This window comes from Micromonospora sp. NPDC005305, from assembly GCF_040607315.1.
Taxonomy (GTDB): Bacteria; Actinomycetota; Actinomycetes; order Mycobacteriales; family Micromonosporaceae; genus Micromonospora.
The window spans coordinates 522323-627604 of the sequence record NZ_JBEXGL010000001.1; the positions used below are offsets into that span (position 1 = coordinate 522323).

Sequence of the window (105282 nt, forward strand, 5' to 3'; positions counted from 1 at the left end):
GAAGACAACATTCCCCTGGTCAGCCGCCGCCTCTGCGGCGCCGACGGGGGGCAACCGCACACCCGACGGCGGTGGCCGGAGCTGATCACCGCCTCACGGCAGGAGGCACCACGTGCGAATGCGACGACCGAGCCGGATCGCGGCCGCGGTGGCGGGCGTGACAGCGCTCGCCTTCACGGTCTCGGCCCCGGCCGAGGCCAACGATCACGAGAACCTTCCCGGCGAGCCGACCATCACGTTGCCGATCAACGACAGCGCGGCGGGCGGCACCTACAACCAGGACTTCACCCGGGTCTACGCCAACACGACCCCCGACGGCACCCCGGTCTACATCTACGTCCCGAAGGGCACCCCGCTCGACGGCACCGCGCCGGCCGGCGTGGCCAGCCTCGACCCGCAGTTCGACCACAACCCGGGCGACGAGTTCGTTCCCTGCGCCACCGCCACGGCCGCGCAGTTCACCCTCACCCAGGCGCAGATCAACTACGTCGGCGACAAGCTCGCCGACCAGATCGTCGCGGTGGACGAGGAACACTACGGCCCGATGGACGCGGCGGACCCGGACGAGCCGGCCAGCGACTCGCTGGTCATGCTGGTCTACAACATCCAGGACGACGCGTACTACGACTGCGCGGTCACCTCGTACACCGCCGGCTACTTCGCGCCGGACTTCATCGACAGCGTCGGCATGAACGTCATCTCGGTCGACGGTCTCGACTGGGCCAACCGGGTCGGCCCGAACGACTCGCCGTGGCGGGACGCCAACCCGGCCAACGATCGGCCTGAGCTGTACGAGGGCACGGTCGCCCACGAGCTGGAGCACCTGCTGCACAACTACAGCGACCCCGGTGAGCTGTCCTGGGTCGACGAGGGCCTGGCCGACTTCGCCATCTTCCTCAACGGTCTGGACGCCGGCGGCTCGCACCTGACCAACCACCAGGTCCTGTACGAGGAGACCTCGCTGACCCGGTGGGGCGGCAGCCTCGCGAACTACGGGGCCGCGTTCACCTACTTCCAGTACCTCTGGGAGCAGGCGGGCGGGAACGGCGACGGCACCTACACCCCGGACAAGCAGTACGACGGCACGGCGGGTGACCTGCTCATCAGGACGATCTTCGAGGAGCAGGCCGACGGCATGGCCGGCGTGCAGAACGCCATCGACGACTTCAACGCGGCGACCGGCGCGCACCTGCGCAGCGCGGCCGACCTGTTCCGCGACTGGTCGGTGGCGGTCTACCTCGACGACGAGGACTCGCCGATCTACGACATCAAGGCGTTCAACTTCGGCGACCCGGCCGACACCTCGTGGACCATCGACATCGCCGACGACGTCTTCTGGGGCGGCCGGGGCAGCTACCACGGCGCCACCCCCGAGGCCAAGTGGGCGCGGCTGAAGAACCGCCCGGACACCACCGCCGTGCCGTTCGGCATGTCGGTCGAGCGGTTCCGCAACCCTGGCCCGACCGTGTCGCTGGCCTTCGACGGCGACGACGAGACGGTGATCGCGCCGCACACCGGCACGACGCACTGGTACGCCGGCTACGAGAGCCAGGACGACAACATCCTCGACGTGACCACCTCCGGCGCGGTCACCTCGCTGGACTTCTGGAGCTGGTACTTCATCGAGGAGGGCTGGGACTACGGTTTCGTCGAGGCGCTCGTCGGCGGCAACTGGGTGACGGTGCCGGTGCGCAACGACGCCGGGCAGGTCGTCACCACCGACGACGACCCGCACGGCAACAACGAGGAGGGCAACGGCCTGACCGGCACCTCCGGCGGCGAGTACTTCGTGGACGACCCGGTCTACCTGCACCTCACCGCCGACCTGCCGGCCGGCACCACGGACGTGCGGTTCCGGTACTCCACCGACGCCGCGTACATGGACACCGGCTGGTTCGTCGATGATGTCCGGGTCAACGGCGCCGCGGCGAACCTCACCTCCGCGGCGGGTAACTGGATCAGCACCGACGGCGTGCAGGACAACAACTGGACGGTCCAGGTGGTCAGCCACTGCGACCTTACGCCGGGCGTCACCTCGCCGGGGGAAACCACCGACGGCGCGGGCAACTGGGTCTACCGGTCCACCGGCGACCAGTTCACCGCCAGCGGCCTGCGGACGAAGTGCGCCAACGGCAACCAGGACGACTTCGCCGTCCTGATCTCCAACCTGCCGACCGGCGACCTCACCTACCTGGACGCGGACTACACCTTCCGGGTGAAGAACACGGGCAACGGCAAGTAGCTCCGCCATCCCGTTCGGGCCCGCGCCGCACCTCGGCGCGGGCCCGACGTCGTCCGGAGGTCAGGAGTCCCGGTAGACCGGCAGGCCGAGGCTGCGGCGTACCTTGTCGGCCTGCGCGCCGCCGTCGTGCGCGGCGGCGGCGCGGATCTCCCGCATCAGCGCCTCGGCGCTCCCGGCCTCGGCGGCGAGCCGCCAGTGCCGCAGGGCCACGTCGTTCTCCTTGAGCAGCGCGGCGACCGGGGCCTGCGCCGCGGCCGGCCAGACGGTGGTGCGGAGCTGCTCGGCGTGGGCGGCGTTGGTGGTGGCGACCGTGCTGGCCAGGCCCCGCACGGTCCGCCAGGGCCGGCGTGCCTTCAGCGCCTCCTCCAACTCCTCCAGCGCGGTGTTGTACGGCGCCACGACGGCCAGGTAGCGGCCCTTCGCCTCCTTCACGGTCAGCGGGGCCGGCGCGGTCGGCGACGGTCTCTCCCAGGCCGGCAGGGCGGTCGTCTCGGTGCCGCCGCCGCAGCCGGCGAGCAGCAGCACCAGGGCCAGGGCGGCGGGCCAGCGGCGCACGAGGTCTCCCATCCGGTGGGCAGCGGGGTCACCGAGTCTAGGGGTGACCCGGCGGCCTGTGCCGGCCGCCGCCTATTCGGCGACCGGGAGCACGACCTCGTTACGTCGCAGGAACCACGGCTTCCACGGCGGGTCGTAGCGGGCGTACCGGACGGCGCCCGCCGGGGTCAGGCCGGCGGCGGTGACCGCGCGACCGAGCGCGGTGGCCCGGCGGTCGAACGTCCGCGCCGTCCACCGCCCGGAGAACCGCATCGCCGCCGCCAGCTGCCCCGGGATCTCCCGGGTGGTGACCAGCGGGTCCGTCGGCTCGGGCAGCGTGGCCGGGGTGAAGTCCGCCGGCATCACGACCTGCACCACCCAGCTTCCCGGCCGGTCGCCCTCGACCTGCAGCACGGGGACGGTCATCGCGATCCGCTCCGCGCCGGCCGGCTCCGGCGGGGACGGCGCGGCCACCGGAGCCGCCCGGCGCGACCGGTTCGCACCGGAGAGGTACCGGGCCAGCGGCCGGAACGCCGTGCTGCCGGCGGACTCGAACGACCCGGCGACGCGGACCTCGGCGACCAGGTGGGCCGGGTAGCGGCGCAGCTCGAACCCCGGGTGGCGGGCCACCACGCGGTAGGCCTGCCGCTCGGTCATCCCCGCCCTCCCGCCCTCGGTGGTCCCACCGCCGACGCTACCGGCGCACGCCGTCCCGGTCCGGCGGACTGGGCACCAACCGCCAGTACTGCCGCTTGCGCTCGTCCCGGACCACCACCCCGAGCCGGGCCAGCTCACCGCGCAGCTCGACCGCCTCGCCGGCCCGGTCGGCGTCGACCGCCCGCTGCCGGGCCCGCAGCAGCGCGTCCGCCCCGGCCGGCAGCCCCGGCAGGCCCTCGACCCACCGCCGGTACGCCGTCCCGTACGGGTCCTGCTCGACCCAGGGCCAGCCCTGCCCGGTGAATGCCGCACGCAGCCGTTCCGCGCTGAGGTCGGACCGTTCCCGGGCCAGCTCGCCGCCGTCGGCGTCCAGCAGCACCAGCGCCTTCCCGTCGCGGAACACCCCGCTGACCCCGGCCCGGGCGACGTCCCGGCCGTGGCCGTCGCGGCGCAGCCGGACCGAGGTGCGCTCCACCGTCACGGTCAGCCGCTCCCGGGCGCCCAGGAACGCGAGCACCAGGCCGGCCAGCGCGGCCACCCCCGCGCCCACCGGGTACGACCGCTCCGCCGGCCACCGGTCCAGCAGCGCGAACCAGCCCTGGAAGGGGAACCACGGCAGGTCGGCCACCCAACCGGACGCGGCGGTCAGCGCCGCGCCCAGCCCCGCCCCGAGCAGCGGGAACCCGGCCCACATCAGCACCAGCTCGCCGGCGCCGCCGCTGACCACGACGGCCTCGCCGGACCCCCGCGCCACGGTCAGGACACCTCCCGCCGCAGCGTGCGGACCAGCCCGGCGACCAGCGGGACGAGCAGCCAGACGGCCAGCGACACCCCGAGCCGGCCCCACTGCCCGGCGGTCATGTCCGGGGTGAGCAGGGGTTCCATGGTGACCGAGGTGTCCAGCCACCGCGCCGGCTCGCGCAGCGCCCGGATCATCGCGGCGAGCACGCTCCACACGGTCGGCAGCAGCAGGTAGGTGACGATCGCCAGCGGGGTGTTCAGCAGCAGCAGGCCGAAGCCCGCGCCCATGAGCACGTTCGCCACCTGGAACACCGCCGCGTACGGCAGCAGGTGCCAGTCGAAGGTCCAGGTCCCGGCTCCGCCGGTGGCCCGGGCGGCCAGCGTGCCGGCGGCCGCGACGGCCAGGCTGACCAGCACCGAGGCCAGCGCGGCCAGCACCACCGCGGCGAGCTTCGCGAAGACCACCCGCTCCCGCCGGGGCACCAGCGCGAAGGTGGTCAGCGCGGTGCGCTGGGACCACTCCCCGGTGATGGAGAGGATGCCGAGCACCGGCAGGAGCAGCCCGACCGGGAACAGCGACGGGGTGAAGAAGGCGGTGAACGTCTGTTCCGCGTCCTTCAGCACGAAGATCTGCACCGTCACGATGACGGCCGCGACCAGCCCGATGGTGATCAGGAGCCAGCGTCCGGCCCGGGTGTCGGCGAGCTTGCGCAGCTCCACCGCGGTCAGCCGGGCCAGCGAGGGCCCGGCCGCGGCGGGGCGGCGCAGGGTGGGTGCGGGGGCGGTGACGGCGGTCATCGGACGGCCTCCTTCGTGGACGCGCCGGCGGTGAGGGTGAGGAAGAGCTGTTCGAGGCCGCCGCTGCCGGCCGGGCGCAGCTCGGTGAGGACCAGACCGGCGTCCGCCGCGGCCTGGCCGACCGCCTCCGGCTCGGCCCGGACGACGTAGCCGCCGTCGGTGCCGGCGGTCGCCGGCAGGCCCGCCCGGTCCAGGGTGAGCCGCAGGGCGTGCTGGTCCCGGGCGCGGACCAGGGTGCCGGCGCCGGCCAGCAGCTCGTCCTTGCCGCCCTCGGCGACGACCCGGCCGGCGCCGATCACCACGAGCCGGTCGGCCACCGCCTCCACCTCCCGCAGCAGGTGCGAGGAGAGCAGCACCGTGCCGCCCCGGTCGGCGAAGTCCCGCAGCAGGCCCCGCATCCAGAAGATGCCCTCCGGGTCGAGGCCGTTGGCCGGCTCGTCGAGGATCAGCACCCGGGGGTCACCCAGCAGCGCCAGCGCCAGGCCGAGCCGCTGGCGCATGCCCAGGGAGTACGCGCCGACCCGCCGCCGCGCCGCCGTCTCGTTCAGCCCCACCAGGTCCAGCTTCGCGGCGACCTGCCCGCGCTCCACGCCCATGGTCCGGGCGGCCAGGGTCAGCGCCTCACGACCGGTCCGCCCGGCGTGCTGCGCGGAGGCGTCGAGCAGGACCCCGATCTCCCGCCCCGGGTTGGGCAGCTCCCGGTAGGGCCGCCCGGTGACGGTGGCGCCGCCCGCGCTGGGCGCCGTCATCCCGCAGATCATCCGCATGGTGGTGGACTTGCCCGCGCCGTTCGGGCCGAGGAAACCGGTCACCGTGCCCGGTTCGCAGCGGAACGAGACATCCTCGACGGCGGTGTGCGGGCCGTACCGCTTGGTGAGGTGGTCGACTTCGATCATGCCGTCGAGCCTGCCGGGGCCACCCGGTCGCCCGCTGCGGCCGGCGGTCGGGAGCCGCCGATACCTCGGTCTACCGGCAGGCGTCGACTTTGGTAGCTGGTCGGGCCCGCGACGGGCTTCCTAGCATGGGTGGATGAGCAGCGCCGTCGTACCCGATCATCCCTGGTTGTTGCCGGGCTCACTGGCGCCCGCCGCCCGGATTGTCCGGCGGACGCCCCGGGACTGGCTCGTCGACAGCCTGGCCTTCCTGTTCTCGGTGGCCTGGGTGCTGCTCGCCTACGGCGACTCGGTGCAGCCGAAGCCGGAGTTCGCCATGAACCTCGGGCCGGCCTGGCTGAACCAGCTCGACCTGGTCATCGGGTTGCTGGCCAGCGCGGCCCTCTGGCTGCGCCGGCGTTGGCCGGTCGGGCTGGCCGTGGCCGCCGCGCCGCTGGCCCTGTTCTCGGTCACCTCCGGGATCGCGCTGCTGATCATCCTGTTCACGCTCGTGGTGCATCAGCGGCTCGTGGTGGCCCTGGCGCTGGTCGGCTGGCACCTGGTGACGACGCCGCTCTACCTGGCGATCCGCCCCGACCCGGTGCTGCCGTTCTGGGCCGCTGTGGCCTGGACCCTGCTCTTCATCGGCGGGACGGTCGCCTGGGCGCTCTTCGTCCGGGCCCGCCGCCAACTGGTGCTGTCGCTGCGCGACCGGGCCGAGCGGGCCGAGGCCGAGCAGCAGCTCCGGCTCGACCAGGCCCGCCAGCTCGAACGCACCCGGATCGCCCGGGAGATGCACGACGTGCTCGCGCACCGGATCTCCCTGCTCAGCCTGCACGCCGGCGCCCTGGAGTTCCGCCCGGACGCGCCCGCCGAGGAGGTCGCCCGGGCGGCCGGTGTCATCCGGTCCAGCGCGCACGCCGCCCTGCAGGACCTGCGCGAGGTGATCGGCGTGCTGCGCGCCGAGCCGTCCGCCGAGGCCACCCCGGAGCGCCCCCAACCGACCCTGGGCGAGGTGCCCGCCCTGGTCGCCGAGTCCCGCACCGCCGGCGTACGGGTCAGCGTGGTGGACGAGGTCGCCGACCGGGCGGCGGTGCCGGCCGCGGTCGGGCGCAGCGCGTACCGGATCGTGCAGGAGGGGCTCACCAACGCCCGCAAGCACGCGCCCGGGGCGGTGGTGACCGTCCGGCTGGCCGGCGGCCCCGGCGACGGCCTGGCCGTGGAGATCCGCAACCCGTGGCCGGTCGGCGAGGCCGCCTCGCCGATCCCCGGCACCGGGACCGGGCTCGTGGGGGTCGCGGAACGGGTCACCCTGGCCGGCGGCCGGCTCGACCACGGGCGCGACGCCGACGGCGACTTCCGGCTCACCGCCTGGCTGCCCTGGGCGCCCGCGTGACCGCCGAGCCGCCCGTCCGGGTGCTGATCGTCGACGACGACGCGCTGGTCCGGGCCGCACTGTCGATGATCCTGGGCGGGGTGCCGGACCTCCGGGTGGTCGGCGAGGCCACCGACGGCGCGGAGGTGCCCGCCGCCGTCGCCGCGTACGCCCCGGACCTGGTGCTCATGGACATCCGGATGCCCCGGGTCGACGGGCTGGCCGCCACGGAGGCGCTGCGGGCCGCGCCGGACCCGCCCGAGGTGCTGGTGCTGACCACCTTCGACGCCGACGAGCAGGTGCTGCGGGCGCTGCGCGCCGGAGCGAGCGGCTTCCTGCTCAAGGACACCCCGCCCGCCGAGATCGTGGCGGCGGTGCGCCGGGTCGCGGCCGGCGAGGCGACCCTGTCCCCGGCGGTGACCCGCAAGCTCATCGCGCACGTGACCGCGCCGGCGCCGGCCCGCGCGCCGGACACGCGGCGGGAGCGGGCGCTGCGGCTGCTCGACGGGCTGACCGAGCGGGAGCGGGAGGTCGCCGTGGCGCTCGGGGAGGGCCGGAGCAACGCGGAGATCTCCGCGGAGCTGTTCATGAGCGTGGCGACCGTGAAGGCGTACGTCTCGCGCCTGCTCACGAAGCTCGATCTCAACAACCGGGTGCAGGTGGCGCTGCTGGTGCAGGACGCCGGGTTGGTCTGACCGCCGGGCGGGATTGAACTGCTGCCGGCGCGGGGCCGTACCAGTGGTCGAGGATGTGGTGCGGCCGGTCCGCCGCACCGCTGCCGAGCTGCGGGAGGCCTGCCGTGCGAGTTGGTGAGCAGTCGACGGATCCCATCGATCAGATCCTGGGTGAGGTGCCGGTGCCGGCGCCGCTGACACCCGAGGACGTCCGCCTCGCGGTCCGGGCGGTGGTGGTGCACGCCGCCGAGGAGTGGCCCGCCGGACCGAAGTGCCGCAACGACGGGTCCGCGTACCCCTGCCGGCTGCACCGGTGGGGGCGGCGCGTGCTGGAGGCCCACGGCCTCAACGAGCGTCAGATCGACGCGCTGGTCCGCCACGGGAACCCGTTCGTACACGTGCCCTTCCCGTTCGTGCTGACCGGCCCGTCGGCCGGCCGGCCGACGGCGCCCCAGTCCCCGCGCGGCCCGGCCGGCCGGGTCGCCGCACCTCCGGTGCGGCCCGGTCTCCGGCCCGGCGGTACCGGCCGGCCCGTGGCGCCCCCCGCCACCCGGCCGCGCTGGCCCCGGGCGAGCTGACGACCGGTCCGGGTCGCAGCGTGGCGTCTGACCCGCCGAGCCGGAGTGGTCGCAGCGTCCCGGGGCCGCCGACGGCGGCCTCGGCGCGGGGAGCCCCCACCCCCGCGTCGGGCCGCCGTCGGCGTCGGCTCAGCTCACCCCGCAGTTCGGGACGGACCAGGTGGTGGTGTTCGCCGACCGGTCCTGGTTGTTCTCCCGACGCGAGTCCACGTGGACGTGGTCGCTGTGGCCGGGGTAGCCGGGGCCGAAGAGGCCGCTGAAGCCGTGGCTGCGGGCCGACGTGGCCACCTGGCAGAGCGTCCTGCTGCGGGAGAGCACGTCGGCCGCGGTGCCGTAGAGGTGCTGGCTGTCCGTGGCGCCGCCGACCTGCCGGTTGCAGGCGATGTCGCGGAAGCCGCTGATGACGTAGAGCGGCGTGTCGCCCAGGCTGCGCCGCAGCGCCTCCAGCTTCCACATGGCGCGCACCGCGTTCTCGCGAGCGGCGGTCGACGAGAGCGGGCCCCCGCTCCACCCGCCCTTGCCGCAGCCGTTGTCCAGTTCGGCGTAGCTGAAGTGCTTCGGCGTGCAGTCGTTGTCCTGCAGGTCGTAGATCTTGGCGAAGGTCTGCGGGCCGGCGACGCCGTCGGCGCGCAGCCCGTACGCGGACTGGAAGCGGCGGACGGCGGCCGCCGTCTCGGGCCCGTAGCTGCCGTCGATCCGGACGATGTCCCGGTACGCGGCCCAGCCGGCCACGCGGATCTGGAGTTGCCGGACGTCCTCCCCGGTGCGCCCCTGGTAGAGGTTCCGGGGCCAGGTGTAGCAGCCGTCGGCGTGGGCCGCCGGCGCGGCCACGACCGTGGCGATGGCGGCCCCGGGCAGGGCCAGCGCGAACGCGACCACCACCCGCTTGAGCATGTTGATGCGCACTGAATTCCTCCGATTGGAGAGTGATGTGGGGTTGTGACGGGACATCGACCGGGAAGCCCCGTCCTTCCACGGTGGCAGCACTCCTGACGGTTTGTGGCAGTTAACCGGAATTGCTCTCGCATTAGGTCCCTGCTGGGTATTAGCTGGATTGCCGTGATTGTGAAACGCCCATTCCGCCCCGGAACCGCGTGTCCGTAACGGAACCCGGCAACCGGCCACACCGAGGGTGATGTCGCCCCGCCCTCGCCGCCCGGTAACGTCTGGCTCCGAGGCGGGGGAGGTGGGCGTTGGCGCGCGGTGGCGTCTTCTGCGTCGAGGGGCAGTGGCACCGGGACCTCAACGAGCGGGGCTCCGTCCTGCCCACCCTCGAACTGCTCGAACGGCTGGGCCGGATCCGTTTCATCCACAAGGACGCCGCCACCCGCGACGAGCTCTTCTACTTCCTCGACCGCTGGCTGCTCAAGCAGTACGCCGACTTCCGGGTCGGCTTCTTCGCCATGCACGGCGAGCCGAGCCGGCTCTGCCTGACCGACTGGGACTCCGTGGAGCTGGCCGACGTCGCCGAGCGGATGGCCGGCCGCTGCGAGGGGCGCCGCCTCTATTTCGGCAGCTGCTCGGTGCTGCGCGCCTCCGACGCCGCGCTGCGCGAATTCCTCGACGTCACCGGGGCCGCGCTGGTCTGCGGCTTCACCCGCGAGGTGGACTGGGTCGAGTCCGCCGCGTTCGAGACCGTGCTGCTCGACGTGCTGGCCAATGGGCAGCGGCACAACGCCGCCGAGCTGCGGATGGGCTCGGCCCACTGGGCGCCGCTCGCCTCGTACCTCGGTTTCCGGGTGATCTACGCCAACGGGCGCGCCTGGCGGCCCAGCGCGCGGCCGCGCGTGCCGGCGCAGGCCTCCCCGCGCCGGACCGCCGGGCGTCCGCGCTGAGCCGCGCCCGGCCCGCCTGGTAGAACCGAGGCATGGCACGCAGCATCGCGAGCAACACCCGGGTCGACCGGGACGCCCTGATCGAGTTCCTCCGCCCCCGGCACCGGGTCGTGCTCATGACGACCCGCGCCGACGGCCGCCCCCAGTCCTCCCCGGTCTCCTGCGGGGTCGACGCCGAGGGGCGGCTGGTGATCTCCACCTACCCCGAGCGGGCCAAGGTGACCAACATCCGTCGCGACCCCCGGGTCTCCGCATGCGTGCTCTCCGACGACTGGGACGGGCCGTGGGTGCAGGTCGACGGCACCGCCGAGGTGCTCGACCTGCCGGAGGCCCTCGATCCGCTGGTCGACTACTTCCGCAGCATCTCCGGTGAGCACCCGGACTGGGACGAGTACCGCGAGGCGATGGTCAAGCAGGGCAAGTCGCTGATCCGGGTGACCATCGACGGCTGGGGGCCGATCGCCACCGGCGGCTTCCCGGCCCGGCTGGCCGACTGACCTCAGTACGCGGCCGTGAAGCGGGCGTTGCCGAACCGGGGGTTCTCGATCTCGTCGACGATCGCCACCGCCAGGTCCTCGTAGGTGAGCACCGACCGGCCCTGCGCGTCGGTGACCGGCTGGTCGGTGCCGGTCCGGTAGTGGCCGGTCCGCTCGCCGGGGTGGAACTCCAGCGGCGGGGGCGAGACGTACGTCCAGGTCACGCCGTCGGCGGAGGAACGGTAGACGTCGAGGGCGTCGGCCTGGCCCTCGGCCGAGTCCCGGTACTCCTCCGGGAAGTCCGGCTCGTCCAGGTAGCGGGTGCCCTTCGGGGTCAGCAACGTCGCCCCGCCCCCCACGTGGATCACCCGGGGCGGGTCGGGCAGCTCGCGCAGCGTGTCGACCAGGGTGCGGGCCGCGTCGCGCCACAGCTCCCGCTCCCCGCCGCCGATGGCCACCACGAACACGTCGGCGTCCCCGGCCAGCTCGCGCACGCTCCGGGCCGAGGTCGCGTCACCGGTCACCGCGCGGACCCCGGCCGGCAGGTAGCTGGTCGCCTCCGGGCGGCGCACCGCCGCGGTGACCCGGTGCCCCCGCTCGACCGCCTCGGCGGCGATCCGGGAGCCCGCGGTGCCGCCGGCGCCGAACACGACGATGTCGCTCATGCTCCCCAGGCTAGGGAGCGGGCCGCCCGACCGGTGCCGTTCCGCCGAACCGGGCGGACGGCCCGGCGGTGTCAGTCGACCAGGGCCGAGTAGACGAGCTGGCGCAGCTGGGGGCGCAGCGGATACGTGCTCGACGGCATGAGCTGGGTGAAGAGCAGTGCCGTGACCTCCTCCACCGGGTCCACCCAGAAGGCGGTGCTGGCCAGGCCGCCCCAGTAGTACTCGCCCACGCTGCTCGGCACCCGCGACGGCACCGGGTCGAGCACCACGGCGAAGCCCAGCCCGAAGCCGACCCCGTCGAGGATCGTCTCGGCGAAGCCCTCGGGGGAGAACGAGGCCAGGTCCCGGTTGCCGGGCAGGTGGTTGCGGGTCATGAAGCGCACCGTGCGAGGGCCGAGCAGGCGGACCCCGTCCAGCTCGCCGCCGCGGAGCAGGAACTGGGTGAACCGGTGGTAGTCGGCGGCCGTGGAGACCAGCCCGCCGCCGCCGGAGAGGCATTCCGGCGCGCGGAGCGCGTAGCGGCCGATCGCCTCGGCGCGGACCGCCTGGCCGGTGGCCGGGTGCGGCGTGTAGAGCGCGGCGAGGCGCTTGGCGTCCGGCTCGTCGACCCACCAGCGGGTGTCGGTCATGCCCAGCGGCCGGAAGATCCGCTCGGCGAAGAACGCGTCCAGCGACTGCCCGGAGACCACCTCGACCAGCCGGCCCAGCACGTCGGTGGAGACCCCGTAGTTCCAGCTCGTGCCGGGCTGGAAGAGCAGCGGCAGCCGGGCCATCCCGCGGGTGGCCTCGGCCAGGTCCGCGCCGGCCGGCACGCCCAGGTCGAAGCCGGCCGCCCGGTAGAGGCCGTCGACCACGTTGACCTGGGCGAAGCCGTAGGTCAGGCCGGCGGTGTGGGTGAGCAGGTGCCACACCCGGACCGGCTCGACCGCCGGCACCGTGTACGGCTTGAGCACCGAGCCCCGGTCGTAGACCCGCACGTCGGCGAACTCCGGTAGCCAGCGGCTGACCGGGTCGTTCAGCTGGAACCGGCCCTCCTCCCAGAGCATCATGGCGGCGACCGAGGTGATCGGCTTGGTCATGGAGTAGATGCGCCAGAGGGTGTCCGGCTCGACCGGTGCGCCGGCCTCCCGGTCCCGCAGCCCGTAGGTGGCGGAGTGGGCGATCTCGCCCCGGCGGGTCACCACGATCTGCCAGCCGGCGAGCCGACCGTCGTCGACGTACCTGCCGAAATGCTCGTCGATCCGCGCCAGTCGCGCGGGGTCGAAGCCGATGCGGTCCGGGTCGGTGCTCACTGCGACGCTCACGACGCCGAACCTACCGGCCGGTACGGCGAGCGGGAAGGGTCGGCCGGCCACACTAGTCTCGGGCGCATGCCCGAAGCGGTCGAGGACGTCACCTACCGCCACCAGGACTGGTACGCCGAGGAGCTGGTCGACCGGCACTTCGTCCGGTGCGAGTTCTTCCACGTCGACCTCACCGAGGCGGTCAGCCAGGGCGCGACCTTCACCGAGTGCGTCTTCGGCAACGTGGCCCTCAACGCCTCCCGGCACACCGACTCGGCCTTCACCCGCTGCACCTTCAAGCGCTGCAATCTCTTCGAGGCCGAGTTCACCGGCTGCAAGCTGGTCGGCAGCAGCTTCGAGCAGTGCGACCTGCGGCCGCTGCGCGTCGACGGCGGCGACTGGTCCTTCGTGGCCCTGCCCGGCGCCGACCTGCGCGGCGTGCGCATCACCGACGCGCGCCTGCGCGAGGCCGACCTGACCGGCGCCGACCTGACCGGCGCGGTGCTCACCGGTCTCGACCTCTCCGGCGCCCAGTTGCACGCCGCCAAGCTGATCCGGGCCGACCTGCGCGGCAGCGACCTGACCGCGCTCGACCCGACGGCGGTCGAGCGGGCCGGCGCGGTCGTCGACGCCGAGCAGGCCGTCGTGCTGGCGCAGGCGCTGGGCTTCGAGATCCGCTGATCGGCGCTGTCGGGAAGATGCCTCCGGTCGACGGCTTCTCGAAGATCGAGGTGTGTGTCATCCTCCCTGCGGCGGGCCACGGGGACGGCCGCCGGCGCCGGTGGCCGAGGGAGGGGTCGGTGGCTGAGGACGAACTCACGCAGACCGGTATCCGGGTCGGGGGGTGGCTGCCCGCCGTGCCGGCCGAGCCCGCCCGCGCGGGGGAGCCGCCGCCCGGGTCCCGCCGGCTGCCCGGCGACCCGGACGCCCCGCCGCCCGAGCCCTCCGCCCCGCCGGTCCCGGACGTGCCGGGTGGCGCCGACCAGGCCGAGCCCTCCGCCCCGCCGGCCCCGGACGTGCCGGGTCGCGCCGACCCGGCCGCGCCACCCGCGGCGGCCAGGCCCGCCGCGCCGGTGCGGCACTCCGCCCCGGAGGGCGTCACGGCCCGGCTCGCCGGGCTGGTCAGCCCGGCCGCGGACAGGGTCCGCACGGCGGTCGGCGTGGCGCCCGACCAGCCCACCCGGGTCGGGGTGGCCCGCGCCCGGCGTCGCCGGCGGCGGATGATCCTCGCGGGGGCGGCGCTGACCGCGCTGGTGCTGGTGCTGGCGTACGCCGGCCGGGGCGCGGAACCGGACGGCCGCCCGGCCGCGCCGGCGGCCGCGCCCACGGCCCCGGCCCCGGCGCCGACCGCCGCGCCGCCCACCGTGGTGCCGGTGACCGGGAACCCGGCCCTTCCCGGCGGGCCGCTGCTGAACCTCGACCAGGATCCGGTACCGCCGTCGGTGTCGCTGACCGTGCTCGGCACCCGGGACTGGCTGCACTGGGGCGGCACCGGCGCGGCGAGCGTCCAGCGCAAGCAGCGCGGCACCGGCGAGATCGGTGAGCTCGGCGGCGACCGCCTGGAGCACAACGCCGGCGCCGCCGCTCTCACCTGGACGGACGGCACGCCGACGGCCCGGCAGGACGGGACCCGGTCCGGGGTCTTCCAACGTGGCGCGGGGAAGAGCTTCGCGCTGAGCGTGGCCGGCAGCGGCGACCTGCGGACCGTCCGGCTCTTCGTCGGCGCGTTCTCGGCCGGCGCCCGGCTCGACGTGCGGCTCTCCGGCGGCGGCGACCCGGCCGTCCGTGAGGTCGCCCTCGCGTCCGGCGACCGCTTCTTCCAGTACGTCGTCCACTTCCGCGCGCCGCGCGGCCAGCGGCTGCTAGTCACCTGGCGGGCGCTCAAGGTGGTGGGCGCGGAGAACGACGGGGTGACGGTGGAGGCCGTCACGGTGAGTTGAGTCGCCGTCGCTACCGATTGGTAACGAAGTGGAAACTGGCCCCCGCCGGCATATGGCGCACCGCGGCCCATGATGGAAACGTGAACCGGCGGCCGGAGCGCGGCGGTGAGCGGAGGTTCGGTGGGGCAGCAGGACCACGGTCGGGTCGGTGGCCGGACGTCGTACCCGCACGGGCAGACGCGGTCGGCGCTCCGCCGGCTCGCACGGGCCCGGCAACGGCGGCGCTGGCTGCTGGAGGTGCTGGCCGCGTTCGCCTGCCTGGCCGCGCTGGTGGCCTACCTCGGCACCGAGCGGCACGACACGCCCCGGGAGGAGAGCGCCGTGCTGCCCGTCGCGCCGACCGGCCGCCCCGTGCTGCCGCCCCCGGGCGGCACGCAGCCGGGGGCCGTCACGCCCGGGCTGCGTCCCCGCCAGCGCCCACCCTCGCCCAGCCCGTCGCCGTCCACACCCGCGGTGCCGCCGACGCTGACCGTGAGCCAGTCCGACGTGCCCGCGCGGGTCGACCTCAGCGCGGTGGGCGCGGTCGACTGGGTCCAGTGGGGACACCTCGGCGCCCGGACGCCGGTGCGCAAGCGGCACGGCTCCGGCGGCATCCGCGACGAGGGCGGCCGGGGCCGCCGGCAGAGCTACAGCAACAACCCCGAGGCGTACGCGTGGCGCGACGGCGCCCCGGTCGGCTCGGCTGACGGCACCATGTCCGGCGTGTACACCTGTGACCGGGGCAGCGGCTTCACGCTGGCGGTGGCCGCCGACGGCCAGTCCCGGACCGTGCACCTCTACGCCGGCCTGTGGATGGCCCGCGCCCGCCTCGACCTGCGGATCTCCGGCGGCGGGCCGGCCAGCACGGTCCGCCTGGAGGACCCGCACACCGTGCGGACCGCCGACTTCACCATCCGGTTCCGCGCCCCCGCGGGCGCGAAGCTGCTGATGGACTGGACGGTCGAGGAGTCCCTGGGGGACTGCGGGAACGTCAGCCTCCAGGCGGTCGCGCTGCGCTGACCGCGATCGTCCGGTGCCCGGGGGCGGGCCGGGAGCAGCTACTAGGGGTTGCTTTCCTTTCCAGAGCTGTCCACAATCGGCTGTCGTGGGTAGCGTGTATCGGATCGGCGAGTTCGCTAAGCGGGTGGGCCGTTCGGTGAGCACGGTGCGGCGGTGGGAGGCGGAGGGCCGGATCTCGGCCCGTCGTCTGCCGTCTGGGCAGCGGTATTTCGACGATTCGGATGTGCGCAGGGTGCTTCAGCCGGGCTTCGACGCCGACCGGCGGAAGGTTGTGGTGTATTGCCGGGTGTCGTCGCCGGGTCAGAAGGTCGACTTGGCCTTGCAGGTGGCGGCGATGCAACAGTTCTGCCTCGCTCGTGGTCTGGCGGTGGATGAGTGGATCAGCGAGGTCGGCGCCGGGATGGACCTTCGCCGTAAGAAGTTCCTGGCGTTGATGGACGCCGTGGACCGGGGTGAGGTTGGCACGCTGGTGGTGGCGCACCAGGACCGGTTGGCCCGGTTCGGGTTTGACCTGGTGGAGCATGTGGCGGCGCGTGGCGGCTGCGAGATCGTCGTGGCCAACCAGGAGTCCCTGTCCCCACAGCAGGAGCTGGTCGAGGACCTCTTGGCCGTCGTGCACACCTTCTCGCACCGGCTGGACGGTTTGCGCCGCTACGAGAAGGAGTTGAAAAGGGCGGACTTGACCATGGAGGGTGACCGGTGAAGGTCACCCGCATCGCCTACTCGGCCCCACTGAATCCGGGCAAGTACGCCGCCCTGATGGAGCAGGCCCGCCGGTTGGGTCGGGTGCGCAGCGAGGTGTGGCAGCGCTACGGCTCGATCAACGGTGTCGGGGCCGGACTGCGGGACCGGCAGGTGCGGGACCGGTGGCTGACCGACGGCACGCATGTGCAGTTCGCCGTGTTGGCGAATGCGTGGAAGGAAACCGTGCGCGACGCCATGGCCGACATCGCCGCCAACCTCGCGGCGGCCAAGGTCGACGTCCGGCGGGCGGTCAGCCGACGCACGAGCGATCCGGCCGAGCGTAGGCGGATGTTCACCGCGCTGAAGGCCGACCAATGGGCTGAGGATCCGTTCCTGTCACGGCAGATGCGCAAGCACTGGAAGCGTGGCCGCAACCGCACGCACGATCAGATCGTGGTACGCGCCGACAAGTACCACACCGCCGTGGATGGGCGGGGCCGGTTGTGGCTGGCGGTCCCCGGTCTCGAGCCCCGCAAGATGGTCAGGATCCCGCTGTCCACGACGGTCGCCCCGACCGGGACGCTGCGGTTGATTTTGCGCGGCGGCCGGGTGGAGGTGCACTACCAGATCGACGCGGCGACGATGCGGTCGTCGCAGCGGCCGTGCGGCGAGGCGACGATCGGCGTGGACAAGGGCTACACCGAAGCCCTGACCGACTCCGATGGTCAGCCCCACGGTGCCGGGCTCGGCGACCTGCTCACCCGCGAGTCGGACCGGTTGAAGGAACGAAACCGCCGTCGGGCGAAGCTACGCTCGATCGCCAACAACGCCGCCCTGCGTGGGGACCACGCGAAAGCGCACCGGATCAAGGTCAACAATCTCGGCACGGTGAAGCGGGATCGGCAGGCGGCCCGGCATCGGGCACGGGTGCGCACGGAGGTCTTCACCGCGGCGCACGAGGTCGTGGACAAGGCCGGCACCGTGATCGCCGAAGACCTGACCAAACGCTTCACCGGCCGCAGGAAGCTTCCTAAGAAGATCAACCGGCGTCTCGCCGCGTGGACCAAGGGAGTCACCGCCGAGGCCCTGAAAAGCGTGTCGGAGCGCAGAGGTTCTGCGCTCGTACACGTCAACGCCGCCTACACCTCACAAACCTGTCACCGCTGCGGCCGGTTCGGCCGACGTAGTGGGGACCGGTTTCACTGCACCTCGTGCGGGGTGGTGTGGCAGGCCGACGTGAACGCCGCGATCAACATCCTGCACCGAGCCGGCGACCCCGACATCGCCCTGCACACCCCACACCACAAGGTGAAGCAGATCCTGCAGGACAGGACCGATCGCCACCGGACCAGACTGCCGGTCCAGGACTCCAGCCCAGCCACCAACGGGCGGAGAGCGAACCATCCGAACCGCTCAACTATGAGCAATAAGTAGGAAGCAGGGACACCGATGCCCGCGAGCAGGTGCTGGACAGCCCCGAGGGCTGGGTGGCCGAGCACATCCGGCGATACGTGGAGACCGGCGGCGCGGAGGGCCACGAGTGGCGTCCCGGCGTCTTCACCCTGCTGCTGACCACCCGTGGCCGGCGCTCCGGCAAGCTGCGCCGTACCGCGCTGATCTACGGCCGGGACGGCGACGCGTACCTGGTGGTGGCCTCGCAGGGCGGCGCGCCGCAGCACCCCGCCTGGTATCTCAACCTGCTCGCCGATCCCGAGGCGCAGGTGCAGGTCGGGCCGGCCACCTTCCCGGTCCGGGCGCGCACCGCGACGGCGGAGGAGAAGCCGCGGATGTGGCGCACCATGACGGCCGCCTGGCCGGCGTACGACGAGTACCAGACTAAGACCGACCGGGAGATCCCGGTGGTGGTGCTGGAGCGGCTCTGACGCCCGGGCCGGGAGGTGCGGGCGCGACCCGGACGCGGGGACAGTTTGTCCGTCGCGGCCGGGGCGGGACGCCGTAGTTTTTCGCTGTCCCCGTCCGACCATCCGCTGTGGAGGCTCGACCGATGAGCAGCAGTGTCCGCGTCGTCCGTTCCCTTCCGCCGTCCGACGGCGACGTCCTGCGGGAGATTCCGCTGCCGCCGTACGTGACCGGCGAGGACGCTCAGTTCGCGGTGCGGGCGGTGGTGGTGCACGCGCCACGGCGCTGGTCCGGCGGGACGATCTGCCGGAACGACGCCAGCCCGCACCCGTGCCGGCTGCACCGCTGGGGCCGGCGGGTGCTGGCGCTGCGCGGCCTGCCGCCGGCCGAGATCGACGCGCTCATCGAGCGCGGGGACCCCACCGCCGAGCCGGGTCCGCCCCGGCTCGGCGCCTGAGCGGGCTCAGCAGACCGCCGGCTTCGCCCACGAGCACTCCAGGCCCTCGGGCGCCCGTGGCGAGTCCGGCGCCGTCGGCACCGCCACCCGCGCCGTGGTCGTCCCCTTCGCCGTGTACGAGGCCAGCGCGATCGCGATCTGGTCCTCCAGCCCCTTGACCGACGAGGTCAGGTAGTTGTTGAGCACGACGGAGAAGGCCAGCACGTGCCCGTCGGCGTCGGTGGCGTAGCCGGAGAGGCCGGACACCCCGGTCAGGCTGCCGGTCTTGGCGTGCACGTTGTTGGCGGCCGCCGTGCCGGCCATCCGGCTGCGCAGGGTGCCGCCGACGAACCGCTCCGGGTTGCCGGCCACCGGCAGGGCCGCGTACCAGGTGCCGAACCAGGGTTCGGCGCGGACCGTCGAGAGCAGCGCGACGAACTGGGCGGGCGGGATCATGTTGCGCCGGGACAGCCCGGAGCCGTCGCGCTGGCGCAGCGTGCCGGTGTCCATTCCGGAGTCGCCGACGTACTCGCTGATCGCGGTCAACCCGGCGGCCCAGGTGCCGGAGCCGGAGAGGACCCGGCCCAGTTCCTTGGTGAGCACCTCGGCGTGGCCGTTGTTGGAGAGCTTGAGGAACGGCACCATCAGGTCGGCCAGCGGCATCGAGTCGTGCCGGGCGACCGGCTTGGCGGTGTCCGGGGTGGCCTGGCCGAGCACGGTCCGGCCGAGCACCCGCACGCCGTGGCGGCGCAGCGCCGACCGGAAGATGTCGGCGGCGTACCCGGTGGGTTCCCAGACCGTCATCCAGTCGCTCTCCTCGGCCTGGCCGACGGCGATCTGGCCGGTCACCACGATGGTGTTCCCACCGTGCTCGCGCTCGAAGGCGATCGTCGTCTCGCCGGTGGCGACCGTCTGGGCCCGGTTGTCGATGCGCAGCCAACCGTTGGCCGGCGTCATGGTGACCTTCGGCCGCGCGCCGGCCTGGGTGCCCGGCGCGGCGTGCACGATCACGGTGCCGGCGTCGTAGTCGGTGTCCGGGGCGACGGTCAGCGCGGAGACCTGTGCCGCGTAGTAGTAGGACTCGTCGTCCCACGTCCAGTCCGGGCCGAGGCGGGTCCGGTCGTAGCGGGTGTCGTCCGCGACCAGGTTGCCGGTCACCACCCGTACGCCCGCGGCGGCCACCTGGGCGGCGAGCCGGTCGTAGTCCTCGGCCAGCATGGTCGGGTCGCCCCCGCCGCGCAGGTAGAGGTTGCCGGAGAGCAGCCCGGCCCCGCGGACCCCGTCGCCGGCCACGTCGGTGGTGAAGCGGTGCCCGGGGCCGAGCAGCTCCATGGCCGCCGTCGAGGTGAGCAGCTTGGTGTTCGAGGCGGGGATGAGCCGGCGGTCCCCGTTGCGGTCGTAGAGCGTCTCCCCGGTGGTGGTGTCGACGACGACCACGCCCGCCTGCGCCCCGGCCAGCCGGGAGTCGGCGAGGATGGCGTCGATGGTCGCGTGCAGCCGGGTCTGCGCGGGGGTGGGCGCTTCGGCCGTGGCGGTGGGCGCGCCGGCGGTGGCCGCGGTGGCGACCAGCGCCAGCACCGCGAGCGCCCTGGGGAAGAGACGACGATGCATGTGCCGATGCTGCCATGGAGCTTTCCTCCAGAGAAGACTCCACAGCGAAAGTTATTGACGAATCCCGGTGGATTACCCGCCTGACGGGGGAAGAAACATTCCCGGCCGCCGTCCCCGCCCGCCCGGTGTCGACTGACCCGGCTCTATTTGACGGATGCCCGGGCAGGGGGCACCGTAGGCCGTGAGGGGCGTTCGACCTGCCCCGGTTTGCACGGCGAAGCCTGATTCGCCTTCCCGGGGTCCCGACCGGCCGCGTGGGCCGCATCGACCCGCCCGCGATTCCCGAACCAGACACGAGGAGTTCCGCCATGCTGACCATGACCGACAACGCCGTACTGGTGATCCGCGACCTCGCCAACCAGCAGGACGTCGCCGAGGAGGGTGGCCTGCGGATCGCCGCCGACACCGACGCGGGCTCGCTCTCCATCGAGCTGGTCGAGCAGCCGGCCCAGGGCGACCAGGTGATCGACGCCCAGGGGGCCCGCATCTTCCTCGACGCCGACGCCGCCGAACTGCTCAACGACACCTCCGTGGACGCCACCGTCGACGACGAGGGCATCGTGCAGTTCGGCTTCACCGACAAGGAGTGACTCACCCGGCGCGGCGGCTCTCACCACCGCGCTGCGGCCGGCCGGCGCGCCCCCGCTCCGGGACGTCCTGGCCGGCCCGCCACGGCCCGCCGCGCTGCTCCCGCTCCGGGCGGAGCAGCGTGGCCAGCACGTGCGCCAGGTGGTGCGACGTGCTCCAGGCGATCCAGTTCGCCGGCGAGCCGGCACCCGCGCCGCGCCGCGCCCGCCGCACGATCTCGTGGTCGCCCCAGGAGAAGCTCGCGCCCGCGGCCGGCCAGTGCGGGGCCGCGACGAGCGTGCGGCACAGGTCGGCGAAGCGGTCGCCGCCCCGGCGCGACCACCGGTAGACCCACCACGCACCGGTCGCGGTGTAGCGCAGCGTCGGCAGCCGGTCGCCCGGCCCGTCCGCCCCGGGCACCGCACAGCCCACGCCGTAGTCGCCGTAGCCGACCCCGAGGTCGACCAGGCGCTGCCAGAGCTGCCAGTCGAAGCGGTCCAGGCGTACCGGCTCGTCCGTCGGCAGCCGGGCCAGCGTCGGCGGCATCCCGCCGGCCGCCACCGTCACCGAGCGCCAGGCGTGCCGCCGGGCCCACTCCACGAGCCGCCCGATCCGGGGCTCGGCCGACCGGACGTCGGCCGGGCAGCACACGTCCCCCGCGTCGACGAGCAGGTCGCACTGCTCCGGCACCAGCCGGGCCAGCCGCCACACCCGTTCCAGCGCTGCCGTGGTCGCGTCCGGGCCGGCCCGGTCCTGCCCGGTCCGCAGCCGGACCACCGCCCGCCGCGCGTACTCCCGGGCGGCCGCGCCGTGCGCCACCAACCGCCGGTCGCCCTCCGCGAGCCCGATCACCGGCACCAGCGGTACGCCCCAGCGGACCAGCTCGCTCTCCGCCGACTCCGGCAGCGCCGACACGTCGACGGCGGGAAGGAGCCCGGCCGGCAGCCGGCCGAGCAGGTCCACAGTGCACGGATCCACCGCGTGGACGTCGATGACCGGGGCGAGCAGCGGAGCGGTGGCGTCGTCGAGATGGGCCAGCGCCTCCAGCTCACCCCGGCGACCGGCCAGCACAGGGCGGTAGACCGGTTCCGCCGCCCGACCCCCGTGGGCGGGCACCATACTTCAATGTAGCGACCCGATCGCGTTCCGCCACAGGCTTTCCGGACCTCGTCGACAAACCATCCGTCCTGGTGACGGGCGGCGCCGCGGTCGGGTCCGGGCGGAACCGTCCGCCCGGACCCGCGGCCCGGCAGTCAGTCGTCGCCGCCGGACCGGTCGCCGCCGTGGTCGTCGTTCCGATCGTCGCCGCCGTGGTCGTCGTCCCGGTCGTGCGTCCGGCTTCCGTCGGCCGTCCGCCGCTCGACCTCGACCACGGTGCCGTCAGCGCGGTCGACCTTGATTTCATACGTGGTCCCGGCACGGGCGACCTTCACGCTCCACACGGGACGCGCGTGCTCGGTCTCCGCCTCGATCTCCACGATCCGGCCTCCGTCGAGCAGGGCCAGCGCCACGCTGCCGGCCTGCTGCCGGTCGACCGCACCAGACGGCGACGTCTTCGGGGCGCCGCGCGTGGGGGCCGTGCCGGCCGTCGCGGAGTCGTCCGTGCCGGGCTTGTCGTCGGCCGTGCCGGGCTTGTCGTCGGCGGTCGTGGGGTTGTCGTCGGCGGTGCCGCCGACCGGGTCGGTGACGTCGGCGGTCACGGCGGCCGGCGCGGTGGCCGGATCGGAGCCGTCGGCCGTGGTCACGCCGATCGCCCCGCCGGTGACCGCCAGCACCGCCGCCCCGCCGACCGCCGCCAGGACCAGGGAAGTTCGTCGCATCGTCTCCACCTCTCCTCGTTGTCTGCCGAGGATCGGTCCGGGACGGCTAGCGCCGCGCTACCGGAGGTCCAACACCCGGTTAAGGCCGCGCCGGCCCGAGCCGGAGCGTCACCACGGCTCCGCCGCCGGGTCCGCCGCCCAGCTCCAGCCGGCCGCCGCTGGTCCGCGCGGCCCGGTCGGCGATGTCCAGGCCCAGCCCGGTCGATCCGGCCCGGCTGGCGCCCCGCCGGGCCGACCCGGCCGGCAGTCCCGGGCCGGCGTCCGCCACGGTCAGTGCCACCCGCCCGGCGTCCCGGCCGAGCCGGACGGTGAACGGCGTGCCGTCCGGCGTGTGCGCGAACACGTTGCCCAGCAGCGCGTCCACGGCGGCAACCAGCTCGTCACCGGCCACCCGTACCGGCAACGGCCCGGGTGCGAGGTCGAGCGTCACGCTCCGCCCGGTGTCCTCGGCGAGCACCGACCAGAAGGCCACCCGCTCGGCGACCACCGCGGCGGCGTCGCAACCGCCGCCCTCGGCCGCCGTGCTGCGCCAGCGAGCCTGCCGGATCACGCCGGTCACCGCCCGCTCCAGTCCGTCCACGGCGGTGGTCAACCGGGTCGCGTCGTCCGGGTCGCGCAGCGACTCGGCCTCCAGCCGCAGCACGGTCAGCGGGGTGCGCAGGCGGTGCGACAGGTCGGCCACCTGCTCGCGCTCCTCGCGCAGCAGCACCTGGATCCGCTCGGCCAGGTGGTTCAGGGCGCCCGCGACCTCCCGCAGCTCGGCCGGTCCGGCCGGCTCGACCCGGGCGTCCAGCTCGGCGTTCGCGAGCCGGTGGGAGACCGCGCCCAGGTCGGCGATCGGCCGGACCAGGGTACGGGCCAGCCGGTCGGCGAGGCCCAGTCCCACCAGCACCAGGAGCAGGCCGAGGAGCGCCAGCACCAGCCAGGCCCGGGTCACCCCGGCGGTCAGCTCCGCGCGGGGGACGACCGTGCGGATCACCGCGGTCCCGTCCGGCCGGCCCTGGACCGCGATGACCACCTCCCGGCCGGCGGCGGACTCGACGGTCAGGCTCTGCCCCCGCGCGGCGAGGGCCACCGCCGGGGTACGCGGCACCCGCACGCCGAGCACGGTCCCGTCCGGCAGGAACACGCTCACCTCGCGCCCCGAGTCGGCGGCGAGATGGTCGACGGTCAGCCGGACGGTATCCCGGTCGGCCGTGCCGACCACCGCCACCAGGCCCTGCGCGTCGGCGGCGGCCCGGACCGTCGCCCGGTCCGCGGCGACGGTGCGCACCAGCACGGCCAGCGGCACCAGGAACGCGACCATGACGAGCACCCCGACGGCGGCGACCAGCAGCGCGAGCCGGCCCCTCACCGGCTGCTCCCCGGCGCGTCCAGCCGCACCCCGACGCCCCGGACGGTGTGCAGGTAGCGCGGTTCCTGGGCGCTCTCGCCGAGCTTGCGCCGCAGCCAGGACAGGTGCACGTCGACGGTCTTGTCGGCCCCGCCGTACGGGATCCGCCAGACCTCGGTGAGCAGCTCGCGCTTGGTGACCACCTGCCCGGGCCGGCCGGCGAGGTGGTGCAGCAGGTCGAACTCGCGGGGCGTCAGCTCGACCGGCACCCCGTCGAGCGTGACCTGCCGGGCCCGCGGGTCGATCCGCAGCCCACCGACCACGAGCACCGGGTCCGTGCCGGTGTCGGCGGTGGAGCGGCGCAGCACGGCCCGCGCCCGGGCGTCGAGTTGGGCCGCGGTGAAGGGCTTCACCAGGTAGTCGTCGGCGCCCGCGTCGAGCATCCGGACGATCTCGGCCTCGTCGTCGCGGGCGGTCGCCACGATGACCGGGACCGAGCTGACGGCGCGCAGCATCCGCAGCAGCTCGCCGCCGTCCAGATCGGGCAGTCCCAGGTCGAGCACGACGAGGTCGGGCTGGTCGTCCAGCGCTTCGCGCAGCCCGTCCAGCGCGGTCGAGGCGGCGGCGACCGCGTGCCCGCGCTCGCGCAGAGCCCGGAGCAGCGTGGCGCGGATGGTCAGGTCGTCCTCGATGAGCAGCAGCCGGGCCACGGTTGGCAGGCTAGTCGCTCCGGCCGCCCGGATCCGCCCTCGTTAACCCGGCCTTAGCGTTCCCCGAAGCCCCGCACAACCCGGGATCGGGGAGACTCGGGGCATGGGCCGTCGTCCGATCCTCGCCGCCGCCGGGTGGCTGGCCACCACCGCCGCCGCCACCCTCGTCGGGCTGGCCGCGGTCCAACTGGTCGGCAGCGGCATCACCGGCACCCCGGGAGGCGTACGCGACCCGCGGGAGGTGGCCCGTGCGCTCGCCTCGCCCGCGCCGGTGGCCACGACGCCGGGCACGGGCCCCACGGCGGGCGCGACGCCGACGGCCGGCGCGGCGAGCCGCCCGCCGGCAACGAGCGGAACCGCGCGTACCTTCCGCACCGCCGGAGGGACGGCACTCGCCGAGTGCGTGCCGGGCGGGGTACGGCTGGTGTCCTGGTCCCCGGCGCAGGGCTATCGGGTGAAGGACGTCGACCGGGGGCCGGACGACCGGGTCGAGGTGCGCTTCGTCGGCCCCGAGGGGGAGCACGAGCTGCGCCTGCGCTGCCGTGGCTCCGAGCCGGTCGCCACCCCGGACGACTGATGTTTTCCCAGCTCAGAGGGGTTAATTGTCCTTGATCGGACAGTGCCGTCGCTGGTTGGTGGACGGTGGGCCGGCATAGCTTCGGGAGCATGCCGTCGCCGCACCGGCGGCAGGAAGGACCCCCATGTCCAGCTCCAGATCGAGGCGGGGCCCGGCCGGCCAGCCCGCCGCCGACATGGCGGAGATCGCCCGTGCCGACAGCGAGATCAACTCCTGCGCGCCGGCCGGCCTGCCGGCCACCGCCCGCGTGCTGTTCGCCGTGGTCGACGCGAACGGCGCCCTGGTCCGCGGTCTCGGGGCCACGTCGGCCACCCGGCTGGCCGCCGGGATGTACCAGGTCGGCTTCGACCAGGACGTCGCCGGCGCCGCGTACATCGGCACGGTAGGCCCCGCTGCCGGCGGCCTGGCCCCACAGGGGGCGATCACGGTGGCGCCGCGAACCGGCATCCCCAACGCGGTCTTCGTCGAGACGTACGCCGCGAGCGGCCACACCGACCGGCCGTTCCACCTGGCCGTGCTCGCCTGACCCCCCGCGGGCCGCCGCTCTGTGGCAGCATCGCGCGGTGCGTCCCCACCGCCTGGTCGTCGCGGCCGCGATCCTGCTGGCCCTCGCCCACCTGGTCGGACGCTGGTACGCCCAGCCGCTGCTCCCGGCCGCGCAGGCCCTCGCCTGGTGCGCCCTGGCCGGAGCCGCCCTGGCCGCACCCGACCTGCCCCGGCGCGCCCGGTACGGGCTGGCGGTGGCCGGTCTCGCCGTCGCCGTGGCGCTCCGTCCGGGTAGCGGCGAGCGGCAGTTCCTCTGGGTTGGGGAGCCGCCGGTCGAGCCAGGGTGGAGCGGGGACCGACTCCTGTGGGGCGTCGCCGGGATCGGGCTCGCGGTGGCCGTGTCCGCCCTGCCGAGGCGGGCGCCGGATCGGCGTCGCACGGCGGTCGCCGTCGCGCTGGCCGGGCTGGCCGGGCTGCTCGCCGTGTTCCGTGAGTCCGTCGCCCTCCTGCCCCCGTACGTGCTGCCGCCCGACGCGGCCGACGTGCTGCCGCCGTACCTCGTGCTCGTGACCTTGGCCCTGGTGGCCCTGGTCCGGTCGGGGTCGGTGTCCGTCACCCTGGGCCTGGGTCTCGCGGCGGTGGCCGCGCTCGGCGTGGCCCCGCCGGCCTGGCCGGCGGGCGGCGCACCGGGCCCGGGTCTGGTCTTCTACAGCGTGGAGGAATACCAGGTCCGGACGACCGCCGGCGGGATCTGGGCCGACCTGCTGGGGTTCCTCGCGGCGGCGCTGGTGCTGGCCGGGTGCCGGTGGGCGGAACGGGCGCGCACACGAGCGCACGGCGCCGCCCGACCTGGGTCGTAACGTCGCCGCGCTCTGGCCGTCTCCCACCACCGCAGCCGTACGGCGGTACGAAAGCGGGGACCTGGCTCGACCGGCCCAGCCCGCACCGGTCTTGTGAGCGCACATGCCCGTCCTGATGGGATCCAAACCCCGCAGAGGTGGGGAATTCCACCATTTGCGAGTCCCGGCGTGAGCGGCGCGGGGACCGGGTATGAGCGGGCCATGGAGCATTTCACGATCGCGACCGTCGCCGAGAAGAGCCCCGACTTCCGCCGCGTGCTGTGGACCGGCCAGCACACCCAGCTGGTGATCATGACGATCCCGGCGGGCGGGGAGATCGGCGAGGAGGTCCACGAGGACATCGACCAGATCCTGACCTTCGTCAGCGGCACGGGCGAGGCGCGGGTGGCCGGGGAGAAGAAGGAGGTCGTGGCGGGCGACCTGGTGGTCGTCCCGGCCGGCACGAAGCACAACTTCGTCAACACCGGCCCCAACCCGCTGGTGCTGTACACGGTGTACGGCCCGCCGGAGCACGCCGACGGCGCGGTGCACCGGACCAAGGAGGAGGCCGACGCGGCCGAGGAGGCCGGCGAGGACGAACCGCCCACCTCCTGACCGCCGCCGACCCGCTCCCCGCGCTCCACCACCGTGCCGTGGTGGAGCGCGAGCCGGGTTGAGCTGCAACATTCCTGCACATCACAGCCATTGACGTTGATCTCTGCACGGGCCTAGCCTGCTGGTGCGGGAAAGCCCCTTCCTGGGCCTCGCCACCCCGCTACCGGAGACCGGGCCTCCGGTGGGGCGCACCGACCGTCGCGACCACGGCCAGGCGTCGGCCCCCAGCCGTGGCGGTCCACCACCACGTGCCTCAAGGAGGAACACCGTGCAGACCTCACGTGCCCGGCTCCGACGCCCGCTGCTGCTCGCGGCGGGCGCCGGGATCACCGCGGCGGCGCTCGCCGCCGGGACGGTGCCGTCGGCCTTCGCCGCCACCGTCTTCTCCGACACCTTCTCCGACAGCCGGATCACCATCCTCAACGACCCGAACCGGTCCACCCGGATCTGCGTCAAGTACCAGGGCGTGCCGAAGGGCAGCGAACCGAAGGAGATCGGCGAGGCGCCGACGGGGTGAACCGCCTCTACTCCGCCGGCGACATCACCTACCGGTAGGGCGGTCCGGCGCGGGCGCCCCGCCTCCGGGGCGCCCGCGTCACACCGTCGGCACGCCCGAGACGTCCACCGTCTCCGGGTACTTGAGGCCCGCGCCGGTGTTCAACACCACCACCCGCTCGCCGGGCCGGATCCAGCCCCCGGCCCGCAACTGCCGGGCGGCGGTCAGGCAGGCCGCGCCCTCGGGGCAGAGCAGCAGCCCCTCCCGGGCGGCGAAGTCACGCAGGTCGGCGAGGATCTCGGCGTCCTCCACGGCGATCGCGGTGCCGCTGCTCTCCCGCAGCGCGGCCAGGATCAGCTCGTCGCCGAGCGGGGCCGGCACGGTGATGCCGAACGCCAGGGTGTGCGCGTCCGCCCACGGCGTGGCCCGCGACTCGCCGGACGCGAACGCCCGGACGATCGGCGCGCAGCCGGTGGACTGCACGGCGACCAGGCGGGGCAGCCGGTCCTCCACCCACCCCAGCTCGCGCAGCTCATGCAGCGCCTTGTGGATGCCGATGAGCCCGACGCCGCCCCCGGTCGGATAGATGATCACGTCGGGCACCTGCCAGCCGAGCTGCTCGACGATCTCGTACCCCATGGTCTTCTTGCCCTCGAGCCGGTACGGCTCGCGAAGCGTGCCGGCGTCGAAGACCCGCCCGCCCGACTCGGCGACCAGCGTGGCCACCCACCGGCCGGCGTCGCTGATCAGGCCGTCCACCAGCCGCAGGTCCGCCCCGGCGGCGACGCACTCCCGCCGGCAGATGGTCGGCGCGTCGAGCGGCATGGCGATGGTGGCGCCCATCCCGGCCCGGGCCGCGTACGTCGCCCAGGCCGCACCGGCGTTGCCGTTGGTCGGCATGGCGATCCGCTCGACGCCCAGCTCACGGGCCCGGCTCACACCGACCGCCGCGCCTCGGGCCTTGAACGACCCGGTCGGGGTCAGCCCCTCGTCCTTCACGATCAGGTCCGGGATCCCGATCTCCTGCCCGTAGGCCGGCGCGCGCAACAGCGGCGTCCAGCCCTCGCCCAGCGTGGTGACGAAGCGGGGATCGGCCACCGGCAGCAGCTCCCGGTAGCGCCACAGGTCGGCCGGGCGGAGCCCGAACTGCTCGGGGGTGACCGCCGCGGCCACGGCGGCCAGGTCGTAGCGGGCCAGCAGCGGGGAACCGCACCCGCACAGGTTCTGCAACTCCTCGGCCGAATGCTGGTCGCCGCAGCGCGGGCACTCCAGGTGCGTCAGGTGCACAAGGCTCCTCAGCTCGGGTCGAGGCTCAGCCAGTGCCGGCTGCGCCGACCCGGCTCGTAGGGGGAGTCGAGGCGCTTGGCCACCACCCCCGGGAGCCCCTGTTCGCGGGCGGTCCGCAGGGCGTCCGCGCCGACCCCCGGGAACCACGGCGGAGTCTGCCAGTGCGGGCCGGTCAGCGCCAGACCGTCGAGCAGTTCCCGGCGCTGCGCGTACGGGACGTCGAGGCTGGTCACGCCCTCCAGCCAGAGCAGGTCGACGGCGAGGAACTGCCCGTCGCGCTTCGTCGGCGGCTTCACCCGCCCGCCCGGGTCGATCCGCACCAGCACGCCGTCCAGCACCGCCTCGACCGGCGCCAACTCCTCGGCCATCGCCCGCAGCCACGGGTACGCCCCGCCGATCTCCTCGTCGGAGTCGTCGAGCAGCCGCAGGCGACCGCCGGAGACGTACGCCATGGCCCGCACCCCGTCCCAGCGCAGCTCGTACCCCCAGGCGGCCTCGTCCCTGGGCAGCCCCTTGCCGGGGGTGGTGTGCATCGGCCGGACCAGCTCGGGCATCGGCGTCCAGCCCTCCGGCGCCGGGTCGGTGCGGCGGACCATCCAGTCCCGGCCCCGGCCCCCGGTGGCGAAGAGCACGTACCGCCCCTTCGTCCGCCGGCCGTCCAGGACCACGATCACCTCGTCGTCGCGCCACTTCTCCACCCGGTAGGTGCCGGTGTCGTGGACGGTCATCCTCCCGCCGCCGTACTCGCCGGCCGGGATCTCGCCGTGGAAGGTGAGGTACTCCATCGGGTGGTCCTCGGTGTGCACGGCGAGGTGGTTGCGGCCCGGGTCCCGGGGCAGCCCCCGCGGCACCGCCCAGGAGGCCAGCACGCCGTCGTGCTCCAGCCGCAGGTCCCAGTGCAGGCTCCGGGCGTGGTGCTGCTGGATGACGAACCGGGGCTTGCGCCGCGCGGCCCGCTTCCGCTCCGGGGTCTCCTCCGGCACCGGCTCCGGGGTACGCGCCGCGTCCCGTTTCCGCCGGTACTCCTCCAGCCGGTCAGCCACCCCCGCATTCTCCGGCAGGTCCGGCCTCCTCGCCCGGTTCCTGCCTCTTCCGTCCCGTTCGGCCGCCGCTCGGCGGGTCGCCGGCATGGCGGCGGCCATCACGGGTAGAAGCGTCCGTATGGACCTCGACCAGCCCACCGTCCCGCTCACCGGCGACGTCCGGATTCCGCTGCTCGGCTTCGGCACCTGGCAGGCCACCGGCGACGCCGGGTACGAGGCCGTGCTCGCCGCCCTCGACGCCGGTTACCGGCACATCGACACCGCCACGATGTACGGCAACGAAAAGGAGGTCGGCCGGGCGATCACGGAGAGCGGGCTGCGCCGCGAGGACCTCTTCATCACCACGAAGCTGCCGCCCGACCGGGTGGGCCGGGAACGGGAGACCATCGAGGCCAGCCTGGCCGCCCTCGACACCGACCACGTCGACCTGTGGCTGATCCACTGGCCGCCGTCCTCGCCCGCCGACAGCATCCCCGTCTGGCGCGAGATGCTGGCGGCCCGGGACGAGAACCTGGCCCGGGCCGTCGGGGTGAGCAACTACAGCATCAGCCAGATCGACGAGCTGATCCAGGCCACCGAGGAGACCCCGGCGGTCAACCAGATCCGCTGGAGCCCGTCCCTGTACGACCGGCAGGTGCACGCCGCGCACCGGGACCGCGGGGTGGTGCTGGAGGGCTACAGCCCGTTCAAGACCAGTGACCTCTCCGACCCGGTGCTGGTCCGGATCGCCCAGGCGCACGACGTCTCGCCGGCCCAGGTGGTGCTGCGCTGGCACATCGACCACGAGATCGTGGTCATCCCGAAGTCGGTCACCCCGGAGCGGATCCGGGTCAATGCCGACGTGTTCGGGTTCTCGCTCACCGCCGAGGAGATGCGCGACATCGACGCGCTCGGCGGCTGACGGCCAGCGGCGGCGTCGAGCGTGAGGCGGGGCGCGGCCCGTGCGGACCGCGCCCCGGGATCAGGGGGTGTCACGCCCTGGTGCAGGTGCTGCCGTTCAGGGTGAAGCTGGAGGGCGTGGAGAATCCGCCGCTCAGCGTGGCCTGGTAGCCGAAGCTGGTCGAGGCTCCCGGCGCCAACGTGCCGTTGTAGCTGAGGTTCCGGGCGCTCACCGCGGACCCGCTCTGCGTCACGGTGGCGTTCCACGAGCCGGTGATGGTCTGCCCGGAGGGCAGGTTGTAGTTCAGCGTCCAGCCGTTGACGGCGCTGGAGCCGGTGTTGGTGATCGTCACGTCGGCGGTGAAGCCGTTGTTCCAGACGTTGGTGGCGTAGCGCACCGAGCAGGCCGCGTTGCCCGGCGGCGGGGTGCTCGGCGGCGGCGTGGTGGCCGGCGGGGTGGTCGGCGTGGTGCCGCCGGTGTTGACGCTCTGCGAGAACGAGTTGACGGCCAGGCCGACGCCGCCCTGCCACGGCTCGAAGCCGGCCTGGATGCTGGTCAGGTACCAGTCGCTGGTGATCGCGCCCCGGCTCCGGGTGTCGTTGATGAACGCCATGGCGTCGAAGCTCATGCTCGTGATGGGGGACGGCGCCACGTACGAGATGACGTTGTTCGAGCCGTTGCTGCCCAGCCAGACCTCCCAGGTCCGGCCGGCGACGCTGGCGGTGCCGACCACCGAGCCGATCGGCTGGATCGGGCCCTGCCGGTTGAACCAGACCATGATCTCCATCTGGCTGACCCCGTCCTTCTTCGGCGTCGGGTCGAGCCAGATGTCGTACGCGGCGTCGTAGACCGCGCCGCTCACGTAGGTGTAGCTGATGCTGCTCGGCGCGCTGCTGATGCTCTTCACCTGGATCGGCAGGTTGGTGCCGGGCGAGCAGTTGGTGTAGTGGCAGCCCACGAAGATCGACGGGTACGAGACCGGCGCGCCGCTGGTGCTCCCCACCCCGTCCTGACGGGTGATCGAGAAGCCGGTGGAGGTCACGTTGATGCACTGCTGCGCGCTGGTGCCCCAGCGGTTGTTCTGCACGACGTACTTTCCGCCGATGGTGGTCGACCCGTACTGCTCGCAGATCTGGGTGTCGGCGGAGGCGGTGCCGCCGAGCGCGACGGCGACGATCGAGCCGGCGGCCAGCAGGCCGGCCGCGGCGAGGGCCCTCAGTGGACGCTTCATGATGCTCCGATTCGTGTCGGTGGGCGATGCCGGGAGCGCTCCCACGCTTACGCCAACACATTTACATGTCTGAAACTCCAGCGCAACCGTTCCGGTCGGGTCGATTGATGTGACGGCCCGGCGGGGTCCACCGGTCGGGGCGGGATTCCCGCCGGTGGGAGGGCTCCCGGCCGCTGACCGGGCCTCCACGCCAGGGCCGATGGGCACTTCCGCCCCTTGGTTGCGGCGAGTAATGTCTTGCCTCCAACGCGTTCCGAACCCCTCCGGAGGCGTACCCAACAATGGGTGGTTCCCCCCTGCGCATCCTCGTCGTCGGCGCGGGCATCGCCGGTCTCGCCGTGGCCCGGGCGCTGCGCCTCGCGGGGTTCCGCCCCGACGTGACCGAGAAGCTCCCCCCGACCGAGCGCGCTGACATCGGCCTCTACCTCCCGGGCAACGCGGCCCGCGCGCTGCGCCGGCTCGACCTGGACGGCCCGGTACGCCCCCTCGGCGAGGTCATCCACCGCCAGCGCTTCCTGGACGCCACCGGCGCGGCGCTCTGCGAGGTGGACCTCGACACGCTGTGGGCCGGGGTGGGGGAGTGCCGCGCGCTGCCCCGCGCCGAGCTGCACCGGGTGCTGCTCACCGGCGCCGGCGGCGCCGTCCGGCACGGCGCCGAGATCAGCACCGTCGAGCCGCTGCCCGGCGGCGTCGCGGTCGGCTTCACCGACGGCACGAGCGGCGAGTACGACCTGGTCATCGGCGCCGACGGGCCCCGCTCGGCGGTGCGCACCCTGGCCGCGCTCGGCGGCCCGCCCCGCCCCGCCGGCCAGGTGGTCTACCGCAGCGTGGTGCGCGGCGGCCCCCGGGTCGCCGACTGGACCGCACTGCTCGGCCAGCGCGCCGGCTTCCTGGTGGTGCCGCTCGGCGCCGGCCGGCTGCACTGTTACGCCGACGAGGCCGGCACCAGCCTGCCGGCCGACCCGCTCGCCCGGCTGCACGAGCTGTTCGACGACTACGGCGGGCCGGTGCCCGAGGTGCTCGCCGCCCTGGAGACCGTAAACGTGGAGCTCACCGAGGAGGTCGAGCTGGGGCGCTGGTTCCACGGCCGGGTGCTGCTGGTCGGTGACGCGGCTCACGCCACCGCGCCGACGCTCTCCCAGGGCGCCGCCATGGCACTGGAGGACGCCGTGGTGCTCGCCGAGTCGCTGCGGGCCGCCGGCAGCGTCGAGGCCGCCCTGCTCGCGTACGAGAGTCGCCGCCGCCCGCGTACCCGCTGGGTGCGGGACCGGACCCGGGACCGCAACCGGACCCGCGACGTGCCGCCGGCACTGCGCGATCCGTTGCTGCGCGGACGCGGCGGACGGATCTTCCAGGAGCACTACCGGCTGCTGACCGGCCCGCTGTAGAAGGGCCGGTGATCGTAGCCGCCACCCCACGAAGCGGGGCCACCTACCGGGGACTATCCTCCTTGCGGATGACGGCTGCGCAGATCAAGAGCGCGCCGAGCGGGACAACCCAGAACCGGAGGCCACTCGTGACCACCGTCGCACCCAAGCCGGTCGTGACCCGGCCCTGGCCGGTCCGCGAGCCGGTCAAGGGGTCGGCAATCGCGCGGCTGCTGCGCACCACGGACGCGAAGCAGATCGGGATCATGTACATGGTCACCGCGTTCGCGTTCTTCATGATCGGTGGCCTCATGGCCCTGATCATGCGCGCCGAGCTGGCGCGGCCGGGCCTGCAGTTCCTGTCGCCCGAGCAGTACAACCAGCTCTTCACCATGCACGGCACGATCATGCTGCTGTTCTTCGCGACGCCGATCGTGTTCGCCTTCGCGAACTACGTGGTGCCGCTGCAGATCGGCGCGCCCGACGTGTCGTTCCCCCGCCTGAACGCCTTCGCCTACTGGCTGTACCTGTTCGGTGGCACCATGGCCACCGCCGGTTTCATCGCCCCGGGCGGCGCGGCCGACTTCGGCTGGACGGCCTACACGCCGCTGAGCACCGCCGAGCACTCGCCGGGCGTGGGCGCGAACATGTGGGTGGTCGGCCTGGCCATCTCCGGTCTGGGCACCATCCTCGGCGCGGTCAACCTGATCACCACGATCCTGACCCTGCGCGCCCCCGGCATGACCATGTTCCGGATGCCGATCTTCACCTGGAACATGCTGGTCACCAGCCTCCTGGCGATCCTGGTCTTCCCGCTGCTGGCCGCCGCGCTCTTCGCGCTCGCCGCGGACCGCCTGATCGGCGCCCACGTGTACGACCCCGCCACCGGCGGCCCGATGCTCTGGCAGCACCTGTTTTGGTTCTTCGGGCACCCCGAGGTCTACATCATCGCGCTGCCGTTCTTCGGCATCATCACCGAGATCATCCCGGTGTTCTCCCGGAAGCCGATCTTCGGTTACAAGGGTCTGGTCGCCGCCACCATCGCCATCGCCGCCCTGTCGATGAGCGTGTGGGCGCACCACATGTTCGCCACCGGCCAGGTGCTGCTGCCGTTCTTCAGCTTCCTGAGCTACCTGATCGCCGTGCCGACCGGCATGAAGTTCTTCAACTGGATCGGCACCATGTGGCGGGGCCAGATCACCTTCGAGACGCCGATGCTCTTCGCGATCGGCTTCCTGGTGACCTTCCTCTTCGGTGGCCTCACCGGTGTGCTGCTGGCCAGCCCGCCGCTCGACTTCCACCTGCACGACTCGTACTTCGTGGTGGCGCACTTCCACTACGTGCTCTTCGGCACCATCGTGTTCGCCGTGTTCGGCGGCATCTACTTCTGGTTCCCGAAGATGTTCGGCCGGATGCTCGACGAGCGACTCGGTAAGATCCACTTCTGGCTGACCATGATCGGCTTCCACACCACGTTCCTGGTGCAGCACTGGCTGGGTGCCGAGGGCTTCCCCCGCCGCTACGCCGACTACCTGCCCGGTGACGGCTTCACGTTCCTGAACACGCTGTCCACCGTTGGCGCCTTCATCACCGGCATCTCGACCCTGCCGTTCATCTGGAACTGCTGGAAGTCGTACAAGACCGGTCCGGTGGTCGAGGTCGACGACCCGTGGGGCCACGGCAACTCGCTCGAGTGGGCCACCAGCTCGCCGCCGCCGCTGCGGAACTTCGACCGGATGCCGCGGATCCGCTCCGAGCGGCCGGCGTTCGACCACAAGTTCCCCGAGCTGGCCGCGGGCCAGTCGCTGGCCGGCCCGCCGGAGGGCGGCGCCAAGCCGCTCACCGCGGAGTCCGACGGTGGCGCCACGTACCAGGAGGACACCGAGGGCCGGCTCGACAAGAGCTGACCCAGGCCGACCCAAGCACGGGCGCCGCACCCTTCGGGGTGCGGCGCCCGTCGCGTTTCCCGCCCGTCGCGCCGCGCGCGGCGTGGTGCCGGCGCCCGCCCTCCGCCCTGTGGCGTTGATCAAGGAGCTTGCGTCAGGAACAGCCTGAATCCTGACGCAAACTTCTTGATCAACGGCCCGGGTAGCGGGCGGGGGAGAGCGTGAGTCGGCCCGCCGGGGGCGACGCGCGGCTTGCGCGAGCCGCGGCCGGGGTGAGGGGGGCGTAGGCCGCCGGCTCGGCTCCGCCGGGCGTTGGCGGCCGGGCCGCGTGCCGCCTGGGTTCGCCTGGGCGGGCGTCCGGTCGTCGGGTGGCGCGGCCCGTCGGCTCGGCGAGGTGGGCGTATCCCGGCCCGCCGGACACCCCCACCTCGCCGAGCTGGCGCCGGCGACACCGCCGTCCCACCCCGCCGCGACGTCCTCGCGGCCGACGCGGCGGGGGTCAGGGGGCGGCGGGGGCGAGTTCCGGTTGCGGGGTGGGGGTTGGCTCGCGGCGGTGGCGCAGTTCGATCGGGAGCACGGCCAGGGCGACCAGCACGCCGATCGCGCCGGTGACCGCGAACCCCCAGGCCGGCGCCGAGGCGTCGATCACCGCGCCGGCCAGCGGCGCGCCGAGTGCGATGCCGACGGTGACGGCCGAGCCGTGCAGGCCCATGGCCTCGCCGCGGACCCCGGCCGGGGCGAGCCGGCTCACCGCGTCCGAGGTCGAGGCGATGGAGGGCGCGCAGAGCGCGCCGGCCGGGACGAGCGCCAGGCAGAGCAGCCACCAGTGCGATCCGCCCAGCCCGACCGGGATGGTGGCCAGGCTCAGCGCGGCCACCAGGGCCAGCGGGGAGAGGGAGCGGGTGACCGCCCCGTACGCGAAGCCGCCCACCAGCGAGGCGACCGCCCACATGGCCAGGACGGCGCCCGTCCAGCCGACCTCGCCGCCCTCGCGCAGCACGGCGACCACCGCGACGTCGGTGCCGCCGAGCACCAGGGTGGCGGCCAGGCTGACCGCCAGCACGGCGAGCAGCCGGGGGGTGACCCACTCCCGGCGGGGCACCTTGCGGGCCGGGCCGGCCGGCTCGTCGGCGGCGCGGGTGGGCGGGTCGAGCAGCCAGAAGCAGATGCCGGAGGCGACGATCCCGGCGCCGACCGCCCACATGGTGAGCCGGGGCGACACGGCGGCGGCCATGGCCACGGCCAGCGCGGGACCGACCATGAACGAGAGCTCCACCGACATCGAGTCGAGGGCGTACGCGGGGCGGCGCCGCTCGGCGGGCACCAGCGCGGCGACGGACTGGCGGACCACCGAGAAGACCGGCAGCGCGAACAGCCCGGCCAGGAACGCGGTGGGCAGCAGCACCGGGTAGGACAGGGTCGGCGCGCTGGCCCAGAAGACGCCCTCGGCGATCGTGGTGAGCAGCAGCACCGGGCGCAGGCCGCGCCGGTCGACCAGCCGGCCGAGCAGCGGGGAGCCGAGCGCGGCCCCGACGGTGGAGGCGGCGCCGACCAGCCCGGCCGCGCCGTAGCCGCGACCGAGGTCGAGCACGACGTGGAAGGTGAGCGTCACGCCGGTCGCGGTGAGCGGGATGCGCGCCAGCACCGAGATCAGCAGCAACGACCGGAGACCGGGCAGGGCGAGCGCCTCCCGGTAAGGCTTCAAGTTCACGACGGTCCGTACCTCCGGCCGCAATCCTGGGCCGGGGGTACGACAGCCGCAACCGATTACCTGCTCAAGCGGCCCTGATCACAGGTTCACCGACCGTGGTGACCCCGGCGCCGTCGAAGGCCCGCAGCGCCACGTCCAGCGTGTCGGGCGCGACGGCGGCGGTCAGGTCCAGCAGCACCGTGGTCACGAAGCCCTCCCGGGCCGCGTCGAGCGCGGTGGCCCGGACGCAGTGGTCGGTGGCGATGCCGACCACGTCGACCCGGTCCACGTCGTGCCGGCGCAGCCAGTCGGCCAGGCACTCGCCGTCGCCGGCGTGCCCCTCGAAGCCCGAGTACGCGGCCGCGTGCTCGCCCTTGTGGAAGATCGCCTCCACCCGTCCGGTGGCCAGGTCCGGGTGGAACTCGGAGCCGGCGGTGCCGACGACGCAGTGCCGGGGCCAGGAGTCGACGTAGTCCGGCGGGTCGCCGAAGTGGGCGCCCGGGTCGATGTGGAAGTCCTTCGTCGCGACCACGTGGTCCCAGCGTTCCGGCTCGGCGGCGAGCAGCCGGGTGATGCCGGCGGCGACCCCCGCCCCACCGGTCACGGCCAGGGAGCCGCCCTCGCAGAAGTCGTTCTGCACGTCCACCATGATCAAGGCGTTGGCCATGTCGGTCCTCTCAGCTCGCGGGTACGACGGTCACCGGGACGGCCGGATCGCCGCCGGAGAGCTTGAGCCCCTCCCACGGGATGGAGATCAGGCACTCCCGCAGGTGCTCCCGGGACTCGTCGAGAGTGGGCAGCGCCACCGGCTCGCCCTCGACGACGAACGCGCGCTGGAGCAGCCGGTCGTTGGGCTGCCGGTCCGGCACGCCCTGCGGCACGATGACCTCCTCGGTGGCGGTGCCGGTCGGCTTGTGCCGGCGGACGGCCACCTTCCGGCCGCCGATGGTGGCCTTGTGCTCGGAGCGCTTGACCACCGGGCGCCCCTCCACCTCGACCAGCTTGTAGACCAGGCCGGCGGTGGGTGCGCCCGAGCCGGTCACCACGGCGGTGCCGGCGCCGTACATGTCGACGGGCTCGGCGGCGAGGGAGGCGATGGCGTACTCGTCGAGGTCGCCGGAGACAATGATCTTCGTCTCGGTGGCGCCGAGCGAGTCGAGCAGTTCGCGGGACTGCTGGGCGATGACCGCCAGGTCGCCCGAGTCGATCCGGACCGCGCGCAGCTCGGGCCCGGCCACCGCGATGGCGTTGCGGATGCCCTGGCTGATGTCGTAGGTGTCGACCAGCAGCGTGGTGTCCTTGCCCAGCGTGGCGACCTGCGAGGCGAACGCCGCCTGCTCGTCGTCGTGCAGCAGGGTGAACGCGTGCGCGGCGGTGCCGGCCGTGGGGATGCCGTAGCGCTGGCCGGCGGCCAGGTTGGAGGTGAACCGGAACCCGGCCAGGTACGCGGCCCGGGCGGCGGCCACCGCGGCCTCCTCGTGCGCCCGGCGGGAGCCCATCTCGATCAGCGCCCGGCCGCGGGCGGCCGTGACCATCCGGGCCGCCGCGGCGGCCACCGCGGAGTCGTGGTTGAGCACCGACAGCGCCAGCGTCTCCAGCACCACGCACTCGGCGAAGGTGCCGGAGACGGTGAGGATCGGGGAGCCGGGGAAGAACAGCTCGCCCTCGGCGTACCCGTCGACGTCGCCGGTGAAGCGGTAGTCGGCCAGCCACCGGGCGGCCCGGTCGTCCACCACGCCCGTGCGGCGCAGGAAGTCGATCTCCGCGGGGTCGAACCGGAAGTCGCGGATCAGGTCGACCAGCCGGCCCGTCCCGGCGACCACGCCGTAGCGGCGGCCGGCCGGCAGCCGCCGGCTGAACACCTCGAAGACGCAGCGACGGTCGGCCGTGCCGTCCCGCAGGGCGGCGCTGACCATGGTCAGCTCGTAGTGGTCGGTCAGCAGCGCGGGGCGAAGGGTGCTCACCGCCTCAGCCTAGAGTTCAGGCCGGATCCGTGCCGTCGTGGCCCGGCATCGACCGCAATGCGGCCCGCAGCTCGGCGCGGCCGGCCACCCCGAGCTTGCTGTAGACCCGCTGGAGGTGGTTCTCCACCGTGCGGGTGGACAGGAAGAGCCGCTCGGCGATGGTGCGGCTGGTCACGCCGTCGGCGGCGAGCCGGGCGACCTCCCACTCCCGCTCGCTCAGCGTCGGGCGGAGCAGCCGCAGCGCCGGCGTGGACACCTCGTCGCAGCGGCGGAGCAGCTCGGCGAGGCGCTCGCGGGCCGGGCCGGTCGCCCCGGGCCGGCCGCCGCGCATCCGGTGCAGCGCCATGGCGGTCGCCTCGGCGGCGTAGACGGTCAGCTCCCGGGCGGCGAAGCCGTCGGCCACGGCGAGCAGGTCGTCGGGGCAGCCGTCGACGGTGGCGCGAGCGTACCGGGCGACCAGCGGCGGCAGCACCCCGTCGACCTGCTCGGAGAGCTCGGTCAGGCGCTGCGCCACGGTCCGCCGGTCGCCGTCGGTGCAGGTCGGCCCGATCGACGCGCTGGCCTGGTCGAAGCGGACCAGGTCGAGCAGGACCAGCAGCTCGTGCCCGGCCAGGCCGTCCGCCCGCAGCCGGTCGGCGAGCGCGGTGAGGTGCTTGGTGGCCGCCGGCAGGTCGCCGACCGCCGCGTGCACCGCGCCCCGGGCCTGCTCCAGCCAGGGGTAGAGCACCGCCATCCCGGGCGCGTGGGTGCGGTCCGCCTCGGCCATCGCCTCGGCCGCGTGCGTGGCGTCGCCGCGCAGCGCCGCCGCCTGGGCGCGCTCGGCGTGCGCCAGGCCGGCGTAGACCCGGCTGGTGGCGAGCACGGCGCAGGCGTCGAGGCTGGTCTTCAGCGCCTCGTCGCCGCGCCCGCGTAGCCGCGCCGCGTACGCCTGGAGGATGGCCAGGTAGCCGGTGCCGAGCCGGAAGTCCCCGGCGCCGGCCAGGTCGGCGAACTCGTCGGCGACGATCGCGTCGATGCCGGCCAGGTCGCCGGAGAGCGCGAGCCGGGTGCCCCGGGCCAGCTCCATGGCGAGTTGGAGGTAGGGCATGTCGCCCCGCCAGCACGCCGCCTCGGCCTGCACCCGGGCGATCGCGGTGGCGCTGCGCACGTACTGCCCCTGCGCGGCCTGGAGGTGCGCGAGGGTGCACCGGGCCAGTTCGCGCGCGGCCATCGGGGCCGCCGGCCGGTCCAGCACGGCCTGGGCCAGCCGGACCGCGGTGTCGGTGTCCAGCCGGTGCAGCCGCATGATCGCCTCGAAGGCGCGGACCCGGGCCTGGTCGGCGGCATCGGTCAGCTCGGCGCCGCGCGCGGCGATCTCCTCCACGGTGGATTCCCGGCTCAGCCCCCAGTAGCTGACCATGCCCCGGGCGGTCAGCCACCGGCCGCGCCGCCGGTCGTCCTGGATCGCCCCGGCCACCTGGTCGAGCACCGCGATGGCCTCGTCCGGCCGGTCGGCGAACATGAGGATCGTGGCGAGCAGCTCCGCGGCGTCCGAGCCGCCCTCGCCGTCCAGCGCCGCCCGGGCCAGCCGGGTGGCCAGCGGCACGTCGTACCGGCCGAAGGCCTGGGCGGCCGCGTCGAGCAGCAGGGCCGGGTCCTGCGCCGTGCCCGAGTCGAGCCGCCACACGGCGACCCGCAGCAGGTCGTCGCGGCGCCGCTTGCCGACCCGTTCGAGCAGCCCGGCCAGGGTGGCCTGGAGCCGCCGGGTGCGGCTGACCGGGCAGTGCCGTCGCATCACCTCGCCGTAGAGCGGGTGGGCGAGGCGCACGTTGAGCCGCCGGTCGTCGCGCACCATGGAGATCAGGCCCCGCTCCTCGGCGACCTCCACGTCGGCCGGGTCCACCGCCTGCTCCAGCAGTTGCAGGCCGAGCGGCTCGCCGAACGCGACCAGCTCGACCACCGCGCGCACGCCGGGTGTGAGCTGGCCGATCCGGGTGTCGATCAGGTCGGTGAGGCTGGGCGCCAGCTCCAGCCGGCCGGTCCACTTCCAGATCCCGTACGTCTTGCTCAGCTCGTCGCCACCGGAGGCCGCCAGCACCAGCTCGCGCAGCAGCAGCGGGTTGCCGGCGGAGAGCCGGTGCAGCCGCTCCGAGGAGCCGGCGTCGACCGGACCGCCGAGGATCGCGGCGAGCAGCCCGGTGGTCTCGTTCGGGCCGAGCGGTCCCAGCTCGACCAGGTCGACCAGGTCGTCGGTCCACAGGGCGCGGATCGGCAGCGGGATCTGCTCGCCGTTGCGCAGCGTGCCGAGCACCGTGGCGTTCTCGGAGCGGGCGATGAGGTGCACCAGCGCCGCCGACGGCGGGTCGAGCAGGTGGGCGTCGTCGATCGCCAGCACGATCGGCCGGCCGGCGGCCTGCTCCTGGAGCACGTCGACCGCCCAGCGCAGGATGCCGGCGGGGGAGAGGCCCTGCGGCTGCGCGCTCGGCAGCACCTGGACCAGCCCGCCGAACGGCAGCGCGGCTGTCGTGGCGCTGGCCGCCACGGACCAGATGGCGTAGCGGTCGGGCGAGAGCGCGGCCACCCCCTCGCGCAGCAACCGACTCTTGCCCACCCCGGCATTGCCGCTGAAGAGCAGCCCGCGTCCCTCCGGACCGCCGACCGCCGACAACAGACGGTTGAGCTCATCCGTTCGGCCGACGAAGTCCCACCGACTCATCGGTGCAGCATATCGATGGTGTTCCGTCCGCGCGTAGACCGTCACGCAGCGAAGTTGAGTAATCTGTCGATTACTCGTGAGTATCGAATGTGTTCGGTGTCGGATCCGCGACAGCCGTAGGCTTCCGATATCGCCCTGTGACCAGGGATTTTCCACGCGACCGGACCGCAACCCGGTCGCCTCACCGGAGGCCGCCTGTTGAACCCAGGTCCACTCCCCTCGGTCGACGTGCCCGAACCGGGCGGTCTGGCCGAGACACCCCGCTGCGCCCCGCTGCCCACCCGGCTAGGCGTGACCGAGCCGGGGCCGGACGAGCCGCTGGGCGTCGTCGTCACCGGCCCGGCCGGCGCCGGCCGCCGCGAGCTGCTCGCCGGCCTGCTCGGGCTCGACCCCGGGATGCTCGCCGTGCCCGCCGGCAGCCATCTCCTCGTCCACCACGCCAAGGTGCCCACCCGGGCCGCCTACGTGCCGGGTTACCGCCAGCCGCACTCCTACCGCGCCGACCCCCTCGCCGCCGGCCCGGCCCTCGCTCGCCCGCCGCGCCGGGTGGAGCTGAGCCTGCCCGATCCGCTGCTGCGCCACTTCGCCGTGCTCGACACGCCGGACACCGGCGCCCTCGGGGTGGCCGGCGGACGGGTGCTGCTCGACGCGGCGGGCCGGGCCGGGGCCCTGCTCTTCGTGATCTCCGCCGACCAGGCGTTCAGCGCGGCCGAGCTGCACCTGCTGGCCGAGGTGGCGCGCACCCGGGTCGAGGTGTTCTTCGCCGTCACCCCCGGCGTGGCCGGCTGGGCGGCGCCGGCGGACGGCACGACGACGGAGGACACGGGGGCGTCCGGGTCGTCGGCCGGCCGGCCCGGCCCGCCCGGCCCCGCCGCCCGCCGGTACGACGCCGTGGAGGTCTCCGTCGCGGCGCACCGGGCCGCGCTGCTGGCCGCGGTGCCCGCGCTCGCCCAGGCCCGCTGGTTCCCGGTCCGCCAGGGCGAGCACTCGGTGCTGCGCCGCGCGCTGGTCGGCTGGGCCGCCGACGAGGGGCTGCGCCGGGCGAGCTCCCGCCCCCCGGAGCCGCCCGGCGCGCACGGGCGGGTGCCCGTGGTGGCCGGCTCCGAGCCGGCCGACCTCACCGAGCGGATCGACCGCCAGGCCCGCTCCTGCGCCCAGCAGATCCGCCAGCACCTCGCCCTGGAGCTGGCCAACATCCACCTCCGCGTGGTGCAGGAGATCGTCTTCGGGGTCGGCTGCGCCGGCCTGCCGCACCTGCTCGACCGCGAGATGGAGGCGCTGTCGCTGCTCGCCACCGCGCAGTGCGACGAGGCGGTCCGCGGCATCGTCGACGACGCGGCCGCCCGGGTCTTCGGCGCGCCGCTCGCCGAGGGCGTGCGCCGGCGCATCGTGCACGCGGTCCGCTGGGGCCTGGCCGACCACCCGGACGGCCGCGAGTTGGACCGCGTGCTCCTCGTCACGAGCACGGCCGGGGTGGCCGGGCTGGCCGGCACCGGCGCCCTCGACGCGCTCGCCGGCTATCCGGGCGCCGAGCGCGACGAGGCGCTCCCGCCCGTCGGGGTGGCCCTCAACGGCGGCTGCTGGCAGCACTGGCGGGCGCCCGGCAACGCCGACCCCAACGCGGCCCGCTCCTGGGCGCAGCGGGCACTGCGCGAGGTCGAGCTGGAGGTCTCCCGCCAGGTGTCCCGTCGCTTCGAGGTGATCCGCCTCTCGCTTGCCGCGGTCCTCGCCGATGCTGTCGACCACGGCATCCTGCTCGCCTGAGGTCGGGGCCGCCGCACCGCCGTCGCGCTCGGCGTACGCGGCCCGGGCGGGTGATCCCGACCGCCGCGCCGTTCCGGTTCATCGGTTCCCCGGATCCGGTGGCACGATGGGGGGCATGGCGGCTCCACAGGTTGCGCCGGTCGAGACGCCGGACACCGAAGAGGTGCCGGTCTCCGACCGGCCATGGGTGACCATCGTCTGGGACGATCCGGTCAACCTCATGACGTACGTGACCTGGGTGTTCCAGAAGCTCTTCGGATACAGCCGGGAGAAGGCCGAGCAACTCATGCTGGATGTGCACCACAAGGGCAAGGCGGTCGTCTCCAGCGGCGCCCGGGAGCGGATGGAGCACGACGCGTCGCAACTGCACGCGTACGGCCTCTGGGCGACGGTGGACCGGTCATGAGCATGTTCCGCCGGCAGGGCGACCGCTACGTGGCCACCTTCGCGGTCGACGAGGTCCGGGTGCTGCGCAAGGTCGCCTCCGAGGTGGTCGGGCTGCTCACCGACGGCTTCGACCACGGCGACCCGGTCGTCGGCCGGCTCTTCCCCGAGGTCTACCCGGACGACGTGGCCGGCAGCGCCGAGTTCCGCCGCTACACCGAGGGCGACCTCAAGACCGCCAAGATCGACCAGGCCGGCGCCATCCTGGCCGCGCTGCCCGACGGCGAGGCCGGTGGCGAGGTGCGGCTCGACGCCGAGGCGGCCGAGGCGTGGCTGCGCGCGCTCAACGACGCCCGGCTGGCCATGGGCGTCCGGCTGGAGATCAAGGACGGCACCGACCTGGGCGAGGAACTGGACGAGGCGGTCGCCGAGGACCCCACCTCGTCGCGGGTGTTCCAGCTGTCGGTCTACGCGTACCTGGGTTATCTCCAGGAATCCCTGCTCAACGCCCTGATCGACTGAGTCGTGACGGCCGCCACCTCGCGGCCCGAGACGGCCAGGGGCTAGGCTTGGCGGCGTGCTGAGCATCGACCGGTCGATCATCGACGCGATCGTGGCCCACGCGCGTCGGGACCACCCGGACGAGGCGTGCGGCGTGGTCGCCGGTCCCGCCGGCAGCGACACCCCCACCCGGCACATCCCGATGGACAACGCCGCCCGCTCCATGACCTTCTACGAGTTCGACTCGATGGAGCAGTTGCGGGTGTGGCGGGAGATGGACAACCGCGACGAGGAGCCGGTCGTCATCTACCACTCGCACACCGCGACGGAGGCCTACCCGTCCCGCACGGACGTGTCCTTCGCCGGGGAGCCGGGTGCGCACTACCTGCTCGTCTCGACCCGCGAGCCCGACACCGAGGAGATCCGCTCCTTCCGGATCGTCGACGGCGTGGTCACCGAGGAGCCGGTCGAGATGGTGGCTGCCGTGGACCCGCACGCCGTCCAGTCCTACATGTTCGGGCAGAGCCCGGCGACGGTCGACTACGAGTGTTCCGACCGCTGACCTTCCAGCGCCGGCACACCTTTCTTCTTCCCGTCACCTGGCACGACCCGAACAAGGAGCACGAGACATCATGGCCATCGAGGTTCGCATCCCCACCATCCTGCGCAGCTACACCGGCGGCGCGAAGGTCGTCGAGGGCAGCGGCGACACCCTGGGCGACCTGCTCGTCGACCTGGACTCCCGGCACGCCGGCCTGCGGGCCCGGCTGGTCACCGACGCCGGCGCCCTGCACCGGTTCGTCAACGTCTACGTCAACGACGAGGACGTCCGCTTCCTCGGCGCGCTCGACGCCAAGCTGAACGACGGCGACAGCGTCACCATCCTGCCGGCCGTGGCCGGTGGCGCGTTCGGCTTCGCTGCCGCGGCCGCGATCGCCGGTCACCGCGCGTCCGTCGCCGCCCGCTGAGGGCGGTCGGCGGCATGGCACGGTACGACAGCCTGCTCGACGCGAGCGGCGGCACGCCCCTGGTCGGGCTGCCGCGGCTCTCGCCAACGGTCCCCGACGGGGCGCCTCCGGTGCGCCTGTGGGCGAAGCTGGAGGACCGGAACCCGACCGGCAGCATCAAGGACCGGGCGGCCCCGTTCATGGTCCGCGCGGCCGAGGAGGCCGGCCGGCTCCGTCCCGGCGACACGATCCTGGAGCCGACCAGCGGCAACACCGGCATCTCGCTGGCCATGGTGGCCAAGCTGCGCGGCTACCGGCTGGTCTGCGTGATGCCGGAGAACGTCTCCACCGAGCGGGTCCAGCTGCTCCGGATGTACGGCGCCGAGATCATCTTCTCGCCGGCGGCGGGCGGCTCGAACCAGGCCGTCGCCACCGCCAAGGAGATCGCCGCCGAGCACCCCGACTGGGTGATGCTCTTCCAGTACGGCAACGAGGCGAACGCGCGGGCGCACTACGAGACGACCGGGCCGGAGCTGCTGCACGACCTGCCGACCATCACCCACTTCGTGGCCGGCCTGGGCACCACCGGCACCCTGATGGGCACGGGGCGCTACCTGCGGGAGAAGGTCGACGGCATCCAGGTCGTCGCCGCCGAGCCCCGCTACGGCGAGCTGGTCTACGGGCTGCGCAACATCGACGAGGGTTACGTGCCCGAGCTGTACGACGCCACCGTGCTCTCCCGGCGCTTCTCGGTGGGCACCCGGGACGCGGTGCTGCGGACCCGGCAGCTCGTCGAGGTGGAGGGGATCTTCGCCGGTTTCTCCACCGGGGCGATCCTGCACGCCGCCCTCGCGGTGGCGCACGAGGCGGTCCGTGACGGCCGCCGCGCCGACGTGGCCTTCGTGGTCGCCGACGGCGGTTGGAAGTACCTGTCGACCGGGGCGTACGGCGGCACCCTCGCGGACGCCGAGGACGCCCTGGAGGGGCAGCTCTGGGCCTGACGGCGCGACGGTCGGTTCGGTCTGCGCACGCCGCAGACCGAACCGACCGTTACCTCCCAGGGACCGGATGTGTGCGGGTGTCACGTTGATGACAACTTCCGGCAGATGATTCTTGCCCGACTAGGCCGACGCGTAGGCTGCGCAGCGTGGCGAACGCGTCGGTAGTGATCATCGGCGGGGCGACCGCCGGCGTGTCGACTACCGAGCGTGAGATCGAGGCGACCGGATGCGACTGACCGTCCTGGGGTGCGCGGGCAGCTTCCCCGGGCCCGAGTCTCCCTGCTCCGCCTACCTGATGGAGGCCGACGGGTTCCGGCTCCTGATCGACTTCGGGGTGGGTTCGCTCTCCACGCTCCAGCGCTACGTCGGGCTGCACGCCCCCGACGCCATCCTCCTCACCCACCTGCACTGCGACCACATGTTCGACGCGGTGTCCTACGTGGTGGTCCGCCGGTACGCCCCGGACGGCCCGTACCCGCCCCTGCCGATGTACGCCCCCTCCGGCGCGCCGGACCGGCTGGCCAGCGCGTACGGGCAGGAGGAGGGCTCGGTGGAGGACGTCTACCAGTTCTACGGCCTGCAGCCGGGCACCTTCCCGATCGGCCCGTTCACCGTCACCGTCGACCGGATGAACCACCCGGTCGAGACGTACGGGGTGCGGCTGGAGCACGGCGGCCGGGTGTTCTGCTATTCGGCGGACACCGCGCCCTGCGACGCGCTGCTGCGCCTCGCCCAGGGCGCCGACGTGTTCCTCTGCGAGGCCAGCTACATGGACGGGGTGGACAACCCACCGGACCTGCACCTGACCGGCCGGGAGGCCGGCGAGGCGGCCACCAAGGCGGGGGTGGGTCGGCTGCTGCTCACCCACCTCGTCCCCGCCTGGGGCAGCGAGTCGCACACCGTGGAGTCGGCGGCCGGGGCGTACACCGGGCCGCTCGAAGTGGTCCGCGCCGGCGCCTCGTACGACGTCTGACGGCCCTGGCCGACGGCGGCCGACGGGGCAGCCGCGGACGGTGAGCGCGCTTTAAGATCACGCGGGTGACCGACCCCTCCTCCGGCGCATCCGGCCCGCACCAGCCGTCCGGCTGGCCGCCCGCCCAGCAGCCGCCCGCGCCGGGCTGGCCGCCGCCGGCCGGACCGCCGCCGCCCGGTGGCCCGTACCCGGGGCCGTTCGGCGGCCCGCCGCACCCGCCGTACCCCGCGCCCTTCCCGCCCGGCCCGCACCCGGCGCCGCGGAAGCGGTCCGGCGCCGGCCGGGTGGTGGCGGTCGTGCTTGCCGTCGGCGCGCTGCTGCTCGGGCTCTGCTGCTGCGGCGCCTTCACCTACAACGGCTGGTACCAGCCCCGCCAGCTGCAGGAGCAGCGCAAGGAGATGGTCGACGACGCCGGTGTGCCCGCCGGCTTCACGAGTTCCGGCGTCGCGGCGGACGAGAACACGGCCGGCGCCACCTACAAGCTCGTCTGCCAGCGGGGCGCCTGCCCCGTCGACGTGGCGCAGAGCCTGCAGGCGTGGCTGGCCAACGCCGGCCTGCCCATCACCGTGGACCGGATGCGGACCTGCCTGGCCGACCCCGGAATCCCGACCTGTGGCGTCTTCACCTGGAAGCGGGACGGCTTCTCGATGACCGCCAGCGTGGTCAGTGTCCTCCCCCGCAGCGGGAGGAGCAGCGTCGACGGTTCGGTCACCGTGACGCTGAGCGTCGGCTGGCACGATTGAACGGTGGGCACCCGGGGGCGGTTCGATCACGGCACCACATAGGGTGCAGGGATGGCGCGACCTGACGGGCGGCGGCCCGACCAACTCCGACCGGTGACCCTGACCCGGGGCTGGAGCACTCACCCGGAGGGCTCGGTGCTCGTCGAGTTCGGCGCGACCCGGGTGCTCTGCACGGCCAGCGTGACCGAGGGAGTGCCCCGCTGGCGCAAGGGCTCCGGCCTCGGCTGGGTGACCGCCGAGTACGCGATGCTGCCCCGGGCCACGAACACCCGCTCGGACCGGGAGAGCGTCAAGGGGAGGGTCGGTGGCCGGACCCACGAGATCTCCCGGCTCATCGGCCGCAGCCTGCGGGCCTGCGTCGACCTGAAGGCGCTCGGCGAGAACTCGGTGGTGCTCGACTGCGACGTGCTCCAGGCCGACGGCGGCACCCGGACGGCCGCCATCACGGGCGCGTACGTGGCGCTGCACGACGCGGTCACCTGGCTCGCCGAGCGCAAGGCCCTGGCGGGCAAGGTGGAGAAGGTGATGCACCGGTCGGTGGCCGCGGTCAGCGTGGGCATCATCGCCGGAGAGCCGCGACTCGACCTCTGCTACGAGGAGGACGTGGCGGCCGAGGTCGACATGAACGTGGTCTGCACGGGGACCGGTGACTTCGTCGAGGTGCAGGGGACGGGCGAGGCCGGCGTCTTCGCCCGGGAGCAGCTGGACGCCCTGCTCGACCTGGGCGTGGCGGGCTGCCTGGACCTGGCCGACGCGCAGCGGAAGGCACTGAACTGATGAACTGGCTGACGCGCAGCGGAAGGCGTTGAACATGAACACGGTGCTCCTGGCCACCCGCAACCGGAAGAAGCTCGTCGAGCTGCAGCGGATCCTCGACGGCGCGCTCGGCGCCCACCGGATCGCCCTGCTCGGCCTGGACGACGTCGAGGAATACCCGGAGCTGCCCGAGTCGGGCCTGACCTTCGGCGAGAACGCGCTCATCAAGGCCCGGGAGGGCTGCCGGCGGACCGGCCTGCCCACCATCGCCGACGACTCGGGCCTGGCGGTGGACGCGCTCAACGGCATGCCGGGCGTGTTCAGCGCCCGCTGGGCCGGCCGGCACGGCGACGACCAGGCCAACTTCCAGCTCGTGCTGGACCAGATCGCCGACCTGCCGGACGAGCACCGGGGTGCCGCCTTCGTCTGCACGGTGGCGCTGGTGCTGCCCAGCGGCAAGGAGCACCTGGTCGACGGCCGGCAGCCGGGCCGCCTGCTGCGCGCCCCGCGCGGTGACGGCGGCTTCGGCTACGACCCGATCTTCCTGGGCGACGGGCAGGAGCGGACCAACGCGGAGCTGACCCCGGAGGAGAAGGACGCGGTCAGCCACCGGGGCAAGGCGCTGCGCGAGCTGGCCAAGCTGGTCGCCAAGGTGCTCCCGCCGGCCACCTGACGTGAACCCGCGCCCCGATCGCTGACGGGTGGAGGACCGGACACGCCGCCGGGCCGGTGGCTGAGCCGTCAGCGATCGAGGCGCGGACCTCAGCCCAGCGGGCCGACCTCGCGCTCGATGGCGGCGCGCAGCCCGGGGCCACGCACGACCTCCCGCGCCGCCTCCATGAGCGGGGCGAGGAACACGTCCGGGCCCGGCTCGCCGATCGCCTCGCCGAGCGCAGCCACCGCGGCCCGGCCGGCCGGGGACGGGGTCAGCGGGGCGCGGAGCTGGAGCCCGCGCACGGCGGCCAGCAGTTCGACCGCCAGCAGGCTGGTCAGGTTGTCCAGCACGGTGCGCAGCTTCTTGGTCGCCGCCCAGCCCATCGAGACGTGGTCCTCCTGCATGCCGCTGGTGGGCAGTGAGTCGACCGAGGCGGGCGCGGCGAGCCGGCGGTTCTCCGCGACGATGCCGGCGGCCGTGTACTGGGCGATCATCAGGCCGGAGTTGACCCCGGCGTCGGGGGAGAGGAACGCCGGCAGTTCCCGGGAGCGGGTCACGTCGAGCAGCCGGTCCACCCGGCGTTCGGCGATCGCACCCACCTCGGACGCGGCGATGGCCAGGTAGTCGGCGGCGAAGCCGAGCGGCGCGCCGTGGAAGTTGCCGGTCGACTCGACCCGCCCGTCCGGCAGCACCACCGGGTTGTCCACGACCGACAGCAGCTCCCGCCCGGCGACCACCTCGACGAAGTCGAGGGTGTCCCGGGCCGCGCCGGCCACCTGCGGCGCGCAGCGCATCGAGTAGGCGTCCTGCACGGCGTGCGCCAGGTCGTCGCGGTGCGAGTCCATCACCGCCGAGTTCTGCAGCAGCTTGTGGATGTTCGCGGCCGAGGCGGCCTGGCCCGGGTGCGGCCGGATGGCGTGCAGCTCGGGCAGGAACGGCCGCTCCGAGCCGAGCATCGCCTCGATGGCCAGCGCGGCGGTCACGTCGGCCATGGCGAACAGGTGCCGGGCGTCGTGGACGGCCAGCAGCAGCATGCCCAGCATGCCGTCGGTGCCGTTGATGAGCGCCAGCCCCTCCTTGGCGGCCAGCCCCACCGGCTCCAGCCCGACGCGGCGCAGCGCGTCACCGGCCGGAATCCGGTCGCCGGCCGGGCCGAGCACCCAGCCCTCACCGAGCAGCACCAGCGCGCAGTGCGCCAGCGGCGCCAGGTCGCCGGAGGCACCGAGGGAGCCGTGCTCCGGCACCCACGGGGTCACCTCGTGGTTGAGCAGGTCCACGAGGGCCTCGGCGACCAGCGGGCGGACCCCGGAGCGGCCGAGGGCGAGCGAGCGCACCCGCAACAGCATCATGGCCCGCACCACCTCGCGGGGCATGGGCGCGCCCACCCCGGCGGCGTGCGAGCGGATCAGCGCGTGCTGGAGCTCGGCGCGCCGCTCGGGCGCGACGAACGTGTTGGCGAGCGCCCCGAAACCGGTGGAGACGCCGTACACGGGCCGGCCGGCGGCCTCGATGCCGTCCACGATGGACCGGCTGGTGGCCATCGCCTCCACCGCGGCGGGGTCGAGGACGACCTTGGCGGTGCCGCGGGCCACGGCGAGCACGTCGGCGGGGGAGATCCCGGTGGGCTGGATGACTACGGTCGACATTGCGGCACTCCGTTGTGCAGAACCTGGCGGATCAGCGGGACACCGGGCCGGTAGGCCAGGTGCAGGTGGGACGGGGCGTCGAGGATCATCAGGTCGGCCCGCGCGCCCCGCGCGAGCCGCCCCACGTCGCTGCGGCGCAGGGCCGCCGCGCCACCGGCCGTCGCGGCCCACACCGCCTCCGCCGGGGTCATCCGCATCTCGCGGACGGCGAGGGCGATGCAGAACGGCATGGACGACGTGTACGACGAACCGGGGTTGCAGTCGGTGGCCAGGGCCACGGTGACGCCCGCGTCGAGCAGCCGGCGGGCGTCCGGGTACGGCGACCGGGTGGAGAACTCGGCGCCGGGCAGCAGGGTGGCGACGGTGGTCGGCTCGAAGCCGGAGACCCACGTCGTGCCGGTTGACGCGAGCGCGTCGATGTCGGCGTCGGTCAGGTGCGTGCAGTGGTCCACGCTGGCCGCACCCAGCTCCACGCCGAGCTGCACGCCCGGCCCGGGGCCGAGCTGGTTGGCGTGCACCCGCACGCCCAGCCCGACGGCCTGCCCGCAGGCGAGGATCGCGCGGGCGTGGTCCACGTCGAAGGCGCCCCGCTCGCAGAACACGTCGATCCAGCGGGCGTGGGGCGCGGCGGCGGCCAGCATCGGCCCGCACACCATGCCCACGTAGTCGTCGGGGCGGTCGGCGTACTCGGCGGGGACCACGTGCGCGCCGAGGAACGTGGTGTCCTCGGTGAACTCGGCGGCGATCCGCAGCGAGCGGGCCTCGTCGGCGACGGTCAGCCCGTACCCGCTCTTGATCTCGACGGTGGTGGTGCCCTGCCGCATGGCCTCGCCGCGCAGCCGCCGGACGGTGTCCCGCAGCTGGTCGTCGGAGGCGGCCCGGGTGGCGCCGACGGTGGTCCGGATGCCGCCCCCGGTGTAGGGCTCGCCGGCCATCCGGGCGGCGAACTCGGCGGCCCGGTCGCCCGCGAAGACCAGGTGGGCGTGGCTGTCCACGAAGCCGGGCAGCACGGCGCCGCCCTCGGCGTCGATGCGCCGGTCGGCGGCCGGCGCGTACCGGGCCGGCCCGATCCAGGCCACCTGCCCGTCCTCGACCAGCACGGCGGCGTCCCGGCGGATGCCGAGCGGCCCGCCCTCGCCGCCGGTGTCGTTGGTGATCAGCTCCCCGATGTTGTCGACCAACAGGCTGCCGCTGTTCCGCGGCGCCGGCCGCACCGGGTCGCCCGGTCGCACCGGCCGGTGCTGCCAGGTCATGACGTCACCTCCCGGATGGCGTGCCGCAGCTCGGTGGGGACGTCCACGCTCTGGTGCCGGCCGTCGGCCACGACCGTCCGCCCGTCGACCACCACGTGCGTCACGTCGGCGGCGGTGGCCGCGAAGAACGCCCCGACCGGCGGCACCCCGGCCGTCCGGGCGCTGTCCAGCCGTACCGTCACGAGGTCGGCCCGGTCACCCACCGACAGCCGGCCCGCGTCGCCCCAGCCGAGCGCGGCGTGCCCGGCCACGGTGGCCGCGGTGACCAGCTCGGCCGGGCTGAAGTGCCCCCGCCGGCGCGTCCGCAGGCGCTCGTCCAGCTCCACGGCGCGGGCCTCCTCGAAGAGGTCCACCACGGCGTGGCTGTCGCTGCCCACGCTGAGCGGGCTGCCCGCCTCGGCCATCCGCCGGGCCGGCCCGATCCCGTCGGCCAGGTCCCGCTCCGTGGTGGGGCAGAGGCACACCCCGGTCCGGCTCTCCCCGAGCAGCGCCACGTCGGCGCTCGTCGGGTGGGTGGCGTGCACCGCCGTGGTGTGCGGGCCGAGCACCCCGTGGTCGGCCAGCAGCCGCGTCGGGGTGCAGCCGTGCACGGCCCGGCAGGCGTCGTTCTCGGCCGGCTGCTCGGACAGGTGCACGTGCAGCGGCACCCCGTTGCGGTCGGCCCAGCCGGCCACCGTGGCGAGCTGCTCGGCGGGCACCGCGCGGACCGAGTGGATGGCCGCGCCCCGCCGGGCGTGGTCGTTCTCGGGGCGGAACGCGTCGACCCGCTCCGCCCAGCGCAGCGCGTCGCCGTCACCGAACCGACGCTGCGTCCCGACCAGTTCCGCGCCGTCCACGCCCGCGGTCAGGTACGCGGTGTCCAGCAGGGTGAGCCGGATCCCGGCGTGCGCGGCGGCCTCGACCAACGCGGCCGACATGGCGTTCGGGTCGGCGTACGTCCGGCCCTCCGGGCCGTGGTGCAGGTAGTGGAACTCGCCCACACAGGTGATGCCCGCGAGGGCCATCTCCGCGTACGCGGCCCGGGCCAGGGCCAAATAGGAGTCGGGATCGAGTCGGGCCGCCACGTCGTACATGACATCCCGCCAGCTCCAGAAGTCGCCCCGCCCGCCCTGGGTGCGCCCGCGCAGCGCCCGGTGGAAGGCGTGCGAGTGGGCGTTCGCCAGGCCGGGCAGAGTGAGCCCGGGCAGGCGTACCGCGTCGCCGAGCACCTCGACCCCGGCGGGGGCCGCGCCGCCGCCAACCAGCGGGGTGACCGCCGTGATCCGGCCGGCCTCGGCCTCGATGAGCACGTCGGCGGTGGGTTCGGCGTGGTCGGGCAGCCAGGCGTACTCGGCCAGCCAGCGGGTCAGCGGCATGCCAACTCCTCCAGCACCCGGGCCAGGGCCGTCACCCCGGCCGCGCAGTCGGCGTCCGTGGCGGACTCGGCGGGGGAGTGCGACACCCCGGTCGGGTTGCGCACGAAGAGCATCGCGGTCGGCAGGTGCGCGGCCAGCACGCCGGCGTCGTGCCCGGCGCCGGTGGGCAGCACCGGCGCGTCGAGCAGCGCGGCCAGCCGGCCGGACAGCCCACCGTCGAAGGCCACCAGCGGGGTGGCCGACTCCTGCGTGCAGGTCAGCTCGGTGCCGTCCCGCCTCGCCCGCTCGGTGGCCTTGGCCCGGACCGCCTCGACCAGGCCGTCCAGCGTCTCCGGCTCGGCCGCCCGCGCGTCCAGCCAGCCGGTCACCCTCGACGGGATGGCGTTGGTGGCGTTCGGCTCCACGGCCACCCGGCCCACCGTGGCGTGCGCGTCGCGCAGCCGGGCCTCCTTGTTCGCGGCCAGCACCGTGAACGCGTAGGTGAGCATCGGGTCGCGGCGGTCGGCCATCCGGGTCGTACCCGCGTGGTTGCCCTCGCCGGCGAAGTCGAAGCGCCAGCGGCCGTGCGGCCAGATGGCGCTGGCCACCGCGACCGGCGCGCCGAGGTCGACCAGCGCGCGGCCCTGCTCGACGTGCAGCTCCACGAAGGCCGCGAAGCGGCCGAGCAGGCCGGGGTCGGCGCCCGCCGGCCGGTCGCCCAGCGCCTCGGCGAAGCTCACCCCCGCCGCGTCGCGCAGCCCGGCCGCGCGCTCCACCGCGATCTCCCCGGTGAGCAGCCGCGAGCCCAGGCAGGGTACGCCGAACCGGCCGCCCTCCTCCTCGACGAACGCGGCCACCACCACCGGGCGGACCGGGGCGACCCCGGCGGCCCGCAGCTCGTCCACGGCCAGGAACGCGCTGACGATGCCGAGCGGCCCGTCGTAGGCCCCGCCGTGCGGCACCGAGTCGAAGTGGCTGCCGGTCAGCACCGCGTCTCCGGCCGCCGGGTCACCCCAGCAGGCGAAGAGGTTGCCGTTGCCGTCCTCGCTGACCGGCATGCCCCGCTGCCCGGCCTGCTCCCGGAACCAGGCCCGCAGCGCGAGCTCAGGCTCGGTGAGCGCATAGCGCAGGTAACCGCCGCTGCCGGAGTCCCGCCCGACCGGCGCGATCTCGTCCCAGAGCTTGCGGAACCTGTTAGGAAGGGTCCCTTCCCCTACCGAATGCGTTAACAAGGGGCCCTTCCTTACGCCTCGGCCATGGGGACGCGGACGCCGGTGCGCCCCGCCACCTCGCGGGCGTCGTCGTAGCCGGCGTCGACGTGCCGGATGACGCCCATGGCCGGGTCGTTCGTGAGCACCCGCTCGATCTTCTGCCCGGCGAGGGCGGTGCCGTCGGCCACGCAGACCTGCCCGGCGTGGATGGAGCGGCCGATGCCGACGCCGCCGCCGTGGTGGATCGACACCCAGGACGCCCCGCTGGCCGTGTTGACCAGCGCGTTGAGCAGCGGCCAGTCGGCGATCGCGTCGGAGCCGTCGGCCATCGCCTCGGTCTCCCGGTACGGGCTGGCCACACTGCCGCAGTCCAGGTGGTCCCGGCCGATGACCACGGGCGCGCTCAGCTCGCCGGACGCGACCATCTCGTTGAACCGCACCCCGGCTTTGTCCCGCTCGCCGTAGCCGAGCCAACAGATCCGGGCCGGCAGGCCCTGGAAGGCGACCCGCTCGCCGGCCAGCCGGATCCACCGGGCCAGGGACTCGTTCTCCGGGAACAGGTCGAGGATGGCCCGGTCGGTGGCCGCGATGTCCTTCGGGTCACCGGAGAGCGCCGCCCAACGGAACGGGCCCTTGCCCTCGCAGAACAGCGGCCGGATGTACGCCGGCACGAAGCCGGGGAAGTCGAACGCCCGCTCGTAGCCGCCGAGCTTCGCCTCGCCCCGGATGGAGTTGCCGTAGTCGAAGACCTCGGCGCCGGCGTCGAGGAAGCCGACCATCGCCTCGACGTGCTTGGCCATCGAGGCCCGCGCCCGGTCGGTGAACTCGGCCGGCTTCGTCGCCGCGTAGTCCCGGGCGTCGGCCAGCTCCACCCCCTCCGGCAGGTACGACAGCGGGTCGTGCGCGCTGGTCTGGTCGGTGACGATGTCGATGGCGACGCCCCGGCGCAGCAGCTCCGGGAAGACCGTGGCGGCGTTGCCGACCACCCCGACGCTGAGCGCCCGGCGGTCCCGCTTGGCGGCGAGCGCCCGCTCGACCGCGTCGTCCAGCGAGTCGGCGATCTCGTCCAGGTAGCGGTCGTGCGCCCGGCGCTCCAGCCGGGTGCGGTCCACGTCGACGATCAGGCAGGCGCCGCCGTTCATGGTGACCGCCAGCGGCTGCGCCCCGCCCATCCCGCCGCAGCCGGCGGTCAGCGTCAGCGTGCCGGCCAGGCTGCCGGCGAACCTCTTCTCGGCCACCGCCGCGAACGTCTCGTAGGTGCCCTGGAGGATGCCCTGGGTGCCGATGTAGATCCAGGAGCCGGCGGTCATCTGCCCGTACATCGTCAGGCCGAGCGCCTCCAGCCGGCGGAACTCCGGCCAGGTGGCCCAGTCGCCGACCAGGTTCGAGTTGGCCAGCAGCACCCGGGGCGCCCACTCGTGGGTGCGCATGACGCCGACCGGGCGGCCCGACTGCACCAGCATGGTCTCGTCGTCGCGCAGGTCGGTCAGCGTCCGGACCAGCGCGTGGAACGACGGCCAGTCCCGGGCCGCCTTGCCGGTGCCGCCGTAGACCACCAGGTCCTCGGGGCGCTCGGCCACCTCCGGGTCGAGGTTGTTCATCAGCATCCGCAGCGCGGCCTCCTGGGGCCACCCCTTCGCGGTGCGTGCGGTGCCGCGGGCGGCGCGGACGGGCTGGTCCATCTCGTACTCCTCTCAGCCGAGGAACAACTGGCGACGGGTGGCGGACGACTCGAACGCCTCGAGCCGGGCCTGGGTTTCGGCGGGGGTGGCGTCACAGATCGCCTGGAGCACCACCATGGCCAGGGTCATCGGGGCGGTGTGCAGGTCGAAGACCAGGTCGGTGCCGACGGCGGCGGGGAGCACCACGTCGGCGTGGTCGGTGGCCGGGCTCACCGGGGAGTCGGTGATGGCCACGACGGTCAGCCCGGCGTCCCGGGCCTCGCGCAGCGCGTCCAGGGTCTCCCGGGGGTAGCGGGGCAGCACGAAGGCGAGCAGCGCGCGCGCCCCGGCCGCGGCGGCCTGTTCGAGCCGGTCGGCCAGGAGGCTGCCCCCGTCGTCGACGACCCGCACGTCCGGGTGCACCTTCGCGGCGAAGTACGCGAAGTACGCCGCGAGGGGTGCGGCGGCGCGCAGGCCGAGCACCGGCAGCGGGCGGCTGGCCGCGAGGAGCCGGCCGACCTCGGCGATGCGCTGCGCGTCGGCGAGCTGACCGGCGAGCCGGTCGAGATTGCCCATCTCGGCGTGGACCGCCCGCTGGAGGGCGTTGCCGGCGCCGGCCGGGTCGGCGGCGCCGGTGGCGGTCAGCTCGCGCAGCCGGCGGCGCAGGGCGGGGTAGCCGTCGTGCCCGAGCGCCATGGCGAACCGGGTCACCGACGGCTGGCTGACCCCGGCCAGCTCGGCCACCTCCGCCGCCGACAGGTACGCCGCCGCGCCCGCCTGCTTGACCAGGCAGTGTGCGATGCGGCGCTGGGTCGGGGTGAGCCGGACGCCGTGGAAGAGGTCGAGCAGGCGGTCGGTGGGTGCCGCACCGCTTTCATTCACGGCCTGACTCTATGCATGAAAACTTTCAGTGCGCAACCTTCGGCCGGTGGTCACGCGGCGACCGGAGGACGAGGGCGCGGGCGGTCGCTCTGTACTATCCGCACGGCGGGTGAGCAGAGGAGAAGTGGCATGCAGCCGGTTGGTCCGTACAGGTTCACCGAGTCGCTCGGCGTCTGCCCGGTGGGCACGGCGTGGTGGGCCATCGACGGGCAGGACCGGCTGGTGACCGTGGCGGTGCTCGACGGCGCCGCCGCTACGGATCAGCCCTGGCGGGAGGCGTTCACGAACGCCGCGAACGCGATGGCACTCGCCGGGCAGCGCTACGTCAACGCCGATTTCGCCGCCGCCAAGCCGTGGGTGGCGTACCCGTCCGAGGAGGGGGTGGGCGCCCAGCGCCTCTTCCAGAGCCTCGGCATGGAGCTGCACCCGGCGGAGGCCGAGGCGGAGGTCCTCATTCCCGCCACCGGCACCGTCACCAACCCGCCACAGCCGGTCTCCGGGGCGCCCGTCTCCGGCACGCCGACGCCGACCTCCGGCGCGCCGCTGCCCTGGGCCATGCACGCCGCCGTGACCCCGCATCAGCAGGCGCCGGTGGAAGCCGCCCCGATCTCGCCGGCGCAGCCCGTGTCGCCCGCCGACACGTCCCCGGTGGACGCGTTCGCCGACCCGGTGCGCCGCATCCAGCCCTCGCCGCCGGCCCCGCGCCGCCGCGGGCTCTCCGCGGCCGTCATCGCCGGGCTGGTGGTCCTCATCGCCGCCGTCGGCACCGGCGCGCTGCTCTGGGCCACCTCCGGCGACGAGGAGCCCTCCGCCCTGCCCGGCGGGGCGACCAGCTTCGCCACCGCGGCGCCGGCGTCGTCGGCCGCGGCTCCGGGGCTCCGGCCGTGGACGCAGGCCGCGCCGTACAGCGCCGAGGAGCGCGCCCTGGCGATCGCCGCGCCGTCCCTGGTCTTCGTCGAGGCCAGCTTCACCGGCATGCTGCGGGACACGAAGACCGGCGCCCCGATCAGCCCCACCCCGGTCACCTTCAAGCGGCGCTGTTCCGGCTTCGTGGTGAACGCCGACGGGGTCGTGCTCACCAACGGGCAGTGCGTGCGGCCGACCGACGACGCCGCGCGCGAGCGCGCCCTCAACACCCTGGCTCGGATCCTCGTCGACCAGAAGCGGCTCACCGCCGGCGGCCTGGAGGGGTACGTCCGGTCGAAGCTGACGACCACCCGGTTCACCGGCACCGACCCGGCCGCGCCGTTCACCAGCCAGGTGTCCGGGCAGTTGAACGTGGCGCGGGGTGACCTGGCGACCAGCCCGGCGATCCCGGGGGAGGTCGTCCGGGTGCTCGAACCGGACGCCGGCAACCTCGCCGTCGTCAAGCTGTCCCAGGCCAAGCTGCCCGCCGTCGAGCTGGCGCCGGCGGACGCCGTCGGCCCGGGCAGCGTGCTGCTCCTGCTGGGCTACGGGACCACCGACAGTGCCTTCCGGGGCGCGCGCTTCACGGTGGAGTCCAAGGTGGTGCAGGTGACGGGGACGGGCGACCAGGGCAGCATCGCCGTCCAGCGGGTAAACGACGACATCGGGATCTACTCGCACGGCGGCGTCGCGGTGGACACCGCCGGCCGGGTCGTCGGCGTGGTGGACAGCGACCGGGCGGCCGACGGCGGTGCGAACCGCGCCCTGGTGCCGGTTTCCGCCGCCACGACCCTGCTCGGCGAGGCGGGCGTGACCAACACCCTCGCCGACACCGACAGGCTCTACCGCTCCGGGCTCGACGCCTGGTTCACCGGGCGTAGCAGCACCGCCGAGTCACACCTCGCCGCGGTGGCGGAGGCCGCGCCGACCAACCTGCTCGCGCAGGCGTACCGGCAGAGCGCCGCCGACCGGGAGAAGTTGGCGGCCGACGAACCGAACCCGTCCGCGCTGCCGGCCGTCATCTTCGCCGCGCTCGGCGGCGCGCTGGTGGTCGGGCTGCTCGCCCTGTTGCTGCGCCGACGTCAGCGGTGACGCCGGTCAGCGGGTCGAATGGTCCCGGCCCCAGCCGTCGCGCGGGTGACGACGGGCCCGCGACGCCGCGACCAGGGTCAGCGTGACGTAGATCGCCGCCGCCGGAATCAGCCACGGTCGCGGCAGGACCACGTCGCGCAGCCAGGACGAGCGCGCCGAGGGCCGCACCCCCTCGTGGCTGGCGCGCAGCATGGTGTTGCCGGCCCGCACCCGCGCCAGGGTGCGGACCAGGTCCGGCGTCCTGCGTGGCGCCTGCACGTACGAGGTCGCGCCGGCCACCTCGCACTTCTCGGCCGAGGAGAACAGCGAGTCGAGGAACATGTCGTCGGCGATCTCCGCCGGGAAGCCCTCGAACCGGGCCCGGCCGGCCGCGGACAGGCCCACCGTGCCCCGGCCGAAGAGCGCGTCGGCGAAGATGGGCAGCCGCGTGCTGATCGCGTAGTAGCCGCGGACCGGCAGGGACCGGCCGTCGGTCACCATGGCCCGTCGCGGGGTCACCGCGAGCGGCGGTGACCCGTCGGCGGTCAGCACGTCCGCCATCCGCCGCAGCGCCCCGGGGCTGAGCACCACGTCGGCGTCCAGATAGAAGCGGGGGAAGCCGCGCGCCACGGCGTCGCCCGCGTTCAGCGCCCGGGCCTTCCCGGCCTCCGCCAGCTCCACGACGCGGACGCCGGAACGGGCGGCGGCGACCTCGGCGGTGGCGTCGGTGCACCGGTTGGCGACCACGACGATGTCCAGCTCACCCGGCTCGGCGTCAGCGAGCAGGGCATCCAGGCAACCACCGAGCACCGTCGCCTCGTTGTGCGCGGCGATCACCACACTGATCGTTGTCGGCTCGGCCGGTTCGGGCACCTGTCCACACTTCCGCGAGGGGGTGGCGGCCGGGCTCCTGCATGGCGCGGGCCGGCCGTGATCGGCTGCCAGCTTGCCGGACCGGTCACGTCGGCCGCAAGGCGGGTCGCGTATCGGGCAGCGGCACCGTGAAGGGGATGTGTCCGATGAACCGGACCGGTCCGAAGTGCTGCTCAGGACCCCACTCGGAGGCCACAGGTGCGGCGTGGACCACGTCGTTCGGGACACCGCCGGCTCCCGCCCCGCTGATATCGTCCTCCTGTTTCGAGCCTGATTCCGACCGGCCCTATAGGACGGTGGTCAGGTATCCATTGCCGCCGCCAATCGGGACCGACCGCACCGGCGGTCGTTGTGGTGGCGACAGACCTTGGGAGACGCACGCCCTGATGGAGACCCTGACCCACCCGGCCCGGGATCCCGCACCGGGCGGCGCGTCGTCGGATGCACCGGCGACCCGGATCGAGCGCCTCGCCCGCCACGCGGTCACCGGGGCACTGGCGCTGGTCGCGGTCAAGCCGCTGCTCGACGTCGGTGAGTCCAAGGCGGGCGACTCGATCGACGTCGGTGTCGTCGTCACGGTGCTGGGCGCGCTGCTGATGCTGGGCGCGCTCGCCGCGGTGGTGTACGCCCGCCGCCGGCTACCCGCCCGCTCTCTGCTGTTCATGCTGGTGGCGCTCGTCGCGATGCTCGTCATGTCCGGCATCGACTACCTGGCCGTGCCGGCCCGTGCCGATCTCCTCGACCTCTTCGACATCCGCCGCTACTCGATCTACGGTCCGCACCTGGAACCGACCTCGGCCATACCGGCCGAGGCGCTCCGGCTGGTCGTCGGCTTCGCCCCGCTGGCCCTGCTCGGCCTCGTGCTGCTGCGGCCGGGCTGGTTCCCCTCGCGACGGCTCGCGCTGGTCGCCGGGGTGGTCGTGGCGGCGGCGGTCGTGCACTGCGTACTGGCCTGGCTCCAGGTCGCCGGCGTGCTGCCGTACTCGTTCTACTTCGAGCTGCCCGGGCAGAAGATCGGGCGGGCCTCCGGCGGCTACTACCACCCCATGTCGCTCGGCCGGCTGCTCATGTTCGCCGTGTTCCTCATCTACGTGCTCGGCGACCGCCTCCGGCTCCGCGCGGCCGTGCGGTACGCCCTCATCGCGCTCTTCGTCGCCACCGGAGTCGTCTCCCTGCACCGCTTCACCATCGTCTGCCTGGCCGTCATCGTCGTCGCGTTCGAGGCGCGGCGGCTGCGCGGCTGGCGGACCGGCGTCGCGCGCCGTCGGCTCCCGCTGGCCGTCGGCGCGACGCTGGCCGTGGTCGCCGCGGTGGCCGGCGCCCTGTCCAGCGCCGCGGTGCGCAACAAGGCCCACGTCACCCTCACCGAGGTCGGGTCGCTCGACGTCCGCTCCGACACGTTCATGCACGGCCGGGGCGCGATCTGGAACGACGTGGCCGAGATCCTGCACCGGTCCCCGCTGGACGTGTGGCTGTTCGGTTTCGGATACGAGCCGTGGGACATGCACAACGACTGGCTGCGGGTGCTGGTCATCTGGGGCGTGCTCGGGGTGGGCCTGACCCTCGCCGTCCTGGTGGGGCTCTACCGCCTGGTCCGGACCCGCATCGGTCCCACCGGGCGGCTGCCCCTGGCCGTGCTCTTCGCCACGCTCGTCCTCTTCGGACTGACGCAGAAGCCGCTGGCCTACCCGTACTTCCTGTGGCTCTTCGTCTTCGGCCTGGTGCTGCTGCTCAGCATCGACCGGGAGACGGCCGAGGCGGCGGCGGAGGAGGACAGCGGCGCGGCGGCGCCCACGGTGGCGGAGGAAGGCGGGGACGCGCCGTGAGCCCCTGGCCCCCGGCGCCCCTTCGGAACCACGGTGCGCAATCGACCGGCGAGACCCTGGGCGTCACCCGCCCCGGCCACCAGCCCCAGCCGGCCGAGAGACCGCGCGTGGTGCCCACCTTCTCGGTCTGCATCGTCGTGCGCGACCGGGCCGTGCTGCTGGTCAATGCCATCCGCAGCGTGCTCGCGAACGACTTCCCCGACTTCGAGGTGGTCGTCGTCGACGACGGCTCGCAGGTGCCGGTCACCCGGGTGCTGCACGAGGCGATGCTCTCCGCGGACGGCCGGGTCCGGGTGTTCACCCAGCCGCCCAGCGGCATCGCGCAGGCGCGCAACGTCGCCCTGCGGATGTCGACCGGCCGCTACGTCACCGTGCTCGACTCCGACGACGAACTGTCGACGGACGCGCTCGGCCGGCTGCACCACCTGCTGACCACGACCGGGGCGCACTGGATCTACACCGACTACCGCGAGGTCAGCAGGGACCGGGCCCGGATCATCCAGCTACCGGACTACCAGACGCCCGGCCGGATGCTGCTCGGCGTCCTGACCCGGCCCCGGCTGCCGTTCAAGCACTCCGGCACCACCATCGACCGTCGGGTGCTCGACCGCATCGGCGGCTACGACGAGAGCTTCCGCCTCTTCGAAGACATCGAGCTGGTGCTGCGCGCGCTGCGGGCCGGCGTTCACCCGCGCCGGCTGGCCCACCCCGTCGTGCTGTTCCGGCGGCACGACGGCAACGTGACGCGGGGCCGGATGGGCGGCCTGGTGTTCTGGTTCCGCCTGGTCGACATGTACCGGCCATGCCGGGTCCCGGGGGCCGGCCTGGGCATCAAGGCGCTGCGTGCCCTGAGCGAAGCGGGGAAGTGGCTTGTCACCCTCGGCCGTTGAGCTGCCAGCCGGCCCTCCCGTCCCGTCCCGACGCGGCAACCGCCTCGTCGCGATGCTGGTGCACCTCGGGATGCTGGGGCTCAGCCAGGTCGGGGTGACCGTCGCCGCCTTCGCCACCCAGATCCTGCTGGCCCGCAGCCTGCCGCAGGCCCACTTCGGCACGTTCACCACCGTGCTGGCGTTGGTGTCGCTCACCGCTCCGCTGGCCGTGTTCGGCGTCTCCGAGCTGTGGTTGCAGCGATTCGGCCAGGAGGGCGCCGGGGCGTACCGCTGGGTCGGGCCCTCGGTGCGGGTGGTCGCCGGCTGCTGCGCGCTGATCGCCGCGGCGGTGCTCCTGTGGGGTGTCGCGGCGCTGCCCGATGCCGAGGCGGCCACCGTCCGGGCGCTGCTGGCCGCCGTGGTGGTCGCCCAGGCCGCGCTGGGACTGGTCGCCTCGGTGCAGCAGCTACGGGGCGACTACCGGGGGTTGTCCGCCCTCCAGTTCGTGCCGCACCTGGGTCGGGTCCTGGTGGTGCTCGCCGTGTGGGCGGCCGGCCTGGGCGTGGTCGCCGCGGCGACCGGGTACGCCGTCGTCGCCCTGCTGACCGTGATGGCCTGCCTGGTGGTGATGCGTCCGTTCGTCCGGGGCGTCATGCCACTGGAGGGCCATCCCCGGGCCGAGGCCCCGCCTCCGCCGGATCGGCCGGTGGCGGGGCGCGCCGTGCTCGGCGCGGCGCTGCCCTTCGTGCTGGGCAACGTCTTCTACCTGCTGGGCATGTACCTCGGCACCGTGGTGGCCGGCGAATTCCTCAGCCCGGAGGCGGCCGCCCTGCTGTCCGTGCCGATGTCCGTGCTGGCCGCCGTCTATCTGGTGCCCCGGGTCGTCTACCAGCAGTACTTCCTCGCCAAGCTGCACCGCTGGGCCAGCTCCGACCGGGACGCGATCCTGCTGGCCTACCGCTACGGCGGCGCCGGGATGCTGCTGCTCGGAGCGGTCGTCGCGGCACCGGTGGCGCTGGCCGCCGGCCCTCTGCTGCCGGTGCTGCTCGGCGCCGAGTACGCCGACTCGGCAGCCGTGCTCGCCGTACTGGCACTGGCCATTCCGTTCCGCTTCGGTGGCGCCGCCGTGGCGTCGCTGCTCACCAGCGGTGGCCTCCTCCGGCGCAAGGTCGCCTACCAGGGCGTCGGCGCCGCGGTCTACCTGGTCGCGCTGGCCGTGGCGACGCCGGTGTGGGGCATCATGGGGGCGGCGACGGCGACAGTCGTCGCCGAGATCGCGCTCTGCTGTCTCTTCTGGGTCGCGGTGCGCCGGCGGGTGGTCGGCGACGCCCCGCTGCCCTCGTGGCGGGACGTCCGGCGCCGGCTGACAGCGGAGGGTCCCCGTGCATCCTGAGTCAGCGCCCGCAGCCCGACGCCCCCTCGTCGTCGGCTACTACGGCATGGACAACGTCGGTGACAACGCCTTCTGCGTCGTCGTGGACTGGGCCCTCCGGGCGTACTGGGGCTCGGCGGCGCCGATCTTCGCGGCGCCGCCGCTGGTGGACCTGCCCGGCGACCGCACCGGAATGGATCCCCGCTGGTACGTCCGCGGCGGTGTGACCGGCCGCGCCGGCACCCTGCTCAACAAGGCCGCCCTGCTGCGGCGCTCCTCGATGCTGGTGTTCGGTGGCGGGTCGGTGTTCCGGGAAATGGGCCCGCTCAGCGAGAAGAAACTCTTCTCCTACTTCTCCCGCGTGTCCGGGCACCCGATGGCCGCGCTCGGCGTCTCGGTCGGGCCGTTCCTGTCGCCGGTCGCCGAGCGGCGGCTGCTCGACGTGCTGCGCCGGGTCGAGTTCATCGGGGTACGCGACCTCGCCTCCGCCGAGATCCTCCGGAACGCTGGGCATCCGGGCCTGCTGGTGTCCGCCGGCGACCTGGCCGGCCTGCTGCCCGAGGCGCTCGGCGAACCCGTCCCGCTTCGGGCGCCCCGGCCCACCGGGAGGCGGGCACGGCTGGGCGTGACCCTGCTCGGTGTGGACTACGAGGCCGGGGACGACGAGTCCCGGCGACGTGAGGACGCGCTCATCGACGGGGTCCGGGCCCTGGTCCTCAAGGAGCCGGTCGACGTGACGGTGTTCGTCTTCAACACCCATCCCGTGCACGGTGACGCGGGGGTCAGCCGGCGGCTGCGCGCGGCCGTCGAGGGTGTCTGCGACGTCCGCGTCGTCACCGCCCGGGACGGCGTACGCGCCTGCTGGGACGAGATGAAGCGGTGCGACCTGGGCCTGCACATGCGGCTGCACGGCGCCGTCTTCGCCTACCTGGCCGGGGTCCCGTTCACCCTGGTGCCGTACCAGAAGAAGTGTGACGACTTCCTGGACGAGATCGCGCAGCCGGCGTCGCTGCGCCTCGGCCGGGTCCCGCGCGACCCGGCGGAGGTGACCCGGATACTTGCCGCCATGCTCACCGAAACCGCGGTGCCCGGCCTGTCCCGGTCGGACTTCGCCCACCGTGCCCGGCTGAACTTCACCCGGGCGCCGTGGGCGCTCGGCGCCACCGCCGAGCCGTCTCCGCGGTGACCGCGGACTCCCGCCGCTCGTCCAGGTCCACCCTGCTGCTCGCGGTGACCCTGGCGCTCGGCGCCGTCCTGCTCGCCACGCTGGTGGTGGTCACCGCGAGCGGCCATGGGCGGTCCACCGGCCCGTCCGTCGCCGGCTCGGCGACGCCCTCCCCGCCGGCTCCCACCCCGGAGCGCGACAGGCTGCGCGACCTGATGCCGCCCGGAGTGCGGATCGGCACGGCCATCGACGGGCGTGCGCTGAGCCTCGACTCCACCTACCGGGACGTGCTGGCTACCGAGTTCGACACGGTGACCGCCGAGAACGCGATGAAATGGCGCAACCTGGAGCCCTCGGAAGGGGTCTACGCCTGGGTCGGCGCCGACCAGCTCATCGACTTCGCGCAGCGCAGCCGGCAGTCGGTCTACGGCCACACCCTGGTCTGGCACAACGACGTGCCGCAGTGGGTGTCACCGGACTGGTCCCCGGAGCGGCTCCGCGCCGTGCTGCGCGCGCACGTCACCGCTGTCGTCTCCCACTACCGGGACCGGGTGTGGGCCTGGGACGTGGTCAACGAGGCGCTCGACGAGGACGGCACGCTGCGGGACACGCTGTGGCTGCGCAAGCTCGGCCCCGGCTACATCGCCGATGCGTTCCGCTGGGCCCACGCCGCCGACCCGAGCGCCCGGCTGTTCATCAACGACTACGGGACGGAGGAGCGGAGCCGCAAGTCCGACGCCCTGCTGAAGCTGGTGCGGGACCTGCGCGCCCAGGGGGTGCCGGTGGACGGGGTGGGCTTCCAGGCCCACCTGGAGTCGGCCCGGCGGCCCGCCGGCCTCGCCGCAAACCTGCGCCGCTTCGCCGCCCTGGGCGTCTCCGTCGCCATCACCGAACTCGACGTCCGGGTGAAGCTGCCGGCCGGCCCGGCGCAGCTGCGCCAGCAGGCGGCCGTCTACCGGGACGTGCTGGCCGCCTGCCTGTCCGTGCCGGCCTGCGTGTCACTGACCGTCTGGGGCTTCACCGACGCCCGGAGCTGGATCCCCGGGTACCACCGCGGCTACGGCGCCGCGTGCCTGCTGGACGCCCAGTACCGGCCGAAGCCGGCACACACCGCCATGATCGAGCTGCTCGGCACGAGGCGGCCACGAGGTCCGGGCGCCTGACCGTCCGCCGGGTCACCGCTGGGCGCCGCCCACGATCTCCTTGACCGCGTCGCGGCGCACCGCGTCGTAGAAGGTGCGCACCTTCGCCGGGTCCGGGAACACCACGCTCTCCGTGCCGACGCGACCGGTGCCTCTCGTCGGGCTGGTGAAGAAGAACAGGTTGCCGCCCCGCAGGTTCCGCAGGTCGGCTGCCATGTCGAGCAGCGACATCCCCTTGTCCACCGACACCGCGGCCGACGACGCCTTGACGAAGTCGTTCAGCTTGCCGGGATTGGTGAGGATGCCGCCGGAGGCGGCCCGGTCGAGGATCGCCCGGATCACCTGCTGCTGGTGCCGGATCCGGGCGAAGTCACCGTCCGGGAACTGCTTACGTTGCCGGGACCAGTCCAGGGCCGTCTCACCGTCCATGTGCTGCACGCCCTTGGCGAACTTCCGGAACGGCGGGTGGATCGAGGTGAACTCCCGCTCCGAGTCGATGTCGATGCCGCCGATCGCGTCGATGATGTCCTTGAACCCGGCGAAGTCGATGATGGCCACGTGGTCGATCCGGACCCCGGTGAACTGCTCGACGGTCTGCACCATCAGCGGCACCCCACCCCAGGCGTACGCTGCGTTGATCTTCGCGTCGCGGTCGCCGTGCCGGCCGTCCTTCGATCGCGGGACGTGCACCCAGGTGTCCCGCGGGATGGAGATCAGCTCGGCGCTTTTCCGGTCCTTCGGCAGGTGGGCCACGATGATGGTGTCCGACCGCGAACCGGTGGTGTTCTCCGGGTCCCGCGAATCGCTGCCGAGGACCATGATGTTCATGGCCCCTTTGGCGGCGACGGGCGGACGGGCCTCCTGCGGCACGCCCTGGAAGGCGTCGACCCGCTCGATGCGGGAATCGACCGAGCGCAGGTAGAAGTACCCGCCGCCGACACCACCGGCACCGAGCAGCACCACCACCAGCAGCACGATCAGGGCGATACGCCGGCGGCGTCGCGGACGTGGGGCCGCGTCCGTCGGCTCCTCGCCGGTCGGGTCCACCTCGGACGGTGCCGTCGGCGCGTCTGGATCCGGGTCGACGGTCCGCTGGGGATCTGGCATGCGCGCGATGCTACTGACTCACGCTCCGTCACGCCGACCCTCGTCCGACCGGCCAGCCTCACCCATCCGTTCGGCGCTTTCCTCCTCAACCGTTGCCGCGAACCTGGTACAACGTCGGGGGTGGATGCAACGAAGCTCCGCCGGGCCATCGCCCGGACCCGGCTCGCGCCGGTCGCCGCCTTCCCGAAGCGCCTGGCCCGGGTCGCCCGGCACGACGCCCGGGTGCTGCGCACCTCCGCCCGGTGGCTGCTCACCTCACGGGAGCACCACAACTACACGTACGAGCTGACCAAGCTCAGCCGGCACCACCTGGCCTGGTTCGTCAGCGTGGCCTGCGACGTCCCGGTCGGGCAGGTGCGCGGCTGGTTCGCCGAGATCGAGGGCGACGACAAGCTGCGCACCCACATCGAGGCGGCCACGGCCGCCGCCTCCCGTCGTGGCCTGGCCGACCGCCAGGTCCGCTATGCCCGCCGCATCGGCTGGTACGCCATCGTCCGCGCCCGCAAGCCCGCCCACGTCGTGGAGACCGGAGTGGACAAGGGCCTCGGCAGCTGCGTCCTGGCCGCCGCCCTGCTCCGCAACGCCGCCGAGGGCCACCCCGGCCGGCTCACCTCGCTCGACATCAACCCCGAGGCCGGCTACCTGGCCAAGGCCACCCCCTGGGCCGACGTGGTCGACCTCGTCATCGGCGACTCGGTCGCCTCGATCCGCGCGCTGGAGCGACCCGTCGACCTCTTCCTGCACGACAGCGACCACAGCCGGGTGCACGAGCGCAGCGAGTTCGAGGCGGTCGAACCGAAGCTCGCCCCCGGCGCCATGCTCCTCACCGACAACGTCACCGCCACCAACGTCCTCGCCGAGCACGCCGAACGCACCGGCCGGCGGTTCCTCGCCTACCGGGAGACCCCCGCCGGGCACTGGTATCCGGGCGACGGCATCGGCGTCGCCTGGTGACGCTCCCGCCCCGTCTTAGCTTTCGCTTAGCCCGCTTGTCCGGCGCCCCACCGGTCCGGCAGCATCGAGCGGCGTGACCGACGGCAGCTCTCCCGGCCGCCCCGCGGACCAGCACCCACCCACCCGTGGCGGCCGCCGCCGTGCCCCGGGCGGCCCCCGCCGCTGGCTCGCCGCCGGCGGCCTCGCCGCGCTCGCCGCCGCGGTCGCCGTGACCCTCGCGGTACGCGGCGGCGCCGCCCCCGCCTGCGCCGCCCCACCGCCGCGCGCCCTGCCCGCCGCACCACCCCTCGGGGGCACCATCCACAGCGGAAAGGCGACCTTCTACGACTCGAAGGGCGCCGGCGGCAACTGCTCCCGGCCCGCGGCACCCGCCAACCGGCTCTACGTCGCCCTCGGCCCCGGCGAGTACGCGGCCGGCGCCTCCTGCGGCGGCCACCTCGACGTCACCGGCCCCAAGGGCACCGTCCGCGTCCTCGTCATGGACCAGTGCCCGGAGTGCGAACCCGGCCACCTCGACCTCTCCGCCGAGGCGTTCGCCCGGATCGCCGACCCGGTGCAGGGCGTCGTCAAGGTCAGCTACCGCGCCGTGGTCGACCCGCCCCTGCCCGGCCCGCTCACCTTCCGCATCAAGGAGGGCGCCTCGCAGTGGTGGTTCGCCGTCCTGGTCGGCGACCACGGCAACCCGCTGCGCGCCGTCGAGGTGCGGCAGGGCGACTCCTGGCGCGCCGCCACCCGCCAGGACTACAACTACTGGCTGATCCCCTCCGGCGCCGGCCCCGGGCCGTACCGCATCCGCGTCACCGACGTGTACGGCCACCGCGCCACCGCCACCGGCATCCGGATGCTTCCCGGCCAGGTCCAGCGCAGCACCGTCCGCATGTACGGCGTTGCGCCCCGGTCCTCGACGCCCAGCCGCTCGCCCTCGGCCCGGCCGAGCACCCGTCCCAGCGCCTCGGTCACCCCGTCGCTCAGGGCGCCGACCAGCCCTCCCGCCGTGCTGGACGCGGCCGCCGCCCCACCGGGCACCCCGGACCCGGACGCCGCCTGCGGCTGACCGGGCCCCGCACCGCCGCGTCGCCCCGGCTCGGCGGCGATTGTCTCCGTGGCCGCCTGTCGAGCTGATGTCGTGAGCGACTCACGGCGGCTGAGTCGTTGCCGACGTCAGCTCGACAGCGGCCGCCCGGCCCTGACGCGGCTCGTGCGCCTCACCGACGACCAGGCCGGCGCCCAAGGTGGAGTCAGGTCCGGGTCGACGAGGAAGCTGACGCGCGGCTCGGCTCGCGCGCCGAACACACGACGAGGCGCGCCGCCGAGGCGGGGGTCAGACCGGGTCGGCGCCCAGGTCGAGCCACATGAAGACCTCATCCCGGTCGTCGCCCGGGGCGAGCCGCAGCGCGCCGGGCAGCCGCCCGACCTCCCGGTACCCGAGACGCTCGTAGAACCCGCCCAGGCCCAGCCCGTCGCGGACGGTCACGTGCAGCGCCGCCAGGCCCAGCTCCCGACCGATCCGCTCGGCCTCGCGCATCAGCGCCGCGCCATAGCCGCGCCCCTGCGTGTCGGGGTGCACCATGACCCGCTTCAACACCCGCCAGTGCGTCTTCAGGTGGAACCGGTTGTCCGCGATGATCAGGACGCCGACGAGGCGATCCCCCTCGTAGCCGACCAGCAGCCGGTCCGGCCCGTCGGCGATCGCGGCGAAGGTCGCCGTGGCCATGGGCCGCACGTCGGCGTCGGTCACCGGGGCGACGAAGCCGACGGCCCCACCGGCGTTGGTCACGTCCACCCACAGCGCGACAATCTGCTCGCGCAGCTCGGGGGTGAGGTCGGGGTCGAGGACGAAGCGCAGGTTCACGCCGCCATCCTCCGCGAGCCGATGCGGCACCGACCCGGGTTCGTGATCCTTACGACACTCACCGGTGCCGCGGCACCGGTGAGCGGATGGTAGGGCCGGCGGGACTCGAACCCGCACTGGTGCGGACCTAAACCGCATGCCTCCTGCCAAATTGGGCTACGACCCCTTCACGGTGTACACCACCGTCCTCCACGGCAATTCTGCCCGACGCCGTAAGCGCCTGCCGATCGGGAAGGCGGTCGGTGTCACAGCCTCCGGATCGTAGACCACATCGGGAGCCACCACAGCCGGCCTACGGTTGCCGGCGTACGTGGCGGTCTGGCTGTGGCAGTTCGGGCAGAGCAGCCGGAGGTTGCACGGACGGTTGTCGAGGAAGTGGCCGTTGATGTGGTCGACGTGCAGGGTCAGCGGCGCACCCTCCCAGGTCGCGCCGATCGCGCAGGCCGCCTCGCACTCCTCGGGCAGGCCGATCGCCTGGAGCGCCCGCTTGAGCCGGTGCCCGGGAACTCTGCGGCTGCCCTCCGGCCGCTTCGCCAGCAACGCCGTCACCGGTAGGCGGATGCCTCGCCCGCCCTTGTTGTGTGCGGCCCCGGTGAAGTGTGAGGTGTCGATGTCGAAGCGCTTGAGCTGCCGGCTGATGTGCGCGTGCGATCCGCCGCTCACCCGGACGCCGATCAGCCGCATGACCTCGGTGACGCTGCGCGCCTGCGCCGCCGCTGCCGCCAGCCGCTCGGGCGGGTACTTGTAGCGAGGCATGTGCCGACGGTAGCGGCGGCCCCCGACAGGCTCAGTCGAGGCCGAGGTCGCGGCGCAGCTTGGCGACGTGCCCGGTGGCCTTGACGTTGTAGAGCGCCCGCTCGATTTTCCCGTCCTCGTCGACGACGAAGGTCGAGCGGATCACACCGGTGACGGTGCGGCCGTACATCTGCTTCTCGCCGAACGCGCCGTACGCGGTCAGCACCGACTTGTCGGTGTCGCCGACCAGCGGGAAGGTGATGGCGTCGCGGTCGCGGAACTTGGCCAGCTTCTCGGGCTTGTCGGGGGAGATGCCGACCACCTCGTAGCCGGCGGCCTGGAGCGAGGCGAGCGAGTCGCGGAAGTCGCAGGCCTGCTTGGTGCAGCCGGGCGTCATGGCGGCCGGGTACGCGTACAGGATGACCTTGCGGCCGCGCAGGTCGGCCAGGGACAGGGTCCCGCCGGTGTCGGTGGGGAGGGTGAACTCGGGGGCGGGGTCGCCGGGGTTCAGGCGGTCGGTCATGGCGGAGACGATACCGCCGTCGTCGGGTCCGGGGCGGGTGGCGACGCGCCGCCCGCGTGATGATCACCATGGCTTGTTGCAAGGGATTGGCAACAGCAGCCCCGCACAAATAAGCTCAGCGGGTGGAAACCCTGGCGATGCACATCTCGAACGGGATCATCGACGGTCCCGTCGCCGCGGTGTTCGCGGCCCTCGCGCTGGCCGTGCTCACCTTCTGCGTGCTGCGTGGGCGCCGTGACCTCGACGACCGGCTGGCACCGATGGCCGGCCTGGTGGCCGCGTTCATCTTCGCCGTGCAGATGCTCAACTTCCCGATCTTCACGGCCGGGGTCAGCGGTCACCTGCTCGGTGGAGCGCTCGCCGCGCTGCTGGTCGGCCCGTGGGTCGGGGCGCTCTGCGTCGCCGTGGTGCTGGTCGTGCAGGCGCTGGTGTTCGGCGACGGCGGGGTGGCCATGCTCGGTCTCAACATCACCAACATGGCGCTCCTCGGCACCGCCGCCGCCTACCTGCTGATCGCGCTGCTGCTGCGGGTGCTGCCGCGCACCCCGACCGGGCTGGGCATCACCGCCTTCGTGTCCGCGCTGGTCAGCGTCGTGGTGGCGTCCCAGGGGTTCGTGCTCGAGTACTGGCTGGGCGGCACCACCGACCTGGGCGGCAACCTGGCCGGGCTGTCCGGCACGATGGCCGGCGTCCACCTGTTCATCGGCATCGGCGAGGGCCTGATCACCGCGACCACCGTGGTCACCGTCGCGAAGGTGCGCCCCGACCTGGTGTACGCCCTGCGCGCCCTCAAGCCGGCCGTGCCGGCTCCCGCCGTCCCGGTTGCCGGAGGTGCCCGATGAGCAAGCGTTCCTGGCCGTTCGTCCTCGGCGGCCTGCTGGTCGCCCTGCTGCTGGCCGGCGTGGTCAGCAACTACGCCTCGGCGCACCCGGACGGGCTCGACTCGTCGCTGCTCAAGGGCTGCACGGTCAACGCCGACGACGAGATCACCGGCGGCAGCTGCCCGGCGCAGCAGGCGAAGGACCACGAGTTGGCGGACAGCCCGCTGGCCGACTACGGCGTGCGCGGGGTGAGCAACGGCTTCCTCTCCACCGGCCTGTCCGGGGTGCTGGGCGTGCTGCTCACCTTCGCCCTCGGCGGCGGCCTGTTCTGGCTGGCCCGCCGCCGAGGCCCGGCGACCAGTCCGGCGACCGGCCCGGCGACCGACGCGGTGACCGGTCCCGCCAGCGACCCGAGCGCCGACGAGCGCTCGGCGCGCACCCGCTGAGTCCCGGATGGGTGCCGGTCACGCTCACGTGCTCTACCGCGAGGCGTCCTCGCCGGTGCACCGCCTCCCGCCCGAGGTGAAGATCGCCGCGATGGTGGTGTTCACCGTGGCGGTGGTCGCCACGCCCCGGGCCGCGTACTGGGCCTTCGGCGGTTACGCCCTGCTGGTCGTCGCCGTGGCGGCGCTGGCCCGGGTGGGGCCGCGCTGGCTGCTCGGCCGGGCGCTGATCGAGCTGCCGTTCGTGCTGTTCGCGTTCGCGTTGCCGTTCTTCGGCACGGGGGAGCGGGTGGACGTGGCCGGGCTGAGCCTGTCCGTGGACGGGTTGCACGGCGCGTGGAACATCCTGGCCAAGGGCACGCTGGGCGTACTCGCGTCGCTCCTGCTGGCGGCGACCACGACGACGCGGGACCTGATCGTCGGCCTGGACCGGCTGCGGTGCCCGCAGATCCTCACCCAGATCGCCACGTTCATGCTGCGCTACCTGGACGTGCTGGTGGGTGAGGCCCGGCGGATGCGGGTGGCCCGGATGTCCCGGGGCGACGACCCGCGCTTCCTCTGGCAGCTCCGCGGTTTCGCCGCCGGGGTCGGCGCGCTGTTCCTGCGGGCGTTCGAGCGGGGCGAGCGGGTCTACCTGGCCATGGTCTCCCGCGGCTACACGGGTCGGATGCCGGCGGTGTGGCAGGGCGCGGGCGCGGCCACCGCCGGCCAGTGGGCGGCGGCCGCGACGGTGCCGGCGATCGCGGCCACCATCGCCGCCGTCGCACTCGTCCTGACATGATCGGGTACGTGCAGCAGCCGCCCTCCCTGGACGTCCGTGGCGTCCGGTACGCGTACCCGGATGGTCATGTCGCCCTGCACGGCGTGGACCTGACCGTGCCGCGCGGTGAGCGGGTGGCGCTGCTCGGGCCGAACGGCGCCGGCAAGACGACCCTGGTGCTGCACCTCAACGGCATCCTCACGCCGACCGGGGGCACGGTCAGCGTGGGCGGCCTGACGGTGAGCCGGGACCGGGACACCCTCGCCGAGATCCGCCGCCGGGTGGGCATCGTGTTCCAGGACCCCGACGACCAGCTCTTCCTGCCCACCGTGGCCGAGGACGTCGCGTTCGGGCCGGCCAACCTGGGGCTGCGCGGGGCGGAGCTGACCGCCCGGGTGGACGAGGCGCTCGCGGCGGTGGGGATGGCCGAGCACCGGGACCGCGCGCCGCACCACCTGTCGTTCGGGCAGCGCCGCCGGGTGGCGGTGGCCACCGTGCTGGCCATGCGCCCGGAGATCCTGGTGCTGGACGAGCCGTCGTCCAACCTTGACCCGGCCGCCCGCCGGGAGCTGGCGGAGATCCTGCGCGGCCTCCCGGTGACCCTGCTCATGGTCACCCACGACCTGCCGTACGCGGCGGAGCTGTGCGACCGGTCGGTGATCCTGGACGCCGGCCGGGTCGTCGCCGACGCGCCGACCCTGGAGCTGCTCTCCGACGAGCGCCTGCTCGCCGAGCACCGCCTGGAGCTGCCCTACGGTTTCGTGCCCCGCCCGTCCTGAGTCAGCGGGCGACGGGCGTCGCGGCGGTGGCGCGGGCGGCCCGGGAGGCGGTGCGCAGGCGCAGGAGGCCGGCGGCGATCGCGCCGAGGCCGGTGGCGAGGGCCACGGTGACCAGCACCCGGGCGAGGGTGGGCGGGCCGGCGACCGGGGCCACCGAGCGGGACAGGACGGCCAGGTTCGAGACGCCCGCGAAGAGGGTGAGGCAGGCGCCCGCCAGGGCCAGCGCGAAGTCGGCTGCCGGGCGGCGGGCCAGCGCGTAGCCGCCGGCGGCGAGCGCGCCGAGCCCGGTGAGCAGCGTCCACGTCTGCCCGGTGAGCAGGTCGAGCAGCACCCCGCCGGCCCCGGGGGCGCCGGCGTCCACGGCCTTGCCGGCGGTGAGCGCCACGGTCGCCGCCCCGCCCAGCGCGAGCAGGGCGCCCGCCCCGCGCAGCGCGCGGACGCCGGTGGCGGTGCCGGCCGGGACGAGGCCGGCCGCGCCGATCACCAGGAAGCCGAGGGTGGCGGCCACCCACCAGGGGTACGCGTCCGGCGGCGGCACCCAGTCCAGGGTGCCGCGCACCTCGATGGTGCCGGTGCCGGCGCGCAGCGGCACCACCCAGTCGCGGACCCGCTGCTCCCGGTCGGGTGCGGCGGCCACCTGGGCGGGCGGGTCCGACTCCAGCCAGAGCGTCCGCTGGTCGTGCCAGCGGGCCGTCGGTCCGTCGGCGATCCGCCGCCAGTCCGGCGCGGCGGCCGGGTCGGCCTCCGGCGGGAGCTGGCTGTCCCCGGCGAGGGTGCGGTTGAGGTAGGTGGCGGGGGAGCGGGTGTTCTCGTAGACGCCGCCGGGCCCGATCCGCAGGTACGGCTCGCCGGAGTAGCCGAGCACCTCGACGTCGGCGGCGGTGCGGTTGGTCAGTTCGAGGCGGGCGCCGGCCTCGACCATCCGGGCGGTGAGCCCGGGCCGGGCCGGAGCGGTCCCGGTGACCTCGGCCCGGTAGTCGGTGCCGTCGGGGGCGTCCGCGCCGTGCGCGGCGGCCGGGGTGGCGGGGGCGAGGACGGCGGCGAGCGCGGCGGTGACGACCAGCGCGGCCCGCCGCAGCGGTGCGGGGATCACTTGCCGGCCGCCTCCACGGCCGCCCTGAGCCCGTCCGGGCTGCGGTCCTCGAGGTCCTTACCGTTGATCCGGATGGTCGGGGTGCCGGTCACGCCGGCCTTGCTGGCGTCGTCGGTGACGTGCTCGGTCCACGACTTGTACTTCCCGTCCTTCACGCAGGAGCCGAAGTCGTCCCGGTTGAGCCCGACGCCCGCGCCGATGTCGATCAGCTCGTCGTCGCTCAGCCCGGCGCTGCCCTCGGCCGGCTGCCGGGCGAAGAGCTGGTCGGTGAACTCCTTGAACTTGCCGCCCTGCGCGGCGCAGCCGGAGGCGGCCGAGGAGCGGGTGGAGTATTCCGTGGTGGAGAAGCGGTTGAGGAAGGCCACCGGGTGGAAGTTCACCCGGATCTTGTCCTCGTTGATCAACTGGTTGATCGTCGCGCCGCTCGTGTCCTGGAACCGCTTGCACGCCGGGCAGAGGTAGTCCTCGTAGAGGTCGACGGTGACCGCGCCCTGGCCGAGGACGATGGCGGTGCCGGGCGGGTTGGCGTCGGGCGGGGTGGTGAAGGTGTCCGACTTCTGGCTGGAGAAGACCGTCCAGCCGATCAACCCGGCGATCACCAGCACCGCCACGGCGGCGACGGAGGTCCAGATCGTGCGGGTGCGCCGCTTCTCCCGGGCGATCTGGGCGCGGACCACCTGGGCGGCGTTCTTCCGCCCCTTGCGACTACTCATCGTCGACCTCCACGGTGTCGCCCGCCAGCCAGCCGTCCACCGAGAACGGGGTGCGGGGCCAGGTCAGCAGGAACCCGGCCAGGACCAGGAATCCCAGATCCCGGAGGATCTCCGGGAGGTAGCTCGGCGCCTGGCCGGCGGCGAGCTGCCCGCCGCTGCCGAAGCACCCGCAGTCGATGGCCAGGCCACGGGACCAGGCCGAGGTGATGCCGGCGATGAAGACGACCAGCAGCGCCGCGGAGACGCCGGCGGCGAGCCGGGTGGCCAGCCCCAGGAGCAGGAGCACGCCGAGTGCCAGCTCGACGAAGGGCAGCGCGGCGCCGATCACGGTGGCCAGGTCGTACGGCATCACCTGGTAGGCGTTGACCGCCCGGCCGGAGGCGGCCAGGTCGTCGACCTTGGCGGCGCCGGCGACCAACCAGACGGCGGCCAGGCCGAGGCGGGCCGCGACGCCGAGCCAGGGCCGGGCGGCGGGCCAGCGGCCGGCCCGGGTGGGGTGTGCGGTCACGGTCATTGGTCGCTTCGGACCCGAGGAAAGTTCCACGATCAGCCCGTCAACGCGTCGCCGGCGGCCTCGACCAGCTCGTCGCGGGCCCGGGCGACGCGGGAGCGGATGGTGCCCACCGGCACCCCCTCTACGGCGGCGGCCTCGGCGTACGACAGGCCGAGCAGTTGGGTGAGCACGAACGCGGAGCGCCGTTCGGCGGGGAGTCGGCGGACCAGGTCGGTGGCGCCGAGCTGCCCGGCCGGGTCGGGGTAGGGCCGGTCGGTTGCCGCGTGCGCGGCGAGCCGCGCGTCCAGCCGCCGGCGGCGGACCACGGTGCGGAGGTGGTCGGCGCAGGCCCGGCGGGCGATGCCGAGCAGCCAGGTGCGCGCGGTGGACCGCCCCTCGAAGGCGGGCAGCGCCCGGAACGCGCGCAGATACGTCTCCTGGGTCAGGTCGTCCGCGCTGTCCGGGTCGACCAGGGCGGCGGCGAAGCGCCATACCTCGGCCTGGGTGGCCCGGACGAAGGCGGCCTGGGCCACCGGGTCACCCGCCCGGGCGGTCAGCGCCCAGTTGGTCGCGGCGTCCCGGGCAGCCTCGCCCGCCGGCGGCGCGGGGCGGCCGGCGGGGGTGTCGCGCGGGGCGGGGATCACGACTGACGAGGTTACGCGGCGTACCTGTGCCGGACAGGGTCCTTCGGCCCATTACGTGGTCCCGCCCACGCCGGGAACTTTTCCCGCCCGCCCGCCGACTACCTCCACGTGACATGCGACGACGCCCGTACCGGGGGGCCGCCCTCGGCGACGACGCCGGTGCGCGGATGAGGTCGGGTCGCCGGGTGCCGCACGGTTCGGGAAGCATGCTGGTCATGACTGCTGCCGTACGCCGCCGCCCCGTGGCCGTCGCCGACCGTCCCTGGGCAGCCCGGCTGGGGACCGCCGCCGGACTGCTGGTCACCCTCGTCGCCCTGCTGCTGGCCCCGGCCACCCCGGCCAGCGCCCACGCGGTGCTGGTGAGCACCAGCCCCGCCGCCTCGGCCGTGGTGCCCAGCGCGCCCGCCGAAGTGGTGATCACCTTCAGCGAGGGGGTCCGCAAGGTCCCCGACAAGGTCCGGGTGATCGCGCCCGACGGTTCCCGGGCCGACCGGGGCGAGCCCACCTTCAAGGGCGCGGTGGTCACCATCCCGGTGGACACGTCCGGCGCGCGCGGCACCTACCTGGTCAGCTACCGGGTGATCTCGGCCGACAGCCACCCGGTCTCCGGCGCGTTCACCTACTCGGTCGGCGCGCCGTCGACGCCGCCGACGGACACCGGCGCGGACACCCGGGCGAACCCGGTGGTGGGCAACGCGGTCAAGGTGGCCAAGTATCTCGGCTACGTCGGGCTGCTGCTGCTGGTCGGCCCGGCGCTCGTGCTGGCCGCGCTCTGGCCCCGGCGGCTGTCCCGGCGCGGCCCGGCCCGGCTGGCGTGGTCGGGGCTGGGCCTGCTGGCCGTGGCCACGGTCGCGGAGCTGTGGCTCCAGGTCCCCTACACCAACGGCGGCGGCCTGTTCGACGTCACCGGCTCCGCCCTCGGCGACGTGCTGGGCAGCACCTACGGCGCCACGCACCTGGTCCGGCTCGGTCTGCTGGCCGCGGCGGCGTTCCTGCTCCGCCCACTGTTCGCCGGGCCGGTCGGCCGCACCGACGGGCTCATCCTGGCCATCCTCGGCGGGGCGGCGCTGTTCACCTGGCCCCTCGCGGGCCACCCGGCCGCGTCGCCCGCGCCCGCCGTGTCGGTGGTGGTGGACGCCGTGCACCTCGGCGGCATGGCCGTCTGGCTGGGCGGCCTGGTGATGCTCGCGGTCTTCCTGCTGCGCCGGGCCGACGAGCGGGAGCTGGACGCGATCCTGCCGATCTGGTCCCGCTGGGCGGCGCTGGCGGTGGCGGCGCTGCTGCTCGCCGGGACCGTGCAGGGGCTGATCGAGGTGGCCACCCCGAAGGCGCTGGTCGACACCACGTACGGGCGGCTGCTGCTCGCCAAGATCGTGCTGTTCGCGCTGGTGATCGGGGTGGCCGCGTACTCCCGGGCGCTGGTCCGGCGGCGCGCCGCAGCGGGCCGTCCGGGGTCGGTGCGGCGGGCGGTGGTGGCCGAGCTGGTGGTCACCGCCGTGGTGCTCGGCCTCTCGGCGACGCTGGTGCAGACCACCCCGGCCCGGACGGCCTCCGCCACCGTGGCCGGCGCCCCGGACAACTTCTTCTCCACCACGCTGAGCAGCCCCCTCTACTCGCTGCAGGTCGAGCTGGACCCGGCCGAGACCGGCAGCAACTCGCTGCACCTCTACGCGTACACCAAGGACAACCGGCCTCAGCCGGTGCAGGAGTGGAAGGCCACCGCCGCGCTGCCCTCGGCCGGCATCGAGCCGATCACGATCCCGCTGCTGCCGCTGACCGACAACCACGCCTTCGGCGAGATCAACCTCCCGGCGGCGGGGCAGTGGCAGCTCCGCTTCACCGTCCGCACGTCCGACATCGACCAGGCCACGGTGACCGCCACCGTGCCCGTCACGTAAACGGAAGGCTCGCCCACATGACCCGTCTCCGGCGTCCCGCAACCGCCGCCGCGCTCACCCTCGCCGCCGTGGCCATGGCCGTGCTCGGCCTGGCCGGGCCGGCCTCGGCGCACGTCACCGTCAACCCGAAGGAAGCCACGCAGGGCAGCTACGGCCGCTTCGCCTTCCGGGTGCCGAACGAGAGCGACACGGCGTCGACGACGAAGGTCGAGGTGAACCTGCCGGAGAACGCCCCGGTCGGCTCGGTCTCCACCATGCCGGTGCCCGGGTGGACGGTGGCGGTGGAGAAGCGCAAGGTCGACCCGCCCATCGAGGTGCACGGCAGCCAGCTCACCGAGGCGGTCTCCAAGCTCACCTGGACGGCCGCGCCGAACGGCGGGGTCAAGCCGGGCGAGTTCCAGGAGTTCCCGGTGTCGATGGGCCCGCTGCCGCAGGTCGACCGGATGGTGTTCAAGGTGCTCCAGACCTACTCGGACGGCAACGTGTCGCGCTGGATCGAGGAGCCCACGCCGGGCGGGGAGGAGCCGGAGAACCCCGCGCCGGTGCTCACCCTGGCCGCCGCCTCGGCGTCCGCCTCGCCGGTCGCGAGCGCCCCGGCTGCGGCGGCCGCCGCCGACGACGATGACGACGACGCGGACACCGGCGCGGCCACCGCGTTCGGCGTGGCCGGTCTGGTCGCCGGCCTGGCCGGCCTGGTCCTCGGCGGGCTGGCCTTCCTGCGTACCCGCCGGGAGCCCGCCGCGAAGTCCTGACCTGCGTCGACACGCCGGCCCGTCGGATCTTCCGGCGGGCCGGCGGTCGTTCCGCGGTCCTTCGGGTGCTTGCCGTGGATATCCGGCGAATCGTCGGCCGTCGTCGGTAAGGTCGGCCGGGTACTTCGCTACCGAGGGGGACGACGCGAATGCGTTTCGTGCGCACGATCGCCGGCATGCTGCTGTTGACCGTCGGGATTCCGGCCCTGCTGGCGGGCGCGGGGCTCTGGCTCGCCGCCCGGCACGCCGACCCGGACGGCGGCTTCGGCGCCCGCTTCGAGACGGTCCGCACCCCCGCCCGGGCGGTCGTGGTGACCGACGTGGACGCCCTGCTTCGCGCCGACGCGCCGGTCGCCCGGGCCGGGCAGGCCCGGCTGCGGCTGACCGCCCGGACCGCCGACGGCCCCGCCTTCCTCGGCCTCGCCCCGACCGACCAGGTGCGACGGTGGCTGGGCGACGTCCCGCACTCCACCGTGAGCCGGGTCTCGCTGTCCCGGGGGCCGCTGCCGGTCCGCCTCGACCCGCCCACCGCCGGTGCCGCGGCCGCCGTCCCGCTGGACCAGGACCTCTGGGTACGCGAGGGCGTCGGCGCCCTGGAGTGGAGCCCGGCCGAGCTGGCCGACCGGTCGCTGAGCCTGGTGCTGATGCGGCCGGACGGGCGGGCCGACCTGGCTCTGGACCTGCGCGCCGAGCTGCGCGCCGGCTGGTTCCCCGGTGTGGCCTGGGCGCTGCTGGCCGGCGGGACGCTGCTGGTGGTGCTCGCCGTGCTGCTGCTGTTGCGCCCGGTCCGCCCGCGCGAGGTGGTCTTCGTGGTCGAGCCGGACCAGGTTCCGGTGCTGGCCGGCCGGCTGGGTGTCAGCTCGCTCAGCGGGCTGGGCCAGCGGGCCGAGCCGTCCACCCTGCCTGACCGGCAGCTGGTGTCGGTCGGGTCGGCGCCCGTCGAACGGTCCCGTGCGGCCATCGGCCCGGTGCCGAGCCGGCGCCCGGAGAGCCTGGCCGACCTGCCGGTCGACCCGGACTGGTCGTGGCCCCCGGTGACCACCGCTCAGACGCCCCGCCCGGTCCGGCCGGCCACGCCGGTCGACGAGTGACCGGGCGCGCACGGCGGTGGCCCTCCGCGCTGCCGACGCGGAGGGCCACCGTCACCGGGGGATCGGTGCTACCTGGGAGAACCTGAGGTAGTTGAGACCAGATTAGCGCCGAACGACGCCTGACGCGAGTTCTGTCCAGTTACTGCCTGTTTGTGACCGGTGCCCCGGCCCGCTCCCGTGCCGGCCGGCGGGTCGGCAGCACGGCCAGCAACAGCAGGCTGAGCAGCACGTACGCGTTGCGGACGACGAAGTTCACGGGATCGTCGGTGCGCGCCGGTGCGACGCCCCAGTCCTGGAAGGTGACCACCCCGTAGACGATCACGAAGGCGGTGCCGGCGGCCAGCACGAGCAGCCAGCGCCGCCGGCGGGCACCCTCCACCGTGGCCGGGTCGGCGTCCAGCGCCGCGTCGACCAGCACCACCACCGCCGGGATGAACCAGTACAGGTGGTGGGTCCAGGTGATCGGGCTGACCAGCCCACCGACCAGGCCGGTCAGGGTGAGGCCGGCCAGCGCGTCCCCGGCCCGCGCCGCCCGGGCGGCCCGCCACAGCCCGTACCCGGCGACCAGCAACGCCAGCAGCAGCCAGGGCAGCTGGCTCGGCTTGTCCGGCGCGGTGATGCGGCTGAGCAGGCCGAACAGCGACTGGTTGCCGGTGTAGTCGGTCCGGCCCACCCGGTCGGTCGTCCACAGTTCGTGGGTCCAGAACCGCCACGAGTCGCGGGGCGCGACCGCCGCCGCGAGCAGCGTGGCCAGCGTCGCGGTCACGGCCGCCACCACGGCGGCCCGCCAGCGCCGGGTGGCCAGCAGGTAGAGCACGAAGATGCCGGGGAAGAGCTTGAGCGCCGCCGCCAGCCCCACGCCCACGCCGGCCCAGCGCCGCCCCTGGGGTACGGCGAACAGCAGGTCGCCCAGGATCAGCACCACCAGCAGCATGTTGATCTGCCCGAAGGTGATCGTCTCCCGGGTGCTCTCCACCGCGAGGACCAGCAGCACGGCCACCGTGACGGTGAACAGCTTCGGCAGGTCGTGCCGCCGCACCACGGGCAGCACCAGCCAGCGGGTGGTCACCACCACCCCGACCACCGTGAGCACCGTGAAGATCGCGACGGTGACGCCGAGCCGCGGAAGCGCGAACGGCCACAGCACCAGCCCGGCGAGCGGGGGATAGGTGAAGTACAGCAGGCCCTGCACCCGGTCCGGCTGCACGTAGTCGTAGAGCGGATGGCCGGCCCGCCACCAGTCCATCGCGCTCATGTAGATCTTGAGGTCGAGGAAGTTGTGGTTGAGGCCCGGACGGTAGAGCGCCGGCAGCAGCGCCGCGAGTGCCACCACCGTGACCAGCCGGCGGGCCGCACGCCCGCCCGGGTCGTCCTCGGTGACGGCTGGTGGTGCGACGGGTTCGGCTGGCACGGGGAAACCCTAGCGGTCCACCTCGGCGAGGGAGCTTCAGGCGCGGGCGGGTCGGCGGCGCGTAGTCTGTGGCGGTGGCTGATCTTCTCGTCTGGATCGACTGTGAGATGACCGGGTTGGACCTCGGCCGGGACAGGCTGATCGAGGTCGCCGCGCTCGTCACCGATCCCGACCTCAACGTGCTCGGGGAGGGCGTCGACGTGGTCATCCACGCCGACGAGGCGGCGCTGGAGGCGATGCCGGAGATCGTGCGCACCATGCACGGCAAGTCCGGCCTCACCGAGGAGGTGCGCCGCTCGACGGTCACCCTGGCCGAGGCCGAGGACATGGTGCTCGACTACGTCGCCAGCCACGTGAAGGACCCGCGCACCGCCCCGCTGTGTGGCAACTCGATCGCCACCGACCGGGGGTTCATCGCCCGGGACATGCCCCGGCTCGACGCCCACCTGCACTACCGGATGATCGACGTCTCCTCGATCAAGGAGCTCTGCCGGCGCTGGTACCCGCGGGTGTACTTCGGTCAGCCGCAGAAGGGCCTGGCCCACCGGGCGCTGGCCGACATCCGGGAGAGCATCCGCGAGCTGGAGTACTACCGGCGGACCGTCTTCGTGCCGCTGCCCGGCCCGGACGTGGAGACCGCCAAGGCCATCGCCGCCCAGCTCTGAGCCCCGCCGGGCGGCCCGCCCGAACCCGGTGGACGGGGCCGGCCGGGGTGTGGCTATTATTAGTCCGCGCCCCGCCCGGGTCGACCGGCGCGGAGAGCATGGTGGCTGTAGCTCAGTTGGCAGAGCACCGGGTTGTGGTCCCGGTTGTCGTGGGTTCAATTCCCATCAGTCACCCCAGATGACGCGAAGCCCCCTCCTGCGGGAGGGGGCTTCGTCATGTCCGGTCCTCGAAGCGGCGAACGGCCCCCACCCGGTGGGAGGAGGCCGTTCGATGACCGTCGGTCAGGGGGTCGGCGTGACGCTCGGCTCGTCGGCGCCCGGGCTGGTGTCGTCGCCCGGCGCGGCCGGCGGCTCGTACGGCACGGCGCTGCCCTTGACGTACTCGTCCCAGCTCATGTTCCAGTCGGTCCAGCCGTTGCCGTTCTGGAGCTTGCGCTCGGTGCCCTTCACCGTGATCGGGTCGCCCATGCGGGTGTTGGCGAAGAGCCAGTTGCCGTCCTTCATCGAGACGTTCACGCAGCCGTGCGACACGTTCGTCCGGCCCTGCACGCCCTCCGACCAGGGCGCGGCGTGGATGAACTCGCCACCCCAGGTGAGCCGCTGCGCATAGTCGATCTCGGTGCGGTAGCCCTCCTCGGGGCCCAGCTCCTCCATGGTGTCGAAGACCGTGTGGCGGAGCTTCTCGATCACCACCATCGTGCCGCTGGACGACGGGGTGCTCTTCTTGCCGAGGCTCACCAGGATCGTCTTGATCACCTTGCCGTCCTTGGTGACCGTCATCTTCTTGGTGCGGTTGTCCACGGTCATCACGAACGACGGGCCGATCTTGACGTCGACGGTGAGGTCGGAGCGGCCGTACCAGCCGTCGCCGAGCGGCAGCCCACCCGCCTGCACCTTGTAGCTCACCGTGCTGTTGGCCTTCCAGTACGACTTCGGCCGGTAGTGCACCTCGGTCGGGCTGATCCAGTGCCAGATGCCCTCCTGGGCCGGCTTCGACGTGACCGTCATCCGCCGCTGCAGGTCGTCGCGGTAGTCCTCCGGGATGGCCCGGCCGAACTTGACGATCAGCGGCATGGCCACCCCGACGACCTGATTGTCGCCGAGGAAGCTGGTCGCCCGGATCTGCTTGCCCGGCTTCGCCATCGTGGTGAAGGTGCTGGTCGCGGTGGCCGGCTTGCCGTCGTCGCCGGTCGCGGTCACCGTGGCCGTGTAGGTCTGGCCGTAGGCCAGCGCGCCGTCCGGCAGCCAGCTCTTCCCGTCCTTCGCGAGCTGGCCCTCGACGGCCTTGCCGGCGGAGTCCTTCAGCTCGACGGTGGTCTCCTGCGCCTCCTTCGTAGTGAAGGTGACGGCGGTGGAGGCCGGCACGTCCTTGGCGTCGGCCGCCGGCTCGGTGATGGTGGCCGCCGCCTTCGGGCCGCTCTCACCACCACCCTGCCAGCTCGACGACTTGTCCCCGTCTCCGCCGCCGCCGCTGGTGCAGGCGGTCAGGGCCATGGCGGCGGCGAGCACCGTGGCCGCGAACACGCGGCGTCGCCCGCCGCGCCGGGCCGCCCCGCCCCGGATCAGCTCGTCCTGGCTAGCTCGCATGTGTCCCTCACAGTCGTGGTCCCGGGTCCCGTCTCTACAGACGCGCCGGAACGGTCACCCGTTGCCGGAAGTGAACCGAAACACCCCGCCCGTGATGTAACGATTCTGATGTCGTGCGGCGCTCTGCCGGGCGGAGTGGTCTTCCCTCCGCCCGACAGTACGCCGACGAACGGCCACCGTCGGTGGCGCGTCCGCCCACGTTACGCCTGGTCAGAAGGGCGATCCCTGCCCGCCCGCGGGCACCGGCACGGCGCTGCCCGCGGCGAACTGCGACCAGCTCATGCTCCAGGCCGTCCAGCCGTTGCCCGGCTCCAGCCGCCGTTCGGTGCCCTTCACCGTGATCGGGTCACCGACCAGCGTCTTGCCGAAGAGCCACCGGCCGTTCGCCATCGAGACGTTGACGCAGCCGTGCGAGACATTCACCCGGCCCTGCTTGCCCTCCGACCACGGTGCGGCGTGGATGTACTCGCCGCCCCAGGTCAGTCGCTGGGCGAAGTCGATCTCCGTGACGTACTGGTTGCGCGGGTCCGGCTCGTCCCGGGTGTCGAAGACCGTGGACTCCTTCTTCTCCATCACCACCATCGTGCCGCTGGAGGAGGGCGTGCCCTTCTTGCCCAGGCTCACCGGAATGGTGCGGACCACCGACCCGTTCTCGTACACGGTCATCTGCTTGGTCGCGTTGTCGACCTTCATCTCGAACGCGCGCCCGATCTTGGCGGTGGCGCTCCGGTCGACGTTGCCGTAGCGGCCGTTGCTCAGCGGGATCCCGGCCAGCGCCAGCCGGACCGTGATCGTGGTGCCCGGCTTCCAGTACTCCGGCGCCCGGTAGTACGCCTGCGTGCCGTTGTAGACCCAGTGCCAGGCGCCCGGCTGCGGCGGGTCGGTCTGCACGAACATCCGCTTCTGCACCGCGGCGCGGTCCTTCTTCGGGATGCCCGGCGAGAACTCGGCGACCACCGGCATGCCGACGCCGTAGGTCTTGCCGCTGAACATGTAGAGCCCGGAGCCGATCATCGACTTCGGCTTGGCCATCGTGGTGAAGCTGCTGGTGCCCTGCCGGGTCTGGCCGTCGGTGCCGGTGCCCGTGACCGTGGCGGTGTACCGGGCTCCGTACTTCAGCGGAGCCGACGGCACCCAGGACGAGCCGTCGCGGCGCAGCCGCCCGGCGACGGTCGCGCCGTTGGCGGCCGTGAGGACGACCTTCGACACCGTGCCGCCGCCCGGGATCTTCGCGCTGATCTCGGTGCTGACCGGGCGCTTGTCGGACCCGTCGGCCGGGCTCACCGTCAGCGCCGGCAGGGCGGGCGCGCTCGGCTCGCCCGTCGCGTCCGGCGACGTGGTCGCCACCGGGTCGCCCTGCTGCGCGCCGGCCACGAACGCCGGCTTCTTCTGGTCGTCACCGCACCCGGTCAGTGCCAGCGACGCCGTGAGGACCAGGACGCCCACCACCGCCCCGGCCCGCGCGAACCTGCCCATTCCCACCTCTGTTCTCGCGTGCCTGGCGGACATCGTGCCCCATGAGTGCCCGCGTCCTGCGCCCCTCGACCGGACAGACGCGAATTTTGTGGGCTTTCGCCGGTTAAGCTCGACCGAAGGGTGGAGCCCGGTATCGGATTGGAACCCGGGTCGGCGTGCGTGCTAAGGTTCTTCCCGTTGTCAGCGAGCGCCGCTAGCTCAACTGGCAGAGCAGCGGACTCTTAATCCGCGGGTTCGGGGTTCGAGTCCCTGGCGGCGCACCAACGAGCAAGGCCCTGACCTGGTGGCTCACACCGGGGCGGGGCTTTTTCGTGTTCGGGGTGGCAGATGGGTGCTGGACTGGTCGCCTCGTGGGCCGGCGACCGCCGGCCAGGTCATCGGGCATCGTCGTCCTGGGGCGGCGGTCCTGGTGCGGCCGTAGCTCCCGGCACCCCTTTTGCCGAACCGGGGCCACCCGTGGCGGAGGCCGCTCGGGGGCGTGTTAACGTTCCTGCCGTTGCCGGCGAGCGCCGCTAGCTCAACTGGCAGAGCAGCGGACTCTTAATCCGCGGGTTCGGGGTTCGAGTCCCTGGCGGCGCACGGTTCACATCAGGCCCGGTCCCTCGCGGACCGGGCCTGATGTCTGTCCGGCCCCGGCCCGCTGTCGAGATCTTGGACAGTTGCCGTTCGAACGAACGGGACGGGTCCAAGATTCACTCCGTGGGCAAGGCTGCCTGCGCCGCGTGAGGCAGATGTCCGCATCGTGACCCGGTGGTCGGGGCTCCAGGATCCGCCGCACTTTCGGCGGGCCGTCCGCGTCGAATGGGGCGATTGTCCGTGTCGGGGCTGTGATCGGCGGCATGCTGGTGGCGGAATGGCGGGCGGGTGCGGGTCGTTGTATCGGGGTGCGCGACCGAGGAGGGCGGCCCGTCGAGGCGGGTGCCCCGAGCCTGGAATGTGGGTGGGCCGGCGGTCGTTGTACATGGTCCGGCGCCGCGAAGAGGCCTTGCCCCGCGCGCCGGTGATCCCCCGGAAGCGACTTCTTGAGCGCCTGACGGTGCTTGCGCACGGCCGACCCCTATCGGTCCTGTGTGCCAACCCCCGAATGGAGCTGACCTGTCATGAACACGATGCTGCGTAAGAGTGTGCTGGGTATTGCTGGTCTGGCGGTTGCCGGTGGTCTGGCGGCCGGTCCGCTGCACCACGGTGAGGTGGCGCCGGTGACGGGGCTGTCGGAGGCGGCGGTGGTGCAGGCCGACAAGCCGGACACCGCGAAGCTGATCCCGCACGGTGTGCAGGGCGCCCAGTCGCACATCGACCTGAACGACGAGCAGATCGACAACGCCAAGGCGATCATCGCGGCGACGAAGAAGGCCGGCCTGCCCGAGCGGGCCGCGGTCATCTCGATCGCGACGAGCCTGCAGGAGTCGAAGCTGGAGAACCTGGGCCACCTCGGCGACGCCAATGACCACGACTCGCTGGGCCTGTTCCAGCAGCGCCCCTCCAGCGGTTGGGGCACGCCGGAGCAGATCACCGACCCCGAGTACTCGACGCTGGCGTTCCTGAAGGGCCTGAAGCAGGTCGACGGCTGGCAGGACATGCCGCTGACCGAGGCCGCCCAGACCGTGCAGGTCTCGGCCTACCCGGACGCGTACGCGCAGTGGGAGCAGCAGGCCGCCGACATCGTCGCCCAGTACTGGAACAGCTGACACAAGCAAGCTGGCCGGCACCCCGAACACGGGGTGCCGGCCAGCGGCGTCTGAGGGCCTAGAGAGATCGTCAACCAGTGGTTGACGCAGCGACTTCGTCAACCTATGGTTGACGCATGACGGAGGAGATTGAGCCGCTGAAGATGACCCATCCGGTACGCCTCGACGAGCTGATCGACGGCATCAAGAAAGTGCACGGCGACGCGCTGGACCAGCTCTCCGGTGCCGTCCTGGTCGCCGACCACCTGGGCGACCTCGCCGACCACCTCGTCGGGCACTTCGTCGACCAGGCCCGCCGCTCGGGGGCCTCGTGGACGGAGATCGGCCGCAGCATGGGGGTGAGCAAGCAGGCCGCCCAGAAGCGGTCCGCCGCGAAGGCCGAGACGGCGGCGGCCCTCGACCCGAACGCCGGCTTCGGCCGGTTCACCCCGCGGGCCCGCAACGTGGTGGTCTCCTCGCAGGAGGAGGCGCGGACCGCCGGCAACGCCGAGATCACGCCGGGGCACGTCGCCCTGGGACTGCTTGCCGAGCCGGAGGGGCTCGCGGCCGCGCTGATCGTGGCTCGGGGCGTACCCCTGGAGCGGCTGCGGGAGGCGGTCACCGCGACCCTGCCGGCGAAGGCCGACACGGTTCCGGACCTGATTCCCTACGACGCGCGAGCCAAGAAGGTCCTGGAGCTGACCTTCCGGGAGGCGCTGCGGCTGGGCCACAACTACGTGGGCACCGAGCACATCCTGCTCGCCCTGCTGGAGGAGGAGGCCGGCGACGGCGTGCTCACCGGGCTCGGGCTGGAGAAGTCGGCCCTGGAGTCGGCGGTCGAGGGCGCCCTCGCCGAGATCACCCGCAAGCGGGCCTGACCCGCGACCGGGCCCCGACCGCACCGGCCGGGCACGCGCCACGGGGGCGTGTGCCCGGCCGGGTCAGGCGGTGGGGAAGCCGTAGCGGGCGGCGTGCTCCGGGTCGGCCGGGTCGACCTGGCGGATCCCCGCGTCGGCGAGGCGCTTGTTCACCTCGTCGAGCTGCTCGCGCACCAGCCGGGCCTCCTCCTCGGTGACCCGGCCGCGGTGCGGCTTGCCGGCGTGCTCGATGGTGCCGTAGTCGACCTTCTCGGCGGAGCGCCGGGCCTTGGGCGGCTTGACCCGCTCGGCGGTGCGCAGCAACTGCGCCATCGGCATGTCGGTGGCCATGGCGTCGAACTCGCTGGCGGTCAGCACCACCCGGCGCGGCTCGCCCCCGCCGTGCCGGTCGTGGATCTCGACGACGGCCACGTCCAGCGCCGCGTCGTCGATGCTCTCCACCTCGACCGGGGTGGCGTCGAGTTGCACGGGCCCGGCCACGAGGTCCGGGTGCTCCAGCACGACGACTCTGACCACCTCGTCGTCGGCGCGCAGCACCTGGCCGCTGAAGTCGGAGACGTGGATCGTCTTCTTGCCCATGCGCGCAGTTTCTCCTGTGGTCGGCCGGATTCGGACCACAAGACGCTACAGCACAGGTGTGCGAAAGCTCGGTGTGGAGCGCTCGGGTGTGTCGCGTGCGTCAGCGGGCGGTGAGGCCGCGCCGGGGGGAGGCGCCCGCCGGCAGCGCGTTCAGCTCGGCCCAGGAGAGTGTCCCGTGGCGAGCCCCCCGGTAGTCGGCCTGCGCCGGGAACCGCCCGGCGGCCACGACGGCCTGCCAGCGCTGCTCGGCGTCCTGCTGGTACCGGTCATTCGGCTGATTCGGCATGACCATTACCGTCCCAGAGAAACTTGTACATGTATGGAAATGAATATGACGCGGGATCGATGTCTGAGGTTCCCGCGTCGCCGGAGGTGTTCGGAGACCGTCTACCCACCCGCCCGGCGTCTCAATCAACTCCCGCACGGATCCGGCGGGCGGGCGTACCATGATCACGTGCTCGACCGGCGGCTGTTCCTGCACCTGGCGACCTGGTTGGGGCAGTGGCCGGCGGGTCCCGGGCTGCATGTGGTCCGCTCGCACCGGCGGGCCCGGCCGGCCTGGGACGGGCGGCTGCGCCCGGCCATCGCGGTCGCGTCACCGGAGTGCGGAATCCTCTCGGTGCCGCCGGACCGGGCCGGCGCGGTGCGGGACCTGGTCCGGGAACGGCCCGGCGAACGGCTGCTGCCGGTCCTCCCGGCAGCGGTCGGCGCGCCCGAGTTCACCACCCACGCCGGGCTGTTCCGGTGGAGCACCGCGCCGGCGCCGCTGCCCGACGCCGGTGAGTGGGTCGCGCCGACCACGCCCGGGCTGCCGCCCTGGCTGCGGCTGTTCGACCGGGAGGTGCTGGTGGTCCGGGACGCCGACGGGGCGTACCTGGCCGGCGCGGGGATCAAGCGGCACGACGCGCACGGGCACGAACTGGCCGTGGGGACGGTGCCGGCGGCGCGGGGGCGGGGGCTGGCCCGGCGGCTGGTCGCCCAGGCGGCCCGGCGGGTGCTGGACGAGGGAGCCGTTCCCACCTATCTGCACAACCACGGCAACCACGCCTCCGCGCGGGTGGCCGAGGCGGCCGGCTTCCCGGACCGGGGGTGGACGTCGTACGGGGTGTTCCCGCGCTGACCGAGGCGGGCGCGGACCGTGGATCCCGGGCCGGATCCACGGTCCGCGGCCTCTCCCCCCAGGTCCCGACCCTGGTAACGCTATGTGTCCGCTGCGTGTCGAGCAAGGGGTGAAGAGCTGAGGACCCCTGTCCGGTTGCGGACTTGACCTGCGGTTCAGCCGATGGGGGTGGCCGCGGCGGTCAGTGACGCAGCGTGTGGATCAGGCCGACCACCTGGCGGGTCACGGGGCGCAGCACCCGGAGCCGGGACAGCTTCACCAGCCGGTCGACCAGCGGGACGGCGCCGTCGATGAGCTGGCGGGTCTTGGCCTGGCCCGGGGAGCGGTCGTGCACCCAGTAGAGCACCACGCCCATGTAGCCGAGCCAGAGCAGCTCCGGCAGGGGCTCGCGCAGTTCGGCGTCCACCGTGGCGGCCGAGCCCTCCAGGACCTCGCGGAAGAGCGCGACCGAGGCGTCCCGCGGGCCGGACGACTCGGCGGAGAACGGGCTGAGCGGCGAGGTGGGTTCGGCGGCCGTCTTGAAGAAGCTGGCGGCGAACGAGTGGTACGGCGTGAGGACGTCCACCCCGGCGTGCAGCACGGCGGCCAGCCGGGCCGCGAAGTCCCGCTCGCGGGCCAGGGCGGGCGCGGCCACCACCCGGTGTTCCCGCTGGGTGTCCGCGTAGAACTCCTGGACCAGGTGTTCCTTCGAGCCGAAGTAGTAGTAGGCGTTGCCCACCGCCACGCCGGCCTCCTGGGCGATGGCGCGCATGGTGGTGCGCGCGTACCCCCGCTCGCGGAACAGCCGCATGGCGGTGTCCAGGATCAGCTGGCGGGTCTGCTCACCCCGGGCCGTCGCCCCGGTGCTCGGGCCACCCGCAGCGGTCGTCGGCGCAGTCTGCTCGGTCATCGTCGTCACCGTATCCCGGGTCCGGTCGGGGTTCCCGGACCAGCTCACGTGCCGCGGAGGCGGTCGTCACCATCCGCCGGGCCAGCGGCAGCAGGTGCGGGCGGGCCAGCCGCTCGGCGGTTCGCCGGTGGTCGGCGAGGGCCCAGAGGCAGGCGAACCAGGCGCCGTCGCCCGCGTAGACCGCGCCGGTGTCGGCCACCACGGTCAGGTCCCGCAGCGTGGCGTCGTGGTCGAGCCCGGGGAAGCGCCGCCGGGCCTCCGCCGACCCGGCCGGCACGAACTCCAGGGGTACGAGCTGGGCGCGCGACGCGAGCCACTGCCGGGCGGCCCGGCACAGCGGGCAGTGCGCGTCGTAGAGGACGGTGAACCCGCGGATCCCACCGGCCCCGTGCCCGGTGGGATCCGTCGGGCGCCCGCCCGGGGCGAGCGTCATCGTGGCGGGGCCGGCGGTGCCTGCCCGGGCGGGGGACCGGCCGGCACCGGTGCGGCCGGGTGGGCCGGTCGGGCGCCGCCCTGCGGCGGGAGGTAGCCGACCGGGGCGAGCGGCGGGTGGGCGGCCGCCTGCTGGCGCAGCCGCCCGCGCCGGTAGCGACCGAGCGCGAAGACGTTGAAGAAGTGCAGCGCGCCGAGGACCAGGAGCACCCAGCCGACCTTCATGGAGAGCTGTTCCAGCGCCTGGCTGGTGGTGCCCACCGGGCCGGCCTCCTTCATGGCCACCGTGACGTAGCCGAGGTTGAGCAGGTAGAAGCCGACCACCAGCAGGCTGTTGACCGCGTCGGCCAGCCGCTTGTCGGCGAAGACGTCCTCCAGGAACACCAGACCGTTGCGGGCGAGCGCCCGGGCCACCCACACGGTCAGCGCGATGCTGACCGCGAGGTAGGCCAGGTACATCCAGACCTTCACGTCCATCCCCGTCGCCTCTCTTGAACACGTTCAAATCGAAGTCCGACTCAGCGTACGACAGGACTTGAACATGTTCAAGTTCGTTCGATGGCGCGCGGCCGGTATCGTCGCGGCGACGTGTGTCGGAGCGGACGGGCGGGTCATGGAGATCGGTACGCGGGATGCGGGGGCGGGGCGGCTGGTCGTCCGCCCGGCCGGCGACCTCGACATGGCCGGGGTGCCCACGTTCGACCGGGCGCTCGACGCCGTGCTGGATCGGCCCGACCTGGTGGAGATCCTGGTCGACCTCAGCGCCGTCACGTTCCTCGACTCGACCGGGGTGGCCGCCCTGCTGCGCGCCGCCGCCGAGGCGGTCGGCCGGGGCGCCAACCTCCGGGTGACCGACCCGCAGCCCCTGGTGGCCCGGGTGCTGCGGATCACCGCGGTCGACGTCCTGCTCGGTTGGCAGGGCGGCCGGGACGACGACGGCAGGACCGTGGAGCCCGGCTGGCGCCGCCTGCGGTGAACCGCCTCAGGGCTCCGTCCGGGCCGCCGCCGCGCCGGACCACTCCACCAGCACCATGCTGGCGTCGTCGCGGGAAGCGGTGCCCCGGTACGCGGCCACGGCGCGGCTCAGCCGGCGCAGCGTCTCCGGCCCGGGCAGGTCCGAGCCGATGAGCCGCTCGGCGAGGTCGGCGAGCCGGGGCAGCCCGAACATCTCCCCGGCCGCGTCGCGCGCTTCGGTCACCCCGTCGGTGTAGAGCAGCAGCCGGTCGTCCGGCTCCAGCCGGGCCTCACCCGGCTCGCCGCCGGGCAGGTTCAACCCGAGTGGTGGGCGGCGTCCGCCGGTCAGGGCGCGCACGGCCCGTCCCCGGCGCAGCAGCACCGGGGCGGGGTGCCCGGCGTTGACGTACCGGACCCGTCCGGTGTCGACCTCGACCTCGGCCAGGACGGCGGTCACGAACCGCCCGTCGCGCCACTGGCTGAACAGGGCCGCGTCGACCGCGGCGACCTGCTCGGCCAGCCCGCCGCCGGCGCGCCGGGCGGCCCGCAGCGCGGCGAGCGCGACCGAGGTGGTCAGCGTCGCCGGCAGCCCGTGCCCGACCCCGTCCAGCACCGCGAGCGTGAGCCGGCCGCCGTCCAGCGCGTAGTCGAACGCGTCCCCGCCCACCTCGTAGCAGGGTTCCAGGATCGCGCTGACGGCGGCCGTGTCGGTGGCGAAGGTGAGCGGGGGGAGCAGTTGCCAGAGCAACTCGGCGGAGACGGCCATGGGTCCGCTCCGCCGGGCGCGGTTCAGGCTGTCGCCGTACACGGACTTGCTGGCCACCAGGTGCCCGACCAGACCGGCGAGCGTCCGGCAGCCTTCGTGCAGGGCGGGGTCGTCCGGGTCCGCGCCGGCCGGCAACCGGACCTCCAGCAGCCCCAACCGCTCGGTGCCGTCGACGATCGGCACCCAGAGCCGGCCGTCCTGCCCGACCCGCACCCGCACCTCGGTGTAGGCGCGGCCGGGCAGGCTGGTGTCGATGGGCAGCGGGTCCGGCAGCGGCCGACCCGGCTCGGGCAGCGGGCGCAGCAGGTCCTGCTCGACGTCCACCACGTACGTGGTCACGGACACGCCCAGGTCGCGCACCGCCGCGCTCACCGCCGCGGGCACCCCGTCGGGCGGCACCCGGTGGGACCGGGAGACCAGCTCGGCCGCTGCCCGGTTCCAGGGGTCGGCTGCGCTCATCCGACCCGTGTACCCCGTTACGGCGCGGGGCAGACCTCAGCCGGCCAGGCCGAGCACCTGGGCCGCCGCGCGGCCGTTGGCGTGGCTGGCGCCGTACGTGGTGACGAAGGCTCGCGCCCCGGCCGGCCGCCAGCCGCCCGGCCAGCCCATCTCCACCACGGTCACCGGGTGCGTGGCGGCCAGCGCGTCGACCAGTTCCCGCGCCCCGGGCAGCCGGTGCAGGTGGCGGCCGACCAGCACGACGGGCCGGTCGCCGGCGAGCGCGCGCAGTTCGTCCGGCTCGGTCTCGCCGGCCACCGCGCGGACCACCTCCGCCCCGGCCAGGTGCGGGCCCAGCCCCCACGGCACCCGCCCCTCGGCGATGGTGGAGGTGGCGTGCACCTGCACCACCAGCGGCACGGCCAGGCCGGTGACGTCGCCCTCGACGCGCACCGCGCGCAGGGCGGCGGCGTAGCCGAGGCCGTCCGGGGTCTCCGCCGCGCAGCCACCCGCGCCGGTCCAGGCGGCCAGCCCGGCGGCCCGACCGGCGGCCTCCTCGACCCGGGCCCGGTCCAGCCGGCCGTCGGCGAGCGCGGCGACGATCTCCTCGACGACGTGCTCCACCAGGCCGGCGTCGACCTTCGCGCCGATGCAGAGCAGGTCCGCCCCCGCGACCAGGGCGCGGACCGCGGCCGGTCCCACCCCGCCGGCGGCCAGCGCGGCGCCCTTCATCTCCAGCGCGTCGGTGATCACCGCGCCGGTGAAGCCGTACTCGGCGCGCAGCAGGTCGACCAGGACCGCCCGGCTGAAGGTGGCCGGACCGTCGCCGGTCAGCGCGGGCACCCGGATGTGGGCGGTCATGACGGCGCGTACCCCGGCGTCGACCACCGCGGCGAACGGCGGCAGGTCACGCTCGCGCAGCACGGCCGGCGGCACGTCGACGGTGGGCAGCTCGTGGTGGGAGTCGGCGACCGTCGCGCCGTGCCCGGGGAAGTGCTTGGCGCAGGCGGCCACCCCGGCGGACTGGAGACCGACGACGGCGGCGGCCGAGTGGACGGCCACCCGGACCGGGTCGGCGCCGAACGAGCGGGTGCCGATCACCGGGTTCTCGTCGGCGGTGTTCACGTCGACGGTCGGGGCGAGGTCCAGGTTGATGCCGAGGGCGGCCAGCTCGGCGCCGATCGCCGCGTACACCTGGCGGGTCAGGGTCGGGTCGTCGACCGCGCCGAGGGCGGCGTTGCCCGGGTACGGGCTGCCGGTGGCGTGCGCCAGCCGGGTGACGTCCCCGCCCTCCTCGTCGATGGCGATGAGCACGTCCGGCCGGCCGGCGCGCAGCGCCGCGGTGGTCGCCGCCACCTGGGCGGGGTCGTGGATGTTGGTGCCGAACAGGGTGTGCCCGGCGAGCCCCTCGGCGAGCAGGTCGACCGCCCAGTCGGGCGGGACCGGGCCGGGGTACGCCGCCAGCAGCGTGCCCAGCGCGAGCCGGCGGAGTCCTGGATCCAACCCCACGAGTATCCCCTTTCCCTGCCGGGTCGTCCGACGGCCCCGGTTCGGGGCGGCCGATACGCTAACGGACACCCCTCGGCAGGCGTTTTGTGGTTAGCAAACTTTACTGAAAATTGAGGACGTGGCATGAGTGCGACCCGGCTGCCCGGCACCCCCCGACTGTTGCGGGCGCTCAACGACCGCGCGGCGCTGGAGCTGCTGCTCGAGCAGGGGCCACTGACCCGGGCGCGGATCGGCGAGCTGACCGGGCTCTCCAAGGTCACCGCGTCCCAGCTGGTCGAACGGCTGGAGGAGCGCGGCCTGGTCGCCCGGGTCGGTGAGCAGGCCGGCGGGCGGGGCCCGAACGCCCAGCTCTACGCGGTCCGGCCGGGCAGCGCGTACGTGGTCGGCGTGGACGTCGGCGCCGAGCGGGTGGTGGCCGCCTGCGCCGACATCACCGGGGCGGTGGTCGGCCGGGTCGAGCAGTCCACGAAGGACACCGACGACCCGGTGGGCGTGGTGCACAACGCGGTGGTCCAGGCGGCCAGCAGCGCCGGCGCCGAGCTGTCCAGCGTGCGGCGGATCGTGCTCGGCACCCCCGGCCTGGTGGACCCGGGCACCGGCGACATCACCTTCGCGTTCAACCTGCCCCGCTGGCACAGCGGCCTGCTCGCCGCGCTCCGCGAGGACCTGCACACCCCGGTGGTCTTCGAGAACGACGTGAACCTGGCCGCCGTGGCCGAGGCGCAGTCCGGCGCGGCGCAGGGCACGGCGGACTTCGTGCTCGTCTGGCTGGACGCCGGTGTCGGTCTGGCGATCATGCTGGGCGGGCGGCTGCACCACGGCAGCAGCGGCGCGGCCGGCGAGATCGGCTACCTGCCGGTGCCCGGCGTACCCATCCCGCGGGACGTGTCGAAGCGGGCCAAGCCGGCGTTCCAGCAGCTCGCGGGGGCCGACGCGGTCCGCGCGGTGGCCACGGACCACGGCTTCGCGGCGGCCGGCGCGGCCGACGCGGTCCGCGCCGCGATCGCCGCCGGCGAGGCGGGCGAGCCGCTGCTGGACGAGTTGGCGCGCCGGCTTGCGCTCGGGGTGGCGAGCACCTGCGTGGTGCTCGACCCGCCCCTGGTGGTGCTGGCCGGCGAGGTGGGGCGGGCCGGCGGGGCGGCGCTGGCCGAGCGGGTGCAGCACGAGGTCGCCGCGATCACCCTGGTCCGGCCGCGGGTGGTGAGCACCGGGCTGACCGAGGAGCCGATCCTGCGCGGCGCGCTGCGCACCGCCCTGGACGAGGTGCGCGACGAGGTGTTCGGCTCGACGGTCGGCTGACCGCCGGCCCGTCGTCGCCGCTGCCGCCATGCGAAGGAATTCTTCACGAGGTGGCGAATGTCTGCAAGGAGTTGCCGGTGCGGTCCCGGATCCGGGACCGCACCGGCGCACCCTCAGATCAGGTCGCGGCGGCGGAACACCGTGAACGCCCCCACGACCAGGGCGGCGGTCAGGCCGAGCAGGACCACCAGCCCCGGCGCCCAGCCCAGCGTGTAGTAACCGTCGCAGAAGCCCGCGATGTCACCGGTGCAGGCGTCGTTGTCCCAGAACTGGGCCTCGCCGCTGAGCCACGCCGCCAGGTAGCTGGAGAGCATGAACCGGTCCGGGCGGGTCACCGACAGGATCTGGAACACCAGCCGGGCGCCCAGCTCCCACACCACCAGGTAGGCGGCCACCGTGCCGAGCGCCGCCGAGGTGTGCCGGCCGAGCGTGGCCAGGGCGAAGCCGAGCGCTGCGGCCAGCAGCACCAGCACCAGGCCGCGCACCCAGACCGCGGCGAGCGACGACCAGAACGCGCCGCCCAGCCGGCCGGTCAGCCCGGAGGCCTCACCGATCAGCCAGAACACCCCCAGGTACGCCACCGACGCCAGCGCCGAGAGCCCGAGCAGCCCGCCGAGCAGCGTGCCCAGCTTCGCGCCGAGCACCACGAGCCGGCGCGGCCGCCAGAGCAGCAGGTTGACCACGCCGCCCGAGTTCAGGTCGGCGCCGATGTAGGAGGCGCCCACCAGGAACCCGAACATCGCCAGGAACGCGATCAGGAAGTAGAGCAGCGGCTCGGCCTCGTTGGCGAAGACGAACACCCCGCTGAGGTAGTCGGACGCGCTCGGCAGCTTCTCCATGAGGGCCGGGTCGATCTGCGCGCAGTCCCGCGGCAGGTAGTCGTTCTCGTCCGGCGTCACGGTGCCCGCCTTGATCCGCAGGCAGCGGTCGTGCGCAAGCTCCATGTTGCGCACCTCCTCGGCGGCCTGCGCCTGGGCCCGGCTCAGCTCCACCGGCGACGGCCGGTGCGAGCCGGCCAGCGTGGTCGCCACGGTCACCGCGAAGGCCACCACCAGCAGCAGCACCATCAGCTGGACGAAGCGGCGGGCGGCCAGCCGCTCCAGCTCGGCACGGACCAGGTTCACGCGTCCACCTCCCGGCTCTCCCGGACGTCCAGGTCGATCACTCCGTCGTTAGGCGGCGCACCGTCCACCTGGCGGGGCAGCGCCGGATGGGGGTGGTCGCCGGTCAGCTCCAGGAAGACGCTCTCCAGGTCGGGCCGGAGCGGGATCAGCTCGCGCACCCAGAGGCCCTGCTCGCCCAGCGTGCGGCTGATCAGCTCGGGGTCGACGACCCCGGTCACCACCAGGTGGTCGGCATGCGCGGTCACCGCCATGCCGGCGCGGCCCAGCAGCTCCACGGCCCGCTCGGGCTCGGCCACCCGGACCTGCCACTGGTGCTGGTCGAAACCGGCCAGCACGTCCTCCACCGGCCCGTACGCCACCCGCCGGCCCCGGCTGATGATCGTCACGTGGTCGCAGATGAGCTGGATCTCGGCCAGGATGTGGCTGGACAGCAGCACGGTCACCCCGGCCGCGGCCAGCGACCGGGTGAGATCCCGCATCTCCCGAATGCCGGCCGGGTCCAGGCCGTTCGCCGGCTCGTCCAGGATCAGCAGCTGCGGGTCCTTGAGCAGCGCCGAGGCCACCGCCAGCCGCTGCTTCATGCCCAGCGAGTAGCCCTTGACCCGCTCGTCGCCCCGGTCCCGCAGGCCCACCTGCTCCAGCACTTCGTCGACCCGGGCGGTGGGCACGCCGCCGGCCAGCGCCAGCAGCCGCAGCGTCTTGCGGCCGGTGAAGTTGCCGAAGAACTGCGGGCTCTCCACGATCGCGCCGACCCGCCCGGCCACCTCGGCCAGCCGATCCGGGGACTCGGCCCCGAGCACGCTCATCCGGCCGGCGTCGGCCCGGACCAGCCCCAGCAGGGCGCGCAGCGTGGTGGTCTTCCCCGAGCCGTTCGGCCCGAGGAAGCCGTGCACCTGCCCGGCCTCGACCAGCAGGTCGAAACCGTCGACGGCGATCCGGCGCCCCTGACGCAGGGTGTGGAACGTCTTGCGGAGACCGGCGATCTCGATGACCGCGCTCATCCGCACGCCTCCCGGCAGCGGTCGGGCATGAGGTGTCCTCCCGGAGTGGTGACCAACGACACGGCGCCCCACCCTATGGCCGCGACGCCGCCCGTGGGGGGCACCGTGCCGGCTGCGTGGTTGGATGGACCGGTGACTGGTGACCTGATCCCCGGCGCCGCCGGCACCCCCGCCCCCGCACCCGTGGACGCGGATCTGGTGGTCAGCCTCGACGGTGTCGGCGTCCGCCGCTCCGGCAGCACGCTGGTGCAGGACGTCGACTGGCGGGTCGAGCTGGACGAACGCTGGGTGGTGCTCGGGCCGAACGGCGCCGGCAAGACCACCCTGCTCAACCTCGCCGCCGGCCGGCTGCACCCGACCACCGGCACGGCGCACGTGCTCGGCGAGCGGATCGGCCGCACCGACGTCAACGAGCTGCGGACCCGGATCGGCCTCTCCACCGCCACGCTCGCCGAGCGGATCCCCGGCGACGAGCGGGTCACCGACGTCGTGGTGACCGCGGCCTGGTCGGTGGTGGGGCGCTGGCGGGAGAGCTACGACCGCACCGACGAGACCCGCGCCCGCGCGCTGCTCGGCCAGCTCGGCGTCGCCCACCTCGCCGACCGGACGTACGGCACGCTCTCCGAGGGCGAGCGCAAGCGGGTGCAGATCGCCCGGGCCCTGATGACCGACCCGGAGCTGCTGCTGCTCGACGAGCCCGCCGCCGGGCTCGACCTGGGCGGCCGCGAGGACCTGGTGGCCCGGCTCGCCGAGCTGGCGTACGACCCGGACGCACCGGCCATGGTGCTGGTCACCCACCACGTCGAGGAGATCCCGCCGGGCTTCACCCACGCGTTGCTGCTGTGCGAGGGCGGCATCGTGGCGCAGGGCCTGCTCGCCGAGACGCTCACCGCCGACAACCTGTCGAAGACGTTCGGCCTGCCGCTGGTCGTCTCGCGGGCCGGCGAGCGCTGGACCGCGCGCGCCGCCTGAGCCCGACGGGAGGGGACGCCGTGCCGCAGACCCGGGTCGCCGTGGTGGGCAGCGCGAACATGGACCTCGTCGGCACCGCCTCGGCGCTGCCCCGACCGTGGGAGACCGTGCTCGGCAGCGACTTCGTCATGCTGCCCGGCGGCAAGGGCGCCAACCAGGCCGTCGCCGCCGTGCGCGCCGGCGCCTCCGGCGTCTTCCTCGGCGCGATCGGCTCCGACGCCTTCGGGGTCACCCTCAAGGCCCGGATCACCGCGGCCGGCGTCGACACCGGCCACCTCCGGGTGGTGTACGGCCCCTCCGGCGTCGCCCTGGTCATGGTCGGCGGCGCGGGGGAGCACGCCATCCTGGTCACCCCCGGCGCCAACGACGCGTTCACCGGCCTCACCGAGGGCGAACTGACCGCCGTACGCAAGGCGGACGTGCTGGTCGCGCAGCTTGAGGTGCCGGTGGAGACGGTGACCGCGGCGGCGCTGGCGGCCCGGTCGGCCGGCACCCGGGTGGTGCTCAACGCGGCGCCGGCCCGGCCGGTGCCGGCGGAGCTGCTGGCCGCCACCGACCTGCTGGTGGTCAACGAGACCGAGGCCCAGGCGCTCACCGGCCGGGGCAGCGACGAGCCGGCGGCGCTGCTCGAACTGGTGCCCCGGGCGGTGCTCACCCTCGGTGGCGCCGGCGCCTGGTACGTCGCGCGCGACCGGCCGGCCGTCCACGTCCCGGCCGTGAAGGTCGACGTGGTCGACTCCACCGCCGCGGGCGACGCCTTCACGGCCGCCCTGGCCGTGGCCTGGGGCGAGGGGCGCGACCTGGTCGAGGCGGTGCACTGGGCGGCGGCGGCCGGGGCGGCCTGCGTCCGCAAGCTCGGCGCCTCGGTGGCCCTGCCCCTCCGGGCCGAGATCGACGAGCTGTTCAGCCGGCCGGCCTGACCTCAGGCGGCGCCCGCCCGGAACGCCCGCCGGTACGCCGACGGCGAGGTCCGCATGGCCCGGGCAAAGTGGTGCCGGTAGGTGACCGGGCTGTCGAAGCCCACCGCCCCCGCGATCTCGGCGACCGGGGCGTCGGTGGTCTCCAGCAGGGCCAGGCTGGCCCGCACCCGCTGGTCGATCAGCCAGCGGATCGGGCTGGTCCCGGTGGCCCGGGCGAAGTGCCGCAGGTAGCTGCGGGTCGACAGGTGCGCCTGCCGGGCCAGCGCCGCCACGGTCAGCGGCTCGGCCAGGTGCCGGACCGCCCACGACAGGCTCGCCGCGATCCGGTCGTCCCCCGGGTCCACACTCACCGGCGCCTCGATGAACTGGGCCTGCCCGCCGTCGCGGTGCGGTGGGATCACCAGCCGGCGGGCCACCGCGTTGGCCACCGCCGCGCCGAAGTCGCGCCGGACCACGTGCACGCAGAGGTCCAGGCCGGCCGCGCTGCCCGCGCTGGTGAGGATGTCGCCGTCGTCCAGGTAGAGCACGTCCGGGTCGACCGTGACCGCCGGGTGGCGGCGGGCCAGCAGGTCCGCGTACCGCCAGTGGGTGGTGGCCCGCCGGCCGTCGAGCAGACCGGCGCCGGCCAGGGCGAAGGCGCCGGAGCAGATCGACATGAGCCGGGCGCCCCGACGGTGCGCCCGGCGCAGCGCCGCCACCAGCTCCGGCGACGGGTCGACGGTCACGTCCGGCACCCCGGGCAGGATCACCGTGCCGGCCCCGGCGAGGGTCTCCAGGCCGTACGGGGTGTGCAGGGCGGCCCCACCGACGACGGGCACCGGCCCGGGGCGCTCGGCGCAGACGGTGAGCCGGTACCAGTCGACCTCCAGCTCGGGCCGGGGCAGCCCGAACACCTCGGTCACGATGCCGGTCTCGAAGACCGACATCCCCGGGTACGCGAGCACCGCCACGGTCCGGTCGACGGGAGTCATGGCGGGATGTTAGCGAAGGACGGCGATCACGCCACTCCCGGCGGCGGCACGACCGGCCGCAGGATCGGTGCATGACCTTCTCCGTGCCGCCGGCCGACCCGGCGACCGCCGCCGCCCACTTCCACGCCCGCCTCAGCTTCGAGACCGACGTCAGCGACGTGCACGCCGCGCTGGAGGCGGGCAGCCCCGGGCTGGTCGTCGTCGACTCCCGCGGCGACGCCGCCTGGCGGCAGGGCCACCTGCCGGGCGCCCTGCACCTGCCCACCGCCGAGATCGCCGCCCGGGCCGCCGACCTCGTCCCGGCCGGGTCGGCGGTGGTGACGTACTGCTGGGGGCCGGGCTGCAACGGCGCCACCCGGGCCGCGCTGGAGTTCGCCCGGCTCGGCCACCCCGTGAAGGAGATGCTCGGCGGCTTCGAGTACTGGGCGCGGGAGGGGCTGCCGGTGGTCACCCCGACCGGCACGGTGCGGCGCCGGGTGGACGAGCTGACCGCGCCCCGGTCCGCCGCCGTCTGCGACTGCTGACCGGCTCAGTCGACGGGCTCGTCGGTGAGGCGTTCGCCCCGGCGGCGCAGCATGCCGAGCCCGGGGATGCCGGCCACCGCCAGCTTGAGGTCCCGGGTGACCGCCAGCAGGTCGTGCAGGTCCGGGCCGACCCGGTCCAGGGTGGCCAGGATCGGCAGCACGTCCGAGGTCAGGTGCTCCTTCAGCTTCGGCAGCTCGTCGACCAGCCGGATCGCCGCGGTCACCTCCTCCGGGCTGAGCTGCTCGATGAACCGGGTCGCCATGGGCGCGCCCCGGCGCAGCGCCGGCTCGTACGCGCCCAGCAGCTCGGCCGCCGTGCCGGCCGCCTCCTCGGCGGTGACCACCGTGCCGGCGGCCCGGACGGCCACCGCGTCGGCCTCGGCGACCAGGGTGGCCGCCGCCCGGGCCACCCGGTCGGCCTCGCCCACCAGCGCGGCGGCGGCCGTGGCGACTCCGGTGGCGGTCTCGATCGCCTCGGTGGCGGCGGCGCTGATCACCGCGATCTCCCGGACCGCCGCGTCGGCGTCGTCCAGCACCCGGTCGGTGCGGTCCAGGGTGCCCTCGATCCGGTCGACCACCCCGTTGATCCGCCGCAGCAGCGTCTCCACCTCGTCGAGCACCGCGAAGGCGCGGGCCGGCACGGCGGCGAACGCGGCGGCCGAGCCGAACGCCTGGTCCAGCGCGGAACGGGTGAGCCCGACGACGGCGCCGGGACGGGGGAGGGGAATCGCCATGCCACCCAGTGTGCGTCCCGCCGGCCAGGCCCGCCGGGTGGCGGCGGGGCGGCCACCGTCACACCCGGGCCGTCAGCGGCGGTCGCCCTGCTGCTCGACGGCACGCTGCACGGCCCGGTAGATCTGCCCGAACCGGAGCGCGTCGGGGGTACGCAGCAGCAACTCCTCCCGCCCGTGGTGCTGCACCCACAGCTCGTGCACGCGGTTGCCCCGCTCGTACGAGCGGTCCAGCCAGCCCAGCGGCACCTCCAGGAACGGGGTCAGGGCCAGCCCGACCACCACGAACGCCGCCACGATGACCAGCGCCAGCTTCCAGTCGCCCCGGTCCTGCGCGGCCCAGGCCAGCGAGAGCACGCAGACCAGCGCCACGAGCGGCGGCAGCGACAGCAGCAGGACCAGCACCCCGCGCCCCAGGACCCGGCCCCGGACCGCCAGGGTGGTCGCGCCGCGGGCGTGCCAGACGTACGTGACGTCGGCGAGCGCGACGACGTGCCCGCCCGCGTGGATGGCCTCGGAGGTGACCTGTACCGCGTCGTCCCGGTAATAGAGGGTCATCATTCACCTTAACCACCCGCCGTCCAGAGGGGACGGTGCGGCGAGCGCCGCCCGGGTAGCGTCGCGGCATGGCGGAGCGGGACGGGGCCGAGACGGCCGGCACGGAGCAGCAGCGCAACGTCGAGGTGGTCCGGCGGTATCTGCGGACCTTCCTCACCAAGGACCTGGCCGAGCTGGCCGAGGTGGTCGCCGAGGACGTGGAGATCTACGGCTGCGCCACGACGGTGCGCGGCCTGCGGTATCCCGAGGCGGCCGTCTCCTCGCCGGGCCTGACCGTGCTCGACCAGCAGATCCTGGAGATCTTCGCCGCGCAGGACCGGGTGGTGGTGTCGATGGCGCAGACCTACCGGCGGGACGCCACCGGCGCCACCACGGTGCAGAGCGCCTGCAAGATGTACCGGCTGGCCGGCGGGCGGATCGTCCAGTTCTGGGGCGAGCAGGACACCTACGGCCTGCTGCGCGGCCTCGGGTTGCTGCCCGACGAGCCGATCGCCTTCTGAGCGGCGGGCGCGCTCTCCATGGCCCGCTGCACCGCCCGGTAGATCTTGCCGAAGCGCAGCGCGTCGCCGGTGTGCAGCAGCCGCACCGGCTGACCCCGCCAGCGCGCCCACATCTCCCACTCCCGGCTGCCCCGGGCGTACGACCGGTCGAGGTGTTCGAAGAGCACGTCGGCGAGCGGCCCGACGCCGAGGCCGACCAGCACGGACGCGCCGACGATGGCGATCGTGACCACGGCGGAGCGGTGCAGCCAGACCGCCAGCCCGATGCCGAGCACGGCGGCCACCAGCGGGCCGGCGAGGGCCGCACCAATCGCGCCCCGGCCGGCGAGCACCCGCCAGGAGCGGTTGCCCCGGCGGTGCCACACCATGCCCAGCTCGGCGAGGGGGTAGGTGCGCCCCTCGACGCGGACGGCGGTGGAGGTGACCCGCACCGAGCGGTCGTCGTAGTACGTGATCATGGCCTCACTCCGAGTGCCCGGGGGCCCGACACCACACTGTCTACCGTTGCGGATGAGCGTTCTTGGATGCTCATGCTGCCGCACCTTGCGATGCGGCGGTCCCGGTCTTACCCGCTGGGACGGTGCCGGGTTGACGTTTCACGGCCACCTGCCCGCCGGGGCGGGTCTTATGGTCGGCTCCGCGTCCTGCCATCGGGCCACTCCCGGCGGGTGTCGCCTCGCCTGCGAGGGCGGCGAGGTTGCGTGCGGCGTTAAGGTCCCGGTCGAGGAGCAGGCCGCAGGTGGTGCAGGTGTAGATGCGCTCGGCCAGGGTCAGCTTGGCTTTCACTGTGCCGCAGCCCGAACAGGTTTTGCTGGAGGGATACCAGCGGTCGGCGACGATCAGCCGGCCGCCGTTCCATTGGGTCTTGTAGGCCAACTGGATCCTGCTGGCTAATTGGGTGTGTTGCGGCGGTTGCTGCCTCGCCGTGAATGCATGATCGGTTTTGCGGCTTCCTTCCCCTCTACAGCCGCG

108 protein-coding genes, 4 tRNA genes and 1 pseudogene are annotated in these 105282 nt (G+C 74.0%); 60 read left to right on the forward strand and 53 right to left on the reverse strand.

The genetic code is table 11. The features are described 5' to 3' along the window. Positions 1 to 118: 118 nt before the first annotated feature. A complete protein-coding gene (locus ABZS80_RS02480) occupies positions 119 to 2242 on the forward strand; it encodes a hypothetical protein (protein ID WP_355054195.1) in 2124 nt (707 codons plus the stop codon). A 60-nt stretch (positions 2243 to 2302) separates the two neighbouring features. Here ABZS80_RS02480 and ABZS80_RS02485 read toward each other — a convergent pair whose 3' ends face one another. The 5 genes from ABZS80_RS02485 to ABZS80_RS02505 all read right to left on the reverse strand — a co-directional run bounded on the left by ABZS80_RS02485 (position 2303) and on the right by ABZS80_RS02505 (position 5868). Next, entirely contained in the window at positions 2303 to 2797 is a 495-nt protein-coding gene (locus tag ABZS80_RS02485; RefSeq protein ID WP_355054079.1) for a hypothetical protein, read from the reverse strand. Between the two features lie 72 nt (positions 2798 to 2869). After that, positions 2870 to 3433 carry a heme-binding protein gene (locus ABZS80_RS02490; RefSeq protein ID WP_355054080.1) on the reverse strand — a complete coding sequence of 188 codons (564 nt, stop codon included), beginning with the start codon at positions 3431 to 3433 and terminating at the stop codon, positions 2870 to 2872. A gap of 37 nt (positions 3434 to 3470) precedes the next feature. After that, positions 3471 to 4187, reverse strand: a complete 717-nt coding sequence (locus tag ABZS80_RS02495) for a hypothetical protein (protein ID WP_355054081.1) — start codon at positions 4185 to 4187, stop codon at positions 3471 to 3473. Positions 4188 to 4189: 2 nt separating this feature from the next. Continuing rightward, positions 4190 to 4972 (reverse strand): ABC transporter permease, encoded by a 783-nt coding sequence (locus tag ABZS80_RS02500; protein WP_355054082.1) that lies wholly within the window; start codon positions 4970 to 4972, stop codon positions 4190 to 4192. Continuing rightward, positions 4969 to 5868, reverse strand: coding sequence for an ATP-binding cassette domain-containing protein (locus ABZS80_RS02505; protein ID WP_355054083.1), 900 nt, complete (start codon positions 5866 to 5868; stop codon positions 4969 to 4971). Before ABZS80_RS02505 ends, ABZS80_RS02500 begins: the two co-directional genes overlap by 4 nt. A gap of 133 nt (positions 5869 to 6001) precedes the next feature. On the opposite strand from ABZS80_RS02505, the gene ABZS80_RS02510 reads away from it, so the two are divergent. The 3 genes from ABZS80_RS02510 (at position 6002) to ABZS80_RS02520 (ending at position 8471) form a co-directional block, all read left to right on the forward strand. Next, positions 6002 to 7240, forward strand: a complete 1239-nt coding sequence (locus ABZS80_RS02510) for a histidine kinase (RefSeq protein ID WP_355054084.1) — start codon at positions 6002 to 6004, stop codon at positions 7238 to 7240. Next, complete coding sequence (locus ABZS80_RS02515; RefSeq protein WP_355054085.1) at positions 7237 to 7914, forward strand: response regulator transcription factor; 678 nt, start codon at positions 7237 to 7239, stop codon at positions 7912 to 7914. Before ABZS80_RS02510 ends, ABZS80_RS02515 begins: the two co-directional genes overlap by 4 nt. A 104-nt stretch (positions 7915 to 8018) precedes the next feature. Next, positions 8019 to 8471, forward strand: coding sequence for a hypothetical protein (locus tag ABZS80_RS02520; RefSeq protein WP_355054086.1), 453 nt, complete (start codon positions 8019 to 8021; stop codon positions 8469 to 8471). Between the two features lie 129 nt (positions 8472 to 8600). On the opposite strand, the gene ABZS80_RS02525 is transcribed toward ABZS80_RS02520, so the two are convergent. After that, positions 8601 to 9377 (reverse strand): D-Ala-D-Ala carboxypeptidase family metallohydrolase, encoded by a 777-nt coding sequence (locus tag ABZS80_RS02525; RefSeq protein WP_355054087.1) that lies wholly within the window; start codon positions 9375 to 9377, stop codon positions 8601 to 8603. 287 nt (positions 9378 to 9664) lie between these two features. On the opposite strand from ABZS80_RS02525, the gene ABZS80_RS02530 reads away from it, so the two are divergent. Next, positions 9665 to 10306, forward strand: a complete 642-nt coding sequence (locus tag ABZS80_RS02530; protein WP_355054088.1) for a hypothetical protein — start codon at positions 9665 to 9667, stop codon at positions 10304 to 10306. A 32-nt stretch (positions 10307 to 10338) separates the two neighbouring features. Then, a complete protein-coding gene (locus tag ABZS80_RS02535) occupies positions 10339 to 10803 on the forward strand; it encodes a PPOX class F420-dependent oxidoreductase (protein ID WP_355054089.1) in 465 nt (154 codons plus the stop codon). Between the two features lie 2 nt (positions 10804 to 10805). Here the strand turns inward: ABZS80_RS02535 and ABZS80_RS02540 are convergent, their stop codons facing one another. Continuing rightward, positions 10806 to 11447 (reverse strand): NAD(P)H-binding protein, encoded by a 642-nt coding sequence (locus tag ABZS80_RS02540; protein WP_355054090.1) that lies wholly within the window; start codon positions 11445 to 11447, stop codon positions 10806 to 10808. Between the two features lie 71 nt (positions 11448 to 11518). Beyond that, a complete protein-coding gene (locus ABZS80_RS02545) occupies positions 11519 to 12751 on the reverse strand; it encodes a serine hydrolase domain-containing protein (RefSeq protein ID WP_355054091.1) in 1233 nt (410 codons plus the stop codon). A gap of 66 nt (positions 12752 to 12817) precedes the next feature. On the opposite strand from ABZS80_RS02545, the gene ABZS80_RS02550 reads away from it, so the two are divergent. The 7 genes from ABZS80_RS02550 (at position 12818) to ABZS80_RS02580 (ending at position 18670) form a co-directional block, all read left to right on the forward strand. Beyond that, entirely contained in the window at positions 12818 to 13411 is a 594-nt protein-coding gene (locus tag ABZS80_RS02550) for a pentapeptide repeat-containing protein (protein ID WP_355054092.1), read from the forward strand. A gap of 119 nt (positions 13412 to 13530) precedes the next feature. Further along, positions 13531 to 14670, forward strand: coding sequence for a hypothetical protein (locus tag ABZS80_RS02555; protein WP_355054093.1), 1140 nt, complete (start codon positions 13531 to 13533; stop codon positions 14668 to 14670). Positions 14671 to 14775: 105 nt separating this feature from the next. Further along, positions 14776 to 15669, forward strand: coding sequence for a hypothetical protein (locus ABZS80_RS02560; RefSeq protein ID WP_355054094.1), 894 nt, complete (start codon positions 14776 to 14778; stop codon positions 15667 to 15669). Between the two features lie 85 nt (positions 15670 to 15754). Beyond that, positions 15755 to 16372: an IS607 family transposase gene (locus ABZS80_RS02565; RefSeq protein WP_355054095.1), complete on the forward strand. Its 618-nt coding sequence runs from the start codon at positions 15755 to 15757 to the stop codon at positions 16370 to 16372. Between the two features lie 56 nt (positions 16373 to 16428). Beyond that, positions 16429 to 17787, forward strand: coding sequence for a transposase (locus ABZS80_RS02570; protein ID WP_355054096.1), 1359 nt, complete (start codon positions 16429 to 16431; stop codon positions 17785 to 17787). Positions 17788 to 17816: 29 nt separating this feature from the next. Continuing rightward, positions 17817 to 18236, forward strand: coding sequence for a nitroreductase family deazaflavin-dependent oxidoreductase (locus ABZS80_RS02575; RefSeq protein WP_355054097.1), 420 nt, complete (start codon positions 17817 to 17819; stop codon positions 18234 to 18236). Between the two features lie 122 nt (positions 18237 to 18358). Further along, positions 18359 to 18670, forward strand: coding sequence for a hypothetical protein (locus tag ABZS80_RS02580; RefSeq protein ID WP_355054098.1), 312 nt, complete (start codon positions 18359 to 18361; stop codon positions 18668 to 18670). Positions 18671 to 18676: 6 nt separating this feature from the next. On the opposite strand, the gene dacB is transcribed toward ABZS80_RS02580, so the two are convergent. After that, positions 18677 to 20260: a D-alanyl-D-alanine carboxypeptidase/D-alanyl-D-alanine-endopeptidase gene (gene dacB, locus ABZS80_RS02585; protein WP_355054099.1), complete on the reverse strand. Its 1584-nt coding sequence runs from the start codon at positions 20258 to 20260 to the stop codon at positions 18677 to 18679. A gap of 308 nt (positions 20261 to 20568) precedes the next feature. Here dacB and ABZS80_RS02590 point away from each other — a divergent pair, with 308 nt between their 5' ends. Next, positions 20569 to 20850 carry an iron-sulfur cluster biosynthesis family protein gene (locus tag ABZS80_RS02590; protein WP_355054100.1) on the forward strand — a complete coding sequence of 94 codons (282 nt, stop codon included), beginning with the start codon at positions 20569 to 20571 and terminating at the stop codon, positions 20848 to 20850. Between the two features lies 1 nt (position 20851). On the opposite strand, the gene ABZS80_RS02595 is transcribed toward ABZS80_RS02590, so the two are convergent. The 4 genes from ABZS80_RS02595 to ABZS80_RS02610 all read right to left on the reverse strand — a co-directional run bounded on the left by ABZS80_RS02595 (position 20852) and on the right by ABZS80_RS02610 (position 24690). Further along, positions 20852 to 21946, reverse strand: a complete 1095-nt coding sequence (locus ABZS80_RS02595) for a hypothetical protein (protein ID WP_355054101.1) — start codon at positions 21944 to 21946, stop codon at positions 20852 to 20854. A 134-nt stretch (positions 21947 to 22080) separates the two neighbouring features. Next, positions 22081 to 22647 carry a PepSY domain-containing protein gene (locus tag ABZS80_RS02600; RefSeq protein ID WP_355054102.1) on the reverse strand — a complete coding sequence of 189 codons (567 nt, stop codon included), beginning with the start codon at positions 22645 to 22647 and terminating at the stop codon, positions 22081 to 22083. Between the two features lie 79 nt (positions 22648 to 22726). After that, positions 22727 to 24001, reverse strand: coding sequence for a HAMP domain-containing sensor histidine kinase (locus tag ABZS80_RS02605; protein WP_355054103.1), 1275 nt, complete (start codon positions 23999 to 24001; stop codon positions 22727 to 22729). Then, positions 23998 to 24690, reverse strand: a complete 693-nt coding sequence (locus tag ABZS80_RS02610) for a response regulator transcription factor (RefSeq protein WP_355054104.1) — start codon at positions 24688 to 24690, stop codon at positions 23998 to 24000. The genes ABZS80_RS02605 and ABZS80_RS02610 overlap by 4 nt, the downstream gene beginning before the upstream one ends. Positions 24691 to 24793: 103 nt before the next feature. Here ABZS80_RS02610 and ABZS80_RS02615 point away from each other — a divergent pair, with 103 nt between their 5' ends. From ABZS80_RS02615 to ABZS80_RS02635, 5 genes are all read left to right on the forward strand, one after another. Further along, complete coding sequence (locus ABZS80_RS02615) at positions 24794 to 25267, forward strand: septum formation initiator (protein ID WP_355054105.1); 474 nt, start codon at positions 24794 to 24796, stop codon at positions 25265 to 25267. Between the two features lie 124 nt (positions 25268 to 25391). After that, entirely contained in the window at positions 25392 to 25793 is a 402-nt protein-coding gene (locus tag ABZS80_RS02620) for a hypothetical protein (protein WP_355054106.1), read from the forward strand. 37 nt (positions 25794 to 25830) lie between these two features. Beyond that, positions 25831 to 26613, forward strand: a complete 783-nt coding sequence (locus ABZS80_RS02625) for a hypothetical protein (protein ID WP_355054107.1) — start codon at positions 25831 to 25833, stop codon at positions 26611 to 26613. Positions 26614 to 26814: 201 nt separating this feature from the next. Beyond that, positions 26815 to 27207, forward strand: coding sequence for a cupin domain-containing protein (locus ABZS80_RS02630; RefSeq protein ID WP_151463249.1), 393 nt, complete (start codon positions 26815 to 26817; stop codon positions 27205 to 27207). Positions 27208 to 27475: 268 nt separating this feature from the next. Further along, on the forward strand, positions 27476 to 27724 hold the full coding sequence (locus tag ABZS80_RS02635) for a hypothetical protein (RefSeq protein ID WP_355054108.1): 249 nt from the start codon (positions 27476 to 27478) through the stop codon (positions 27722 to 27724). Positions 27725 to 27802: 78 nt separating this feature from the next. On the opposite strand, the gene ABZS80_RS02640 is transcribed toward ABZS80_RS02635, so the two are convergent. Further along, positions 27803 to 28990, reverse strand: a complete 1188-nt coding sequence (locus ABZS80_RS02640; RefSeq protein WP_355054109.1) for a threonine synthase — start codon at positions 28988 to 28990, stop codon at positions 27803 to 27805. Positions 28991 to 28998: 8 nt separating this feature from the next. Continuing rightward, positions 28999 to 30033 (reverse strand): DNA polymerase ligase N-terminal domain-containing protein, encoded by a 1035-nt coding sequence (locus tag ABZS80_RS02645; RefSeq protein ID WP_355054110.1) that lies wholly within the window; start codon positions 30031 to 30033, stop codon positions 28999 to 29001. 118 nt (positions 30034 to 30151) lie between these two features. Between ABZS80_RS02645 and ABZS80_RS02650 the strand changes: the two genes are divergently transcribed. Next, positions 30152 to 30934: an aldo/keto reductase gene (locus ABZS80_RS02650; protein WP_355054111.1), complete on the forward strand. Its 783-nt coding sequence runs from the start codon at positions 30152 to 30154 to the stop codon at positions 30932 to 30934. Positions 30935 to 31004: 70 nt separating this feature from the next. Here the strand turns inward: ABZS80_RS02650 and ABZS80_RS02655 are convergent, their stop codons facing one another. Next, the gene (locus ABZS80_RS02655) at positions 31005 to 32144 is read right to left on the reverse strand and encodes a cellulose binding domain-containing protein (RefSeq protein WP_355054112.1); all 1140 of its coding nucleotides are present in this window, start codon (positions 32142 to 32144) and stop codon (positions 31005 to 31007) included. 281 nt (positions 32145 to 32425) lie between these two features. On the opposite strand from ABZS80_RS02655, the gene ABZS80_RS02660 reads away from it, so the two are divergent. Together ABZS80_RS02660 and ctaD are read left to right on the forward strand one after the other, a co-directional pair. Then, positions 32426 to 33532, forward strand: a complete 1107-nt coding sequence (locus ABZS80_RS02660; RefSeq protein WP_355054113.1) for an FAD-dependent monooxygenase — start codon at positions 32426 to 32428, stop codon at positions 33530 to 33532. 128 nt (positions 33533 to 33660) lie between these two features. Beyond that, positions 33661 to 35418 (forward strand): cytochrome c oxidase subunit I, encoded by a 1758-nt coding sequence (gene ctaD, locus ABZS80_RS02665; protein WP_355054114.1) that lies wholly within the window; start codon positions 33661 to 33663, stop codon positions 35416 to 35418. Between the two features lie 478 nt (positions 35419 to 35896). Here the strand turns inward: ctaD and ABZS80_RS02670 are convergent, their stop codons facing one another. From ABZS80_RS02670 to ABZS80_RS02685, 4 genes are read right to left on the reverse strand one after another with little or no spacing between them, the layout of a single operon-like run. After that, positions 35897 to 37132, reverse strand: a complete 1236-nt coding sequence (locus ABZS80_RS02670) for an MFS transporter (protein WP_355054115.1) — start codon at positions 37130 to 37132, stop codon at positions 35897 to 35899. Between the two features lie 40 nt (positions 37133 to 37172). Next, positions 37173 to 37754: an isochorismatase family protein gene (locus ABZS80_RS02675; RefSeq protein ID WP_355054116.1), complete on the reverse strand. Its 582-nt coding sequence runs from the start codon at positions 37752 to 37754 to the stop codon at positions 37173 to 37175. A gap of 10 nt (positions 37755 to 37764) precedes the next feature. After that, positions 37765 to 39051, reverse strand: a complete 1287-nt coding sequence (locus ABZS80_RS02680; protein ID WP_355054117.1) for a nicotinate phosphoribosyltransferase — start codon at positions 39049 to 39051, stop codon at positions 37765 to 37767. Positions 39052 to 39067: 16 nt separating this feature from the next. Beyond that, on the reverse strand, positions 39068 to 41746 hold the full coding sequence (locus tag ABZS80_RS02685) for a LuxR C-terminal-related transcriptional regulator (protein WP_355054118.1): 2679 nt from the start codon (positions 41744 to 41746) through the stop codon (positions 39068 to 39070). A gap of 228 nt (positions 41747 to 41974) precedes the next feature. On the opposite strand from ABZS80_RS02685, the gene ABZS80_RS02690 reads away from it, so the two are divergent. The 10 genes from ABZS80_RS02690 (at position 41975) to rdgB (ending at position 49488) form a co-directional block, all read left to right on the forward strand. After that, complete coding sequence (locus ABZS80_RS02690; RefSeq protein ID WP_355054119.1) at positions 41975 to 43510, forward strand: hypothetical protein; 1536 nt, start codon at positions 41975 to 41977, stop codon at positions 43508 to 43510. 115 nt (positions 43511 to 43625) lie between these two features. Then, on the forward strand, positions 43626 to 43916 hold the full coding sequence (clpS, locus tag ABZS80_RS02695; protein WP_091269570.1) for an ATP-dependent Clp protease adapter ClpS: 291 nt from the start codon (positions 43626 to 43628) through the stop codon (positions 43914 to 43916). Next, positions 43913 to 44416 (forward strand): DUF2017 domain-containing protein, encoded by a 504-nt coding sequence (locus ABZS80_RS02700; protein WP_355054120.1) that lies wholly within the window; start codon positions 43913 to 43915, stop codon positions 44414 to 44416. Before clpS ends, ABZS80_RS02700 begins: the two co-directional genes overlap by 4 nt. A gap of 55 nt (positions 44417 to 44471) precedes the next feature. After that, positions 44472 to 44957, forward strand: coding sequence for a M67 family metallopeptidase (locus ABZS80_RS02705; RefSeq protein WP_355054121.1), 486 nt, complete (start codon positions 44472 to 44474; stop codon positions 44955 to 44957). Positions 44958 to 45027: 70 nt separating this feature from the next. Continuing rightward, entirely contained in the window at positions 45028 to 45363 is a 336-nt protein-coding gene (locus tag ABZS80_RS02710) for a MoaD/ThiS family protein (RefSeq protein ID WP_355054122.1), read from the forward strand. Between the two features lie 14 nt (positions 45364 to 45377). Continuing rightward, on the forward strand, positions 45378 to 46343 hold the full coding sequence (locus ABZS80_RS02715) for a pyridoxal-phosphate dependent enzyme (protein ID WP_355054123.1): 966 nt from the start codon (positions 45378 to 45380) through the stop codon (positions 46341 to 46343). Between the two features lie 226 nt (positions 46344 to 46569). Continuing rightward, positions 46570 to 47316 carry an MBL fold metallo-hydrolase gene (locus ABZS80_RS02720; protein WP_151463077.1) on the forward strand — a complete coding sequence of 249 codons (747 nt, stop codon included), beginning with the start codon at positions 46570 to 46572 and terminating at the stop codon, positions 47314 to 47316. A gap of 65 nt (positions 47317 to 47381) precedes the next feature. Next, the gene (locus ABZS80_RS02725) at positions 47382 to 48059 is read left to right on the forward strand and encodes a hypothetical protein (protein ID WP_355054124.1); all 678 of its coding nucleotides are present in this window, start codon (positions 47382 to 47384) and stop codon (positions 48057 to 48059) included. 51 nt (positions 48060 to 48110) lie between these two features. Further along, the gene (rph, locus tag ABZS80_RS02730; protein ID WP_151463075.1) at positions 48111 to 48836 is read left to right on the forward strand and encodes a ribonuclease PH; all 726 of its coding nucleotides are present in this window, start codon (positions 48111 to 48113) and stop codon (positions 48834 to 48836) included. A gap of 34 nt (positions 48837 to 48870) precedes the next feature. Further along, positions 48871 to 49488, forward strand: coding sequence for an RdgB/HAM1 family non-canonical purine NTP pyrophosphatase (rdgB, locus tag ABZS80_RS02735; RefSeq protein ID WP_355054125.1), 618 nt, complete (start codon positions 48871 to 48873; stop codon positions 49486 to 49488). Between the two features lie 89 nt (positions 49489 to 49577). On the opposite strand, the gene hutH is transcribed toward rdgB, so the two are convergent. From hutH to ABZS80_RS02765, 6 genes are read right to left on the reverse strand one after another with little or no spacing between them, the layout of a single operon-like run. Next, a complete protein-coding gene (gene hutH / locus ABZS80_RS02740; protein ID WP_355054126.1) occupies positions 49578 to 51116 on the reverse strand; it encodes a histidine ammonia-lyase in 1539 nt (512 codons plus the stop codon). Next, positions 51104 to 52369 carry an imidazolonepropionase gene (gene hutI, locus ABZS80_RS02745; protein ID WP_355054127.1) on the reverse strand — a complete coding sequence of 422 codons (1266 nt, stop codon included), beginning with the start codon at positions 52367 to 52369 and terminating at the stop codon, positions 51104 to 51106. Before hutI ends, hutH begins: the two co-directional genes overlap by 13 nt. Then, positions 52366 to 53718: a formimidoylglutamate deiminase gene (locus ABZS80_RS02750; protein ID WP_355054196.1), complete on the reverse strand. Its 1353-nt coding sequence runs from the start codon at positions 53716 to 53718 to the stop codon at positions 52366 to 52368. The genes hutI and ABZS80_RS02750 overlap by 4 nt, the downstream gene beginning before the upstream one ends. Then, on the reverse strand, positions 53715 to 54935 hold the full coding sequence (locus tag ABZS80_RS02755; RefSeq protein ID WP_355054128.1) for an allantoate amidohydrolase: 1221 nt from the start codon (positions 54933 to 54935) through the stop codon (positions 53715 to 53717). The genes ABZS80_RS02750 and ABZS80_RS02755 overlap by 4 nt, the downstream gene beginning before the upstream one ends. An 11-nt stretch (positions 54936 to 54946) precedes the next feature. Beyond that, positions 54947 to 56596, reverse strand: coding sequence for a urocanate hydratase (gene hutU / locus ABZS80_RS02760; protein ID WP_355054129.1), 1650 nt, complete (start codon positions 56594 to 56596; stop codon positions 54947 to 54949). A 12-nt stretch (positions 56597 to 56608) separates the two neighbouring features. Next, positions 56609 to 57457, reverse strand: coding sequence for a MurR/RpiR family transcriptional regulator (locus ABZS80_RS02765; RefSeq protein ID WP_355054130.1), 849 nt, complete (start codon positions 57455 to 57457; stop codon positions 56609 to 56611). A 129-nt stretch (positions 57458 to 57586) separates the two neighbouring features. Between ABZS80_RS02765 and ABZS80_RS02770 the strand changes: the two genes are divergently transcribed. After that, positions 57587 to 59455 carry a trypsin-like peptidase domain-containing protein gene (locus ABZS80_RS02770; protein ID WP_355054131.1) on the forward strand — a complete coding sequence of 623 codons (1869 nt, stop codon included), beginning with the start codon at positions 57587 to 57589 and terminating at the stop codon, positions 59453 to 59455. A 6-nt stretch (positions 59456 to 59461) separates the two neighbouring features. Here the strand turns inward: ABZS80_RS02770 and ABZS80_RS02775 are convergent, their stop codons facing one another. Beyond that, entirely contained in the window at positions 59462 to 60307 is an 846-nt protein-coding gene (locus tag ABZS80_RS02775; RefSeq protein ID WP_355054132.1) for a glycosyltransferase family 2 protein, read from the reverse strand. A gap of 386 nt (positions 60308 to 60693) precedes the next feature. Here ABZS80_RS02775 and ABZS80_RS02780 point away from each other — a divergent pair, with 386 nt between their 5' ends. The 5 genes from ABZS80_RS02780 to ABZS80_RS02800 all read left to right on the forward strand — a co-directional run bounded on the left by ABZS80_RS02780 (position 60694) and on the right by ABZS80_RS02800 (position 66702). Further along, positions 60694 to 62133 carry a hypothetical protein gene (locus tag ABZS80_RS02780; protein ID WP_355054133.1) on the forward strand — a complete coding sequence of 480 codons (1440 nt, stop codon included), beginning with the start codon at positions 60694 to 60696 and terminating at the stop codon, positions 62131 to 62133. 107 nt (positions 62134 to 62240) lie between these two features. Next, complete coding sequence (locus ABZS80_RS02785) at positions 62241 to 63023, forward strand: glycosyltransferase (protein ID WP_355054134.1); 783 nt, start codon at positions 62241 to 62243, stop codon at positions 63021 to 63023. Between the two features lie 52 nt (positions 63024 to 63075). Beyond that, complete coding sequence (locus tag ABZS80_RS02790; RefSeq protein WP_355054135.1) at positions 63076 to 64395, forward strand: polysaccharide biosynthesis C-terminal domain-containing protein; 1320 nt, start codon at positions 63076 to 63078, stop codon at positions 64393 to 64395. Then, positions 64385 to 65560 carry a polysaccharide pyruvyl transferase family protein gene (locus tag ABZS80_RS02795; RefSeq protein WP_355054136.1) on the forward strand — a complete coding sequence of 392 codons (1176 nt, stop codon included), beginning with the start codon at positions 64385 to 64387 and terminating at the stop codon, positions 65558 to 65560. The genes ABZS80_RS02790 and ABZS80_RS02795 overlap by 11 nt, the downstream gene beginning before the upstream one ends. Beyond that, positions 65557 to 66702, forward strand: coding sequence for an endo-1,4-beta-xylanase (locus ABZS80_RS02800; RefSeq protein WP_355054137.1), 1146 nt, complete (start codon positions 65557 to 65559; stop codon positions 66700 to 66702). The genes ABZS80_RS02795 and ABZS80_RS02800 overlap by 4 nt, the downstream gene beginning before the upstream one ends. 12 nt (positions 66703 to 66714) lie before the next feature. On the opposite strand, the gene ABZS80_RS02805 is transcribed toward ABZS80_RS02800, so the two are convergent. Beyond that, the gene (locus ABZS80_RS02805) at positions 66715 to 67788 is read right to left on the reverse strand and encodes an LCP family protein (RefSeq protein ID WP_355054138.1); all 1074 of its coding nucleotides are present in this window, start codon (positions 67786 to 67788) and stop codon (positions 66715 to 66717) included. A 120-nt stretch (positions 67789 to 67908) separates the two neighbouring features. Here ABZS80_RS02805 and ABZS80_RS02810 point away from each other — a divergent pair, with 120 nt between their 5' ends. Together ABZS80_RS02810 and ABZS80_RS02815 are read left to right on the forward strand one after the other, a co-directional pair. Beyond that, positions 67909 to 68742 carry a class I SAM-dependent methyltransferase gene (locus ABZS80_RS02810; RefSeq protein WP_355054139.1) on the forward strand — a complete coding sequence of 278 codons (834 nt, stop codon included), beginning with the start codon at positions 67909 to 67911 and terminating at the stop codon, positions 68740 to 68742. Positions 68743 to 68815: 73 nt separating this feature from the next. Next, on the forward strand, positions 68816 to 69796 hold the full coding sequence (locus tag ABZS80_RS02815; protein WP_355054140.1) for an expansin EXLX1 family cellulose-binding protein: 981 nt from the start codon (positions 68816 to 68818) through the stop codon (positions 69794 to 69796). 267 nt (positions 69797 to 70063) lie between these two features. On the opposite strand, the gene ABZS80_RS02820 is transcribed toward ABZS80_RS02815, so the two are convergent. The 4 genes from ABZS80_RS02820 to bcp form a co-directional block, all read right to left on the reverse strand. After that, positions 70064 to 70594 carry a GNAT family N-acetyltransferase gene (locus ABZS80_RS02820; RefSeq protein ID WP_355054141.1) on the reverse strand — a complete coding sequence of 177 codons (531 nt, stop codon included), beginning with the start codon at positions 70592 to 70594 and terminating at the stop codon, positions 70064 to 70066. A gap of 87 nt (positions 70595 to 70681) precedes the next feature. After that, a tRNA-Leu gene (locus tag ABZS80_RS02825) sits at positions 70682 to 70760 on the reverse strand. After that, positions 70751 to 71350, reverse strand: a complete 600-nt coding sequence (locus ABZS80_RS02830) for an HNH endonuclease signature motif containing protein (protein WP_355054142.1) — start codon at positions 71348 to 71350, stop codon at positions 70751 to 70753. The genes ABZS80_RS02825 and ABZS80_RS02830 overlap by 10 nt, the downstream gene beginning before the upstream one ends. Before the next feature lie 31 nt (positions 71351 to 71381). Beyond that, entirely contained in the window at positions 71382 to 71852 is a 471-nt protein-coding gene (gene bcp / locus ABZS80_RS02835) for a thioredoxin-dependent thiol peroxidase (RefSeq protein WP_355054143.1), read from the reverse strand. 122 nt (positions 71853 to 71974) lie between these two features. On the opposite strand from bcp, the gene ABZS80_RS02840 reads away from it, so the two are divergent. The 4 genes from ABZS80_RS02840 to ABZS80_RS02855 are packed head-to-tail and all read left to right on the forward strand — an operon-like array spanning position 71975 to position 74655. Continuing rightward, the gene (locus tag ABZS80_RS02840; RefSeq protein WP_355054144.1) at positions 71975 to 72694 is read left to right on the forward strand and encodes an energy-coupling factor ABC transporter permease; all 720 of its coding nucleotides are present in this window, start codon (positions 71975 to 71977) and stop codon (positions 72692 to 72694) included. Next, positions 72691 to 73119 carry a PDGLE domain-containing protein gene (locus ABZS80_RS02845; protein WP_355054145.1) on the forward strand — a complete coding sequence of 143 codons (429 nt, stop codon included), beginning with the start codon at positions 72691 to 72693 and terminating at the stop codon, positions 73117 to 73119. The genes ABZS80_RS02840 and ABZS80_RS02845 overlap by 4 nt, the downstream gene beginning before the upstream one ends. A 7-nt stretch (positions 73120 to 73126) precedes the next feature. Then, positions 73127 to 73897: a cobalt ECF transporter T component CbiQ gene (gene cbiQ / locus ABZS80_RS02850; protein ID WP_355054146.1), complete on the forward strand. Its 771-nt coding sequence runs from the start codon at positions 73127 to 73129 to the stop codon at positions 73895 to 73897. Next, positions 73894 to 74655 (forward strand): ABC transporter ATP-binding protein, encoded by a 762-nt coding sequence (locus ABZS80_RS02855; RefSeq protein WP_151463640.1) that lies wholly within the window; start codon positions 73894 to 73896, stop codon positions 74653 to 74655. The genes cbiQ and ABZS80_RS02855 overlap by 4 nt, the downstream gene beginning before the upstream one ends. A gap of 1 nt (position 74656) precedes the next feature. On the opposite strand, the gene ABZS80_RS02860 is transcribed toward ABZS80_RS02855, so the two are convergent. From ABZS80_RS02860 to ABZS80_RS02875, 4 genes are read right to left on the reverse strand one after another with little or no spacing between them, the layout of a single operon-like run. Continuing rightward, the gene (locus ABZS80_RS02860; protein WP_355054197.1) at positions 74657 to 75745 is read right to left on the reverse strand and encodes a hypothetical protein; all 1089 of its coding nucleotides are present in this window, start codon (positions 75743 to 75745) and stop codon (positions 74657 to 74659) included. Then, entirely contained in the window at positions 75745 to 76461 is a 717-nt protein-coding gene (locus ABZS80_RS02865; RefSeq protein WP_151463641.1) for a thioredoxin domain-containing protein, read from the reverse strand. The genes ABZS80_RS02860 and ABZS80_RS02865 overlap by 1 nt, the downstream gene beginning before the upstream one ends. Beyond that, on the reverse strand, positions 76454 to 76975 hold the full coding sequence (locus ABZS80_RS02870) for a MauE/DoxX family redox-associated membrane protein (protein ID WP_355054147.1): 522 nt from the start codon (positions 76973 to 76975) through the stop codon (positions 76454 to 76456). The genes ABZS80_RS02865 and ABZS80_RS02870 overlap by 8 nt, the downstream gene beginning before the upstream one ends. A gap of 32 nt (positions 76976 to 77007) precedes the next feature. Then, positions 77008 to 77598, reverse strand: coding sequence for a sigma-70 family RNA polymerase sigma factor (locus ABZS80_RS02875; protein ID WP_355054148.1), 591 nt, complete (start codon positions 77596 to 77598; stop codon positions 77008 to 77010). Positions 77599 to 77813: 215 nt separating this feature from the next. On the opposite strand from ABZS80_RS02875, the gene ABZS80_RS02880 reads away from it, so the two are divergent. From ABZS80_RS02880 to ABZS80_RS02890, 3 genes and pseudogenes are all read left to right on the forward strand, one after another. Next, positions 77814 to 79496, forward strand: coding sequence for a copper resistance protein CopC (locus ABZS80_RS02880; protein WP_355054149.1), 1683 nt, complete (start codon positions 77814 to 77816; stop codon positions 79494 to 79496). Between the two features lie 17 nt (positions 79497 to 79513). Next, entirely contained in the window at positions 79514 to 80248 is a 735-nt protein-coding gene (locus ABZS80_RS02885; protein WP_355054150.1) for a YcnI family protein, read from the forward strand. Positions 80249 to 80910: 662 nt separating this feature from the next. Continuing rightward, positions 80911 to 81201 (forward strand): annotated as a pseudogene (locus ABZS80_RS02890) (hypothetical protein); the annotation flags it as partial. Positions 81202 to 81478: 277 nt separating this feature from the next. Here the strand turns inward: ABZS80_RS02890 and ABZS80_RS02895 are convergent. After that, on the reverse strand, positions 81479 to 82750 hold the full coding sequence (locus tag ABZS80_RS02895) for a glycosyltransferase family 87 protein (protein WP_355054151.1): 1272 nt from the start codon (positions 82748 to 82750) through the stop codon (positions 81479 to 81481). 68 nt (positions 82751 to 82818) lie between these two features. Between ABZS80_RS02895 and orn the strand changes: the two genes are divergently transcribed. Both orn and ABZS80_RS02905 read left to right on the forward strand, forming a co-directional pair. Beyond that, on the forward strand, positions 82819 to 83415 hold the full coding sequence (gene orn / locus ABZS80_RS02900) for an oligoribonuclease (RefSeq protein ID WP_355054152.1): 597 nt from the start codon (positions 82819 to 82821) through the stop codon (positions 83413 to 83415). 101 nt (positions 83416 to 83516) lie between these two features. After that, positions 83517 to 83592 (forward strand) — tRNA-His (locus tag ABZS80_RS02905). Positions 83593 to 83697: 105 nt separating this feature from the next. Here ABZS80_RS02905 and ABZS80_RS02910 read toward each other — a convergent pair. Further along, on the reverse strand, positions 83698 to 85002 hold the full coding sequence (locus tag ABZS80_RS02910) for an Ig-like domain-containing protein (protein ID WP_355054153.1): 1305 nt from the start codon (positions 85000 to 85002) through the stop codon (positions 83698 to 83700). 210 nt (positions 85003 to 85212) lie between these two features. Continuing rightward, complete coding sequence (locus ABZS80_RS02915; protein WP_355054154.1) at positions 85213 to 86478, reverse strand: Ig-like domain-containing protein; 1266 nt, start codon at positions 86476 to 86478, stop codon at positions 85213 to 85215. 187 nt (positions 86479 to 86665) lie between these two features. Between ABZS80_RS02915 and ABZS80_RS02920 the strand changes: the two genes are divergently transcribed. The 4 genes from ABZS80_RS02920 to ABZS80_RS02935 all read left to right on the forward strand — a co-directional run bounded on the left by ABZS80_RS02920 (position 86666) and on the right by ABZS80_RS02935 (position 89023). Next, positions 86666 to 86741: transfer RNA gene (locus ABZS80_RS02920), tRNA-Lys, on the forward strand. Positions 86742 to 86984: 243 nt separating this feature from the next. After that, a tRNA-Lys gene (locus ABZS80_RS02925) sits at positions 86985 to 87057 on the forward strand. Between the two features lie 521 nt (positions 87058 to 87578). Next, positions 87579 to 88166 carry a hypothetical protein gene (locus ABZS80_RS02930; RefSeq protein ID WP_355054155.1) on the forward strand — a complete coding sequence of 196 codons (588 nt, stop codon included), beginning with the start codon at positions 87579 to 87581 and terminating at the stop codon, positions 88164 to 88166. Positions 88167 to 88282: 116 nt separating this feature from the next. Continuing rightward, positions 88283 to 89023: a Clp protease N-terminal domain-containing protein gene (locus ABZS80_RS02935; RefSeq protein WP_355054156.1), complete on the forward strand. Its 741-nt coding sequence runs from the start codon at positions 88283 to 88285 to the stop codon at positions 89021 to 89023. Positions 89024 to 89086: 63 nt separating this feature from the next. Here ABZS80_RS02935 and ABZS80_RS02940 read toward each other — a convergent pair whose 3' ends face one another. Then, entirely contained in the window at positions 89087 to 89602 is a 516-nt protein-coding gene (locus ABZS80_RS02940; RefSeq protein ID WP_355054157.1) for a hypothetical protein, read from the reverse strand. Between the two features lie 100 nt (positions 89603 to 89702). Beyond that, positions 89703 to 89888 carry a DNA repair protein gene (locus ABZS80_RS02945; RefSeq protein ID WP_355054158.1) on the reverse strand — a complete coding sequence of 62 codons (186 nt, stop codon included), beginning with the start codon at positions 89886 to 89888 and terminating at the stop codon, positions 89703 to 89705. A gap of 168 nt (positions 89889 to 90056) precedes the next feature. On the opposite strand from ABZS80_RS02945, the gene ABZS80_RS02950 reads away from it, so the two are divergent. Further along, on the forward strand, positions 90057 to 90722 hold the full coding sequence (locus tag ABZS80_RS02950; RefSeq protein WP_355054159.1) for a GNAT family N-acetyltransferase: 666 nt from the start codon (positions 90057 to 90059) through the stop codon (positions 90720 to 90722). Between the two features lie 181 nt (positions 90723 to 90903). Here ABZS80_RS02950 and ABZS80_RS02955 read toward each other — a convergent pair whose 3' ends face one another. The 3 genes from ABZS80_RS02955 to ABZS80_RS02965 are packed head-to-tail and all read right to left on the reverse strand — an operon-like array spanning position 90904 to position 92520. Continuing rightward, positions 90904 to 91611, reverse strand: a complete 708-nt coding sequence (locus tag ABZS80_RS02955) for a TetR family transcriptional regulator (protein WP_151463655.1) — start codon at positions 91609 to 91611, stop codon at positions 90904 to 90906. Further along, entirely contained in the window at positions 91544 to 92044 is a 501-nt protein-coding gene (locus ABZS80_RS02960; RefSeq protein ID WP_151463656.1) for a DCC1-like thiol-disulfide oxidoreductase family protein, read from the reverse strand. Before ABZS80_RS02960 ends, ABZS80_RS02955 begins: the two co-directional genes overlap by 68 nt. Continuing rightward, on the reverse strand, positions 92041 to 92520 hold the full coding sequence (locus tag ABZS80_RS02965) for a hypothetical protein (RefSeq protein ID WP_151463657.1): 480 nt from the start codon (positions 92518 to 92520) through the stop codon (positions 92041 to 92043). Before ABZS80_RS02965 ends, ABZS80_RS02960 begins: the two co-directional genes overlap by 4 nt. Positions 92521 to 92656: 136 nt before the next feature. Here ABZS80_RS02965 and ABZS80_RS02970 point away from each other — a divergent pair, with 136 nt between their 5' ends. After that, positions 92657 to 93019 carry an STAS domain-containing protein gene (locus ABZS80_RS02970; protein ID WP_355054160.1) on the forward strand — a complete coding sequence of 121 codons (363 nt, stop codon included), beginning with the start codon at positions 92657 to 92659 and terminating at the stop codon, positions 93017 to 93019. Positions 93020 to 93025: 6 nt separating this feature from the next. Here ABZS80_RS02970 and ABZS80_RS02975 read toward each other — a convergent pair whose 3' ends face one another. Both ABZS80_RS02975 and ABZS80_RS02980 read right to left on the reverse strand, forming a co-directional pair. Beyond that, on the reverse strand, positions 93026 to 94222 hold the full coding sequence (locus ABZS80_RS02975) for a PP2C family protein-serine/threonine phosphatase (protein ID WP_355054161.1): 1197 nt from the start codon (positions 94220 to 94222) through the stop codon (positions 93026 to 93028). A 36-nt stretch (positions 94223 to 94258) separates the two neighbouring features. After that, on the reverse strand, positions 94259 to 95710 hold the full coding sequence (locus ABZS80_RS02980; RefSeq protein WP_355054162.1) for a glycoside hydrolase family 3 N-terminal domain-containing protein: 1452 nt from the start codon (positions 95708 to 95710) through the stop codon (positions 94259 to 94261). Positions 95711 to 95833: 123 nt separating this feature from the next. Between ABZS80_RS02980 and ABZS80_RS02985 the strand changes: the two genes are divergently transcribed. After that, positions 95834 to 97009, forward strand: coding sequence for an ROK family transcriptional regulator (locus tag ABZS80_RS02985; protein ID WP_355054163.1), 1176 nt, complete (start codon positions 95834 to 95836; stop codon positions 97007 to 97009). Between the two features lie 113 nt (positions 97010 to 97122). On the opposite strand, the gene ABZS80_RS02990 is transcribed toward ABZS80_RS02985, so the two are convergent. Further along, positions 97123 to 98133 carry an ABC transporter permease subunit gene (locus ABZS80_RS02990; protein ID WP_355054164.1) on the reverse strand — a complete coding sequence of 337 codons (1011 nt, stop codon included), beginning with the start codon at positions 98131 to 98133 and terminating at the stop codon, positions 97123 to 97125. After that, positions 98130 to 99134: an ATP-binding cassette domain-containing protein gene (locus ABZS80_RS02995; RefSeq protein ID WP_355054165.1), complete on the reverse strand. Its 1005-nt coding sequence runs from the start codon at positions 99132 to 99134 to the stop codon at positions 98130 to 98132. The genes ABZS80_RS02990 and ABZS80_RS02995 overlap by 4 nt, the downstream gene beginning before the upstream one ends. 75 nt (positions 99135 to 99209) lie before the next feature. Between ABZS80_RS02995 and ABZS80_RS03000 the strand changes: the two genes are divergently transcribed. Further along, positions 99210 to 100106 carry an ABC transporter ATP-binding protein gene (locus ABZS80_RS03000; protein WP_355054198.1) on the forward strand — a complete coding sequence of 299 codons (897 nt, stop codon included), beginning with the start codon at positions 99210 to 99212 and terminating at the stop codon, positions 100104 to 100106. A gap of 20 nt (positions 100107 to 100126) precedes the next feature. Next, on the forward strand, positions 100127 to 101026 hold the full coding sequence (locus ABZS80_RS03005; RefSeq protein WP_355054166.1) for a ribokinase: 900 nt from the start codon (positions 100127 to 100129) through the stop codon (positions 101024 to 101026). A 2-nt stretch (positions 101027 to 101028) separates the two neighbouring features. Here the strand turns inward: ABZS80_RS03005 and ABZS80_RS03010 are convergent, their stop codons facing one another. Then, positions 101029 to 101997 (reverse strand): helix-turn-helix domain-containing protein, encoded by a 969-nt coding sequence (locus ABZS80_RS03010; protein WP_355054167.1) that lies wholly within the window; start codon positions 101995 to 101997, stop codon positions 101029 to 101031. A gap of 71 nt (positions 101998 to 102068) precedes the next feature. Between ABZS80_RS03010 and ABZS80_RS03015 the strand changes: the two genes are divergently transcribed. Continuing rightward, on the forward strand, positions 102069 to 102521 hold the full coding sequence (locus ABZS80_RS03015; protein WP_355054168.1) for a rhodanese-like domain-containing protein: 453 nt from the start codon (positions 102069 to 102071) through the stop codon (positions 102519 to 102521). 5 nt (positions 102522 to 102526) lie between these two features. On the opposite strand, the gene ABZS80_RS03020 is transcribed toward ABZS80_RS03015, so the two are convergent. Continuing rightward, the gene (locus ABZS80_RS03020; RefSeq protein ID WP_355054169.1) at positions 102527 to 103255 is read right to left on the reverse strand and encodes a hypothetical protein; all 729 of its coding nucleotides are present in this window, start codon (positions 103253 to 103255) and stop codon (positions 102527 to 102529) included. Between the two features lie 72 nt (positions 103256 to 103327). Continuing rightward, a complete protein-coding gene (locus ABZS80_RS03025) occupies positions 103328 to 103810 on the reverse strand; it encodes a DUF6232 family protein (RefSeq protein WP_148427090.1) in 483 nt (160 codons plus the stop codon). A gap of 68 nt (positions 103811 to 103878) precedes the next feature. Here ABZS80_RS03025 and ABZS80_RS03030 point away from each other — a divergent pair, with 68 nt between their 5' ends. Further along, positions 103879 to 104310, forward strand: coding sequence for a nuclear transport factor 2 family protein (locus ABZS80_RS03030; protein WP_355054170.1), 432 nt, complete (start codon positions 103879 to 103881; stop codon positions 104308 to 104310). Here ABZS80_RS03030 and ABZS80_RS03035 read toward each other — a convergent pair. Then, on the reverse strand, positions 104256 to 104768 hold the full coding sequence (locus tag ABZS80_RS03035; protein WP_355054171.1) for a DUF6232 family protein: 513 nt from the start codon (positions 104766 to 104768) through the stop codon (positions 104256 to 104258). The genes ABZS80_RS03030 and ABZS80_RS03035 overlap by 55 nt on opposite strands. Positions 104769 to 104838: 70 nt before the next feature. After that, positions 104839 to 105282 (reverse strand): zinc ribbon domain-containing protein (locus tag ABZS80_RS03040; RefSeq protein ID WP_355054172.1); only part of this gene is annotated, 444 nt, incomplete at its 5' end.

What these genes read in the sequence shown, in the direction of transcription:
- ABZS80_RS02865 (WP_151463641.1), bottom strand. Translation starts at nt 76,461, where the DNA reads ATGAGTAGTCGCAAGGGGCGGAAGAACGCCGCCCAGGTGGTCCGCGCC.
- ABZS80_RS02915 (WP_355054154.1), bottom strand. Translation starts at nt 86,478, where the DNA reads ATGGGCAGGTTCGCGCGGGCCGGGGCGGTGGTGGGCGTCCTGGTCCTC.
- ABZS80_RS02550 (WP_355054092.1), top strand. Translation starts at nt 12,818, where the DNA reads ATGCCCGAAGCGGTCGAGGACGTCACCTACCGCCACCAGGACTGGTAC.
- ABZS80_RS03025 (WP_148427090.1), bottom strand. Translation starts at nt 103,810, where the DNA reads ATGACCCTCTATTACCGGGACGACGCGGTACAGGTCACCTCCGAGGCC.
- bcp (WP_355054143.1), bottom strand. Translation starts at nt 71,852, where the DNA reads ATGACCGACCGCCTGAACCCCGGCGACCCCGCCCCCGAGTTCACCCTC.
- cbiQ (WP_355054146.1), top strand. Translation starts at nt 73,127, where the DNA reads ATGGGTGCCGGTCACGCTCACGTGCTCTACCGCGAGGCGTCCTCGCCG.
- rph (WP_151463075.1), top strand. Translation starts at nt 48,111, where the DNA reads ATGGCGCGACCTGACGGGCGGCGGCCCGACCAACTCCGACCGGTGACC.
- clpS (WP_091269570.1), top strand. Translation starts at nt 43,626, where the DNA reads ATGGCGGCTCCACAGGTTGCGCCGGTCGAGACGCCGGACACCGAAGAG.
- ABZS80_RS02870 (WP_355054147.1), bottom strand. Translation starts at nt 76,975, where the DNA reads ATGACCGTGACCGCACACCCCACCCGGGCCGGCCGCTGGCCCGCCGCC.
- ABZS80_RS02490 (WP_355054080.1), bottom strand. Translation starts at nt 3,433, where the DNA reads ATGACCGAGCGGCAGGCCTACCGCGTGGTGGCCCGCCACCCGGGGTTC.
- ABZS80_RS02910 (WP_355054153.1), bottom strand. Translation starts at nt 85,002, where the DNA reads ATGCGAGCTAGCCAGGACGAGCTGATCCGGGGCGGGGCGGCCCGGCGC.
- hutH (WP_355054126.1), bottom strand. Translation starts at nt 51,116, where the DNA reads ATGTCGACCGTAGTCATCCAGCCCACCGGGATCTCCCCCGCCGACGTG.
- ABZS80_RS02535 (WP_355054089.1), top strand. Translation starts at nt 10,339, where the DNA reads ATGGCACGCAGCATCGCGAGCAACACCCGGGTCGACCGGGACGCCCTG.
- ABZS80_RS02510 (WP_355054084.1), top strand. Translation starts at nt 6,002, where the DNA reads ATGAGCAGCGCCGTCGTACCCGATCATCCCTGGTTGTTGCCGGGCTCA.
- ABZS80_RS02965 (WP_151463657.1), bottom strand. Translation starts at nt 92,520, where the DNA reads ATGGACGTGAAGGTCTGGATGTACCTGGCCTACCTCGCGGTCAGCATC.
- ABZS80_RS02630 (WP_151463249.1), top strand. Translation starts at nt 26,815, where the DNA reads ATGGAGCATTTCACGATCGCGACCGTCGCCGAGAAGAGCCCCGACTTC.
- ABZS80_RS02500 (WP_355054082.1), bottom strand. Translation starts at nt 4,972, where the DNA reads ATGACCGCCGTCACCGCCCCCGCACCCACCCTGCGCCGCCCCGCCGCG.
- ABZS80_RS03015 (WP_355054168.1), top strand. Translation starts at nt 102,069, where the DNA reads ATGACCTTCTCCGTGCCGCCGGCCGACCCGGCGACCGCCGCCGCCCAC.
- ABZS80_RS02650 (WP_355054111.1), top strand. Translation starts at nt 30,152, where the DNA reads ATGGACCTCGACCAGCCCACCGTCCCGCTCACCGGCGACGTCCGGATT.
- rdgB (WP_355054125.1), top strand. Translation starts at nt 48,871, where the DNA reads ATGAACACGGTGCTCCTGGCCACCCGCAACCGGAAGAAGCTCGTCGAG.
- ABZS80_RS03035 (WP_355054171.1), bottom strand. Translation starts at nt 104,768, where the DNA reads ATGATCACGTACTACGACGACCGCTCGGTGCGGGTCACCTCCACCGCC.
- ABZS80_RS02710 (WP_355054122.1), top strand. Translation starts at nt 45,028, where the DNA reads ATGGCCATCGAGGTTCGCATCCCCACCATCCTGCGCAGCTACACCGGC.
- ABZS80_RS02655 (WP_355054112.1), bottom strand. Translation starts at nt 32,144, where the DNA reads ATGAAGCGTCCACTGAGGGCCCTCGCCGCGGCCGGCCTGCTGGCCGCC.
- ABZS80_RS03030 (WP_355054170.1), top strand. Translation starts at nt 103,879, where the DNA reads ATGGCGGAGCGGGACGGGGCCGAGACGGCCGGCACGGAGCAGCAGCGC.
- hutI (WP_355054127.1), bottom strand. Translation starts at nt 52,369, where the DNA reads ATGACCTGGCAGCACCGGCCGGTGCGACCGGGCGACCCGGTGCGGCCG.
- ABZS80_RS02830 (WP_355054142.1), bottom strand. Translation starts at nt 71,350, where the DNA reads ATGCCTCGCTACAAGTACCCGCCCGAGCGGCTGGCGGCAGCGGCGGCG.
- dacB (WP_355054099.1), bottom strand. Translation starts at nt 20,260, where the DNA reads ATGCATCGTCGTCTCTTCCCCAGGGCGCTCGCGGTGCTGGCGCTGGTC.
- ABZS80_RS02580 (WP_355054098.1), top strand. Translation starts at nt 18,359, where the DNA reads ATGAGCAGCAGTGTCCGCGTCGTCCGTTCCCTTCCGCCGTCCGACGGC.
- ABZS80_RS02790 (WP_355054135.1), top strand. Translation starts at nt 63,076, where the DNA reads ATGCTGGTGCACCTCGGGATGCTGGGGCTCAGCCAGGTCGGGGTGACC.
- ABZS80_RS02600 (WP_355054102.1), bottom strand. Translation starts at nt 22,647, where the DNA reads ATGCGACGAACTTCCCTGGTCCTGGCGGCGGTCGGCGGGGCGGCGGTG.
- ABZS80_RS02480 (WP_355054195.1), top strand. Translation starts at nt 119, where the DNA reads ATGCGACGACCGAGCCGGATCGCGGCCGCGGTGGCGGGCGTGACAGCG.
- ABZS80_RS02570 (WP_355054096.1), top strand. Translation starts at nt 16,429, where the DNA reads ATGGAGCAGGCCCGCCGGTTGGGTCGGGTGCGCAGCGAGGTGTGGCAG.
- ABZS80_RS02880 (WP_355054149.1), top strand. Translation starts at nt 77,814, where the DNA reads ATGACTGCTGCCGTACGCCGCCGCCCCGTGGCCGTCGCCGACCGTCCC.
- ABZS80_RS02615 (WP_355054105.1), top strand. Translation starts at nt 24,794, where the DNA reads ATGGGCCGTCGTCCGATCCTCGCCGCCGCCGGGTGGCTGGCCACCACC.
- ABZS80_RS02685 (WP_355054118.1), bottom strand. Translation starts at nt 41,746, where the DNA reads ATGAGTCGGTGGGACTTCGTCGGCCGAACGGATGAGCTCAACCGTCTG.
- ABZS80_RS03020 (WP_355054169.1), bottom strand. Translation starts at nt 103,255, where the DNA reads ATGGCGATTCCCCTCCCCCGTCCCGGCGCCGTCGTCGGGCTCACCCGT.
- ABZS80_RS02700 (WP_355054120.1), top strand. Translation starts at nt 43,913, where the DNA reads ATGAGCATGTTCCGCCGGCAGGGCGACCGCTACGTGGCCACCTTCGCG.
- ABZS80_RS03010 (WP_355054167.1), bottom strand. Translation starts at nt 101,997, where the DNA reads ATGACTCCCGTCGACCGGACCGTGGCGGTGCTCGCGTACCCGGGGATG.
- ABZS80_RS02955 (WP_151463655.1), bottom strand. Translation starts at nt 91,611, where the DNA reads ATGACCGAGCAGACTGCGCCGACGACCGCTGCGGGTGGCCCGAGCACC.
- ABZS80_RS03000 (WP_355054198.1), top strand. Translation starts at nt 99,210, where the DNA reads ATGGCCGCGACGCCGCCCGTGGGGGGCACCGTGCCGGCTGCGTGGTTG.
- hutU (WP_355054129.1), bottom strand. Translation starts at nt 56,596, where the DNA reads ATGGACCAGCCCGTCCGCGCCGCCCGCGGCACCGCACGCACCGCGAAG.
- ABZS80_RS02940 (WP_355054157.1), bottom strand. Translation starts at nt 89,602, where the DNA reads ATGGGCAAGAAGACGATCCACGTCTCCGACTTCAGCGGCCAGGTGCTG.
- ABZS80_RS02885 (WP_355054150.1), top strand. Translation starts at nt 79,514, where the DNA reads ATGACCCGTCTCCGGCGTCCCGCAACCGCCGCCGCGCTCACCCTCGCC.
- ABZS80_RS02715 (WP_355054123.1), top strand. Translation starts at nt 45,378, where the DNA reads ATGGCACGGTACGACAGCCTGCTCGACGCGAGCGGCGGCACGCCCCTG.
- ABZS80_RS02780 (WP_355054133.1), top strand. Translation starts at nt 60,694, where the DNA reads ATGGAGACCCTGACCCACCCGGCCCGGGATCCCGCACCGGGCGGCGCG.
- ABZS80_RS02720 (WP_151463077.1), top strand. Translation starts at nt 46,570, where the DNA reads ATGCGACTGACCGTCCTGGGGTGCGCGGGCAGCTTCCCCGGGCCCGAG.
- ABZS80_RS02930 (WP_355054155.1), top strand. Translation starts at nt 87,579, where the DNA reads ATGAACACGATGCTGCGTAAGAGTGTGCTGGGTATTGCTGGTCTGGCG.
- ABZS80_RS02770 (WP_355054131.1), top strand. Translation starts at nt 57,587, where the DNA reads ATGCAGCCGGTTGGTCCGTACAGGTTCACCGAGTCGCTCGGCGTCTGC.
- ABZS80_RS02970 (WP_355054160.1), top strand. Translation starts at nt 92,657, where the DNA reads ATGGAGATCGGTACGCGGGATGCGGGGGCGGGGCGGCTGGTCGTCCGC.
- ABZS80_RS02675 (WP_355054116.1), bottom strand. Translation starts at nt 37,754, where the DNA reads ATGGCCAACGCCTTGATCATGGTGGACGTGCAGAACGACTTCTGCGAG.
- ABZS80_RS02590 (WP_355054100.1), top strand. Translation starts at nt 20,569, where the DNA reads ATGCTGACCATGACCGACAACGCCGTACTGGTGATCCGCGACCTCGCC.
- ABZS80_RS02985 (WP_355054163.1), top strand. Translation starts at nt 95,834, where the DNA reads ATGAGTGCGACCCGGCTGCCCGGCACCCCCCGACTGTTGCGGGCGCTC.
- ABZS80_RS02595 (WP_355054101.1), bottom strand. Translation starts at nt 21,946, where the DNA reads ATGGTGCCCGCCCACGGGGGTCGGGCGGCGGAACCGGTCTACCGCCCT.
- ABZS80_RS02855 (WP_151463640.1), top strand. Translation starts at nt 73,894, where the DNA reads ATGATCGGGTACGTGCAGCAGCCGCCCTCCCTGGACGTCCGTGGCGTC.
- ABZS80_RS02935 (WP_355054156.1), top strand. Translation starts at nt 88,283, where the DNA reads ATGACGGAGGAGATTGAGCCGCTGAAGATGACCCATCCGGTACGCCTC.
- ABZS80_RS02805 (WP_355054138.1), bottom strand. Translation starts at nt 67,788, where the DNA reads ATGCCAGATCCCCAGCGGACCGTCGACCCGGATCCAGACGCGCCGACG.
- ABZS80_RS02620 (WP_355054106.1), top strand. Translation starts at nt 25,392, where the DNA reads ATGTCCAGCTCCAGATCGAGGCGGGGCCCGGCCGGCCAGCCCGCCGCC.
- ABZS80_RS02540 (WP_355054090.1), bottom strand. Translation starts at nt 11,447, where the DNA reads ATGAGCGACATCGTCGTGTTCGGCGCCGGCGGCACCGCGGGCTCCCGG.
- ABZS80_RS02945 (WP_355054158.1), bottom strand. Translation starts at nt 89,888, where the DNA reads ATGCCGAATCAGCCGAATGACCGGTACCAGCAGGACGCCGAGCAGCGC.
- ABZS80_RS02505 (WP_355054083.1), bottom strand. Translation starts at nt 5,868, where the DNA reads ATGATCGAAGTCGACCACCTCACCAAGCGGTACGGCCCGCACACCGCC.
- ABZS80_RS02660 (WP_355054113.1), top strand. Translation starts at nt 32,426, where the DNA reads ATGGGTGGTTCCCCCCTGCGCATCCTCGTCGTCGGCGCGGGCATCGCC.
- ABZS80_RS02995 (WP_355054165.1), bottom strand. Translation starts at nt 99,134, where the DNA reads ATGAGCGCGGTCATCGAGATCGCCGGTCTCCGCAAGACGTTCCACACC.
- ABZS80_RS02960 (WP_151463656.1), bottom strand. Translation starts at nt 92,044, where the DNA reads ATGACGCTCGCCCCGGGCGGGCGCCCGACGGATCCCACCGGGCACGGG.
- ABZS80_RS02975 (WP_355054161.1), bottom strand. Translation starts at nt 94,222, where the DNA reads ATGAGCGCAGCCGACCCCTGGAACCGGGCAGCGGCCGAGCTGGTCTCC.
- ABZS80_RS02845 (WP_355054145.1), top strand. Translation starts at nt 72,691, where the DNA reads ATGAGCAAGCGTTCCTGGCCGTTCGTCCTCGGCGGCCTGCTGGTCGCC.